This window comes from Pseudomonas sp. PDM27 (genome assembly GCF_019219205.1).
GTDB lineage: Bacteria > Pseudomonadota > Gammaproteobacteria > Pseudomonadales > Pseudomonadaceae > Aquipseudomonas > Aquipseudomonas laurylsulfatiphila.
The window spans coordinates 284,438-399,780 of the sequence record NZ_JAHUWF010000001.1 but is presented as its reverse complement, the minus strand read 5'-3'; the positions used below and the strand labels follow the sequence as shown (position 1 = coordinate 399,780).

Annotated in this window: 94 protein-coding genes, 1 tRNA gene, 5 pseudogenes and 2 riboswitches (2 of these 102 running past the window's edge); of the genes and pseudogenes, 57 read left to right on the top strand and 43 right to left on the bottom strand. The window is 61.0% G+C overall.

Annotated elements, in window-relative coordinates; genetic code table 11:
- Positions 1 to 260 carry the 5' portion of an acyl-CoA dehydrogenase family protein gene (locus KW838_RS01895; RefSeq protein ID WP_218500163.1) on the bottom strand. Its footprint begins 883 nt before the window's first position, so only the first 260 of its 1,143 coding nucleotides appear in the window; the start codon lies at positions 258 to 260; its stop codon lies off the left edge, out of view.
- 125 nt (positions 261 to 385) lie between these two features.
- Positions 386 to 1,399, bottom strand: coding sequence for an AraC family transcriptional regulator (locus KW838_RS01890; RefSeq protein WP_218500162.1), 1,014 nt, complete (start codon positions 1,397 to 1,399; stop codon positions 386 to 388).
- A gap of 114 nt (positions 1,400 to 1,513) precedes the next feature.
- Here KW838_RS01890 and KW838_RS01885 point away from each other — a divergent pair, with 114 nt between their 5' ends.
- The 16 genes from KW838_RS01885 to KW838_RS01810 all read left to right on the top strand — a co-directional run bounded on the left by KW838_RS01885 (position 1,514) and on the right by KW838_RS01810 (position 25,256).
- Entirely contained in the window at positions 1,514 to 2,698 is a 1,185-nt protein-coding gene (locus tag KW838_RS01885; protein WP_218500161.1) for a lipid-transfer protein, read from the top strand.
- A 10-nt stretch (positions 2,699 to 2,708) separates the two neighbouring features.
- Complete coding sequence (locus tag KW838_RS01880; protein WP_007973380.1) at positions 2,709 to 3,149, top strand: MaoC family dehydratase N-terminal domain-containing protein; 441 nt, start codon at positions 2,709 to 2,711, stop codon at positions 3,147 to 3,149.
- Between the two features lie 12 nt (positions 3,150 to 3,161).
- Positions 3,162 to 3,584 carry a MaoC family dehydratase gene (locus KW838_RS01875; RefSeq protein ID WP_095967153.1) on the top strand — a complete coding sequence of 141 codons (423 nt, stop codon included), beginning with the start codon at positions 3,162 to 3,164 and terminating at the stop codon, positions 3,582 to 3,584.
- Positions 3,585 to 3,616: 32 nt separating this feature from the next.
- Complete coding sequence (locus tag KW838_RS01870; protein ID WP_008059174.1) at positions 3,617 to 4,450, top strand: SDR family NAD(P)-dependent oxidoreductase; 834 nt, start codon at positions 3,617 to 3,619, stop codon at positions 4,448 to 4,450.
- Between the two features lie 56 nt (positions 4,451 to 4,506).
- The gene (locus KW838_RS01865) at positions 4,507 to 6,084 is read left to right on the top strand and encodes an arylsulfatase (RefSeq protein WP_218500160.1); all 1,578 of its coding nucleotides are present in this window, start codon (positions 4,507 to 4,509) and stop codon (positions 6,082 to 6,084) included.
- Between the two features lie 230 nt (positions 6,085 to 6,314).
- Positions 6,315 to 7,748 (top strand): coniferyl aldehyde dehydrogenase, encoded by a 1,434-nt coding sequence (locus KW838_RS01860; RefSeq protein WP_218500159.1) that lies wholly within the window; start codon positions 6,315 to 6,317, stop codon positions 7,746 to 7,748.
- A gap of 11 nt (positions 7,749 to 7,759) precedes the next feature.
- Complete coding sequence (locus KW838_RS01855; RefSeq protein WP_218500158.1) at positions 7,760 to 9,376, top strand: GMC family oxidoreductase; 1,617 nt, start codon at positions 7,760 to 7,762, stop codon at positions 9,374 to 9,376.
- Between the two features lie 85 nt (positions 9,377 to 9,461).
- The gene (gene phaC / locus KW838_RS01850; protein ID WP_218500157.1) at positions 9,462 to 11,138 is read left to right on the top strand and encodes a class II poly(R)-hydroxyalkanoic acid synthase; all 1,677 of its coding nucleotides are present in this window, start codon (positions 9,462 to 9,464) and stop codon (positions 11,136 to 11,138) included.
- An 87-nt stretch (positions 11,139 to 11,225) separates the two neighbouring features.
- A complete protein-coding gene (gene phaZ, locus KW838_RS01845; RefSeq protein ID WP_218500156.1) occupies positions 11,226 to 12,062 on the top strand; it encodes a poly(3-hydroxyalkanoate) depolymerase in 837 nt (278 codons plus the stop codon).
- Positions 12,063 to 12,091: 29 nt separating this feature from the next.
- A complete protein-coding gene (locus KW838_RS01840; protein ID WP_218500155.1) occupies positions 12,092 to 14,812 on the top strand; it encodes a LuxR C-terminal-related transcriptional regulator in 2,721 nt (906 codons plus the stop codon).
- Positions 14,813 to 15,079: 267 nt separating this feature from the next.
- On the top strand, positions 15,080 to 16,639 hold the full coding sequence (locus tag KW838_RS01835) for a long-chain fatty acid--CoA ligase (protein WP_218500154.1): 1,560 nt from the start codon (positions 15,080 to 15,082) through the stop codon (positions 16,637 to 16,639).
- A gap of 439 nt (positions 16,640 to 17,078) precedes the next feature.
- Positions 17,079 to 18,893, top strand: coding sequence for a DUF1302 domain-containing protein (locus KW838_RS01830; protein ID WP_371317808.1), 1,815 nt, complete (start codon positions 17,079 to 17,081; stop codon positions 18,891 to 18,893).
- A gap of 13 nt (positions 18,894 to 18,906) precedes the next feature.
- Positions 18,907 to 20,265: a DUF1329 domain-containing protein gene (locus tag KW838_RS01825; RefSeq protein WP_218500152.1), complete on the top strand. Its 1,359-nt coding sequence runs from the start codon at positions 18,907 to 18,909 to the stop codon at positions 20,263 to 20,265.
- A gap of 68 nt (positions 20,266 to 20,333) precedes the next feature.
- A complete protein-coding gene (locus KW838_RS01820) occupies positions 20,334 to 21,290 on the top strand; it encodes a YCF48-related protein (protein ID WP_218500151.1) in 957 nt (318 codons plus the stop codon).
- Between the two features lie 7 nt (positions 21,291 to 21,297).
- Positions 21,298 to 23,724, top strand: coding sequence for an RND family transporter (locus KW838_RS01815; protein WP_218500150.1), 2,427 nt, complete (start codon positions 21,298 to 21,300; stop codon positions 23,722 to 23,724).
- 116 nt (positions 23,725 to 23,840) lie between these two features.
- Positions 23,841 to 25,256, top strand: coding sequence for a DUF2252 domain-containing protein (locus tag KW838_RS01810; RefSeq protein ID WP_256358693.1), 1,416 nt, complete (start codon positions 23,841 to 23,843; stop codon positions 25,254 to 25,256).
- A 204-nt stretch (positions 25,257 to 25,460) separates the two neighbouring features.
- Here the strand turns inward: KW838_RS01810 and KW838_RS01805 are convergent.
- Positions 25,461 to 25,548, bottom strand: a tRNA-Ser gene (locus KW838_RS01805).
- Positions 25,549 to 25,671: 123 nt separating this feature from the next.
- Between KW838_RS01805 and KW838_RS01800 the strand changes: the two genes are divergently transcribed.
- Positions 25,672 to 26,343 carry a Bax inhibitor-1/YccA family protein gene (locus tag KW838_RS01800; protein ID WP_102699713.1) on the top strand — a complete coding sequence of 224 codons (672 nt, stop codon included), beginning with the start codon at positions 25,672 to 25,674 and terminating at the stop codon, positions 26,341 to 26,343.
- 60 nt (positions 26,344 to 26,403) lie between these two features.
- On the opposite strand, the gene KW838_RS01795 is transcribed toward KW838_RS01800, so the two are convergent.
- A complete protein-coding gene (locus KW838_RS01795; RefSeq protein WP_218500149.1) occupies positions 26,404 to 26,733 on the bottom strand; it encodes a YceK/YidQ family lipoprotein in 330 nt (109 codons plus the stop codon).
- A 56-nt stretch (positions 26,734 to 26,789) separates the two neighbouring features.
- Entirely contained in the window at positions 26,790 to 27,227 is a 438-nt protein-coding gene (locus KW838_RS01790) for an Lrp/AsnC family transcriptional regulator (RefSeq protein ID WP_007973356.1), read from the bottom strand.
- 136 nt (positions 27,228 to 27,363) lie between these two features.
- On the opposite strand from KW838_RS01790, the gene KW838_RS01785 reads away from it, so the two are divergent.
- A complete protein-coding gene (locus KW838_RS01785; protein ID WP_218500148.1) occupies positions 27,364 to 28,257 on the top strand; it encodes a DMT family transporter in 894 nt (297 codons plus the stop codon).
- Positions 28,258 to 28,272: 15 nt separating this feature from the next.
- Here KW838_RS01785 and KW838_RS01780 read toward each other — a convergent pair whose 3' ends face one another.
- The gene (locus KW838_RS01780; RefSeq protein ID WP_218500606.1) at positions 28,273 to 29,313 is read right to left on the bottom strand and encodes an FUSC family protein; all 1,041 of its coding nucleotides are present in this window, start codon (positions 29,311 to 29,313) and stop codon (positions 28,273 to 28,275) included.
- A gap of 44 nt (positions 29,314 to 29,357) precedes the next feature.
- Complete coding sequence (locus KW838_RS01775) at positions 29,358 to 30,983, bottom strand: NADP-dependent glyceraldehyde-3-phosphate dehydrogenase (RefSeq protein ID WP_218500147.1); 1,626 nt, start codon at positions 30,981 to 30,983, stop codon at positions 29,358 to 29,360.
- Between the two features lie 253 nt (positions 30,984 to 31,236).
- On the opposite strand from KW838_RS01775, the gene KW838_RS01770 reads away from it, so the two are divergent.
- From KW838_RS01770 to KW838_RS01760, 3 genes are all read left to right on the top strand, one after another.
- On the top strand, positions 31,237 to 31,617 hold the full coding sequence (locus tag KW838_RS01770) for a cytochrome c5 family protein (protein WP_218500146.1): 381 nt from the start codon (positions 31,237 to 31,239) through the stop codon (positions 31,615 to 31,617).
- A gap of 22 nt (positions 31,618 to 31,639) precedes the next feature.
- Positions 31,640 to 33,034 carry a D-arabinono-1,4-lactone oxidase gene (locus tag KW838_RS01765; protein ID WP_371317807.1) on the top strand — a complete coding sequence of 465 codons (1,395 nt, stop codon included), beginning with the start codon at positions 31,640 to 31,642 and terminating at the stop codon, positions 33,032 to 33,034.
- Between the two features lie 74 nt (positions 33,035 to 33,108).
- Positions 33,109 to 34,317, top strand: coding sequence for a DSD1 family PLP-dependent enzyme (locus tag KW838_RS01760; protein ID WP_218500604.1), 1,209 nt, complete (start codon positions 33,109 to 33,111; stop codon positions 34,315 to 34,317).
- Positions 34,318 to 34,417: 100 nt separating this feature from the next.
- Here KW838_RS01760 and KW838_RS01755 read toward each other — a convergent pair whose 3' ends face one another.
- The gene (locus KW838_RS01755; RefSeq protein WP_238540807.1) at positions 34,418 to 35,335 is read right to left on the bottom strand and encodes a transporter; all 918 of its coding nucleotides are present in this window, start codon (positions 35,333 to 35,335) and stop codon (positions 34,418 to 34,420) included.
- A gap of 238 nt (positions 35,336 to 35,573) precedes the next feature.
- On the opposite strand from KW838_RS01755, the gene KW838_RS01750 reads away from it, so the two are divergent.
- From KW838_RS01750 to KW838_RS01700, 11 genes are all read left to right on the top strand, one after another.
- A complete protein-coding gene (locus KW838_RS01750; RefSeq protein ID WP_102699705.1) occupies positions 35,574 to 36,614 on the top strand; it encodes an AraC family transcriptional regulator in 1,041 nt (346 codons plus the stop codon).
- Positions 36,615 to 36,914: 300 nt separating this feature from the next.
- Entirely contained in the window at positions 36,915 to 37,802 is an 888-nt protein-coding gene (locus tag KW838_RS01745; protein ID WP_102699704.1) for a Dyp-type peroxidase, read from the top strand.
- A 16-nt stretch (positions 37,803 to 37,818) separates the two neighbouring features.
- The gene (locus KW838_RS01740; RefSeq protein WP_218500145.1) at positions 37,819 to 38,787 is read left to right on the top strand and encodes a Gfo/Idh/MocA family protein; all 969 of its coding nucleotides are present in this window, start codon (positions 37,819 to 37,821) and stop codon (positions 38,785 to 38,787) included.
- 214 nt (positions 38,788 to 39,001) lie between these two features.
- On the top strand, positions 39,002 to 39,754 hold the full coding sequence (locus KW838_RS01735; protein ID WP_218500144.1) for a GntR family transcriptional regulator: 753 nt from the start codon (positions 39,002 to 39,004) through the stop codon (positions 39,752 to 39,754).
- Complete coding sequence (locus KW838_RS01730) at positions 39,751 to 41,481, top strand: fumarate reductase/succinate dehydrogenase flavoprotein subunit (protein WP_218500143.1); 1,731 nt, start codon at positions 39,751 to 39,753, stop codon at positions 41,479 to 41,481. The genes KW838_RS01735 and KW838_RS01730 overlap by 4 nt, the downstream gene beginning before the upstream one ends.
- Before the next feature lie 26 nt (positions 41,482 to 41,507).
- Positions 41,508 to 41,753: a ferredoxin family protein gene (locus tag KW838_RS01725; protein WP_003180418.1), complete on the top strand. Its 246-nt coding sequence runs from the start codon at positions 41,508 to 41,510 to the stop codon at positions 41,751 to 41,753.
- A gap of 238 nt (positions 41,754 to 41,991) precedes the next feature.
- A complete protein-coding gene (locus KW838_RS01720) occupies positions 41,992 to 43,398 on the top strand; it encodes an ABC transporter substrate-binding protein (protein WP_218500142.1) in 1,407 nt (468 codons plus the stop codon).
- A gap of 138 nt (positions 43,399 to 43,536) precedes the next feature.
- A complete protein-coding gene (locus KW838_RS01715; RefSeq protein WP_218500141.1) occupies positions 43,537 to 44,319 on the top strand; it encodes an ABC transporter permease in 783 nt (260 codons plus the stop codon).
- Complete coding sequence (locus tag KW838_RS01710; protein WP_218500140.1) at positions 44,319 to 45,167, top strand: ABC transporter ATP-binding protein; 849 nt, start codon at positions 44,319 to 44,321, stop codon at positions 45,165 to 45,167. Before KW838_RS01715 ends, KW838_RS01710 begins: the two co-directional genes overlap by 1 nt.
- Entirely contained in the window at positions 45,164 to 46,126 is a 963-nt protein-coding gene (locus KW838_RS01705) for a HEAT repeat domain-containing protein (protein WP_218500139.1), read from the top strand. The genes KW838_RS01710 and KW838_RS01705 overlap by 4 nt, the downstream gene beginning before the upstream one ends.
- Complete coding sequence (locus KW838_RS01700; RefSeq protein WP_218500138.1) at positions 46,123 to 46,401, top strand: DUF971 domain-containing protein; 279 nt, start codon at positions 46,123 to 46,125, stop codon at positions 46,399 to 46,401. Before KW838_RS01705 ends, KW838_RS01700 begins: the two co-directional genes overlap by 4 nt.
- Before the next feature lie 64 nt (positions 46,402 to 46,465).
- Here KW838_RS01700 and KW838_RS01695 read toward each other — a convergent pair whose 3' ends face one another.
- Positions 46,466 to 47,185 (bottom strand): AAA family ATPase, encoded by a 720-nt coding sequence (locus KW838_RS01695; RefSeq protein WP_218500137.1) that lies wholly within the window; start codon positions 47,183 to 47,185, stop codon positions 46,466 to 46,468.
- A gap of 650 nt (positions 47,186 to 47,835) precedes the next feature.
- Between KW838_RS01695 and KW838_RS01690 the strand changes: the two genes are divergently transcribed.
- From KW838_RS01690 to KW838_RS01655, 8 genes and pseudogenes are all read left to right on the top strand, one after another.
- On the top strand, positions 47,836 to 48,000 hold the full coding sequence (locus KW838_RS01690; RefSeq protein ID WP_218500136.1) for a hypothetical protein: 165 nt from the start codon (positions 47,836 to 47,838) through the stop codon (positions 47,998 to 48,000).
- A gap of 373 nt (positions 48,001 to 48,373) precedes the next feature.
- Positions 48,374 to 48,460: pseudogene (locus KW838_RS01685) on the top strand (gamma-butyrobetaine hydroxylase-like domain-containing protein); the annotation flags it as partial.
- A 66-nt stretch (positions 48,461 to 48,526) separates the two neighbouring features.
- A complete protein-coding gene (locus KW838_RS01680; RefSeq protein WP_218500135.1) occupies positions 48,527 to 49,759 on the top strand; it encodes an MFS transporter in 1,233 nt (410 codons plus the stop codon).
- Positions 49,741 to 49,861 (top strand): annotated as a pseudogene (locus tag KW838_RS01675) (gamma-butyrobetaine hydroxylase-like domain-containing protein); the annotation flags it as partial. The gene KW838_RS01680 and the pseudogene KW838_RS01675, both read left to right, overlap by 19 nt.
- A 165-nt stretch (positions 49,862 to 50,026) precedes the next feature.
- Entirely contained in the window at positions 50,027 to 50,644 is a 618-nt protein-coding gene (gene lexA / locus KW838_RS01670) for a transcriptional repressor LexA (RefSeq protein ID WP_102699697.1), read from the top strand.
- Positions 50,644 to 51,261, top strand: coding sequence for a translesion DNA synthesis-associated protein ImuA (gene imuA / locus KW838_RS01665; RefSeq protein WP_007973327.1), 618 nt, complete (start codon positions 50,644 to 50,646; stop codon positions 51,259 to 51,261). The genes lexA and imuA overlap by 1 nt, the downstream gene beginning before the upstream one ends.
- 7 nt (positions 51,262 to 51,268) lie before the next feature.
- The gene (locus KW838_RS01660; RefSeq protein ID WP_218500134.1) at positions 51,269 to 52,684 is read left to right on the top strand and encodes a DNA polymerase Y family protein; all 1,416 of its coding nucleotides are present in this window, start codon (positions 51,269 to 51,271) and stop codon (positions 52,682 to 52,684) included.
- The gene (locus KW838_RS01655) at positions 52,660 to 55,758 is read left to right on the top strand and encodes an error-prone DNA polymerase (protein ID WP_218500133.1); all 3,099 of its coding nucleotides are present in this window, start codon (positions 52,660 to 52,662) and stop codon (positions 55,756 to 55,758) included. Before KW838_RS01660 ends, KW838_RS01655 begins: the two co-directional genes overlap by 25 nt.
- 1 nt (position 55,759) lies before the next feature.
- Here the strand turns inward: KW838_RS01655 and KW838_RS01650 are convergent, their stop codons facing one another.
- From KW838_RS01650 to KW838_RS01615, 8 genes are all read right to left on the bottom strand, one after another.
- Positions 55,760 to 56,716 (bottom strand): alpha/beta fold hydrolase, encoded by a 957-nt coding sequence (locus tag KW838_RS01650; RefSeq protein WP_218500132.1) that lies wholly within the window; start codon positions 56,714 to 56,716, stop codon positions 55,760 to 55,762.
- A gap of 237 nt (positions 56,717 to 56,953) precedes the next feature.
- Positions 56,954 to 57,616 (bottom strand): flavin reductase family protein, encoded by a 663-nt coding sequence (locus KW838_RS01645; protein WP_007973324.1) that lies wholly within the window; start codon positions 57,614 to 57,616, stop codon positions 56,954 to 56,956.
- A gap of 12 nt (positions 57,617 to 57,628) precedes the next feature.
- Positions 57,629 to 59,116, bottom strand: a complete 1,488-nt coding sequence (locus KW838_RS01640) for an amidohydrolase family protein (RefSeq protein ID WP_218500131.1) — start codon at positions 59,114 to 59,116, stop codon at positions 57,629 to 57,631.
- Positions 59,113 to 60,309, bottom strand: a complete 1,197-nt coding sequence (locus tag KW838_RS01635) for an amidohydrolase family protein (protein ID WP_218500130.1) — start codon at positions 60,307 to 60,309, stop codon at positions 59,113 to 59,115. The genes KW838_RS01640 and KW838_RS01635 overlap by 4 nt, the downstream gene beginning before the upstream one ends.
- Positions 60,310 to 60,448: 139 nt before the next feature.
- Positions 60,449 to 61,531: an extracellular solute-binding protein gene (locus tag KW838_RS01630; RefSeq protein ID WP_218500129.1), complete on the bottom strand. Its 1,083-nt coding sequence runs from the start codon at positions 61,529 to 61,531 to the stop codon at positions 60,449 to 60,451.
- Positions 61,532 to 61,547: 16 nt separating this feature from the next.
- Positions 61,548 to 62,336, bottom strand: coding sequence for an ABC transporter permease (locus tag KW838_RS01625; protein ID WP_007973320.1), 789 nt, complete (start codon positions 62,334 to 62,336; stop codon positions 61,548 to 61,550).
- Positions 62,333 to 63,250, bottom strand: a complete 918-nt coding sequence (locus tag KW838_RS01620; protein ID WP_015094870.1) for an ABC transporter permease — start codon at positions 63,248 to 63,250, stop codon at positions 62,333 to 62,335. The genes KW838_RS01625 and KW838_RS01620 overlap by 4 nt, the downstream gene beginning before the upstream one ends.
- A gap of 1 nt (position 63,251) precedes the next feature.
- Positions 63,252 to 64,337: an ABC transporter ATP-binding protein gene (locus KW838_RS01615; protein ID WP_007973315.1), complete on the bottom strand. Its 1,086-nt coding sequence runs from the start codon at positions 64,335 to 64,337 to the stop codon at positions 63,252 to 63,254.
- Positions 64,338 to 64,477: 140 nt separating this feature from the next.
- On the opposite strand from KW838_RS01615, the gene KW838_RS01610 reads away from it, so the two are divergent.
- Together KW838_RS01610 and KW838_RS01605 are read left to right on the top strand one after the other, a co-directional pair.
- Positions 64,478 to 65,167, top strand: coding sequence for a GntR family transcriptional regulator (locus KW838_RS01610; RefSeq protein ID WP_007973313.1), 690 nt, complete (start codon positions 64,478 to 64,480; stop codon positions 65,165 to 65,167).
- Between the two features lie 226 nt (positions 65,168 to 65,393).
- Positions 65,394 to 67,505, top strand: coding sequence for a PAS domain-containing sensor histidine kinase (locus KW838_RS01605; RefSeq protein ID WP_218500128.1), 2,112 nt, complete (start codon positions 65,394 to 65,396; stop codon positions 67,503 to 67,505).
- Between the two features lie 657 nt (positions 67,506 to 68,162).
- On the opposite strand, the gene KW838_RS01600 is transcribed toward KW838_RS01605, so the two are convergent.
- Together KW838_RS01600 and KW838_RS01595 are read right to left on the bottom strand one after the other, a co-directional pair.
- A complete protein-coding gene (locus KW838_RS01600; protein ID WP_218500127.1) occupies positions 68,163 to 68,684 on the bottom strand; it encodes a DUF4142 domain-containing protein in 522 nt (173 codons plus the stop codon).
- A gap of 43 nt (positions 68,685 to 68,727) precedes the next feature.
- A complete protein-coding gene (locus KW838_RS01595) occupies positions 68,728 to 68,904 on the bottom strand; it encodes a hypothetical protein (protein ID WP_218500126.1) in 177 nt (58 codons plus the stop codon).
- Here KW838_RS01595 and KW838_RS01590 point away from each other — a divergent pair.
- Complete coding sequence (locus tag KW838_RS01590) at positions 68,903 to 69,136, top strand: DUF465 domain-containing protein (RefSeq protein WP_095966813.1); 234 nt, start codon at positions 68,903 to 68,905, stop codon at positions 69,134 to 69,136. The two genes, KW838_RS01595 and KW838_RS01590, sit on opposite strands and share 2 nt — an antisense overlap.
- Positions 69,137 to 69,245: 109 nt before the next feature.
- On the top strand, positions 69,246 to 69,407 hold the full coding sequence (locus KW838_RS01585; RefSeq protein ID WP_167399505.1) for a hypothetical protein: 162 nt from the start codon (positions 69,246 to 69,248) through the stop codon (positions 69,405 to 69,407).
- A 126-nt stretch (positions 69,408 to 69,533) separates the two neighbouring features.
- Here KW838_RS01585 and KW838_RS01580 read toward each other — a convergent pair whose 3' ends face one another.
- From KW838_RS01580 to KW838_RS01560, 5 genes are all read right to left on the bottom strand, one after another.
- A complete protein-coding gene (locus KW838_RS01580; RefSeq protein WP_218500125.1) occupies positions 69,534 to 70,613 on the bottom strand; it encodes an SMP-30/gluconolactonase/LRE family protein in 1,080 nt (359 codons plus the stop codon).
- Positions 70,610 to 71,755, bottom strand: a complete 1,146-nt coding sequence (locus tag KW838_RS01575; protein WP_218500124.1) for an SRPBCC family protein — start codon at positions 71,753 to 71,755, stop codon at positions 70,610 to 70,612. Before KW838_RS01575 ends, KW838_RS01580 begins: the two co-directional genes overlap by 4 nt.
- A 106-nt stretch (positions 71,756 to 71,861) precedes the next feature.
- Entirely contained in the window at positions 71,862 to 72,725 is an 864-nt protein-coding gene (locus tag KW838_RS01570) for a LysR family transcriptional regulator (RefSeq protein ID WP_095966810.1), read from the bottom strand.
- 279 nt (positions 72,726 to 73,004) lie between these two features.
- Positions 73,005 to 73,319, bottom strand: coding sequence for an SCP2 sterol-binding domain-containing protein (locus KW838_RS01565; RefSeq protein ID WP_015094878.1), 315 nt, complete (start codon positions 73,317 to 73,319; stop codon positions 73,005 to 73,007).
- A gap of 64 nt (positions 73,320 to 73,383) precedes the next feature.
- On the bottom strand, positions 73,384 to 74,094 hold the full coding sequence (locus KW838_RS01560) for a histidine phosphatase family protein (RefSeq protein WP_218500123.1): 711 nt from the start codon (positions 74,092 to 74,094) through the stop codon (positions 73,384 to 73,386).
- A gap of 200 nt (positions 74,095 to 74,294) precedes the next feature.
- Between KW838_RS01560 and sohB the strand changes: the two genes are divergently transcribed.
- Complete coding sequence (gene sohB / locus KW838_RS01555; protein WP_218500122.1) at positions 74,295 to 75,317, top strand: protease SohB; 1,023 nt, start codon at positions 74,295 to 74,297, stop codon at positions 75,315 to 75,317.
- 534 nt (positions 75,318 to 75,851) lie between these two features.
- A complete protein-coding gene (locus KW838_RS01550; RefSeq protein WP_218500121.1) occupies positions 75,852 to 79,739 on the top strand; it encodes a dermonecrotic toxin domain-containing protein in 3,888 nt (1,295 codons plus the stop codon).
- Positions 79,740 to 79,791: 52 nt separating this feature from the next.
- Here KW838_RS01550 and KW838_RS01545 read toward each other — a convergent pair whose 3' ends face one another.
- Together KW838_RS01545 and KW838_RS01540 are read right to left on the bottom strand one after the other, a co-directional pair.
- Positions 79,792 to 80,286: a DUF934 domain-containing protein gene (locus tag KW838_RS01545; protein WP_007976503.1), complete on the bottom strand. Its 495-nt coding sequence runs from the start codon at positions 80,284 to 80,286 to the stop codon at positions 79,792 to 79,794.
- Entirely contained in the window at positions 80,270 to 81,928 is a 1,659-nt protein-coding gene (locus KW838_RS01540) for a nitrite/sulfite reductase (RefSeq protein ID WP_218500120.1), read from the bottom strand. The genes KW838_RS01545 and KW838_RS01540 overlap by 17 nt, the downstream gene beginning before the upstream one ends.
- A gap of 522 nt (positions 81,929 to 82,450) precedes the next feature.
- Between KW838_RS01540 and KW838_RS01535 the strand changes: the two genes are divergently transcribed.
- On the top strand, positions 82,451 to 83,536 hold the full coding sequence (locus tag KW838_RS01535; protein WP_095966806.1) for an ABC transporter substrate-binding protein: 1,086 nt from the start codon (positions 82,451 to 82,453) through the stop codon (positions 83,534 to 83,536).
- A 6-nt stretch (positions 83,537 to 83,542) separates the two neighbouring features.
- Here the strand turns inward: KW838_RS01535 and KW838_RS01530 are convergent, their stop codons facing one another.
- The 5 genes and pseudogenes from KW838_RS01530 to metH form a co-directional block, all read right to left on the bottom strand.
- Positions 83,543 to 83,761: a DUF2970 domain-containing protein gene (locus KW838_RS01530; RefSeq protein WP_007980782.1), complete on the bottom strand. Its 219-nt coding sequence runs from the start codon at positions 83,759 to 83,761 to the stop codon at positions 83,543 to 83,545.
- Positions 83,762 to 83,895: 134 nt separating this feature from the next.
- Positions 83,896 to 84,009, bottom strand: a pseudogene (locus tag KW838_RS29760) (hypothetical protein); the annotation flags it as partial.
- 159 nt (positions 84,010 to 84,168) lie between these two features.
- Positions 84,169 to 84,282, bottom strand: a pseudogene (locus KW838_RS29755) (hypothetical protein); the annotation flags it as partial.
- Between the two features lie 159 nt (positions 84,283 to 84,441).
- Positions 84,442 to 84,555: pseudogene (locus tag KW838_RS29750) on the bottom strand (hypothetical protein); the annotation flags it as partial.
- Between the two features lie 159 nt (positions 84,556 to 84,714).
- Positions 84,715 to 88,425, bottom strand: coding sequence for a methionine synthase (metH, locus tag KW838_RS01525; protein WP_218500119.1), 3,711 nt, complete (start codon positions 88,423 to 88,425; stop codon positions 84,715 to 84,717).
- A gap of 156 nt (positions 88,426 to 88,581) precedes the next feature.
- On the opposite strand from metH, the gene KW838_RS01520 reads away from it, so the two are divergent.
- Together KW838_RS01520 and nfuA are read left to right on the top strand one after the other, a co-directional pair.
- Entirely contained in the window at positions 88,582 to 90,879 is a 2,298-nt protein-coding gene (locus KW838_RS01520; protein WP_218500118.1) for a fatty acid cis/trans isomerase, read from the top strand.
- Between the two features lie 199 nt (positions 90,880 to 91,078).
- A complete protein-coding gene (nfuA, locus tag KW838_RS01515) occupies positions 91,079 to 91,663 on the top strand; it encodes a Fe-S biogenesis protein NfuA (protein ID WP_007912592.1) in 585 nt (194 codons plus the stop codon).
- 168 nt (positions 91,664 to 91,831) lie between these two features.
- Here nfuA and cobM read toward each other — a convergent pair whose 3' ends face one another.
- The 4 genes from cobM to KW838_RS01495 form a co-directional block, all read right to left on the bottom strand.
- Complete coding sequence (gene cobM / locus KW838_RS01510; RefSeq protein ID WP_218500117.1) at positions 91,832 to 92,578, bottom strand: precorrin-4 C(11)-methyltransferase; 747 nt, start codon at positions 92,576 to 92,578, stop codon at positions 91,832 to 91,834.
- An 84-nt stretch (positions 92,579 to 92,662) separates the two neighbouring features.
- Positions 92,663 to 93,076 carry a cobalamin biosynthesis protein gene (locus KW838_RS01505; RefSeq protein ID WP_015094887.1) on the bottom strand — a complete coding sequence of 138 codons (414 nt, stop codon included), beginning with the start codon at positions 93,074 to 93,076 and terminating at the stop codon, positions 92,663 to 92,665.
- Positions 93,073 to 93,780, bottom strand: coding sequence for a CbtA family protein (locus KW838_RS01500; RefSeq protein WP_218500116.1), 708 nt, complete (start codon positions 93,778 to 93,780; stop codon positions 93,073 to 93,075). Before KW838_RS01500 ends, KW838_RS01505 begins: the two co-directional genes overlap by 4 nt.
- 11 nt (positions 93,781 to 93,791) lie before the next feature.
- Positions 93,792 to 93,983 (bottom strand): CbtB-domain containing protein, encoded by a 192-nt coding sequence (locus KW838_RS01495; protein WP_007974650.1) that lies wholly within the window; start codon positions 93,981 to 93,983, stop codon positions 93,792 to 93,794.
- Between the two features lie 121 nt (positions 93,984 to 94,104).
- Positions 94,105 to 94,331, bottom strand: a riboswitch (cobalamin riboswitch).
- Positions 94,332 to 94,525: 194 nt separating this feature from the next.
- A riboswitch (cobalamin riboswitch) is annotated at positions 94,526 to 94,739 on the top strand.
- Positions 94,740 to 94,840: 101 nt separating this feature from the next.
- Here KW838_RS01495 and cobW point away from each other — a divergent pair.
- The 4 genes from cobW (at position 94,841) to KW838_RS01475 (ending at position 101,585) form a co-directional block, all read left to right on the top strand.
- On the top strand, positions 94,841 to 95,911 hold the full coding sequence (gene cobW / locus KW838_RS01490) for a cobalamin biosynthesis protein CobW (protein ID WP_102702111.1): 1,071 nt from the start codon (positions 94,841 to 94,843) through the stop codon (positions 95,909 to 95,911).
- 3 nt (positions 95,912 to 95,914) lie between these two features.
- Positions 95,915 to 99,763, top strand: a complete 3,849-nt coding sequence (gene cobN, locus KW838_RS01485) for a cobaltochelatase subunit CobN (RefSeq protein ID WP_218500115.1) — start codon at positions 95,915 to 95,917, stop codon at positions 99,761 to 99,763.
- A 149-nt stretch (positions 99,764 to 99,912) separates the two neighbouring features.
- Positions 99,913 to 100,920 carry an ATP-binding protein gene (locus KW838_RS01480; RefSeq protein ID WP_218500114.1) on the top strand — a complete coding sequence of 336 codons (1,008 nt, stop codon included), beginning with the start codon at positions 99,913 to 99,915 and terminating at the stop codon, positions 100,918 to 100,920.
- Positions 100,921 to 101,039: 119 nt separating this feature from the next.
- Positions 101,040 to 101,585: a VWA domain-containing protein gene (locus KW838_RS01475; RefSeq protein WP_218500113.1), complete on the top strand. Its 546-nt coding sequence runs from the start codon at positions 101,040 to 101,042 to the stop codon at positions 101,583 to 101,585.
- A gap of 122 nt (positions 101,586 to 101,707) precedes the next feature.
- Here KW838_RS01475 and KW838_RS01470 read toward each other — a convergent pair whose 3' ends face one another.
- Entirely contained in the window at positions 101,708 to 102,931 is a 1,224-nt protein-coding gene (locus KW838_RS01470; protein WP_218500112.1) for an NADH:flavin oxidoreductase/NADH oxidase family protein, read from the bottom strand.
- Between the two features lie 76 nt (positions 102,932 to 103,007).
- On the opposite strand from KW838_RS01470, the gene KW838_RS01465 reads away from it, so the two are divergent.
- Complete coding sequence (locus tag KW838_RS01465) at positions 103,008 to 103,412, top strand: MerR family transcriptional regulator (protein ID WP_218500111.1); 405 nt, start codon at positions 103,008 to 103,010, stop codon at positions 103,410 to 103,412.
- Between the two features lie 12 nt (positions 103,413 to 103,424).
- Here KW838_RS01465 and KW838_RS01460 read toward each other — a convergent pair whose 3' ends face one another.
- The 7 genes from KW838_RS01460 to KW838_RS29360 form a co-directional block, all read right to left on the bottom strand.
- Positions 103,425 to 104,153 (bottom strand): hypothetical protein, encoded by a 729-nt coding sequence (locus tag KW838_RS01460; protein ID WP_218500110.1) that lies wholly within the window; start codon positions 104,151 to 104,153, stop codon positions 103,425 to 103,427.
- 185 nt (positions 104,154 to 104,338) lie between these two features.
- Positions 104,339 to 105,415, bottom strand: a complete 1,077-nt coding sequence (locus tag KW838_RS01455; protein ID WP_218500109.1) for a GGDEF domain-containing protein — start codon at positions 105,413 to 105,415, stop codon at positions 104,339 to 104,341.
- Complete coding sequence (locus tag KW838_RS01450; protein WP_102702103.1) at positions 105,399 to 106,277, bottom strand: DUF4434 family protein; 879 nt, start codon at positions 106,275 to 106,277, stop codon at positions 105,399 to 105,401. The genes KW838_RS01455 and KW838_RS01450 overlap by 17 nt, the downstream gene beginning before the upstream one ends.
- A complete protein-coding gene (locus KW838_RS01445) occupies positions 106,277 to 109,441 on the bottom strand; it encodes a tetratricopeptide repeat protein (protein ID WP_218500108.1) in 3,165 nt (1,054 codons plus the stop codon). Before KW838_RS01445 ends, KW838_RS01450 begins: the two co-directional genes overlap by 1 nt.
- Entirely contained in the window at positions 109,438 to 111,612 is a 2,175-nt protein-coding gene (nrfB, locus tag KW838_RS01440; RefSeq protein WP_218500107.1) for a cyclic di-3',5'-guanylate-activated glycosyltransferase NrfB, read from the bottom strand. Before nrfB ends, KW838_RS01445 begins: the two co-directional genes overlap by 4 nt.
- Positions 111,609 to 112,763 carry a non-hydrolyzing UDP-N-acetylglucosamine 2-epimerase gene (gene wecB, locus KW838_RS01435; protein ID WP_102702100.1) on the bottom strand — a complete coding sequence of 385 codons (1,155 nt, stop codon included), beginning with the start codon at positions 112,761 to 112,763 and terminating at the stop codon, positions 111,609 to 111,611. Before wecB ends, nrfB begins: the two co-directional genes overlap by 4 nt.
- A 53-nt stretch (positions 112,764 to 112,816) precedes the next feature.
- Complete coding sequence (locus KW838_RS29360) at positions 112,817 to 112,939, bottom strand: hypothetical protein (RefSeq protein WP_256358691.1); 123 nt, start codon at positions 112,937 to 112,939, stop codon at positions 112,817 to 112,819.
- Between the two features lie 327 nt (positions 112,940 to 113,266).
- Here KW838_RS29360 and KW838_RS01430 point away from each other — a divergent pair, with 327 nt between their 5' ends.
- The 3 genes in view from KW838_RS01430 to KW838_RS01420 are tightly spaced (at most 51 nt apart) and all read left to right on the top strand, a layout consistent with a single transcriptional unit that may run on beyond the window.
- Entirely contained in the window at positions 113,267 to 114,115 is an 849-nt protein-coding gene (locus KW838_RS01430) for a transporter substrate-binding domain-containing protein (protein WP_218500106.1), read from the top strand.
- A 51-nt stretch (positions 114,116 to 114,166) separates the two neighbouring features.
- Positions 114,167 to 114,829, top strand: a complete 663-nt coding sequence (locus tag KW838_RS01425) for an amino acid ABC transporter permease (protein ID WP_033047866.1) — start codon at positions 114,167 to 114,169, stop codon at positions 114,827 to 114,829.
- A 9-nt stretch (positions 114,830 to 114,838) separates the two neighbouring features.
- Positions 114,839 to 115,343, top strand: the 5' portion of a protein-coding gene (locus tag KW838_RS01420) for an amino acid ABC transporter permease (protein WP_218500105.1). The gene runs 158 nt beyond the window's last position; the window shows 505 of its 663 coding nt (coding positions 1-505); the start codon lies at positions 114,839 to 114,841; its stop codon lies off the right edge, out of view.

The following is a 115,343-nucleotide window of genomic DNA, read 5'->3' as shown; positions in this document are numbered from 1 at the left end:
ATTCCGGCGCGAGCCAGTTCATCCAGGGCGACCAGTTGATAGGACAGCGGCGCGCCGGCACCGCCGTATTCCTCACTGATCTCCGGCAGCAGGAAGCCCATCTCGCCAAAGCCCTGCCAGATCTCGCGTGGCACGTAGCCCTGCTCGCGCCAGGCATCGTTGTGCGGTGTCATCTCATTGGCGATGTAGCGACGTACCTGGTCGCGATAGGCCTCGATGTCGCTATCCATCCAGGAATGTTGGTGCAGTTGGGGCAGCATAAGCTCGGTCTCCGCAATTTTGGGCTTCGCCACCGATGGCAGCGTGCGAAATGCGAGCCTAGAACGAGGGGCCGTGAGCGCACATAGCCGCTGGCCCCAAAGCTGTTGCACTTGACCTCAATCTGTCAGTTGCCCTTGCGAACCTGGCCCGGGGTCTGGCCGGTCCAGCGCTTGAAGGCGCGCTGGAAACTGGCGCTGTCGGCGAAGCCAAGTTCCTCGGCCAGCACCGGTGTCGGCAGCTTGCTGGTTTTCAGTCGGTAGATCGCCCAGTCGCGGCGCAGGCTATCGCGGATGTTCTGGAAAGAGGCGCCTTCCTGAGCCAGGTGACGTTGCAATGAACTGGCCGAGCAGTGCAGGGCGGCACTGGTCTGTTCAAGGTCTGGCCAGCCGCTATGGCGCGCGCGTTCTTCACGCAGATAAACCCGCACCCGATCGCTGACGCGTGCGGGTATGGCGGGCACCAGAAGGTCGAGCAGGGCCTTGGCCAGGTATTCATGCAGATGAGAACTGTCACGGCGCACGGGGGCCTGCAGTGCCTGGGAGTCGAACCAGATAGTCGAGAAGGCTGTGCCGAAGCGCAGTTCCGTAGGGAAGAGCTTGCGGTAGTCGCCAACCGATTCAGGTTGTGTGAATGCCACGTCGATACCAGCGGGGCGCAGGCTCCCGCCTTCCAGCCAGGCCATGACGCGCCAGATCAGTCGCAGAAACAGCACGTGGGCGAAATCGCGGGACTCGACCTGAGTGGTGAGGAAGTGCAGTTCGACCCTTACGTGCCGACCGTCGTCCAGCAGCACCGGGTCAAGGTCGTCTTGCAGGAGCCGCAGGGTGTGGGTGAATTCCCGCAGGGCGCCGTACAGAGTGTCGCCGGTCAGGGCTGAACGCATCATCAGCATGAAGCTGCCGCGGCGCAATTTTCGCGAAAACAGCGCGATGCCTTCGTCATCGAGACCCTTGATGGTCTTGCGCAGCAGCGCAACGTACTGGTCGACGGTGACGTGGTGGTCCAAGTCCTGAGGCTGCTGTGGATCGATCCCTGCGTCGCGTAGAAAACCCTCGATCTCGTAGCCGCGATCACGGGCTGCGGCGAGCAGGGAGGAGACGAAAACGGAGGCGAAGGTAACGGGGGTTGGATTCGACATTGGTGGATTCTGCAAGTCATTTGCGGCGCCATGACATTGGCGGTTTTGCGCACGGCCATCACATTAAGCCCACAAAGTCACACCGTGCCGCAACTTAAATTCAGGAAAGCCGCTATGAGTCGCAATGTCTATGTGATTGGGGTCGGCATGATCCCTTTCGTCAAGCCGGGCGCCAACGCGCCCTATCCGCAAATGGCCGCTGCCGCCTTGCGTGCCGCGATGGTCGATGCCGGCGTGGGTTACGCGCAGGTAGAGCAGGCCTACGTCGGTTACGTCTATGGTGACTCCACAGCAGGCCAGCGCGCGCTATACGAAGTCGGCATGACCGGAATCCCGGTGGTCAACGTCAACAACAACTGTTCCACCGGTTCCAGCGCGCTGTTCCTGGCCAACCAGGCAGTCAGCGGCGGTTCGGCGGAGTGTGCCCTGGCCCTGGGTTTTGAGCAAATGAGCCCGGGTGCGCTGGGCACGCTCTTTGGCGACCGCCCCAGCCCCTTCGAGCGCTTCGACCTGGCCACCGATGAGTTGGTCGGGCACGCCGGCATCCCGCTCGCACTGCGCTACTTCGGTGGCGCTGGCCTGGCGCACATGCAGGAGTTCGGCACCCGCCTGGAAACCTTTGCCAAGATCCGCGCCAAAGCCAGCCGCCATGCCGCCAACAACCCGATGGCGTTGTTCCGTAACGTCGTCAGCGCCGAAGACGTGATGAACTCGCCCGCCGTCTGGCCCGGCGTGCTGACGCGCCTGATGGCTTGCCCGCCGACCTGCGGCGCCGGGGCGGCGATCCTCTGTTCGGAGGACTTTCTCAAGCGCCACGGCCTGAAGGGCGCGGTGCGCATCCGTGCGCAATCCATGACCACCGACACGTCCAGGACGTTCGATGCGAGAGACATGCGCGAAGTGGTCGGTTTCAGCATGACCCGCACGGCCGCGCAGAAGGTCTACGAGGCGGCCGGAGTCGGTCCGCAAGATATCCAGGTCGTCGAGTTGCACGACTGTTTCGCACAGAACGAGCTGCTCTCCTACGAGTCGCTGGGCCTGTGCCCGATCGGCGGGGCGGAGCGCTTTGTCGAGGATGGCGATAACACTTATGGCGGCAAGTTCGTCACCAATCCTTCCGGCGGGTTGCTCTCCAAGGGCCATCCACTGGGCGCCACCGGCCTGGCCCAGTGCACCGAGCTGGTCCAGCAGTTGCGTGGCGAGGCGGGTCCACGCCAGGTAGACGGCGCGCGTCTGGCTCTGCAACACAATCTCGGGTTGGGCGGCGCCTGCGTCGTCACCCTCTACGAAAAAGTCTGAGGGGCGACGGATGATCGACAAGAAGTGGATCGGCCACGAACTGGCCGCCACCACGATGACGCTTGAGCGCGGGCGTCTTTGCGCATTCGCCCGGACCATTGGCGAGACCGACCCGTTGTACACCGATCTCGCTGCCGCCCAAGGAGCCGGCTTGTGCGACGTGCTGGTCCCGCCGACATTCCTGTTCGGTGCCGAGCTGGATGCCGGCACCGTGGACAGCATGCTGGCGGATCTGGAAATCCCGATCGCGAAGATTCTTCACGGTGAACAGAGTTTCACCTATCACAAGCCGGTGTGTGCTGGGGAAACGGTCACCGTGAAGTCGCGGATCGCCGATATTTTCGACAAGAAAAACGGTGCGCTGGAGTTCCTGGTCAAGACCTCGCAAGTCCACAACGACAAAAACGAGCTGGTCGCCGAGTTGCGCACCGTGCTCGTGGTCCGCAACTGAGGAGTCCCGACCATGAGTCATTCACTGCAACACGTGAAGGTCGGTGACCGGCTGCCACCCCTGACGCTGGCGGCGGTCGACCGCACCACGCTGGCGCGGTTCGGTTGCGCCTCGGGCGACCTCAACCCGATTCATATCGACGTGGATTTCGCCCGCAAGGCCGGCATGCCGGACGTGTTTGCCCACGGCATGTTGAGTATGGCCTGGCTGGGTCGCCTGCTGACCCAATGGGTGCCGCAAAGCCGGCTGCGCAGCTTTGGCGTGCGCTTCCAGGGCATCACTCACCTGGGGCACGTCATCACCTGCAAGGGCCAGGTAACCGAGATCGTCGAGGTCAACGGCGAACGCTGCGCCAGGGTCGAAGTGGCCACGGTCAACCAGTACGGCCAAGTCAAGATCGTCGGCGACGCGTTGATCGCCATCGCCATTGGCTAACCCCTTTTTTCAACCTTTTGCGGAAGAGACAGATGAGCAAGAAACTCGAAGGTAAAGTTGCCCTGATTACCGGTTCCGGTCGTGGAATCGGCCGTGCCATCGCCCTGAAGCTGGCAGCCGATGGTGCCCGCGTGGTGGTCAATGACCTTGACGCCGAGCCGGCTCAGGAAGTGGTCGAGGCCATCAAGGCCATGGGCGGTGAAGCCGTTGCCTGTATCGGCAGCGTTTCGGCGCCTGACTTCGCCGAGCGCTTCGTCGGCACCGCGGTCGAGCATTACAAGGGGCTGGACATCATCGTCAACAACGCTGGCTACACCTGGGACAGCGTGATCCAGAAGATGACTGACGAGCAGTGGTACGCCATGCTCGATGTGCACCTTACCGCGCCATTTCGCATCCTGCGCGCGGCGCAGCCGGTCATCCGCAGCCTGGTCAAGGCTGAACAGGACGCCGGTCTGCGTAACATTCGCAAAGTGGTGAACATTTCCTCCGTTGCCGGGTTGTTCGGTAATGCCGGTCAGGCCAACTACTCCACCGCCAAGGCCGGTATCACCGGCATGACCATGACGCTGGCCAAGGAGTGGGGGCGCCTGAACACCACCGTCAACTGCGTGGCCTACGGCTTTATCAAGACTCGTCTGACCGAAGCCACCGCTGACGGTAACGCCACCGCCGAGATCGAAGGTCGCGAGATCAAGGTCGGCATCAACCCTGACCTGATGACCATGCTCGAGCGCAGCATTCCGTTGGGGCGTGCCGGTACCCCGCAAGAAGCTGCCGGCTCGGTGTACATGTTCTGCATCCCCGAGTCCGACTATGTCAGTGGCCAGACGTTGATCTGTAGCGGCGGTCTGACCGGAATCTAAGCGCCACCGCTGTCCGGACAATCCGAAGCATTCAGTCAAAACAACAAGGACAAATCATGAAAGACAAGCGCGCGTGGTTGTCGCGGATAGCCCTGGTGGGCGTCTCGTTGATAGGCCTTTCGGCGACAGCCGGGGCGGCGGATAAACCCAATATTCTGGTGATCTTCGGCGACGATATCGGCCAGACCAACATCAGTGCCTATAGCCACGGCGTGGTCGGCTACAAAACACCGAACATCGATCGCATTGCCAACGAAGGCATGATGTTCACTGACTACTACGCGGAGAACAGTTGCACCGCAGGACGTTCTTCGTTCATCACCGGCCAGACGCCGTTGCGTACGGGCCTGACCAAAGTCGGAATGCCTGGTGCACCAGTCGGCCTGCAGGCGCGCGACATTACCATTGCGCAGGCACTCAAGGCTCGGGGCTATTCGACCGGTCAGTTCGGCAAGAACCATCTGGGTGACCGCGATGAGTTCCTGCCGAGCAATCACGGTTTTGACGAGTTCTTCGGCAACCTGTACCACCTCAATGCCGAAGAAGAACCCGAGCGTGCCAATTGGCCTAAAGATGATCCGGACTTTGTCAAGGTCGCCACACCGCGTGGGGTCATCCATTCCTATGCCGATGGCAAGATTGAAGACACCGGCGCACTGACCGCCAAGCGCATGGAAACCATCGACGACGAAACCACCGCCGCCGCCCAGGCGTTCATCGAGAAACAGGCCAAGGCAGACAAACCGTTTTTCGTGTGGATGAACACCACCCGCATGCACCTGTTTACCCATGTGCGCGACTCGATGAAAGGCCAGAGTGGCATGCCCGGCAACGAGTACGCGGACGGCATGCTCGAGCACGACGGTGACGTCGGCAAACTGCTGAAAACCCTCGACGACCTGAAAATCGCCGACAACACCATCGTCGTCTACACCACCGACAATGGTCCGAATCAGTTTTCCTGGCCGGACGCGGCAACCACACCGTTCCGCAACGAAAAAAACTCCAACTGGGAAGGCGGGTTCCGTGTGCCGGCGATGGTTCGTTGGCCGGGCAAGATCAAGGCGGGTGAAGTGTCCACTGAAATGTTCTCCGGTCTCGACTGGTTCCCGACCTTGCTGGCGGTAGCGGGTGATACCGACGTCAAGGAACGCCTGCTCAAGGGGGCGAATTTTTCGGGCAAGAACTTCAAGGTGCACCTGGACGGCTACAACCAGCTCGACTATCTGACCGGCAAGGCCAAGAGCGGTGCGCGCAAGGAGTTCTACTACTTCAACGACGACGGCGTGCTGGTCGCGTCGCGTTTCGGTGACTGGAAGGCGGTGTTCTGCGAGCAGCGCAAGCCAGGAGGTTTCGAGGTCTGGAGCGAACCTTTCGTCTGTCTGCGGGCGCCGAAGATCTTCAACTTGCGCATGGACCCCTATGAAAGGGCGGACGTTGTTTCCAATCAGTACTACGACTGGATAATCAAGAACGCCTACCTGCTTGGTGTGGCCACGATGAAAGCCGCGAAGTTCCTGCAAACTTTCGTCGAGTACCCGCCCAGCCAGAAACCCGCCAGCTTCAGTATCGACCAAGTACGCAAGCGGGTGGATGCGCAGATTGAAGAGAACGCGCGGCAGCAGAAACAGTAGTAACCCATCGATGCCACCTCCGGGTGGCATCTTTGTTTGCGCGACGAAGATTTCACCCGAGTGTCGTGCCAGGCAAGGCGGCCGGCAACTGAGGTCAAGTGCAATAGCTTTGATGTCTTCGGCTATTTGAAGTCCACAGTGACGGCCATACCCTCTGCTCACGCAGCGATACCTGCATGGTTGAACGCGACAGTGGGTGTTGGTGGTCTTCAGTTCAGAGGAATCAAGGCATGATCCAGGAAATGGCGGTTCAGCGAGTGGCCCGCGTGTTCAATACCCAGCGTGAGGCTTTCCGTGCTCAACCTCATTCCTCGCTGGCTGAGCGCCAGGCCAATCTGATCGCACTGCGCACCCAGCTACGGCGTTACCAGGACGCCATTGTCGCGGCGATGAGCGCCGATTTTGGCCATCGCTCCGCCGTCGATACCAAGTTCCTTGACCTGATGGGTTGCATCTTGCACATCAATCACACCCTCAAGCATCTGGGGAGCTGGATGAAGCCAAGCCGACGCCCCACAGAGCTGCTGTTCAAAGGCAATCAGTTGTGGGTGGAGTATCAGGCAAAAGGCGTGGTGGGGGTCATATCGGCATGGAATTTCCCGGTTTACATTGCCGTTGCGGGTCTGGTCAGTGCGCTCGCCGCAGGCAACCGGGTGATGCTCAAGATGTCCGAGTTCAACCCGCACACCAACGAAGTCCTCAAGCGTTTGCTGGCAGAGGTGTTCGACGACTCGCAAGTGGCCCTGGTCGGTGGTGAGCTTGAAGACCCGGGTTTTTTCTCTTCGCTGCCATTCGACCACATCATCTTCACCGGGTCCCCTGGGGTCGGGCGTCTGGTCATGCGTGCCGCCGCAGCCAACCTGACGCCGGTGACACTGGAGTTGGGTGGCAAGTCGCCTGCGGTGGTGCTGGCGGACTACAACCTGAGCGATGCCGCGCGACGTATCGTTCACGGCAAGGGCACCAATGGCGGGCAGATCTGCATCGCACCGGACTACGCCCTGGTTCCCCAGGACGATATCGAGCGCTTCGTCGGCGAAGTGCGCCGCCAGTTCCAGGCGCTGTACGGCGAGCGGCCTGCCGCTAACGATGACTACAGTTCGATCATCGATGATCGTCAGTTTCAGCGCCTCCAGGGCCTGCTTGAAGATGCGCGGGCCAAGGGCGCCCGGATCATTGTCTGTGGCGAGGTTGCCCCGGGGCGCAGGATGCCGTTGCACATCCTGACGGGTGTGACCCCGGAAATGCGGGTGATGCAGGAAGAAATTTTCGGTCCGCTGCTGCCGGTATTGGGTTATGACAGCCTCACCGGTGTGGTGGCTCACATCAACAGCGGTCAACGTCCCCTGGCGCTGTACATTTTTTCAACCGACACGACGAGCATCGATCGATTGCTCAAACGGACCCATTCCGGTGGCGTGACCATCAACGATTGGGGCTGGCACGCTTTCAACCACGGTGCTCCTTTCGGTGGCACGGGAAATTCCGGTATGGGCAACTATCACGCAGAAGAAGGGTTTCGCGAGCTCAGTCACGCGCGAACTGTGTTCAAGAGGCGAACCTGGTTCCCCACCCATCTCTTCCATCCACCCTTTGGCGGCCGGCTGCAGAGCCTGGCGCTGGCGTTTTACCTGGGCAAGCCGGATGCGGATGTGAAGTCTTGAGGAAGATTGATATGAGTCAGAGTGTGTTCGATTACGTGGTGGTGGGTGGCGGCTCGGGTGGCTGTCCGGTGGCGGCGCGCCTCAGTGAGGATCCTCAGGTCAGTGTTTGCCTGCTCGAGGCCGGTGGCAGTGACAAGAAAGTGTTGATTCAGGCACCACCGGGCGTAGTGGTGATGATGCGCGAAGGTTTCCATAACTGGTCCTACGAAACCGTGCCCCAGCCGGGGCTCAACGGGCGCAAGGGCTACCAGCCGCGTGGCAAGGCGTTGGGCGGGTCCAGCTCGATCAACGGCATGGTCTACGTCCGCGGCCATCGCTGGGACTATGACCATTGGGAGAACCTCGGCAACCCCGGCTGGAGCTATGAGGAGGTTCTTCCGTATTTCAAGAAGTCGGAACACAACGAACGCTTTGGCGAGACCGAGTTCCATGGCGCTGGCGGCCCGCTGAATGTCGCTGAACTGAAGTCGCCGAGCCCTCTGTGCGAAGTCTTCATGAGCGCCGCCGAGGAGCAGGGCATCGCGCGTACTGACGACTACAACGGTCGCCAGCAGGACGGTTGTTTCCGCTACCAGGTGACCCAGAAGGACGGAGAACGGTGCAGCGCAGCCAAGGGCTACCTGTGGCCGATCCTTGATCGGAAAAATCTTCAGCTTTTCCTCCATGCTCCGTTCCACAGCCTGATCTTCGAGGGCAAGCGCTGCGTGGGTGTGCGTTACCACAACGGCAAGGATGTGCAGGAAGTGCGTGCCCGCCGTGAAGTGATTCTCGCCGCTGGCGCCTTTGGTACTCCACAGGCCTTGATGCTGTCGGGCATCGGGCCGGCCGAGGAATTGACGCGGCTGGGTATCCCGGTGCTGGTGGACCTGCCAGGCGTAGGCCAGAACCTGCAGGATCATATCGACTACACGGTGCCGTACAAGGTCAGTCATCCGGAGGGTTGCCTGGGCCTCACCGTGGGTTCCAGCGTCAAGCTGGCGGCTGCTGCCGTGGAGTGGGCGAGCAAGCGCAGCGGCATGCTGACCACCAATTTCGCCGAGGCCGGCGCCTTCCTGCGCTCCGATCCGGCGCTGGACAAACCGGACCTGCAGATGGTTTTCGTCACCGCCGTGGTCGACGACCATGGTCGTCACCTGCATTGGGGTTATGGCTACAGCTGCCATATCGAGGTACTGCGCCCGAAAAGCACAGGCACCGTGACCCTGCGCAGCCGTAATCCGCTCGACGCGCCGGTCATCGACCCACGCTTTTTCGATCGGCGTGAAGACATCGAGTTGCTGATCCAGGCGGCGAAGACCCAGGCCCGGATCCTCGAGTCCACCCATTTCGCCCGTTTCGGACCGCAACTGATCTATCCCGTCGACTGGAATGACGACCGGCAGATCGAGCAGGACATACGGCGTCGCGCGGATACCCAGTATCACCCGGTAGGCAGCTGCAAGATGGGCCCTGACAGTGACCCGCTGGCCGTAGTCGATGCGCGTCTGCGGGTGCGCGGTGTCGAAGGCCTGCGGATTGCCGACGCCTCGATCATGCCGACCATTCCCGGGGGCAATACCAACGCGCCGACCATCATGATCGGTGAAAAGGCTGCCGCCATGCTCAAGGAAGACGCGCGTCACCTGTGAGCCTGTCTGTGATTCGAGCTACTTCCACGAAGCGATCAAGGCCCCGAGCCACCAAGGGGCCTAGTGTCAAGCATGGGGTGTCACAATGGACAAAAATGATAAAGAGCTCTCCCTGCAAGCCGCCAAGCACACGCTGAGCCTGAATCCAGCGTTCGGCCCTCGCGGGCGCGACATACTCAGCAGCGCTCGCATGGTCCTGCAACAAGTGTTGAAGCAACCCGTGCACAGCGCCCGACACATGGCTGCGTTCGGCATGGAACTGAAAAACATCCTGCTCGACCGTTCGGAACTCAAGCCGGCGGCGGGGGACAAGCGTTTCGATGAGCCAGCCTGGCAGGGTAACCCGCTGTATCGTCGCTATATGCGGGCTTACCTGGCCTGGTGTCGGGAAATGAACGACTGGATCAGTAGCAGCAACCTCAGCGATCAGGATGCCAGCCGTGGCCAGTTCGTCATCAACCTGCTGGCCGAGGCGATGGCGCCGACCAACACCCTGGCCAACCCTGCGGCCCTCAAGCGTTTCTTCGAAACCGGTGGCAAGAGCATTCTGGATGGATTCGCGCACTTGACTCGCGATCTGATTGAAAACGGTGGCATGCCCAGTCAGGTGGACAAGACGGCCTTCGAGGTGGGCGGCAATCTGGGCACGACGCCTGGCGCGGTGGTGTTTCGAAACGAGGTGCTGGAGCTGATTCAGTACAAACCTCGAAGCGAGCAGGTGCTGGAACGCCCGTTGCTGGTGGTGCCGCCCCAGATCAACAAGTTCTATCTGTTTGATTTGGCGCCGCAGAAGAGCCTGATTGGTTTCCTCCTCGACAGTGGCATCCAGACCTTTGCCGTGAGCTGGCGCAATCCGGGCAAGGCGCAGCGCGAGTGGGGCTTGTCCACCTATGTCGAAGCCCTGAAAGAGGCGGTCGACGCAGTGCTGGCGATTACCGGCAGCACTGATCTGAACACCTTCGGAGCGTGCTCCGGAGGCAGCACCATGTCATCGCTTTTGGGCCACTACGCGGCACTGGGCGAGAGCAAGGTGAATGCCTTCACCCTGGTGGTCAGCATGCTCGATATTCGCCCCGACACCCAGGTCTCGCTGTTCGCTGATGAAAAAACCCTGGAGGCGGCCAAGCGCCGTTCCTATCAAGCGGGTGTGCTGGAAGGTCGTGAGCTGGCAAAAGTCTTCGCCTGGATGCGCCCCAATGACCTGATCTGGAGCTACTGGATCAACAACTACCTGCTCGGTAACGAGCCGCCGGCATTCGATGTCCTCTACTGGAACAACGACACCACCAACCTGCCGGCCGCGCTGCACGGCGAATTCATTGAGATGTACCAGACCAACCCGTTGGTCCGTGCCGGCGCCCTGGAGGTCTGCGGCACTCCAATAGATCTCAAGCAGGTCACCAGCGATTTCTATTGCATGGCGGGCCTGACCGACCACATCACCCCATGGGATGCCTGCTACCGCTCGATGCACCTGTTCGGCGGGAAGGGTGAGTTCGTGGTGTCCAACAGCGGGCATATCCAGAGCATCCTCAACCCGCCGGGTAACCCCAAGGCCCGCTTCATGACCGGCAGCAGCCTGCCGGTTGATGCCCAGGATTGGCTGGAAGGTTCCAGTAAAGAGACCGGCTCCTGGTGGACTCACTGGCTGGCCTGGTTGCAAGCACGCTCCGGTCAGAGCAGGAAGGCCCCCGTCAAGCTGGGCAACAAGGCTTACGTCGCGGCTGAAGCGGCTCCTGGCACCTACGTGCACGTGCGCTGACTCGCTGTAGCCGGACGGGCGCTTGCGTCCCGTCCTGTCCACGTTCCAGATCCCTTGGCCCGGCGCCGCAGAAGGAACCTCCGTAACATGTCACAGCCCTTTGTCTATCGCACCATCGAACTGGAGGGTGGGCACCTGCGCGTTGCCATTCGTCCAGGCAAGGCCGATCTGCCGCCATTGCTAGTCTTCAATGGCATTGGCGCCAACCTGGAGCTTTTGTTTCCATTCGTCCGGGCGCTTGATCCGGACATGGAAGTGATCGCCTTCGACGTGCCCGGTGTCGGCGGCTCCTCCCTGCCGAGCTTGCCTTACCGGTTTTCTGACCTGGCGAAACGGGTTTCGCGCATGCTCGATTATCTGGACGTTGGCCAGGTCAACGTGATCGGCGTGTCCTGGGGCGGAGCGCTGGCACAACAGTTCGCCCACGATTTTCCGCAGCGTTGCAAGAAACTGATCCTGGCCGCCACGTGTGCGGGCATGGTGATGCTGCCGGCCAAACCCAAAGTGCTCTGGAGGATGGCCACTCCGCGCCGTTACATCCAGCCGTCCTACGGCGCGCGGATCGCGCCGGACATCTATGGCGGCGCTTTTCGCCATGACCCGGCACTGGCACAAGCGTTCGCCAGCAAGGTGCGCTCCGGCGGCAGGCGCGGTTACTACCTGCAACTGCTGGCAGGCCTGGGCTGGACCAGCATCCACTGGCTGCATCGGATCCATCAACCGACCCTGATTCTGGCCGGCGATGACGACCCGATCATTCCGCTGCCCAACATGCGCCTGCTGGCCAGGCGCATTCCCAATTCGCAATTGCATGTGATCGGCGATGGCCATCTGTTCCTGGTGGCCCGGGCGCAAACCGTTGCACCGATCATCTCGTCCTTCCTCGCGCAGGAACGGCAGCGCGCTAGAATTCATCAAGCGTGACATGAGCAGTTCATTGGTTCGCTAGCCTTATGAAATCCTCCAACACGATACTCATCCGCACCAAATGGTCGCCGCCCCGAATCGATCCCCGGTCGCTGCCGCGCGAGCGTCTGCTGGAACTGATCGAGGCAGGGCGCGAGCGCAAGTTGACCTTGATCCTGGGGCCTGCGGGCAGTGGCAAGAGCACGCTGGCGGCGCAATGGCGCCAGCGCTTGATCGGTGCGGGGCTGGACGTCGCCTGGTGCAACCTGGGTGCCGACGACGAGACGCTCTGGGCGGCGTATCTGGTCGCCAGCCTGGGGGCCGCGGGCCTGGCTGTCGGCGACGATATCATTGGCCTGAGCGAGCGCACTGACCAGCGTTCGCTGGAGGTGTTGCTGTCGCTGCTGGTCAACGCGCTCTACGAGCATCCTCGATCGATTTATCTCTTCCTCGAAGACCTGCATTTCCTCTCTGCGCAGCCGGCATTGGCGATGATCCAGCGCCTGATCGATCTGGCACCGGACAATTTCCATCTGGTGATCACCACACGCCAGCGTCCGGCGCTCAATCTGTTGGCGATCGGCATCAAGGGGCAGTTGACCCAGATTGATTTTGCCGACTTGCGCCTGACGGCCGAGGAGCAGTTCAGTCTGCTTGAGCTCAATGGTCTTGAAAAGCTGTCCGGCGAGCAGCAACAACGTCTGTATGAGCTGACGGACGGTTGGGCCGCGGGCCTGCAGATCGGTGTCCTGTCACTTCGCCACAGCGGTAACTTTGAACAGAGCCTGCGAGCCTGTGGCGGCATGGTCATGGCGATCGATGAATCAGGTCTCGATGCCTACCTGGATGACTGCATCAGTCGTGTGCTTTCTGCCGGGCAAATCGCTGCCATGGTCCAGGTTTCGACCTGCCGACGATTCAATCGCGAGCTGTGCGTCGCATTGACGGGCAGCCCGGAGAACGCGGCGGTGCTTGACATATTGCTCGAGCAGAACCTGTTCCTGTTGCCGATCGACCTTGAGGGTCGCCTGCAGTGGTTCCGTTTCCACCAGATGTTTTCCGGGTATCTGCAACGGCGCCGCAATGAGCTGCCGGTTGTGGAGGTGATTCGGGTCAATCATGCCGCCAGCCAATGGTTTGCTGACCACGGTTTGTACGTCGAGGCGATTCGTCATGCTCAGGCAGCCCGGGATCTTGAGGGCAGCGTGCAGTTGCTGGCACGGGCGGCGAGGTCGTTGATCGGTGACGCGCATTTTGCACAACTGCTGCAGTTGGCCGACGAGTTGCCGCGTGAAGCCTGGTCCAAGCAGATTGACCTGCTCCTGGCGGTTGCCTGGGCAGAACTCACCTGCAATCGCATGGAGAGATTCGAGCTCACACTCGCCTCGATCGAAGCTCACCCGGAAGTCAGCCGGCCGGAAATAGACACTGAATTGCAATTGCTGAGGGCCATGTACCTGCTCAGGAGGGACGATACGACAGCTGTACTGGCGCTGCTCGAGCCCTTGATGGCGCAGCCGCCCAGCCAGCGCCACTTTCACCTGCTGATGCTCTATACCCTTGGTGGCGTGGCATTGCTCAAGGCGGGTCGAACAGTGTTTGTACGGGATCTGGTCTACAGCACGCGGGGTCTGCTCCGGCGCGCGCAAGGCCCTCGGGCCCGGCCGTTTTTCGATGCGCTGTGTGGCCTCAGTTTTTTTGTCCAGGGCGATATGAACCAGGCCCGCCGCGATCTCGAAGGTGTCCTGGTGCAAGTGACGCGCAACGAGTCGCTGGCGCAGGATGTCGCCATCTTCATCAAGTCCACCCTGGCCTTGACCTGCTATCACTTGAACAGCCTGGAAGCCGCCGGGGATTACGTTGAAGGCTGTTTCGGGGTCGCCGAGGTCCTGGGGACCTCTGACTGCATTTTGTATACCTACCTTGCCCAGGCGCATTTGCAGTGTGCTGCGGGCAGGCTGGAGGCGGCCCACGCCACCCTCGATCGATTGGGCGAGATCGCCGAAAGCATTGGCCTTGATCGCCTGCAGGCGTGGCGTTTTGCCGAGCAGATACGTATCGCCTGCCATCAGCACGATCTGGCCCGCGCGCGCGAGGCGTTTCGCAGATTGCGCGCGCTGGCCATGCCTTATCAGGGCAAGCGCGGTTGTGCCTGGGCGGAGATCCCCCTGGCCTGTGCAATGGCACACACGGCCTTGGCCCTGGCCGAAGGCGACTATCGATGCGCGGTCGAAGTAGGAGAAAGCTGGGCACTGGTCTGTCAGGAGTGGGGGCAGTTACAACCAGCCACCGTGCTGCGAATCCGTGTCGCCATTGCCAGGACAGCGCTCCATGAACCACAAGAGGCCCAGCGCCACCTGTCCACGGCACTGCGCAATGCCTGCGAATACGGGATGTTCCGGGTGTTTCTTGATGAAGGCGCGGCGGGGCTGCGCCTGCTGCAATCGCTTAGTGTCGATGCGCTGACAGCGTTGGAGCGTGACTACATTCAACACTGTCTGATGCACGGCGCCGATGCGCAGAGCGTCTCGAGCGGGACAGGTGAGGGTGGTCGAGCGCCTGCGCCTGGCAGCGATATCCTCTCGCCCCGTGAGCTTGAAGTGGTCGAACATCTGGCCCGTGGGCTGTCAACCAAGAGCATCGCCAAGGCCCTCGATCTTTCGCCTGGAACCATCAAGTGGCACCTGAAGAATATCTTCGGCAAGTTGGGTGCCTTTTCTCGCGAGGATGCAGTGAGCAAGGCGCGGCAAGTCGGGTTGCTCAACTAACGCAGCATCGCCTTGGCATCCTCGCAAAAGTCCAGGTATTGAACCGGCAAACCGCGCCACCACCCCTCCCTAGATGGGAGGGTTACCAGTTTTCACCTTGGGGTAGGGTGCCGGGTAACGGTGGTGAAACCGTGCATGCAGGGTTCACGTGAGTGCTGATGGCTCCAGACCTGCAATGCTCCTGCACCCAGCGGTGAGCGCCCGGCATTGCCGTCTCCTGCCGTCAAGGCACGGACAATAACAATAGCTGCAACTTCAGGAGAGACCATGTACTTCACTCAGCCCTTGCACCGTAATCTACAGTGCGCGCCCGAGCGATTAATGACGATCTACGGCGATCGCAGTCGTACTCTGCAGCAGTTTGTCGAGCGTGTTGCGAGACTGGCCGGGGCGTTGCGTGAGCTTGGCGTACAGAGCGGCGATTGCGTCGCCATGCTGGGTTTGAACTCTGATCGTTACCTCGAATATTGCTTCGCCGTACCCTGGGCCGATGCCGTTCTCAATCTTTGCAACACGCGCTGGAGTGCGGAGGAGAACGCTTATGCCCTGACCGATTCGCAAACCTCGGTACTGTTGGTTGACGAGACCTTCAAGGACATCGGTCTGCGCTTATCCAGGCAGGTTCCTTCGTTGCGTCATGTCATCTACGTCGGTGACGGCACCACGCCGGATGGGATGCTGGATTACGAAACGCTGATTGCCCAGGCCTCGCCCATGGAGGATGCCCGACGTGGCGGCGATTCACTCCTTGGTGTGTTCTATACCGGCGGCACCACGGGTTTCCCCAAGGGCGTGATGATCAGTCATACGGCCTTCTGGAGCAGCCAGATTGCGCTGGATGTCGAGGGCCTGGTACCGCCTGATTCAGTCATGCTGCGCGCAGCACCGATGTTCCATCTTGCGGACATGTCCACCGGTTATGTCGGTGTGCTCGAAGGCGCGACTCACGTCATTCTGCCGGCGTTCCAGCCGGCCGAAGCGATGGCGGCGATTCAGCGTCACGGCATTCAGGTGGCCATGCTGGTGCCGACCATGATTCAGTTGTTGATCAATCATCCCGAGGTGGACAATTACGACCTGTCCTCGTTGCAGCACCTGGTGTACGGCGCTTCGCCCATTCAGGAGCAGACGCTGTGGAGCCTGCAGGCCATGCTGCCGCAACTGCAGCTGTTCCAGGCTTATGGCCAGACGGAGATGTCGCCCATTGTTTCGCTGCTCGGCCCGGCTCAGCACACCGCGGCGGCCGCCGCTGCCGGCATGCTGCGCTCCTGTGGTCGTGCCACCCGAGCGGTGGAAGTCAAGATCGTCGACGACGATGGCTGTGAGGTGCCACGTGGCAGCATGGGTGAAATCGTCGTTCGGGGCCCGAATGCAATGAGCGGGTATCTGAACAAGCCCGAGCAAACCCTGGCGGCTCTGCCTGGTGATGGCTGGTTGCGTACGGGGGACGGGGCCAGGATGGACGAAAATGGCTACATCTTCATTGTCGACCGCCTCAAGGACATGATCGTCACCGGTGGCGAAAACGTGTTCTCGGCGGAGGTCGAGAATGCCTTGTGCAGCCACCCGGATATCGCCATGTGTGCGGTGATCGGGATCCCTAGCGAGCAATGGGGCGAGGCGGTGCATGCCGTGGTGGTACTCAAGCCTGGCGCCGAACCGAATGGCGAAGAATTGATTGCCCATTGCAAGCGTCAGATCGCCGGCTACAAGTCGCCGAAAAGCGTGGAGTTCCGTGCTGCGTTACCGCTCTCGGGCGCTGGCAAGGTGCTCAAGAGCGAACTGCGTGAACCCTTCTGGCAGGGCAGTTCACGGCGTGTTGGTTGAGTGATCCATCTCCGGGCGGAACCGACCATCGATGACTTGAGCCGGCCACTGCCAAGTCATCGATGAGCTCTTGTGGACGGGCTTTGCGACCCCGCTGTTTCTCCCTTCCTGCTTGATTCGCCCCGGCTGTTGTGCGCAACAGCCGGCAGCGGCGTGCGCCTGTATTTCCCATTCGCCAGTGCCGTGTGACTCCCTTTCCTGCCTCCCTCCCAACCCCCTCCCATCTCGGGAGGGTTAAGCGCTGCGCAGTCAATGTTTACTTGTCCGGCCAGTCTCTGGCGGCCGGGTGGTTGGGGAGGGAGGTTTTTTCACAGGGAATCCAGGAGCCAAAGAGTGGTGGGTTGAACCGTAGCGTCGGGATTATTTAGGAATGTGAACAATGATAAGAATAAGTTCGCCACAAACAGGCTTTGTCCGGCATCAGCTTGGTCAGGCAGTCGTGCTTGGAATTCTCGGAGTGGGCGCCGGCAATGCCCAGGCATTCAATTTTGATACCGAGAGCGGTTGGTCGGGGAGCCTCGACACCACACTTTCCGTTGGCAGCAGCTGGCGCGCCGAAGGGCGTGATAACGAGTTGTACAGTCGACTCGACGGACAGGTGATCGGCAAGACCGACGGCCTGGGCGGTTCCAATACCGATGGCGGCAACCTCAACTACGATCGCGGCGACCGGTTTTCTACCATCGGCAAGTTCCTCACCGAACTGAACCTGCACAACGGCGACATGGGCGGCATGCTGCGCGTGAAGGGCTGGTACGACCAGGCGCTGGAAGACGAAGACGTGCACTTTGGCAACCAGGCCAATGGTTACCAGAAAAAGCCATTGTCCGATAACGGCTTTGACGACCTGCAAAGGAACAAAGGCGTTTACCTGCTCGACGCCTACGTCTACGACACCTACCACCTGGACGATCACCCGCTGCAGGTGCGCCTGGGTCGCCAGGTGCTGAACTGGGGCGAGAGCATCTTTGTTCAGGGGCTCAACCAGATCAACCCGATCGACGTTCCTTCACTGCGCCGTCCGGGCACCGAGGTCAAGGAAGCGTTGTTGCCGGTGTGGATGATTTCCAGCAGCTTCGGCTTGAGTGACGGGCTGTCGCTGGAAGCGTTTTACCAGTTCAAGTGGGAGCCTACTGCCGTTGAGGGCTGTGGCAACTACTGGTCGACCACCGAAACCATCATTTCGACTCATCCGGGTGGTTGCACCATGGCCACGTCGCTGCCTAACGTCAGCAACCCGGTGGGCTTTCGCAATGGCATGAACGTCCCACTGAGCACTGGCGATGAAGCCCGGGATTCGGGGCAATGGGGTGTGGCGCTGCACTATCTGGTCGAATCGATCGACACGGAGCTCGGTGCCTACGCCATGACCATCCACTCGCGTACGCCGATCATTTCCGCCCAAAGCGGCGATTGGGGCCGGATTCCCGCCGGGGCGCGCGCACCCTTCCTCAACCCGGTGCAGGTCCATGAAAACCTGCCGTTCGGTGCGACCTCGACGACTGCCTTCTGGGAGTATCCCGAAGACATCCACCTGTATGGCCTGAGCGCCGCCACCACGCTGGCCAGTTGGTCGGTCGGTGCGGAACTGAGCTACTCGCCAAATACGCCGGTACAACGTAACGGCAACGACCTGCTTGCCGCCGCTGCCCAAGGGGTGGGACCGCAAGGTGCGGGCGCGCGAGCCGCTGGCCCGAACGCCTATATCACCGGGTATGACCGCTTCGATAAAACCCAGCTGCAGATCAACGGCATCAACCTGTTCCCCAACGTTCTGGGCGCATCGAGCCTGCAGGTGGCCGGTGAAGTTGCCTTCCAGTGGAACGACATCCCTCAGGGTGACAGCGACATTCGTTACGGTCGCGGTTTCATCTTTGGCCCGGGTTCGGCGCCCAGCTATGGCGGGAACCTCTGCGGCACTGCGACCAACCCGCAACCCGACGGCTGCAAGAACGACGGTTACATCACCGACTTCGCCTGGGGCTACAGATTGCGAGGGCAACTGGAGTACCCGGACCTGTTGGGCGTAGGCGTCAGCACTTACCCGAGTTTGTTCCTGGGGCAGGACGTGGAAGGGGTTTCGATGGACGGCCAGTTCAACGAAGGCCGGTTTACCGTCGGTGCCGGCGTTCGTTTCGACTACCTGAAGGCCCACAGCCTGGAGTTCAACTATGTGACGTACAACAACGACGCCAAGTACGACCCGTTGCGTGACCGGGACTACTACTCGATGAATTACAGCTACAAGTTCTGATGAGGAACAAGGCATGAAAACAATAAAGACTTGCCACACCCCGCGTGCCCTGGCTATTGCCATCGCACTGTTGCTTGGCGGGAACGACGCTTTCGCCAAATTGACCGATGCAGAGGCTGCTCGCCTGGGTAACGACCTCACTCCGGTTGGCGCCGAGAAGGCCGGCAATGCCGATGGCAGCATTCCAGCCTGGCAGGGCGGCCTGACGGCTCCTCCGGCAGGCTGGAGTCCGGAGAAGGGCTACGTTGATCCGTTCCCGCAAGACAAGCCGCAGATGGTGATCACCGCGGCCAATGCCGATCAATACAAAGACAAGCTGTCGCCCGGCACCCTGGCTTTGTTGAAGAAGTATGACAACTTCAAGATGCCGATCTACCAGACCCGGCGCACCGCCGCACTGCCGACTGAAGTCACCGCCAAAGCCAAGACTCAGTCCACTCAGGTCGAGTTGCAGGGTTTCGGTCTGAGCAACCTCAATGGCTCGAACATACCGTTCCCGATCCCGAAGAACGGTCAGGAAGCAATCTGGAACCACTTGGTTCGCTACTTGGGTGGTGGCTTCGAGCGGACCTATCACTGGTTCCCGGTACGTAGCAGCGGCGAGTTCTACAAGGTTGGTTTCCGCGAGAACCGCGTGTTCGACCAGAACATGGATCGCAGTATGGACAACCACCTGTTTTCCTTCCTGGGCTACTTCCTCGAACCGGCCACGTTGCAGGGCACGGTCTACCTGGTGCGTGAACCGGTGGATCAGGTCAAGGAAGCGCGCTCGGCCTGGATCTACAACGCCGGTGCCCGTCGTGTGCGCCGCGCACCGGACCTGGCGTATGACAACGTCAGCGATGGCACCGAGAGCATGCGGGTGACCGATCAGTACGACGGCTATAACGGCGCGCCCGACCGCTATGACTGGAAACTGGTCGGCAAGCAGGAAATCTATGTTCCGTACAACGACTACAAGTTGTCCGATAAGTCGCTGAAATACGAAAACATCCTGCAAAAAGGCACCGTCAATGCCGACCTGATGCGCTACGAACTCCACCGTACCTGGGTCGTCGAGGGCACGCTCAAGGCCGGGCAGAAGCATATCTACGGCAAGCGCGTGATGTATCTCGACGAGGACAGCTGGACCGTGTTGCTCGAAGACGCCTACGACACTCGCGGCCAGCTATGGCGCATTGGCGTGCACCCGATGATCCAGTTCTATGACGTCGGTGTGCCGTGGTACCGCGCCAACATCTTCCATGATCTGAGCAACGGCAACTACATGGTCTCGGGCCTGGACAATGAGGTCAAGCAACCCTGGAAGTTCGGCGTCAAGGGACGTCAGGCCGACTTCCAGCCCGATGCCCTGCGTCGCGCTGGTCACTAAGCCCTCAGGCAGTCTCAAGGCGACCCGGTTGCGGGTCGTCGATTACAAATACAAGAGAGGAGCGGCCAATGGCTATTTTGGGCAAGTCCGTTCACAGGGTGTTGTGGGCGGCACTCATCGCGGCATCTGCTGTACATGCCGAGACGCCTGGCTCGATCCAGACCGGGATCAATTCACAGCGAATCATCCTGCTCGATATCCAGCGTGTGGGCAGTCAACTGTTCAGTGCCGGCGAGCGCGGCTGGATCCTTCGTTCCGCGGATGATGGGCAACATTGGCAGGGCATTCATACGCCAGCCGATCGAACGCTGACCGGGCTTGCTTTCGCCAACGACCGACTGGGTATCGCCGTTGGACATGGCGCGACCCTGTTGCGCACCACCGACGGCGGTCAGCAATGGACAGCCGTAGGGGTGGACGGTATCGGTCATGATTCGCTGCTCGGTGTCACCTACCTGGGCGGCCAGCATTTCGTCGCCTATGGCGCATTCGGTCACTATCTGGAATCCGTCGACGCTGGCTTGAGCTGGAGCAAGAAAACGGTGATGGGGGAGGACTTTGATCGGCACATCGCCAAAGTGCTGAAGGTCGGTGGTGACCTGTTCCTTTTCGGCGAATCCGGCACCTTGCTGCGCTCGCGTGACCTGGGGCTGAACTGGGAGGCGTTGCAATCGCCTTACGAGGGTTCTTTTTTTGGCGGACTGCAGACGCCAAGTGGTGCGCTGTTGGCTTTCGGCATGCGCGGCAATCTGTATCGCTCAAACGACCGGGGAGATACCTGGCAGCTGATTCCCCTGGACGCCAAGGTTGCACTGCAAGGGGGGCAGGTTTTGCCTGACGGGCGTATCGCCCTGGTCGGCAATGCCGGGTTGCTGGCACTGAGTAACGACGATGGCAAAAGCTTTGAGCTGAGTCACGCCGCCCGTGGCGGGCTCTCGCAGATAGTTGCGGTGACCGGTGGTGCCCTGGCCGTGGGCGATGCCGGTGTTCAGTCTCTGAGCTTGACGCAAGCGACAGCCAATTGAGGTTTCTATGAGTAAGTACCATGACAATCAGGGGCTCGAGCTTGTGGGCGACGTTCAGGTGCTCGACCGCCACCACTTCTCCCGTAGTCTGGTCGGTCGGGTGTCCTGGTGGATTTTTCACTTGCGTCGCCCGCTTCTGATTTTTTTCATTCTATTGACGCTGCTGTTTACCTTCACCGCCACACGGCTGCGTGTGGAGGCGGGCTTTTCCAAGATGATCCCGCTGCAGCATGAGTACATGCAGTCCTTTCTCAAGTACCAGTCGGTTTTCGGCGGCGCCAACAAAGTGTTGCTGGCGTTGAAGAACGAAAAGGGCGAGATCTTCGACCCCGGATTCATGGAGAGCTTGCATCAGGTCACCGAGGAAGTTTTCTACATCAAGGGCGTCGAGCGTAGCTCGGTCACTTCGTTGTTCACCTCCAATGTGCGCTACAACGAGGTCGTAGAAGACGGCTTCAGGGGCGGCAACATTGTTGCGGCCGACTTCTCCGGTACTCCAGAGCAGCTGAAGGCGGTGCGCGAAAATGTGCTGAAGTCCGATTGGGTCGGCCGTATCGTCTCCAATGACTTGAGCGCCGCCATGGTGGTGGCGAACTTGCAGGAAGTGGACCCGGAGACCGGCTTGCGCCTGGATCTGCAAGCGGTCAGCCAGTCCCTGGAGGCGATTCGCGCCAAACACGAAAAAGATGGCGTCAGCGTGCACATCATTGGCTTCGCCAAGTCGACCGGGGATATCGCAGACGGTGCCGCCGGGGTGCTGCTGTTCTTCGCCGTGGCCTTCGTGATCACCGCACTGTTGCTGTATTGGTATTGCGGCTCGCTGATGCTGACGTCCTGGGCGTTGGTTTGCGCCATGGTCCCGGTGGTATGGCTACTGGGTCTTCTGCCGCTGTTGGGGTTGGCACTCGACCCCATGTCGATTTTGGTGCCGTTCCTGATTTTCTCCATTGGTGTCTCCCATGCGGTGCAGATGACCAACGCCTGGAAACTGGAAGTGTTGCATGGTCACGACAGCATTACCGCTTCGCGCAATTGCTTCCAGAAGCTCTTCATTCCAGGTGCCATGGCGCTGCTGGCCAATGCACTGGGGTTTCTGGTAATCGCCTTCGTGCAGATCGAGATGGTGCGGGAACTGGCCATCACCGCGACCTTGGGGGTCAGCCTGATGATCCTCACCAACAAACTGCTGTTGCCGATCCTGCTGTCTTACATGCGCATTTCGGCCAGGGATGCCGAGCGCCTGCGGGGCAAGGAAACCTCTGGGGACTGGTTGTGGGAACATCTGGGGGGATTGGCAACCCGCAAGGGCAGTGTGCCGGTCATCCTGATTGCAGTGGTTCTGCTCGGTGTCGGCATGTGGCAGGCGGGAAAGTTGAAGGTGGGAGACACGGGGCAGGGTGTCCCGGAGCTGCGTGCCGATTCGCGTTATAACCAGGACGTGGCGATGGTCACCCGTAACTTCGCCATCGGCGTTGATCTGTTGCAGGTGGTGGTTGAGGCAAAGGGCAACGAGTCGCCCTGTGTTGACCGCAACATTCTGGGCAAAGTCGAAGATTTCGAATTCGAGATGAAGCAGACCCCGGGCGTCGGTACGGTGCGAGGGCTGGCGGGTTATGTCGGGCAGATCACCCAGGGCTACGCGGAAACCTTCATCAAATGGCGCACCATTCCCGAGGAGCAGGCGCAAATTGCTCAAGGCGTGGGTTTCGCCACGCGTCTTGGCAATGAACTGATGAACTCCACCTGCAGTGCCATGCCGATCTCGCTGTACACCGAAGATCACCAGGCCTCGACTATCAGCAACATCATCGAACGGATCAAGGCGTTCAAGGTAACCCACGACGGCGATGACCTTCGTTTTCAACTGGCCAGTGGCAATGTCGGGGTAATGGCCGCGACCAATGAGGCGGTCGAGGCGGCGGACAAGTGGGTGAATCTCGCGCTTTTCGGCTCGGTGACCTTACTCTGCCTGCTGAGTTTTCGCTCGCTGCGTATCACCCTGTGCATCATCCTTCCACTGGCGCTGGTCACGGTGCTGTGCAACGGGTTGATGGCATGGCTGGGTATTGGTCTCAAGGTCAACACGCTACCGGTGGTGGCACTGGGCGTCGGGGTCGGCGTGGATTACGGCATTTACTTGTTCGAGCGGATCAAGCACGAAATGCATTCACGTCATTCAGACCTGCGTCAGGCGTTTGTCGAAGCGCTGAAGCAGCGTGGCACTGCCTCGTTGTTCACCGCAATAACAATGACGGTGTCCGTGTCCACATGGGTGTTTTCCACCCTCAAGTTCCAGGCCGACATGGGCGTGCTGTTGGCGTTCATGTTCCTGGTCAATGTCTGGGGCGCCATCCTGTTGCTACCGGCACTGGCGGCATGGCTGCTACCGCCGGTGCACGCCGGCAAGCATCCTGCGCAGCCATCCGCAAACTAACTCCATGCAGTACTTTGGCGGCCTTCGGGCCGTCTTTTTTTGGGTGGAGTCAGGGGTGCTACGCTTGTATCGATACGCTTGGGCATCTGCCAGTTTGCTGCTGCAAAGGAGTGGATATGTCGCCCCGTAAGAAAAAGCCAGCCAACGTAACAGGTAACAAACTCACCGCCACAATGGATGAACCCGTTTTTCGCTCGCGTAAGGAGCGTATGAGCGCGGGTGAGCGATTGAGAGAGAGCCTGCCGCATTCGTTACACGCCGTATGGAAACCGCCGCGTAAACATCGTGACCCCATTGAACTGCTGGAAGAATCAAACCGCTACCGGTTACCCAATCTGGTACCTGTGCGCTATGGGCGCATGCTGCGTAGCCCCTTCACATTTTTACGCGGCTCTGCGGGCTTGATGGCGCATGACTTGGCCACAACCCCAACCACTGGTATTGAGGTGCAAGCCTGCGGGGATTGCCACCTGTTGAACTTCGGGTTGTTCGCGACGCCTGAGCGCAATCTGATTTTTGACATCAACGATTTCGACGAAACGCTTCCCGCTCCCTGGGAGTGGGACGTTAAACGTCTGGCGATCAGTTTCGTCGTGGCGTCACGCGATAACCGGCATAGCGACAAGGCGGCTGAATCGATCGCTGTCGAATGCATTCGTGCTTACCGTGAGCGCCTGCGCAAACTGTCGAAGATGAGCCCGCTGAATGTCTGGTATGACCGTCTGGATGCCCAAACGATTATCGACATGGCGCCCACGGCAGAGATCAAAAAATTTCGGGAGCAAGTGGTTGCCAAGGCAAAGGGGCGTGTCGGCGATTACCTCTACCCCAAAATCAGCAGCGAAGTGGCCGGGCGCAGGCGCTTGGTCGATCAGCCCCCCATACTTTATCACTCGGATGAGAAGGATTTTTTGCAGCGAGCCCGTCAGGCGCTGCAGGATTATCGACTGTCACTCCCCCATGAACGGCGTGTGCTCTTCGATCGTTATCGCCTTGAAGACATTGCCATAAAGGCAGTCGGGATCGGTAGCGTCGGTACCTACTGCTTCGTCGGCCTGTTCTTTTCTGCAGAAAACCATCCGTTGCTCCTGCAGTTCAAGGAAGCCTGCCCCTCGGTACTGGCGCCCTATGCGGGCAAGAGCGACTACGAGAATCAGGGGCAGCGCGTGGTCACCGGGCAGCGACTGATGCAGTCCTCGAGTGACATCTTTCTTGGCTGGACGCGCGGCGATAACGGTCGGGATTACTTTGTTCGCCAGTTGCGCGACATGAAAATGTCAGTGCCGATCGAAGGCATATCGGCGCCGCGCATGAAGTTGTATGCCCAATGGTGCGGTCTTACTCTGGCCCGTGCCCACGCCAAGTCAGGGGACGCTGCTCTCATAAGCGGCTACCTGGGTAAATCGGACACCTTCGACCAGGCACTCGGCCAATTTGCCATGATCTATGCCGATCAAAATGCGAGAGATTATGCCGTGTTGCTGGCTGCGGAAAGATCCGGGCGGATCAAAGCGCTCATGGAAGATGAATGATAAAAACGGTTGCCACTCGATGGCTGCTTCTTGCGGGAGCTGATGTTCATTGATTTTGAGCAGCAAGGAAGCGATCAGGTTTCAGTTGACGGGTGGCGGAAATCGTCGAAAAGATGCGGAAATGCTGGCATCACCGCAGTGTTCAGTCAGCCAAACCCCAGAAACGACAAAGCCCTGAATAATCAGGGCTTTGTCGTATAAAGATGGCGGAGGCGATGGGATTCGAACTCATGGACCTGTTACAGTCGACGGTTTTCAAGACCGTTGCCTTAAACCACTCGGCCACACCTCCGTTTGCGTTGCGGGCGCCATAATACCTGAATGAAACACACTGTCAAACTCTCTGCATAGCTAGTTACAGAGCGTCTGTTATGATCTTTGCGACTGAACGTTTCAAACCAACAGGAGTGTCGCCATGCGCGAACAGGATTACGCAGTTAATAACAGCGTGCAGGCTGAGCAGCTAGAGGTTAGCCGCGTCCTGCGCAACACATACGGCTTGCTCGCCCTGACCCTCGCATTCAGCGGTGTGACGGCCTACGTTGCCCAGCAGATGCGTGTTGGCTACCCGAATATCTTCGTGGTGCTGATTGGCTTCTACGGTCTTTTCTTCCTCACCAACAAACTCCGTGATTCGGCCTGGGGCCTGGTGTCGGCATTTGCCCTGACCGGTTTCATGGGTTTCCTGCTCGGTCCGATCCTCAACCGTTACCTGGGTATGCAGGGTGGCGCTGAAGTCGTCAGCTCGGCCTTCGCGATGACTGCGCTGGTGTTCGGCGGCCTGTCGGCCTATGTGCTGATCACCCGCAAGGACATGAGCTTCCTCGGCGGTTTCATCACGGCAGGCTTCTTTGTGCTGCTGGGTGCGACGCTGGCGAGCTTCTTCTTCCAGATCAGCGGTCTGCAACTGGCGATCAGCGCAGGTTTCGTGCTGTTCTCCTCGGTCTGCATTCTGTTCCAGACCAGCGCCATCATTCACGGCGGCGAGCGCAACTACATCATGGCCACCATCAGCCTGTATGTATCGATCTACAACCTGTTCGTCAGCCTGTTGCAGCTGTTCGGCATCATGAGCCGTGATGACTGATCGTCGGCCTTGAAGTAAAAAACCCGCTCAGGCGGGTTTTTTATTGCCTGGAAACCAGGGTTACTCGGTAATGACAATGCTGCCGTCAGCTTGCTGGCGGTAGATGGTGTAGGGCAGCAGCAAGGTGTCCATCGCCCCGGACACGACCACATCGAGTAGCACGACGGCGGGGGCGGGGCCATGTGCCTGCGCATCCCGACCCTCCTCGAGGGGCGCGTTCAGCATGCAAAAGTCGTAGGTCACGCCGCTGTAGATTCGTGGTACCGCGCCGCAGTAACTCTTTTGTTCCTTGAGACTTTTCGAGGCCACTTCGTCACTGCGCACAACCGTCTGAATCGTGCCGCAACCCGCAAGCATGATTACCACCAGTAGCATTGCCTGAGTTTTCATACCGTCAATCCTTCGCCGGAAACCTTCAATCTACTGCAGCCTGAAACAAATATCACTCACGCCATGGGCGGCAACCGGCGCTTGACCGGGGTTTTCTTGACGATGGCCGTGTTGGTTTCAGCGTGGGTGTTGAGGCGGTCGAGCAGGGTGTCCAGTTGTTCCATCGAGCGCACGTGCAAGCGTGCGATGAAACAGTCGTCGCCGGTCACCTTGTCGCACTCGGTGAATTCGGGAATGGCCATGATTTGCCGCTCCACCTCTTGCAACTGGCCCGGCAACGGGCGAATACGCACGATGGCCTGGAGTTGATAACCGAAGCTTTTCGGGTCGATTTCAACGGTGTAGCCCTTGAGCACGCCGCGCTCTTCCAGGCGGCGCAGGCGTTCGGCAACACTGGGGGAGGACAGGCCGCTGATTTGCGCCAGGGCCTTGAGCGAACGTCGCGAATCTTCCATCAGGGCCGTGATCAGCACTTGGTCGATGTCATCGGTCATGGCGAAACCCTCTGTTAGGCATTTTTTCAAAACTGCCTTCATAATAAAGGCCGATTCAGAGTTTAGCCTGCTTTTTGCTATGGAGTGGCGCTGTGGTGCATTGGCATACTTTGGCCACAAACACAGGAGTCTGCTGATGGACAAATCCCTACGCCGCGGTTCGTTTGAAATGACGGCCGCCATGCTGATCTCCGGCACCATCGGTTGGTTCGTGCTGGTGTCCGGGCAACCGGTGCTGGATGTGGTGTTCTGGCGCTGCCTGTTCGGTGCCGGCACTTTGTTGCTGATTTGCGCCGCCTTCGGCTTTCTGCGCCCCGGTATCCTGACCCGCACCACGTTTTTGCTCGCCGTGCTCAGCGGGGTGGCGATCGTTGGCAACTGGGTGTTGTTGTTCGCCTCCTATTCCCGGGCGTCGATTGCCATCGGCACCGCCGTCTATAACGTTCAGCCGTTCATGCTGGTCGGGCTGGCGGCGCTGTTTCTCAACGAAAAGATCACCGCGCAGAAAATGCTCTGGCTGGGCGTGTCGTTTCTCGGGATGCTGGCCATCGTCAGTGCCCATGGCAGCCAGGGCGAGAGCGGCAGCGACTACCTGACGGGCATTGCCCTGGCGTTGGGCGCGGCGTTTCTCTATGCGATTGCGGCGCTGATCATCAAGCGTTTGACGGGGACGCCACCGCACCTGATTGCGCTGATCCAGGTCAGCACCGGCGTGTTGTTGCTCGCGCCATTGGCGAATCTTTCGACACTGCCGCAGGCGCCGAGCGCATGGGCCAGCCTGGTGACACTGGGCATGGTGCACACCGGTGTGATGTATGTGTTGCTGTACGGCGCCATTCAAAAACTGCCCACTGCGCTGACGGGGGCGCTGTCCTTCATCTATCCGATTGCGGCGATTTTCGTCGACTGGTTTGCCTTCGGCCATCGTCTGGAGCCGCTGCAGTGGATCGGCGTCGCGGCAATCCTGCTGGCCGCTGCCGGTATGCAGCAAGGCTGGTCGCTGAAGTTTCGGCGCACGGTGACGCCGTAACCCGCTTCGCCGGCGTCAGATGTTCCAGCGCGGCGCGTTCCTGGCCAGGCGCTGGCGCATCTCGCCGATGTTGGCGGCCAGTTGTCGGGTCAGCAGGCGATAGCCGTCCAGCCTGTTGTAGACCGGTGCATCGAGGCTGACCAGCGGCACCTCAATGGGCCGATCGAGGCGCTGGACGGCGCCTGATTTCAACGCCCGGGCCATGCCGATCAATTGCACGCGGATCTGGCGATGCTCGGCGTTCAATGCCGTTTGCAGGAGCGTCATGGCCTCGGGGTCATTGGCATCCGGTCGGGTATTGCCAAGGATTTCCAGGGTGCTGACGCACATGCGCAGGTTGCGCTGGATGGCATCGAGCTCGGTCATGGAAATCTTCACTTCCTTGGACACCGACGGCATCAGTGAGCGCAGTTGCACCATCGCCGCATTCAGGCGCGTCATGAGCTTGAGGTGTTCGTCGGCGGTGATGGCCTGGCCGTCAATGATGCGCCCGTAGACTTTCGCGCAATCACGCAGGGCATCGGCCAGGTTGTAGCGCCAGGAATACACCGCGTACAGCGGCAGGGCGAAGGAAAACGCCAGGGCCAGGGCAATGCCGATCAAAATATCCACCCCGCGCCACAAGCCATCGGTTACCGGGTTGTCGCCATGCCCGGCGACGATGAACACGGTAATCGCCGACAGCAGCGCGGTGTAGCCGCCCTTGCCGATGGCGTGATACGAGAAAAACCCGCAGACCACCGACATCGCGAAATAGGTCAGCCAGGGCATTCCGAGCCAGGCCTGTTGGGCCACCAGCGCCAGGCCGACACCGGCGCCGATCAAGGTGCCGATGGCACGCTCGGCGGCTTTCTTGCCGATGTTGCCGTGGTGCTGCAAGCCGCCGATCACCACCAGCATGGTCACCGACGCCCATTCACCGTGGGGCAGTTTGATCCCGGTGGTCAGCAGAATCGTCGCCAGCAAGCCGAGCGACACCCGCACCGCATGGATCACCCGGGCATGGCGGTAGCGCCGGTACGGGTCCAGCAACGGACGCAGCAATCGGCGCAGCAGCGGTGGCAGTCGATCGGCGCTGGATGTACTCAGGCTGGCTCTCCTCAGAAGATGTAGTCGGTGGTCAGGAAGCTCGAACTGCGGCCACTGATGATCTCGCTGATCAGGTCCTTGTTGGTCTCCTGGAACTTGGTGGCCACCAGCGTGCGGATCGAAAACACCCGCAGTGCGTCATGCACCGACAGGGTGCCTTCGGCCGAGTTCTTGCGACCATTGAAGGGGTAGGTGTCCGGGCCACGCTGGCATTGGGCATTGAGGTTGATGCGCCCGACCTGGTTGGCAAAGGTGTCCACCAGCCGGCCGACCGCCACCGGATTGGTGCCGAAGATGCTCAACTGCTGGCCGAAGTCCGACTCCAGTACGTAATCGATCACGGTATCCAGATGACGGTACGGCACGATGGGGATGACCGGGCCGAACTGTTCTTCCTGATAAACGCGCATCTGCGGCGTAACCGGGTACAGCACCGCCGGGTAGAAGAACGACGCCCGGGCCTCGCCACCGTTGGGGTTGACCACCCTGGCGCCTTTGTTCTCGGCATCCGCCACCAGTGCGTGCAGATAGTCGACCTTGCCCGATTCCGGCAGGGGCGTCAGGGCGACGCCACTTTCCCAGGGCATGCCGGGCTTGAGGTTGGCGAGCCTGGCATTGAATTTGTCGATGAAGGACTCGACCACGTCTTCGTGGACAAACAGGATCTTCAGGGCCGTACAGCGCTGGCCATTGAATGACAGCGACCCGGTCACCGCTTCACTGACCGCATTGTCCAGGTCCACTTCCGGCAGGACGATGCCCGGGTTTTTCGCATCCAGGCCCAGCGCCGCGCGCAAGCGGTGGGGTTTGGGATGGAGTTTTTTCAGGTCGCTGGCGGCCTTGTTGGTGCCGATGAAGGCGAAGATGTCGATCTTGCCGCTGGCCATCAGCGCACTGACCGTCTCGCGGCCGCTGCCATAGATGACGTTGATCACCCCGGCCGGGAAGCTATCACGGAAGGCTTCCAGCAGCGGGCGAATCAGCAGCACACCGAGTTTCGCCGGTTTGAACACCACGGTGTTGCCCATGATCAGCGCCGGGATCAGCGTGGTGAAGGTTTCGTTCAACGGATAGTTGTAAGGCCCCATGCACAGGGCGACGCCCAGCGGCACGCGGCGGATCTGGCCGAGGGTGTCCTGTTCCAGTTCAAAACGACTGGAGCGGCGATCGAGCTCTTTGAGCGCGTTGATGGTGTCGACGATGTAGTCGCAGGTGCGGTCGAATTCCTTTTCCGAGTCCTTGAGGTTCTTGCCGATTTCCCACATCAGCAGCTTGACCACGGCGTCGCGCTGCTCGCGCATGCGCCCGAGGAAGGTTTCGACGTGCTGGATGCGCTCGGCCACACGCATGGTCGGCCACAATCCCTGGCCACGGTCGTAGGCGCGCACGGCAGCGTCGAGGGCGGTCAATGCGGTGTCGGCATCGAGCAGCGGCGTGCTGCCGAGTATCACTTGTTCGTCGCCATCGGCACCCGTCAGGTATACCGGGCTGCGGACCTGGGCCAGTGGCCCGTTCCAGGTTTTCAGTACGCCATCGACCAGGTACTCACGCTGTTCGGTCTGGCCGTCGAGGCGGTACTTTTCCGGGATGTCGGCTGGGCTCGGGAACAGGTTCTGGAGAATATCGGCTGTGGTCATGTCGCTACCCCTCTGGATTGGGTGATGCACTGATGAATCGTTTTAGCAGACCTCAGCGACCCTTGTCATGACTCATCTCAGCGTTTTGCCGTTCGCGGATCTATCGCTGCCCTGCGTCATGGCCTCAGAAGCGCCCCTTGTTGGCCCCCAATGCCCTCAACCCGCCCGGGTGGAGTGCCTTAGTGTTGAGCTCTCCTTGATCACAACAAAAAAGCTGCACCCGGCCAACCGGGCAGCCCATGAGAGGACAGCCATGCGGGCAAGCCGATTAACTGAAAAGCCTAGCCTTTGTTTGGCCTTGGCGGGGTGTGCCTTTGCGTTGCTTGCAGGGTGCGAAGAACCGAAAAACCCGCCGAGCCGCAGCGAAGCCGGTGCCGCGAGGCCCGCCGACGCCGAGCTGGCTCAGGTCTACGAGAACAGCTGCAAGCTTTGCCACGCCAACCCGGCGGCCGGTGCACCGCTGACCGGCGACATCAAGGCCTGGGAGCCACGGGTGCTGCAGGGCGCCGACACGCTGCTCGATCACGCGATCAACGGCTACAACGGCATGCCGCCGATGGGCATGTGCATGCAGTGTTCGCAGGAACAGTTCCTGGCGCTGATTGCCTTCATGTCCGGCCAGCAAATCCAATAACAAGAACGGCAGGGTGCGATTCATGACGATGGACCTGACACGGCGTCAGTTGTTGCAACGGGCGAGCGTCATCGGCGCCTTTACCGCGCTCGGCTCAGCCCCGGCGCTGGCCGAGCTGCTGCGCGCGCCACGGTTGATTCCCTGGCGCAACTGGTCGGGCGGCCAGAATTGCCTGCCGGCGGCGCGGCTGGCGCCCAAGAACCTGGATGAGTTGACCCAAGTGGTGCGTCAGGCCCCCGGCAAGATCCGTCCGGTGGGTTCGGCGCATTCCTTCAGCGCGCTGGTGCCCACCGACGGCACCTTGCTGTCGCTGAGCTATTTCTCGGGGTTGCTCGATCACGATCCGAGCACCCTGCAAGCCGAGTTCGCCGCCGGCACGCCGATGTCACGCATGGGCACACCGCTCAAGGATATCGGCCAGGCCCTGCAAAACATGGCCGACATCGATTACCAGACCCTCGCTGGCGCGATCTCGACCTCGACCCACGGCACCGGCAAGCAGTTTCAATCCTATTCGGCGCATGTCTGCGGCTTGCAGTTGGTGACCGCCGGCGGCGAGGTGCTGGATTGCGATACCAATCATCATCCCGAGGTGTTCAGCGCCGCCCGGGTGTCGCTGGGAGCGTTGGGCGTGGCGACCCGGGTGCGCCTGCAAAACCGCCCGGCGTATCGTTTGAGGGAGCGGCAGTGGATCGCCAAAACCGAAGAGTTGCTCGAAGACCTGGACAAGAACACCCGGGAAAACCAGCACTGGGAAATGCTCGTGGTGACCCATTCCGACTACGCCTTGTCGATCGCCCTGAACGAAACCACCGACCCGGCCACACCGCCGCTCCCGGCGGATGAAGAGGGCGGCAACGAGTTTGTCTCCTTGATCGAGAAGATCGACAAGTACGCCAGCGACTTCCCGGACCTGCGTCGCACGATGCTCAATAACCTGCGCCATCTGGCCAGCTTCGATGACCGGGTGGGCGACTCGTTCGACATCTACGCCAACGTGCGCACGGTGCGCTTCAACGAGATGGAATACTCCGTGCCGGCCGAATACGGCCCGGCCTGTTTGCGCGAGATCCTCAAGCTGATCCAGGACAAAGACCTGCGCACCTGGTTTCCGATCGAATACCGTTACGTCAAGGCCGATGACATTCCCTTGAGCATGTTCGAAGGCCGCGACAGCTGTTCGATTTCGGTCCACCAGCATTACCAGATGGATCATCACAACTTCTTCGCCGCCATCGAGCCGATTTTCTGGAAGTACAACGGCCGGCCGCATTGGGGCAAGTTGCACACGCTGAATGCGAAAAACCTGCAGCCGCTGTACCCGCGCTGGCAGGAGTTCATCCAGGTGCGGCAGGCACTCGACCCCAGCGGCAAATTCCTCAATGCGCATTTGTCATCGATCCTGGGGGTGAGCTGATGGCCGTCAATCGCCGTAGTTTTTTACTGGGCACCGCAGGCGTCGGCGCCTTGTTGGCGGGTGTCGGGGCGTGGCTGCGGCCGGGTGACCGAGGTGCGCCCTACAGCGACTATTTCCGCCTGCTCAACCGTGAGCTCAAGGACCACGGGCCGATGCGTCCGGTGATGCTGATCGACCTTGATCGGCTGGATCACAACATCGACGTGGTGATGCAATCGGTCAAGCGTGGCGGCAAACACCTGCGGCTGGTGGAAAAGTCGCTGCCGGCACCGGGGCTTCTGGCCTACATCGCCCAGCGCGCCGGCACGCAACGCCTGATGTCGTTTCACCAACCCTTTCTCAATCATGACGCCGTGCAGTTTCCCGAGGCCGATATTCTGTTGGGCAAGCCGCTGCCGGTGCGTTCGGCGCAGTTGTTCTATCAGTCGCACAAGGGGCCTTTCGACCCTTCGAAGCAATTGCAATGGCTGCTCGATACGCCAGAGCGTTTGCAGCAATACCTCGCCCTGGCTCAGGGGCTGGGCACGCGAGTGCGGGTGAATATCGAACTGGATGTCGGTCTGCATCGCGGCGGTATCAGCGACCTGGGCGTACTGGGGCAGATGCTGACGCTGATCAGCCAGCACCCGCAGCACCTGGCGTTCGTCGGATTCATGGGCTACGACCCGTTCGTGGGCATGGGTGTGCCGGGGATTCTGGGCTCGCCCGAAGAGCTGTTCGCCAAGGTAATGATGATCTACCAGCGCTGCGTCGATTTCACCCGTCAGCAGTACCCCGGTTTATGGCGAGAAGGATTGACCCTCAATACGGCCGGCAGCCCGAGCTATCGCATGCATGAGCAAGAGCAGCTCAGCAGCGAAGTGTCGGTGGGGACGGCGATGCTCAAGCCCACTCACTATGACTTGCCCTCGCTGGTGGAGCATGTGCCGGCCGCTTACATCGCCACGCCGGTGCTGAAAAGCACCGGGGCGGTGAAGATTCCGGCGCTGGATGACCGGTCCAGGCTGTTTTCCTGGTGGGACGCCAATCAGCGCGAGACGTTTTTTATCTACGGCGGCAACTGGATGGCGGAGTTCGAATCGCCACCGGGGTTGCAGAGCAATGGTGTGTATGGCCGCAGTTCGAATCAGGAAATGGTCAATGGTTCGGCGGCGGTGGGGCTTGGGGTTGAGGACCAGGTGTTCTTGCGGCCTGCCCAGACGGAGGCAGTGTTGTTGCAGTTTGGGGATCTGCTGGCGGTTCGGGGTGGGAAGATTGTGGATAGCTGGCCGGTGTATTCCTGAAGGATTTTTTGTGGATGTGCCGCCGCCTTCGCGAGCAAGCCCGCTCCCACAGGGTGCAGCGTTGCCCTTGTGGGAGCGGGCTTGCTCGCGAAGGGGTCAGTCAAAACGCATAGGGAATACTGACCTTGGCCCAAAGCATTTCCCCTTCAGGCCGGTTCTCCACATCAAACTCCTTGGCCCAGCGAATCTCCGCGCTGGCGTACTTGAGAAAGGTCCAGTGCAGCGCCGGACCAATCGCAAACACCTGGCCGCGCACCCCGTCGTTCACGTCCTGGCCGTTGAACTGCACGGTGTGGCCGAACTGTTTGTCATCGGTGGTTTGCTTGAGGTAGTAGCCGTTCAGCCCGAACATCAGGTCGTCGGTGATCTTGAAACTGGCGGAATAGTCGATGTGGAAAATCTGCCCCGACTTGTAATCGGTGTCTTTGTTTTTCTCGTTGAAACTGTAGGTGGTCTTCATCGACACCTCGGTTCTGTCCGTCGGCAGCCAGGTGAAGGAGAACAGCGGTTTGTAAGTGTAGAAGTTGTTGCTGGTGTTGGCCAGGCGATCGACGCTGTATTCGCCGGTCGGCACCGTGACTTCAATGGCGGCGCCGAGGGTCAGGTTCGGGCCCATGTCCCAGAGAATGATCGGCGCGATGGTGGTGTCGCCCATGCCTTCGCGGGTGTCCTGCGGCAGGCCGAACACCGAGACTTCCTGCTTGAGCCAAGGCTGCGCGATGTAGCCGGCCAGCCGGCCGCCAAACACCCGCACCGGGCTGAGGTAATCCAGGCGCGGGATGACGGCCGTGGATTCGATCTCGACGTTCGGCACCTTGCCGCCGAGGGAGCTGATGTTCAGCTTCGTGGCCTTGTAGTGGTTGTAGTAGAGGTTGAACGCAACCATGTTGTCCGGAAGGCTGTCGGGCGACAGCGGCAACATGAAAAAACCGTCGGTGCCGGGGCCGATGTTGTCCACGCCAGCCTCGGTGGCCAGGGCCGGTTGCAGGGCGCAGACGCCGGCCAGGCTGATGACCATCAGGGGAAGTGTCGTGCGAGTCGCGATCATGGGTGTACTCATTATTATTGTTGGCGGGCTGTCCGGCATCCCTACGAGGGCCGCCCCATAGAAATAAGCTGTCCGCGCCCTGCAAGGCAGGGTATTGGCGGCCATTTAGGGGGACTTCTGCGGACAGCCTTCAAACGCTGTGCTAACTTCCTTCGACATAACCGGTTACAAAAATAAGAATGATGCTCGTCCCGGAATGTATGGCCCCATGCAAATGAAAGTGATCGATCCCACCTTTGAACTGGCGCTGGTGTCGCCGTTTCTCCTGCAAACCCTGGCCGAAGTCGCCGAGCAGAAGGGCATCAACCCGCAGAGCCTCTGTCGGGGGTTGGGGTTTGACCTTGAAGACCTTCAGGATCCGGCGCAGCGCATTTCCTATCGCCAGGCCGTGGCCATGATTCAGCGTGCGCTCAAGGCCTTGCCCAATCAGGGGCTGGGCCTGTGGGTCGGTGCGCAGAATGTACTCGGCACGCTGGGGCTGTTGGGGCATGTGTTGTCGCTGTGCAAGACCCTGCGCGATGCCTTTGAACTGGGCATCCGCCATCAACACACCTCGGGCGGCATTGTCGTGTCCAGTGTGGAGGAGGCGGGTGACCGGGTGTTTGTCGACGTCGAATGTCGCTTGCCGTTCGCCGACGTGCAGTTGTTCGCGGTCGAGGAGTTTTTCGCCAGCCTGCTGGTGTACGGCCGGGCGCTGGTCGGGGCGGATTTCAAGCCGGTGGCCGTGGAGTTCATCCATGCGGCGCCGGACTATCTCGGCGAATATTCGCGCCTGCTGGGGCCGGATGTGCGTTTCGGTTGCCTGCAAAACCGCATGGTGATCGATGGGCATTGGCTGGACGTCCAATTGCCCAATCACCACTCCCTGGCCCTGCGTCAGGCCGTGAAACTGCTCGAACTGGAAGCCGCGCAGGTGCACCAGAAAATGGACCTGATCCAGGCGGTGGAACGGGCGATTGCCCGGGACCTGACCGAGGGCAGCCACATCGAGAAAATCGCCAGCGACCTGAACATGAGCAGCCGCACCTTGCGTCGCCGCCTCACCGAACACGCGCTGACGTTCGAAGCGCTGCTGGAACAAGTGCGCCAGGCCCGCACCATGAGCCTGCTGGCCAACCCGGACATGTCCATCGAACGCATCACCGAGGAAGTCGGCTACAGCGACGTACGCAGCTTTCGCCGGGCGTTCAAGCGCTGGACCGGCATGAGCCCGAGTGCGTTCCGCAGTGAAAGCCCCAGCGTTGTTTGATCCTTCTGTGGTGAGCGGTTTCTGTGGTGAGTAGGACTCTGTGGTGAGTGGGCTTCTGTGGTGAGTGGGCTTCTGTGGCGAGGGGGCTTGCCCCCGTTGGAGCGCGAAGCGGTCCCCTACATTTCCAGTCATACCGCGTCGGCAGGTTTTGGGGCTGCTTCGCAACCCAACGGGGGCAAGCCCCCTCGCCACAGAAGCCCGCTCCACAGAAGCCCCCCTTTGCCACAGGTTCCTGACCTCCGACGGCACACAAAACCTCACACACCGGTTAAACTCCATGCTCTTTTTCAAGGAGTTCATATGAGTCATTACCAGCCGGGCATTCTCGCCACCCCCGTTCCACCTCAAGCCCGCCATATGTTCTTCGCGCTCGAATCCGCCGCTGCACTGCCGGCCGCGCTCGATAACCTGCAAGGGCTGGTGGACGGCAAGTCGGTGGTGGTCGGCTTCGGCGAGTCCCTGGTCAAGGCGCTGGGCGGGCAGATCGAAGGTCTGCGGCCGTTCCCGGCGCTGACGGGCGTCGGCGTCGACAATCCGTCGACCCAACACGCGCTCTGGTGCTGGCTGCACGGTGAAGACCGTGGCGAGTTGCTCAACCGCAGCAACGCCATCGCCGCGGCATTGGCCCCGGCGTTGCGCCTGGTGCAGATGAACGAAACCTTCCGCCACATGACCGGCCATGACCTGACCGGCTACGAAGATGGCACCGAAAACCCGCACGACGAAGCCGCAGTAGCTGCTGCACTGGTGGCTGAAGGCGCGGACGGCACGGTGGGTGGCAGCTTCGCCGCGATCCAGCAGTGGCAGCATGACCTGAAAGGTTTCCACGGGCTGTCGGCGGATGAGAAAGACAACATCATGGGCCGCCGCCTGAGCGATAACGAAGAGATCGACGATGCGCCGGTTTCCGCCCACGTCAAACGCACCGCCCAGGAAAGTTTTGCACCTGAGGCCTTCGTGGTGCGCCGCTCGATGCCGTGGATCGAAGGGGACCGCGCCGGCCTGATGTTCCTGGCCTTCGGTTTCTCCCTCGACGCCTTCGAAGCCCAACTGCGCCGCATGAGTGGCCTGGAAGACGGCATCACCGACGGTCTGTACCGCATCAGCCGTCCGATCACCGGCGGCTACTACTGGTGCCCGCCGCTCAAGGACGGTCGACTGGACCTGCGCGCATTGCGTAGCGACTGAACGGCAAGGAGAGCCTATGAACCTGGTGCGCTGGGGCATGATCGGTTGTGGCAGTGTCGCTGAACGCAAAAGCGCGCCGGCCTTCTACAAGGCGCCTGGATCGGCGCTGGTGGCGGTGATGGGGCGGCGCCTGGAAGCCGTCACCGACTACGCCGCGCGCCACGGCATCGCGCGGGTTTATACCGATGCGCATGCGCTGATCAACGATTCCGAGGTCGACGCCGTATACATCGCCACACCGCCCGACAGCCATCACGCCTATGCCTTGCAGGTGGCCGCCGCCGGCAAGCATTGCTGCGTCGAGAAACCGATGGCGCTCAACGCCGGGCAAAGTCGCGAGATGCAGCAGGTGTTTGCCGATGCCGGGTTGCATCTGTTCGTGTCCTATTACCGGCGTTCGCTGCCACGCTTCCGGCAGGTGCGGCAATGGCTGGAGGAGGGGCGGATCGGCGAGGTCCGGCACTTGAGCTGGACCCTCACCAAAGCCCCGTCGGCAGCGGATCTTGCGGGCGCGAACAACTGGCGTACCGATCCGGCGATTGCCGGTGGTGGCTACTTCGCCGATCTGGCCAGCCATGGCCTGGACCTGTTCCAGTACCTGTTCGGCGATATCGTCGAAGTCGCCGGGCTCACTGCACGGCAGGCCGGTTTGTACGCGGCCGAAGATGCCGTCAGCGCCACCTGGCGGTTTGCCGGCGGGGCACTGGGGATGGGCTGCTGGAACTTCGTCGCCGATCGCCGCGAAGACCGGGTCGAAGTGATTGGCAGTCAAGGCCGTATCACTTTTTCAGTGTTCGATGAGCACCCGGTCGAACTGCATGCCGACGAGCACCTCAGCCTGACCATCGAGCATCACGCGCACATTCAGTGGCACCACGTGTTGGGCATGAATGCGCATATTCGTGGTGAGGCGCAGCATCCGGCGGTGGCCGCAGAGGCGCTGAAGACTGATTGGGTGATGGACCAGATCCTCAAGCGGCACTGATCCCTCAGACCAAACATGATCCCCTGTGGGAGCGAGCCTGCTCGCGAAGACATTGTGTCAGGCAATATTTTGTCGGCTGACACACCGCTTTCGCGAGCAGGCTCGCTCCCACAGGGACGGTGGTGAATCTAACCTTATGCGCATTCGGTATTTCTCAAGCGTGTCATAACCTCTCTAAGATCACGTCATAACTCGTTATAACAAGTGATCTGTCATGACCGATAACGTTCTATCCCTGAGCAGCGTCCCGCTGCACACCCAGCTGCGAGACGTGCTGCGCGCCCGCATCCTCGACGGCGAATATCCGCAAGACAGCCAGATGCCTTCCGAAAGCGAGCTTGGCGCCTTGTTCAAGGTCAGCCGCATCACCGTGCGCCAGGCCTTGGGTGACCTGCAAAAGGAAGGGCTGATCTTCAAGATCCACGGCAAGGGCACTTTCGTCGCCAAGCCGAAAACCTTCCAGAACGTCAGCACCCTGCAAGGCCTGGCCGAGTCCATGACCGGTCGCGGCTATGAGGTGATCAACCGCCTGCGCAGCTTCAAGTTCATTGCTGCCGACAAGCTGGTCGCCGAGCGTTTGCAGGTTGCCGAAGGCGAGGTCGTGGCGCAGATCAAACGCGTGCGCCTGATCAATCGCGAGCCGATTTCCCTGGAAATCACCTACCTGCCCAAGGATGTTGGCGAGCGCCTGGAAAAAGCCGACCTGGTCACCCGCGACATTTTCCTGATCCTGGAAAACGACTGCGGCCTGGCGCTCGGTCACGCCGACCTGGCCATCGATGCGGTACTGGCCGACAGCGACCTGACCCAGGCGCTGAACGTCGAGCCCGGCTCGCCGATCATGCGCATCGAGCGTCTGACCCACGACGCCGAAGGCCGGCCAGTGGACTTCGAACACCTTTACTACCGTGGCGATGCCTTCCAGTACCGCCTGCGGATCGACCGGCAAAAAGGGGATCAGGCATGACGCGCAGCACGTTGGAGCAGGAATACGACATCGTCGTGATCGGCGGCGGAACCGCCGGGCCGATGGCGGCGATCAAGGCCAAGGAACGCAACCGCGACCTGCGGGTGTTGTTGATCGACAAAGCCAACGTCAAGCGCAGCGGTGCGATCAGCATGGGCATGGACGGCCTGAACAACGCGATCATTCCCGGCCACTCGACCCCGGAGCAGTACACCAAGGAAATCACCATCGCCAATGACGGCATCGTCAACCAGGCGGCGGTTTACGCCTATGCCACCCACAGCTTCGAAACCATCGAGCAACTGGACCGCTGGGGCGTGAAGTTCGAGAAGGACGAAACCGGCGACTACGCGGTGAAAAAGGTTCACCACATGGGCGCTTACGTGTTGCCGATGCCGGAAGGGCACGACATCAAGAAAGTCCTGTACCGGCAGTTGAAGCGCGCGCGGGTGAGTATCACCAATCGCCTGGTCTGCACGCGTTTGCTGACGGATGAAGAGGGCGCGGTCAACGGCGTGATGGGTTTCGATTGCCGCACGGCGGACTTCCATGTGATCAAGGCCAAGGCGGTCATCCTCGCCTGCGGTGCCGCCGGACGCCTGGGCCTGCCGTCCTCGGGCTACCTGATGGGCACCTACGAAAACCCGACCAATGCCGGCGACGGCTACTCGATGGCCTACCACGCCGGGGCCGAGCTGGCGAACCTGGAATGCTTCCAGATCAACCCGCTGATCAAGGATTACAACGGCCCGGCCTGCGCCTACGTCACCGGTCCCCTGGGTGGCTACACCGCCAACAACAAGGGCGAACGCTTCATCGAGTGCGACTACTGGAGCGGGCAGATGATGTGGGAGTTCCATCAGGAACTGGAAAGCGGCAACGGCCCGGTGTTCCTCAAGCTCGATCACCTGGCCGAGGAAACCATCCAGAACATCGAAGAGATCCTGCACAGCAACGAGCGTCCGAGCCGTGGCCAGTTCCATGCCAATCGCGGCACCGACTACCGCACGCAGATGGTCGAGATGCACATCTCGGAAATTGGCTTTTGCAGTGGGCATTCGGCGTCGGGGGTGTGGGTCAACGAGAAGGCCGAGACCTCGGTCAAGGGCTTGTACTCGGCCGGTGACATGGCGGCAGTGCCGCACAACTACATGCTCGGTGCGTTCACCTATGGCTGGTTTGCCGGCAACAACGCGGCGGACTTTGTCGCCGGTCGCGAGTTTTCCGCGCTGGATGCCGCGCAGATCGAAAGCGAAAAGCAGCGGGTCTATGCACCGCTGGACCGCGAGCATGGCCTGCCACCGGCCCAGGTCGAGTACAAGCTGCGGCGCTTCGTCAACGACTACCTGCAACCGCCGAAAGTGACGAAGAAGATGCAGATCGGCCTGCAACGCTTCAGCGACATCCAGCGCGACCTCGACCAGATCAAGGCCCACAACGCCCACGAGCTGATGCGCGCCATGGAAGTCAGCATGATCCGCGACTGCGCCGAAATGGCCGCCCGCGCTTCATTGTTCCGCGCCGAAAGCCGCTGGGGGCTTTACCACCATCGCGTCGATCACCCGCAACGCAACGATCGCGACTGGTTCTGCCATTGCCACCTGAAGAAGGACGAAAACGGTTTGATGAGCAGTTTCAAGAAAGCCGTCGAGCCTTACATCATCCCGCTGGAGGCCGACGAGATGCAGGCCTACGACCGGCTGCGGGTCGGTGCCGATGCGGCTTGATGCCGACAACCAGAGAGAGACCGAACATGGCTTACCAACCCCAGGAAATCTTCTTCCGCTCCAACGCACCGGTCACGGTCGATGAAGACAAATGCATCGCCCACAAAGGCTGCACCGTGTGCGTCGACGTTTGCCCGATGGACCTGCTGGCGATCAACCCGGCCACACAAAAGGCCTACATGGCGTTCGACGAATGCTGGTACTGCATGCCCTGTGAAAAGGATTGCCCGACCGGGGCTGTGAAAGTCGAAATCCCGTACTTGCTGCGCTGAAACACATATCAAATGTGGGAGCGGGCTTGCTCGCGAAAGCGGTGGGTCAGTCGACATCAATGTTGAATGTCAGTCCGCCTTCGCGAGCAAGCCCGCTCCCACAGTGAATCGAGTTCAAACAACCCAAAAAGCCATCCGGCAACCACCGGACGCCTGATCCAGAACACCCCTCGTTTCCCACCACGCCCTGATCGTGGCGGAGACGAACATCCTATAAATGATTCGAGGGGAAACACTCATGATGTTGCGTGCAGCTTTGGCCGGTCTGGTACTGGCTTCCTTCTCCCTGTCGGCCTCGGCCGAAACCATCCGCATTGCCATCGGCACCCAGGACACCACCATCAACTGCGCCGCCGGTGGCCTGTTGATTCGTGAACTCGGCCTGCTGGACAAATACCTGCCCCACGACGGCTCCTACAAAGACGCCCAATACGAGGTGCAGTGGAAAAACTTCACCAGCGGCGCCCCCCTGACCAACGAGATGGTCGCCGGTAAACTCGACTTCGGCGCCATGGCCGATTTCCCCGGTGCGTTCAACGGCGTGGCCTTCGAAACGGCGGGCAAGCACAGCCTGTTCATCAGCGTGTTGTCGGGCAGCACCAAGGGCAGTGGCAACGGCATTGTGGTGCCGAGCGCGTCGGGCGTGCAGTCGCTGGCCGAACTCAAGGGCAAGACGATTTCCGTGCCGTTCGCTTCCACCGCCCATGGCATGCTGCTGCGCGCCGTCGCGGCCCAGGGCTGGGACCCGCTCAAGGACGTGAACATCATCGCCCAGCCGCCGGAAGTCGCCGGCTCCGCGTTGCAGGCCGGCAAGATCGATGCTCACGCCGACTTCGTACCCTTCGCCGAGCTGTTCCCCAGCCGTGGTTTCGCCCGCAAGATCTATGACGGCTCCCAGGCCGATGCGCCGACCTTCCACGGTGCGCTGGTCGATCAGGCCTATGCGAAAAAGTACCCGGAAATCGTCGTCGCCTACCTGCGGGCGAGCATCGAAGCCAACCAGCTGCTGGCGGCTGAGCCGGAGAAATACAGTGAGCTGATCGCCAAGGTCACCGGGGTCGATGCCGAGGTCAACTACCTGTTCCATGGCCCCCTCGGCGTGCAGACCCGCGACCTGAGCTGGAAGCCGGAATACCGCCAGGCCGTGGGCACCGCCATCGATACCCTCAAGCTGTTGAAGAAGGCTGATCGCGGTCTCGATCTCAACACCTTCATCGACGACCAGTACATCCGCGCCGCCTTCAAGGCCTCGAACCTGGACTACAGCGCGCAGCTTGGGAATTACCAGCAGACGCCGCTCAAGTCCGTCGATGCGGCAAGCGGCAAAGCCATCACCGACTTCAGCCATGTAGCGGAAATCTGGGTGCGTGGCGAGCCGAAAGTCCGTCAGTACGCCTCAGCGGAGTCGGCATTTGCCTCGCTGACAGCGTTGAAGCAGGAAGGCAAGAGCATCCGTGCGGTGTACACCCAGGCCAGCGACAGCGGGATCAAGTTGCTGGCGGATCAGGCGTGGTTTGCCACCGACGGGAAAGGGCGGCTGAGCGCGTTCCTGCTCAAAGGCCAGGCCCAACAGTTCGCCACGGCCCAGGGCGGCAAGGTATTCGACTTCTCCGATGCCACGACCCAGGTCGTAGCCGCTCGCTAATCCCTAGAACGACTCGATCAAATGTGGGAGCGGGCTTGCTCGCGAAAGCGGTGGGTCAGTCGACATCAATGTTGAATGTCCGACCGCTTTCGCGAGCAAGCCCGCTCCCACAAGGGTCCAGGGTTGTGAGGAAGAATTGTGTACCGATCATTTTTACGCTGGATTCCCAGAGCCGCTTCACTGCTGCTCTGCCTGCTGTTCTGGCAACTCGCCGCCAGCCACCACTGGAACCTCGGCCTGGTGACCTTCGCCAACGTCCCGACCCCCTTGGCGGTCATCGAAGCCGCCCTCGGCCTGGGCAACTCGGGCAAACTCGCCCAGCACCTGGGCAGCAGTCTCGGCCGGGTATTCGCCGGCTACGTCGCGGCGCTGATCATAGGCGTCGCCCTGGGCCTGGCCATCGGCCGCTCGAAATGGGCCGAAGATCTGTTGCTGCCACCTTTGGAAGTCCTGCGGCCAATCCCGGCCGTGGCGTGGATTCCCCTGGCGATCCTGATGTTTCCCTCGTCGGAACTGTCGATGGTGTTCATCACCTTCACCGGCGCCCTGTTCCCGATCCTGCTCAACACCGTGCACGGCGTCGAAGGCGTCGACCCACGGCTGATCGCCTCGGCGAAAAGCCTCGGGGCAGGGCGCCGGGCCATCCTGCTGGAGGTCGTTCTGCCGGGCGCGGCGCCGAGCATCATCACCGGCCTGGCCATCGGCATGGGCACCTCGTGGTTCTGCCTGGTGACGGCGGAAATGATCTCCGGCCAATTCGGCATCGGCTATTACACCTGGGAGTCCTACACCATCCAGAACTACGCCGACATCGTCGTCGGCATGTTGCTGATCGGCGTGCTCGGCATGGGCAGCAGCCTGTTGATCAAGCGTCTGGGCGGGCTGTTCACGCCTTGGCATCGACCACGAGGGAAAGCCTGATGAGCGTTTTTCAACACCTGGAAGGGCGTATCGATATCCGCGGGTTGTCGATCAGCCTGGGCGAGGGCCCCGGGGCTTTCGAAGCGGTGCAGGGCCTCGACTGCCAGATCGAACCGGGGCAGTTCGTGTGCATCCTCGGGCCGTCCGGTTGCGGTAAATCCACCTTGCTCGGGGCGCTGGCCGGTCACCTGCAACCGCGCACCGGCAGCTTGAGCGTGGATGGCGCGCCGGTGTCGGGGCCATCGCCACAGCGGGGCATGGTGTTCCAGCAGCACACGCTGTTTCCGTGGCGCACGGTGCGTGACAACGTGGCGTTCGGCCTGAAAATGCGTGGTGTCGGCAAGGTCGAACGACTCAAGGCGGCGGATGAAATCCTTGCCCTGGTGGGCCTCGAAGGGTTTGCCGGGCGCTGGCCCGATCAACTGTCCGGCGGCATGCAGCAGCGGGTGGAAATCGCCCGGGTGCTGGTCAACCGTCCGCGCCTGTTGCTGATGGACGAGCCCTTCGGCGCCCTCGATGCCCTGACCCGGTTGAACATGCAGGAACTGCTGCTGGACATCTGGACGCGCATCCGCACCACCGTGGTGTTTGTCACCCATGACATCGACGAAGCGCTGTTCCTCGCCGACCGCTTGCTGGTCATGAGCTCGCGCCCCGGGCGAATCATCGAAGACCTGCGCCTGGAATTCCCCCGGCCGCGCAGCACGGAACTGATGACCCGCCCTGAATTCTCGCATCTGAAGCGCCATTGCCTCGAACTCCTGCGGCACGAAGACGGCCGGCAACTGCCGCGCCTGAACCCGCTCGGACTTCCCCCTGAAAACAAACTGCCGCGATTTGCCCTATGACCTCACTATTCGATGTAACCGATAACGACGACATTCTTGCCCTGCAACCACGCCTGACCGATGACGACCCCGGCGTACGCCGGATCGCGCTGATCGAGCTGGCCGATCTCGAGGAACCGGACGGCCTCCTGTGGTTGATCGATCGACTGGCCGAAGACCCGATAGCCGAGGTCCGCGCCGAAGCCGCCCGGTTGCTGGAAGCCTGGGAGGACGCGCCCGTGGTCGAAGCCTTGTGCCAGGCCCTGACGGATCCATCCCCGGCGGTGCAGGCGGCCGCTGCGCAAAGCCTCAGCCTGCTCAAGAGCGAAGCGGCGGGCCGGGTCATTCTGCCGTGGACCGGGCACGCCGACAGCGGCGTACGCATTGCCGCGTTCCGGGCGTTGCGCGAGTTGCGTTGCCCCGATGCCGCCGCAGCGGCTGCCGCTGCATTGGCCGATGAAAGCGCCAGCGTGCGCCGCGAGGCGGTGGGCGTACTCGGCTGGCTCAAGCAGCTTGATGCCTTGCCGGCACTGGCGCGACTGGCCAGCGCTGACCCGGACACCGACGTGCGGCGGGCCGCCACCGGGGCGCTGGGCCTGGCGTCTGACGCACAGGTGCTGCCGGCCCTGCGCCAGGCCTTGCGGGACGCTGCCTGGCAAGTCCGCGAAGAAGCCGCCACCACCCTGGGCAAAGTCGGCCACCCCGACGCCGGCCCGGCCCTGGTCGACGCCTTGGGCGACGATTACTGGCAAGTGCGTCTGCGCGCCACCCGCAGCCTCGGTCGCTTGCGTTATGTACCGGCGCTCGAAGCGCTGATCGACACCCTCGGCCATCGCATCAGCAACCTGCGCAAGGAAGCCGCGCTGGCCCTCGGCGAACTCAACGACCCACGGGCCATTGCGCCATTGCAGGCCGCACAACACGACGGCGACCCTGAAGTGCGCAAGGCCGTGCGCATTGCCTTGAGTCAACTGCAATGAATCCGCTGGCGGTTGGCAATTCCCGTATCAAACAGCAGTTGCGACTGAACTGGCCCGATGGTCGTGAACAACTGCTGGACCACGCCGAGTTGCGCCGGCAGTGCCCGTGTTCGCAGTGCCGGGCGTTTCGGCTGCGGGGGATGGCGCCGTTGGTGGATGCCCGGGTGTGCGTGATCGAACTGAACCCGCAGGGCTATGGCCTGCAACTGGTCTTCAGCGATGGGCATGAGCGGGGGATTTATCCGTGGGCGTATCTGGCTGGACTTACCGACTGAATCGAATTCCATTCCTCGGGAGTTGTCGCGATCTGCGGCAGCTCCCCCGTGCGCTTCCAGTGGTTTATGTGGCGAATACAGGTTCAGTAACGGCCCGGATAAACGCATCGTCCACAGTCTTTACTCCATACTTTTGCATGAACTCACTGCCGTTGTTAAAGCGATTGAAGCGTTTCTGGCTGATCATATAAAAATAATCACAGTGGTTAATGACTTCATCAACATTGTGCGAGGAAACCAGAATGGCGGTGCCCTCCCTGGCAGCGCCGTGAAGACATTGCCAAATATAGTGACGAAATTCCGGGTCTACGCCGGCAGTAGGTTCGTCGAGAATTACAAAGTCTGCGGAAATTGAAAGAAGGGAAAGAGTAAAGAACCAGCGCGTCTCTCCGTAGCTGCACAGCGATGATTTTTTGTTCCATATGTCTTGGTATCGGTCAACTATCGCTGGGCTCCAGGTACTTAGTTTTTTCAGGGTTTTATCTTGCGTCATGGGCTCGTTTGATGACAGCGCAGATACCATCTTAAAGATGTCACGCATGCGCAGCGGTGGGGGCGTGGAGATGATTTGGGAAAGGTATAAAAAACGACTGAAGTCGTTTTTTATGAAGCCGGACTTTGCTTTTTTAAGGTCGCAGACGATATCGAAAAAAGTTGTTTTTCCAGAACCGTTGGGCCCCAGAATGCCGACAATGTCGCCTTGAGCAACCTCAAGAGATGCCCGGGTCAAGAGGGGAGTGTCTGTATAGGAGAAGTCAATGTTCTGCGCCGTGAATTTTTTCATCAGTACCGGCTCCATACGGGATTGATTCTTAGGTGCTTGAACGTTTTGTACAGTGCAAATATAAACAAAAGAACTATTGCGGCTGTGATGGGTTTGTTGGGTCCAAGGCCTTGTTCCATTATTTGGCTTGCAAGTGTCAGTGGGTTTGCGAGGTTCAATACGTCGGTGATGGGGTTTGGTCTGCTGGCACTCATTACTCCGAGGATCAACATGCAGAACGAAAAAATGGAAAGCAAAGTGTTCGAGTTCTGAAAATTGATCGGTAGCAATGAGAAGGCAGCTCCGAGAGCGCAAAACATGATAAAGCAGATGTAAAAGCGTAGTGCGAGATTCAGTAGTTCATTTAAGGCGTAGTTTCCAAATGGAAGCTTGGTCGTCAAGTAAAAGGTTGTGCAATATGATATTGATATTAGCGAGTAGGCAATGAAGTGCGATAAAAGAAAAATCAGTTTCGATTCCCTGGAGTAAATAAATGATCGGGTGAATCCGCTTTCCCTTCTTCCGATTATGTAAAAGGCGAATCCGAATAGTGCGACACTTGAAGAGATGTAGGCATAAAACCATGCCGAATCGTAATGTAATTGCTGGAGAAATAGTTGGGGTCTTGCCTGGTTGTTGCGAAAAAATAGAACATTGCACAAGGGGATATCATGATCCAGAAAAAGGCGATGGGTTCTTTTAGTTGTTCTTTGATGAATATGGAGGTTAGGGAGAATACTCTGGGTAAAATGTTTTTAGTCATTGACTGGTATCGCCCTGGGGTTGTTGTTTTTCAGTTCGCTTTCGTTTGTGGTTTGCCGCCTGGCATTGATTAGTTGATTTTGATGTTGGGTGCAAGTGATGTTGTAGGGGTTTTCTTATGGTTTTTTAAGATGTCTCCTACATGTGATTAGGACGCTTAATGGTTCGGTTTGGTTCTAGTGGGTGTGGGTTCAAATGTGGATTCGTGGAATTACTTTTTGATACGGTGTTTTAGTTTTCGGCACACAGAAATGATCTTGCTATGTTGAGTAAGATACCTCTGTCGGAGTCAGTGCGCGTTTTGTACTTTTTTATGGATTTTTATTTTCTTCAAATGCTGATTTTTTTAGAAAGGCGACGAACGGTAGGTCTTGTTTTTTTTGATCGTCCTTTTTGTTCGAGTAAGGAACGCTGGGCCTTACGTCTGCGGGTTATCGAGTTGCGCGCCAGGGCTATGGCCTGCAACTGGTCTTCAGCGATGGGCATGAACGGGGGATTTATCCGTGGGCCTATCTGGCTGGACTCACTGGCTGAACCGGCCTCCTGTAGGAGCTGCCGCAGGCTGCGATCTTTTTGCTCTGCTCTCAAGGAGGATTACTTATGATCTCTATCGCCGATCGCTTATCACCTTATACCGAAGCGCTGAGCGTCTCGTCTTTTCGCAAGTTGCTCATTGGCCAAAGTCTCTCGATGGCCGGCGACGCTATTTGTCTAGCCGCACTGCCGATAGCGCTTATCCGGACCGGCTACGGAGGAGAAGTATTCGGTTTTGTCATGGCGGCAGTCGGGGTAGGGACCGTAATCGGGGCCCTGATCGGAGGTTTGCTGGCGGATCGAAAGTCGCCGAAGCAAGTACTGATTTACACCGACACGGCGAGGGGTGTTGCGCAACTGGCCGCAGTGGCCCTGATCGTCTCCGGTACGCCTTGGTGGTACCTGGTCTTTGCCTACCTGATATTTGGCATCGGCATTGGGGTTTCCCGTCCGTGTGCTCAGGTACTGCTCGTCAAATTGCTGCCCAAGCAAGCACTGGTGGCGGGCAATGGTGCGATGAACTTTGTCGACAACCTGATCGCTGTGCTCTTTCCCGCGACGCTGGGTGTATTCATCATTTTCTGGGATCCGGTCTGGGGTATTTTGATCGATGGTCTCACATTCTTCTGCGCCGCCATTTACACGGCGATGTTGCCCAATGTGGAGCCCCATGAGTTCGAGGAGAAGTTCTCGATCCGAGAAGCGGTCAATGGCATTGCCATCGTTACCGGCAACTCCAAGCTTTTGCTGGGCTTCGCGGCCACTCTCGTGGTGAACGTCTTGTGTTTCCCGATTTTCCTGGTCGTCGCTCCCTATGCCATCAGCGATCGATTCAACGAAGAAATGTGGGGGGTGTGTCTGGCCGCCTCGGGATTCGGTGCGTGCATTGGATCAATCATCACGGTGCTTGTTTCCGGGCATGAACGACTGATCGGACTTGCGGTGACCTGCGGCTTGTTCCTGGCTGGCGCGATGGCACTACTCGGCATGGGAAGCTCGTCCTGGATGGCGATACTGGGGGCGATCCTGGTGGGTATCGTCGAAGCGTCCTGGTTGACTGGTTGGGCCACAGCGATGCAGATACTGTCTCCCGAAAAGGACCTCGGTAAAGTGGTGGCAGTCGATACGCTCTTTACCAGTGGCGTGCACCCCTTCATTTTTCTCGGTAGCGGAATCGTCGGCGGGATGGTCGGTTATTCCCAGACCCTTTCCCTCACGGCAATCCTCAGTGCCGTAGGCACACTGTTAATTGTTTTGGTGTCCTTTACGCTCATGCCAAGGATGCGCGGGTTCGGGTGATCGAATAGCACTCGCAGGGGCTATGGCCTGCAACTGGTCTTCAGCGATGGGCATGAGCGGGGGATTTATCCGTGGGCGTATCTGGCGCAACTCACCTCTTGAGTCACTGAAGTCCAATGTGGGAGCGAGCTTGCTCGCGATGAGGCTCGGTCAGTCGATACACATGTTGAATGAAAGACCATCGCGAGCAAGCTCGCTCCCACAGGTCACTGGTCCTGCCACCAGATGATTGACGGTTCTTGCCAGGTAAAAGCCAAAAGAGTACAAATGTACTCCATGACGACTCTGACTCCCCGCCGTACCGCCATCCTGACCTTCATCCGCGATCGCATCGCCGAGCACGGTCAGCCTCCGAGCCTCGCCGAGATCAGCGAGGCGTTCGGTTTCGCCTCCCGCAGTGTGGCGCGCAAGCATGTGCTGGCGCTGACCGAAGCCGGGTTTATCGAGGTCAACCCGCATCAGGCCCGGGGCATTCGCCTGCTCGGGCAGCCACCGCGTCCCGAGTTGCTGGACATCCCGGTGCTTGGTCGGGTGGCGGCCGGTGCGCCGATCGGGGTCGATGCGCAAATCCATAGCCGCTTGCTGCTCGATCCGTCGCTCTTCTCGCGGGTGCCGGACTACATGTTGCGGGTGCGCGGTGATTCGATGATCGAGGACGGTATTCTCGACGGCGATCTGGTGGGCGTGCACCGCAACCCCGAGGCGCTCAACGGTCAGATCGTCGTGGCGCGGCTCGACGGTGAAGTCACCATCAAGCGCTTCGAGCGGGTCGGCGATGTGGTTCGCCTGCTGCCGCGCAACCCGGCCTACCAGCCGATCATTGTGCACGCCGATCAGGACCTGGCCATCGAAGGCGTGTTCTGTGGCCTGGTGAGGCAAGGCTGATGGGTGCCGTCGTTGCGCTGGATACGCTGTTCAATGGCGGCCAGGTCTGGAGGGGCCGGCCTGCGCCGCCGGCCGCCAGCCCGCAACCTACCGGGCATGCCGCGCTGGACGCGGCATTGCCCAGCGGCGGCTGGCCGGAGGCGGCGCTGACGGAAATCCTGCTGGCCGGGCAGGGCGTGGGCGAGTTGCAACTGGTGTGGCCGACGCTGGCACGGCTGTCGGCGGCGGGCGAACGCATTGTGCTGGTGGCGCCACCTTATGTGCCGTATCCCCAGGCGTGGCAGGGCGCCGGGGTCGATCTGCGTCAGTTGTCGATCATCCGGGCCAGCGAGCGCGATGCGCTGTGGGCCGCGGAACAATGCCTGCGTTCGGGCAGTTGCGGCGCGGTGCTGTGCTGGCCGCACAAGGCCGACGACCGTGCCTTGCGCCGCTTGCAGGTGGCGGCGGAAACCGGCCAGACCCTGGCCTTCGCCTATCGTCCCCTCAGTGAAGCGATCAACCCTTCGCCGGCGGCCCTGCGCATCGCCATCGATGCCCGGCCGGCACAGCTACGCGTGCTCAAGTGCCGCGGCGGCCTGGCCCGTTCGGCGCCGATTGCCTTCGCCGTGGGGCATTGAGGTTGCCATGCGCTGGGTCTGCATTGTTTTCCCGCAACTGGCGCTGGACGCGGCATTGCGTCAGCGCGCCGATCCTGATGAACCCCTGGCGTTGCTGACCGGCCCGGCCCAGCGCCGGGTGCTGCAGGCCGTCAACGCTGCGGCGCGGGCGCTGGGTTTGCGTCCCGGCCAGTCCATGAGCGCGGCACAGGCCTTGAGCAAGGGGTTTGCCACGGCTGAATACGACGTCGGTGAAATCGAGCGCTGGCAGCAGTTTCTCGCCGCCTGGGCCTATCGCTTCAGTTCCCAGGTCAGCGTGCATTACCCCCGGGCCGTGGTGTTCGAGATCGAATCCAGCCTCGGCCTGTTCGGCGCCTGGCCGCAATTCGAAGCGCTTTTGCGCCGTGAGCTCGGCGAACTGGGGTTTCGGCACCGCATCGTGGCCGCGCCCAACCCGGTGGCGGCGCGGGTGCTGGCCAATGCCTATGACGGCCTGGTGGTACCGGATGATCAAGCCTTGCAGCATCACCTGGGGCAGATGCCCGTCGACCGGATCGGCCTCGAAGCACAGGTTGCCACGGCCTTGTCGCGCATGGGCCTGCGCACCTTGAGCCAGGTGCAGGCGTTGCCCCGGCAGAGCCTGGCCCGGCGTTTCGAGGCCCAGGTGCTCAAGCATCTGGATGCCCTGTCGGGTGTGCGGCGGCTGGCGCTGGCGTTTTACCTGCCACCGGACCGCTTCGATGTGCGTATCGAGCTCAATTTCGATGTGCAGTCCCATCAAGCCCTGCTGTTTCCGTTGCGCCGGTTGACGGGCGACCTGTCGGCGTTCCTGTGCGGTCGCGACAGCGGCGTACAGCGTTTCGACCTGCATCTGGAGCACGCCGGGTTGCCCGATACGCTGATCAAGGTCGGCCTGCTCAGCGCCGAGCGTGATCCGGCGATGCTCTTCGAACTGGCCCGGGGGCGGCTGGAGCACGTCCAGGTCGAGGCGCCGGTGCGCGGCTTTCGCTTGTGTGCCGAGGATTTGCCGACCTTCGTGCCCCAGCATCAGGAACTGTTCGACGATCGCCCGCAGCAGTCCTTGCCCTGGGAGCAACTGCGCGAACGCCTGCGGGCACGGCTGGGGGATGACGCGGTGCATGGCCTGCGCTTCCAGGCCGATCACCGCCCCGAGTGCGCGTGGCAGGCCAGTGCCGACAGCCAGCCTTGCGCAGCGCTGGGCGCCGTGAAGCGGCCGGGCTGGCTGCTGACCGAGCCGCTGGCCGTGCACCAGGGCTCGGCGCGCATCCTCATGGGGCCGGAGCGTATCGAGTCCGGCTGGTGGGACGGTGACGACGTACGCCGCGACTATTACCTGATCGAAACCCGTGCCGGCCAACAGGGCTGGGCCTACCGGGCGGTCGGCGAGGACGGCCCGTTGTGGTTGCAGGGCTGGTTCGCATGAGCCGCGACTATGCCGAATTGCACTGCCTGTCGAACTTCAGTTTCCAGCGCGGTGCCTCCAGTGCCCTCGAGCTGTTCCAGCGCGCGAAAAAACAGGGTTACCACGCCCTGGCGATCACCGACGAATGCACCCTGGCGGGCATCGTTCGTGCCTGGCAAGCGGCGAAGTCCGTGGAGTTGCCGCTGATCATCGGCAGTGAAATACGCATCGAGAACGGTCCGAAACTGGTGCTGCTGGTGGAGAGCCTCGAGGGCTATCAGGCGCTGTGCCGATTGATCACCCGCGCCCGGCGCCGCACGCACAAAGGCCAGTATCAGGTGCTGCGCGAAGACTTCGGCGAACCGTTGCCGGGGCTATTGGCGTTGTGGGTGCCGGACGCTGTCGATGCCTTTGCACAGGGCCATTGGCTCAAGCAGGTCTTCGGCGAACGCCTGTGGCTGGCGGTGCAGTTGCATCGCGGTCAGGACGATGGGCAACGCCTGAACGATTTGCTCACACTGGCTCGGGAACTGCGAATTCCAGCCGTGGCCAGTGGCGATGTGCACATGCACGCACGCGGGCGCCGGGCCTTGCAGGACACCATGACCGCGATCCGTCACCACCTGCCGGTGGCCGATGCCGGGTTGCGCCTGCACCCCAACGGTGAGCGCCATCTGCGCAGTCTCGACGTACTGCAGGCGCTTTACCCGCCAGGCTTGCTGGCGCAAACGCTGGTCATTGCCCGGCGCTGCACCTTCGACCTCGGCCAGCTGCGTTATCAATACCCTCGCGAGCTGGTGCCGCAAGGGCACTCGGCCACCTCGTGGCTGCGTCATTTGACCGAGGAAGGCATCGAGTGGCGCTGGCCAAAAGGGCCGAAAAACGAAGTGTTGGTGCAGATCGATAAAGAGCTGCAACTGATCGCGGAACTGGGCTATGAAAGTTATTTCCTGACGGTCCACGACATCGTCCGCTTTGCCCGCCAACAACAGATTCTTTGTCAGGGTCGTGGTTCTGCCGCCAACTCGGCAGTGTGCTTCGCTCTGGGGATCACCGAAATCGATCCGGATCGCACCACGTTGTTGTTCGAGCGCTTTCTGTCCAGGGAACGTAACGAACCGCCGGACATCGACGTCGATTTCGAACATGAACGCCGCGAAGAAGTCTTGCAGTATGTGTTCCAGCGTTATGGCCGGGCCCGTGCCGCGCTGACGGCGGTGGTCAGCACTTACCACGCCGCCGGTGCGGTACGGGATGTGGCCAAGGCATTGGGCTTGCCGCCGGACCAGATCAACGCCCTGGCCGAATGCTGCGGTCACTGGAGCGATGAAACGCCCCCCGTTGAACGCCTGCGTGAAAGTGGCTTTGACCCGCAGAGTCCGGTGCTGCACCGGGTGCTGAGCCTGACGGGGCAGTTGATCGGCTTCCCCCGGCATTTGTCCCAGCACCCCGGCGGTTTCGTGATTTCCGAGCAGCCGCTGGACAGTCTGGTGCCGGTGGAAAACGCCGCCATGGCCGAGCGCACGATCATCCAGTGGGACAAGGATGACCTCGACGCGGTGGGCCTGCTCAAGGTCGATATCCTGGCCCTGGGCATGCTCAGCGCGATTCGTCGATGTTTCGATCTGCTGCGCCGGCACCGGGGCCTGGACCTGAGCCTGGCGACCATCCCGCCCGAGGATGCGGCCACCTACGAAATGATTGGTCGGGCCGACACCATCGGCGTGTTCCAGATCGAGTCCCGGGCGCAGATGTCGATGTTGCCGAGGCTCAGGCCCAAGACGTTTTACGACCTGGTGATCGAGGTCGCCATCGTTCGGCCGGGACCGATCCAGGGCGGCATGGTGCACCCGTACCTGCGGCGACGGAACAAGGAAGAGCCGGAGGCGTATCCGTCGCCGGAACTGGAAGTGGTGCTCAAGCGCACCCTTGGCGTGCCGCTGTTTCAGGAGCAGGTGATGCAGATCGCCATCGTCGCCGCCGACTACAGCCCCGGCGAGGCCGATCAGCTACGCCGCTCCATGGCCGCCTGGAAACGCCACGGCGGGCTCGAACCGCACAAGGAGCGGCTGGCCGCCGGCATGAAGAAAAACGGCTACACCGCCGAGTTCGCCGCGCAGATCTTCGAGCAGATCAAGGGCTTTGGCAGCTACGGTTTTCCCGAGTCCCACGCCGCCAGCTTTGCCTTGCTGACTTACGCCAGTTGCTGGTTGAAATGCCACGAGCCGGCGGCCTTCGCCTGTGCGCTGATCAACAGCTGGCCGATGGGGTTCTACAGCCCGGACCAGATTCTGCAGGACGTTCGGCGTCATCATTTGCAGGTTCGCCCGGTGGACGTGCGCGCCAGTGACTGGGACTGCAGCCTGGAGCCGATCAGCGGTGCGCAACCGGCGATTCGCTTGGGGTTACGCATGATCAAGGGCTTTCGCGAGGACGATGCCCGACGCATCGAAGTGGCCCGTTCGCAAGGCGCGTTCGCCGACATCGCCGACCTCGGCGAGCGGGCGCGACTCGATGCCCGCGCCCAGGAGCAACTGGCCGATGCCGGTGCGTTGCGTGGCCTGGCCGGCGACCGGCACCGGGCGCGCTGGGAAGTGGCCGGGGTACAAAAACAGCTGGGGTTGTTTGCCGGCCTGCCGAGCCAGGAAGAGGACGCGGTGGCGCTGCCAAAACCCACCGTGGGCGAGGACCTGCAGGCCGATTACGTCAGTGTCGGCACCACTCTCGGGCCGCATCCGCTGGCCCTGTTGCGGGGTGAGTTGAAGGCGCGGCGCTGCCGCAGTTCGAAAGAATTGCTGGACGTCGAGCACGGTCGGCCGGTCAGTGTTGCCGGTCTGGTCACCGGCCGGCAACGCCCGGCCACCGCCAGCGGCGTGACTTTCGTCACCCTCGAGGACGAGTTCGGCAACGTCAACGTGGTGGTGTGGCGCGACCTGGCCGAGCGCCAGCGCCAGGTGCTGGTCGGCTCGCAGCTGCTCAAGGTCGATGGGCGCTGGGAGAAGGAGGGCGAGGTCCGGCATCTGATAGCCGGACGCTTGAGTGACCTGAGTGCATTGCTCGATGGCATCACTGTGCGTAGCCGGGACTTTCATTGAGTCACAGGGCTTCAGGGCGTCGAGTGTCGGCAGCAAAGTCGGTGAGTAGCTGCCCTGTTGCCACAGGGCGTTCGATCATGGGCAAGTGGTTGCAACCTTCAAGGGTGACAGCCTGTCCGCCCCGACCATCGGGCAGACCGTTTTGCAGGGTCTCCAGGGCGGAGATATCGATCACCTTATCCTCGCGGCAGCCGATGCCAAGTACCGGCATGGTGAGCTGCGCCAGCCGAGGGTCCAGCGCGAGCCATTGGGACGGTGGACGGATCTGCGCCAGGGAAGACTCGATAAAGCTGCGCTGGCGCCGATTGCCTGCAATCGCATTCTCCACTTCCTGATCAGACATTTCGGGAGGATCGAGATAGACAAGTCGGGCAGTGCGTTCGACGCCGGCACGGTCATCGTAGATAAACGGGTTGTCACCTGCATTCAACGCCCGGATGAAATCGTTTTCGACAAAGCTCAATCCCAGCGGGCTGATCAGCACCAGGCGCGCAATGCGCTCCGGCCTCTGGGCGGCAAACACTCCGGCAATGGCACCCCCCATGGAGTGGCCGACCAGATTGATTTCACGCAGGTCGAGCGCAAGCAGAAAATCATTGAGCCGTGCGGCTTGTGCATCGATGTCGTAATTTTCACCTGCAAGGCGCGTTGACTCGCCCCAGCCGGGAAGGTCGGGAATGATCACATGAAAGCGTGCGCCGAGGTCCTCACCCAGCGTGCGCCAGACATTCTTGTTTGAAGAAAAGCCATGTACAAGCAACAGTACCGGACCGTTTTTTGCGCTCTCGTAGTACGACCAGGTCGTGTCACCTGCCAGGATCGACCTGGTCTTCAAGGGAAAATCTGTCCGGGGAGTTGCCTGGGCGGTGCCCAGGACTGCGAGCGTGGTAGCGGCGACTATTGCGCTGAGCAGGCGGGTGAGTCGCCGACTTCGTGTCTGATGGCGAAGGGCATCCATGTCTTTGAGATCCTGATGACGGGTGAGCTGAGAAGCAAGAGGGAGGATTTGAAGGGGGATGGGGTACGGCGGCAATACTGGCACCTGAAAAATGTACAACCTCGAATTTCAACCGCAACCTTTGTAGGAGCTGCCGAAGGCTGCGATCTTTTGATCTTCAGCGGTCTTGGAGCCGCCAGAAATCAAGATCAAAAGATCGCAGCCTTCGGCAGCTCCTACATGGAATGTATGCAGAAATTATTTGGCCAGTGGCCAAAACCGCTCGCCACCGCCCGGGGCATCCGTCCACGCCTGTAACGAGCGCGTCGGCAAATCGAAGTAATCCCGCGTGCGCGCATAGCCATGCCCGCCCATGCGTCCGATCGCATCAAGCCCCAACTGATCGATGTACAGGGTTTTCGGGTCGATCAGTTCGTCACGCACATGCGCCATCAACACCTCCCCAAAGATGATCTCCCGGGATTGGCCGATGGACAGCGCCATCATCCGCCGGCACTCCAGCGCCACCGGGGCTTCGCCGATGCGCGGGCATTTGACCGTGGTGCCGGGGATGGCGGTGAGGCCGGCGGCGGTCAGTTCGTCGAAGCCGGGGGCGAAGGGCACGGCACAGACGTTCATGGCCTCCACCAGCGCGTCGCTGACGATGTTCACGGTGAATTCCTGATTGAGCTGGATATTGCGGGTGGTGTCCTTGGGGCTTTGGTCGCCGTAGTTTTCCACGCCAAGGGCGAGGATGGGCGGATCGGCCGACAGCGCATTGAAAAAGCTGAACGGCGCCGCGTTGATCCGGCCTTCGCCGTCGACGGTGGTGACCAGGGCAATCGGTCGTGGCACGACGCTGCCGATCAGAATCTTGTATTTGTCCCGTGGACTCAGTGTGCTGAAGTCAAAGCTTTGCATAGGCAGAATTCCCTAAAGGAGAGGCTCGATCGCGCTCAGTGGCGTCTGTGCGCTGTAGTCGTCGGCGAACGGGATGGCCGGCTGGAACAGGCTTTTCCAGTCCGGTTGGCCGAAGGCCCGGTCGCTGTGGCTGCGCATCAGTTTTTCGAATTGGCGTTGGGCCTGGCGTTGCAGGGCGGGGTAGTCGACGCCCTCGACCTGGCCGTCCTGCATCACGCAGCGGCCATCGATGTAGCTGGCGATGCAGTCGTCGCCGCGACCGGCCAGTACAAGATTTTTCAGCGGGTCGAACAAAGGCCCCAGGTGCATTCCGCGCAGGTTGAACACGCTGATGTCGGCCTTGCACCCCGGTGCCAGTCGTCCGAGATCGTCGCGGCCCAGGGCCCTGGCGCCGCCGAGGGTCGCGGCGTTGTACATATCCAGTGTGCTGGTCAGCGAGTTGCCGCCCTCCATCAGTCGGGCGATGTTCAGGCCCTGGCGCATGTTGTCGAGCAAGTCCGCCGGCCAGGTGTCGGTACCGAGGGCGAAGTTGACGCCCTTGGCGCGATAGCGGCCAAACGAACTCAATGCCTCGCCGTCCCGGGCAAACACCACCGGGCAATGCACCAGGCTCGCGCCGCCATCCACCACACGTTGCAGGTCCTCATCGCCGTGGGTGTAAATACCGTGGGGCAGCAGGCTGCGCGGGTTCAGCAGCCCGAGTTGCTGCAACCAGCCCAGCGGCGAGGTGCCGCGCAGTTGCTCGACCATCGCCACTTCACCGAGGCCCTGACAACAGTGCAGGCGCATCGGTGCGTTCAGTTCCCGGCTCAGCGCGGCGGTGCGTTGCAGCAGCGCCGGGGTGCAGGTCTGGATGCGATCGGGCAACAGTGCACCACGAATCAGGCCGTTGTGCGCGCCGTCGAAATCCCGGAAAAACCGTTCAGCGGCCTCGAGGCCGGCCATGCCCCGGGCTTCGTCCCAGTGGTGCGCCAGGCTGCCATCGGCCCGCCAGTAACTCATGCCGCTCATGTAGCAGGGGCCCAGGTAAGTGCGCAGCCCCAACTCGGTCGCCACGCCGGCGACCGCCGCGAACTCGTCGTAGGTCTCGGCCCACTCGCGGTAATACATCGAGGTGATCGGCATGGCCGTGGTGATGCCGTTGCGGATCAGTTGCGTGAAGGCATAGCGGTATTTGAAGACTTCTTCTTCGGGGCTGTAACTTTCCCGCGATCCGCGCGCCAGATACTGCGCCGACCACATCCGACCCATGTTGCGCTCGTCGCCGTTGTCCAGGGTCAGTACCGTGGAATCAAGATCGCCAAGGGCATCCAGATCGATGAAACCGGGGCCGATCAGCGCGTTGCCGTAATCGATCCACTGATCCACCGGGCCCGGAAAACCGCGCCCGACAAACTCGATGCGCGAGCCTTCGAACACCACTTCGCCGTCGCGCCACAGTACATGCTGCGTGCCGTCGAAGCCGACCACGCAACTGGCCCGCAAGCCGATGCGCTTCACAGACGGCTTTCCAGCAAACGACCGCCTGCCGCGATCAAACGACCCGCGCGATAGACTTGACGCGGTGGTCGCGAAACCACCGCCTCACCCAACGTTTGCACGGGCATCAGCAGGAAGTCCGCTGGCTGGCCGATCTCCAGGCGATTGGCTGCGCAACCCAGCGCCTGGGCGCCGTTGACAGTTGCCGCGTCGAACGCCGCCGCCAGTTCTTCGTCCTTGTTCAAATCGAAACGGAACGCCAGCAGCATCGCGCGCTCCAGCATGTCGCCGTTGCCCATGGGTGACCAGGCATCACGAATGCCGTCAGAGCCCAAACATACATTTACGCCGGTTTCGCGCAGGGCCAGGAACGGCGGCACCGCGCAATCGGCCGGGGCCGAACTCATCAGCGAAATTCCCAGTGTCGCCAGGCGCTCGGCCACCGGTTTGACCTGGCTCCACGGCAGCATGCCGAGGCAGTAGGCATGGCTGATCATCACCCGGCCTTGGCGGCCGAAGCGCTCGGTGTAGTCGGCGATGAGCGCGATCTGCCACAGGCCCAGTTCGCCCTTGTCGTGCAGGTGAATGTCGACGCCACGGTCGAATTCGCTGGCCAGCTTGAAGACGAAATCCAGTTGGGCAATCGGGTCGTTGTCGATGCCGCACGGGTCCAGGCCACCGACGTTCTCCACGCCCAGAGCCATGGCTTCGCGCATCAGTTCGGCGGTGCCGGGGCGGCTGATCAGCCCGGTTTGCGGGAACACCACCAGTTGCAGGTCGATCAGGTCGCGGTATTGTTCGCGCAGTTGCTGCATGGCCTCGACATGCCGCAGGCCGAATTCCGGGTCGATGTCGACGTGGCAACGCATGGTCAGCGAGCCGCGGGCGATGCAGTTTTCCAGCAGGGCGCCGGCCCGTTGCGCAATCGGTGTGGTGACTTCACGCAGGATGCACCGTTCGTTGGCGATGTAGTCCTTGAGGGTCGGACCGGCGCTGTTGGGGCGCCAGGGCTGGCCCCAGAGGGTTTTGTCCAGGTGGACGTGGCTTTCCACCAGGGCGGGGGTGAGCAACTGGTTCTGGCCGTCGATGTCGGTGGCGGACAGGGCCTCGTTCGAAGCCGGACGGCGTTGGGTGAACCGGCCGTTTTCGATCAGCAGGTCTTCGGCGGGGGAGCCGTAGGGGTGCACGTTGCGCAGCCAGCGGGGTTGATTCATTGCAAACCTCAATTTTATGGTGTCTGGGCGGGCCTCATCGCGAGCAAGCTCGCTCCCACAGTGGATCTTCGGCGTTCACAAAATCCCTGTGGGAGCGAGCTTGCTCGCGATGGCCGCGACTCGGTTTCAAGTCAAACAATCAGCCCTTGAGCTTCGCCCAGATCCTGTCCTGCAGCTCCCGCGCCTTGTTGCTGCATTCCTTTTCAGGACGCAGGCGCGAGGCGAATTCGTCGGGCATGTTGATGGCATCCATCACCCGCCATTTGGCGTCGATCAGCTTGTCGCTCTGGATGCCGTTGGCGTAGGCGATGGCGTTGGACACGGCGGCGGCGTTTTCCGGTTTCATCATCCAGTCGATGAAAATCTTCGCGTTGCCGGGGTGTGGCGCGCTCTTGGGGACGGCGAAGTTGTCCTGGAACATCGCCAGGCCTTCCTTCGGATACACGTACTTGATGGTGCTCTTCTGCAGGGTGGCGCGGGCAGTGGAGCCGTTCCAGTTCTGCATCATGATCACTTCACCGGAGGCCATGCGGTCGACGGTGTTGTCCGAGCTGTACATCTTCAGGAAGGGTTTCTGTTTTTGCAGCAGTTCGAGGATGCGCTTGGCGTCCTGCGGGTTTTCGCTGCATTCGTCGACATTCAGGTAGTGGCTGGCGGCGTTGATCACGCTGCTGGAGGTGTCGAGGGCCGCGAGCTGGCCTTGCAGTTCCTTGCGTGGCTCGAAGAACTCTTTCCACGAGTCGTCGAGCTTGCCGCCGGGCACCCGGGCGCTGTCATAGGAGAACCCGGTGGTGCCCCACAGGTACGGTGCCGAGAACTTGCGGCCCGGGTCGAAACTCGGGTCGCGGAATGCCGGCTTGACGTACTGGAAGTTGGGCAGGGCCGAGGCGTCGATTTCCAGCAGCAGGTCCTGGTTGATCAACGTGCGCATGATCGATTGCGACGGCACGATCACGTCGTACGCCGCGCCGCCGGCCTGCAATTTGGCCAGCAGGGTTTCGTTGCTGTCGTAGCCGTCCATGGTGACCTTGATGCCGGTCTCCTTTTCGAACTTGGCCAGCAGGTCGACCGGGTAGTAATCGGTCCAGTTGTAGAAGAACAGCTCCTTGGGCTCTGCGACCTGGGCGCTGGACGCAGCGAACGCGGTGAAGCAACTCAAGGCCAGACCGGCAACGGCGAAACTGGCAGCAGCAAAACGGGGGCTTTTCACTTTCTTGCTCATAAAGAAGTCTCCAGGCTCATTGTTGTTTGCCGCGCTGTCCCAGCCAGAAGGCCAGCACCACCAGCACGATGGATATCACCAGCATCAGGGTCGAAATCGCATTGATCTCCGGCGTCACGCCGGCCTTGATCGCCGAGAAGATGTACACCGGCAAGGTGGTCGAACCCGGCCCCGCGACGAAGAAGGTCATGATGAAATCGTCGAGGCTGACCACGAACGCCAGCACCGAACCGGACAGCACCGCCGGCCACAGCAGCGGCAAGGTCACCCGGCGAAACACCTGCCAGGGGTTGGCGTACAGGTCGTTCGCCGCTTCCAGCAGGCTCTTGTCCAGGTCATTGAGCCGCGCCCGGATCGGCAGGTAGGCAAAGGGGATGCAAAAACCGATGTGGGCGATGATCACCGTCAGCAGGCCGAGCTTGATTCCCAGCGCCATGAACAGCAGCAGGGTGGCGACGGCCGTGACGATCTCCGGCAGGATCAGCGGCAGGTTGATCCCGCCTTCGACCATTTTCTGTCCGTAGAACGGCCGGTACGTCGCCAGCGCCGCGAGCAGGGCAATCGCCGTGGCGCAGACCGTGGCGATGCTGGCGACGATGATCGAGTTCAACGCCGCGGTCTGGATCGACGGGTTGGCCAGGATGCGTCCGTACCAGGCGAACGAGAACTCGGTCCACACCGTCGCCGAACGGTTGGCGTTGAAGCTGTAGGCGATCAGCACGAAGATCGGCAGGTACAGATAGGCCAGCATCAACAGGCTGACTTCACGGGTCAGCGGCAGTTTCTTCAGGTGCAGGGCAATCATGCTTGGGCTCCTGGGCGTTGGGTCTTGGCGGCATTGCGGCTATAGAGGGCGTAGAGCACCAGGGACAGCAACATGATCCCCAGCAGCAGGAACGACAGCGAACTGCCCAGCGGCCAGTTGCGTGCGGTGCCGAACTGCTGCTGGATCAGGTTGCCGATCATCAGCGTCTTGCCACCGCCGAGGATCGCCGGGGTAATGAAGGCACCCAGGCTCGGCACGAACACCAGCAAGGCACCGGCAATCACCCCTGGCATCGACAGCGGCAAGATGATCCGCCGCAACGCATGCCAGCGGTTGGCGCCCAGGTCGTAGGCGGCCTCCACCAGACGCCAGTCGAGTTTCTCCAGGGTCGAGTAGATCGGCAGGATCATGAACGGCAGGAAGCTGTAGACCAGGCCGACGCTGACCGCAAAATCGTTGTAGAGCAGGGTGATGCCGCCGGCCTGGGGGAACAGCGCGTTGAGGCTCTGGGCGACCCAGCCGTGTTCGCGCAGGATGATCAGCCACGCATAGTTGCGGATCAGCAGGTTGGTCCAGAACGGGATGGTGATCAGCAACACCATCAGGTTGCGCCGGCGCGGCGTCAGGCTCGACATCCACAACGCCACCGGGAAGCCGAACAGGAAGCACAGGACCGTGGTGCCACCGGCCTGGAACACCGAGCGCAACAACGCCTGGGCGTAGACCCAGTTGAGCTCCAGTTCGCCGTCGAAACCTTCCTGGAAGAACAGCTGCACATAACTTTGCAATTGCCAGTCGGCCTGCCAGTCGACGCCGCCATAGACGTTGCGCGGCAACAGGCTGATGTAGCCCATGATGCCCAGCGGAATGGCGATCAGGGCCAGCAGGGTCAGGACGACCGGGCTGAGCAACAGCGCGCGGTTGAGGGCCGGGGAAGTGCTGCTGACGCTCATCTCAGGCCTCCATCAGCAGGCAGGCGTGGGGCGGCAGGTTGACCGCGACGCGATCGCCCACCACCCGCCCGTGGCTCAGGCCTTCGTTGTTCTCGCGCAGCATGACCTTGATGTCGTTGTTCAAGCGGCACTGATAGAGCGTGGCCGTGCCGACGTACAGCACGGCCTCGATCACGCCGCGCAGGTGATGGGGCTGCGACGGCTCGACCAGTTGCGAACGCTCGGGGCGGAACGCCAGTTGCACCTTGCTGCCGTCAAAGCCCTGGGCCGGGCAGGGGATTTCCACGGGCATGCCGTTGGGCACGAAGAGCTTTTCGTTCTGCTGGCCACGCTTGAGATGCCCGGGGAGGAAGTTGATGTCGCCGATGAATTGCGCGACGAACTGGTGCTGCGGACGCTCGTAGATCTCGTTGGGCGTGCCGATTTGCAGGATCTTGCCGGCGGACATCACGGCGATGCGATCGGACAGGGTCAGCGCTTCTTCCTGATCGTGGGTGACGAAAATGAAGGTGATCCCGGCTTCTTTTTGCACGCGCTTGAGTTCGACCTGCATTTCCTTGCGCAGCTTGAGGTCCAGCGCCGACAGCGGCTCATCGAGCAACAGTACTTTCGGTTTCGGCGCCAGGGCCCGGGCCAGAGCCACCCGTTGCTGTTGGCCGCCGGACAGTTCGGCCGGTTTGCGTCTGGCCAGGTGCTGCATTTGCACCAGCGCGAGCATTTCCTCGACCCGCTGCGGGATCAGTTTGCGATCAAGGCCCTGCATCTCGAGGCCGAAGGCGATATTCTGCGCAACACTCATGTGCGGAAACAGCGCGTAACTCTGGAACACCGTGTTGACCCGACGCTTGAACGGCGGCAAATCGTTGACCGGCTCGCCCGCGAGGCGGATCTCACCGTCGCTGACGTGTTCGAAGCCGGCAATGGTGCGCAGCAGGGTGGTCTTGCCACAGCCGGAGGGGCCGAGCAGGGTGAAGAATTCGTTGTCGGCGATGTCGACAGAAACATTGTCCAGGGCTGGTGCCAGCCCAGGGTCGTCGGAATATCGCTTTGAGACGTTTCGCACTTCAATTGCAACTGGATGACCCATAATGGTGCATTCCTCTAATTATTGTATGCAAAATCTGGATGCAATTTAGAAATACCCGGATTAACCTGCTCGTGCAAGCCCCTTTTTCAAAGGCTGATCATTCGCCAGGGGCGTTTGCACAGGGCGCAAGGAGTTGATGAATGACGGAAAAGAAACTGGAAACCACGGTCGACCGCGTCTACCAAGGGGTTTACGAGGCGATCAGCAAGCGCTCGTTGCGTCCGGGGATGAAGCTGGGCGAAGCCTCGCTGGCCGAGCTGTTCAACGTCAGCCGTACGTCTGTGCGGGCTGCGCTCAAGCAGTTGGAGGCGGATGGGTTGGTCACCACCGAGCCCAATAAAGGTGCATCGGTGTCATTGCCCAGTGACGAGGAGATCCGCTCGCTGTTCGAAACCCGGCGCCTGGTCGAGATCGGTATCGTCAGTGAACTGTGCCGTCGCCGGGATACGGCGGTGACCCAGGATCTGCGTGATCACCTGCTGTTGGAAGATGAAGCGCATCAAAGCGGTGATCACGAACGGCTGATTCACCTGCTCGGCGAGTTCCACATCAAACTGGCCCGCAGCCTGAACAATCCGGTATTGCTCGACTGGTTCCAGAAGCTGATTTCCCGGGCCTCGCTGTATGCCGCCGCGCTCGATGACGACAGCCACGAAGCCTGCCGTGACGATGAACACCTGCGGTTGATCGAGTACATCGAAGCGGGCAACCAGAGCGCGGCCATCGAGCTGACCTGCATGCATTTGAATGGCATCGAGAAGGCCATTCTGGATGTCGCGGCTACCCTGAAAAGCAGCTACAACCCGCTTAAGCATTTGATTGAGGTGTAGTGCACGGTCTCTCGGTTACTGAGGACCAAATTGTGGGAGCGGGCTTGCTCGCGAAAGCGGCGTATCAGCAGACGAATATGTTGAATGACACACCGCTTTCGCGAGCAAGCCCGCTCCCACAGGGGATCTCCGGTAGCCCGCCAGAATCAGCTATACCTCTATGAAACGAATCACGTGCAGCATGCTCGAAACAAACGGGTGCCATTTACCGGGATAGAGCCAGCCGATGCAGTTTCTAGCGGATAGCCACGGGTGTGCCGGGTGGAACGGCGAAATGGCCGGGCGCATTCGTGCGTTCGACTGGAGCCAGACCGAGCTTGGCCCGCTCGACTCATGGTCCAGGAGCCTGAGCAGCGCGGTGCAGTTGATGCTCGCCTCGCCGCTGCCGATGGTGATGCTCTGGGGCCAGTCCGGGTACATGATCTATAACGACGCTTATTCCAAGTTTGCCGGTGGGCGTCATCCGTACCTGCTCGGCTCCGCTGTGGAACTGGGTTGGCCCGAGGTCGCCGAATTCAATCGCCACGTGGTCGACACCTGCCTGGCGGGCGGCACCTTGTCCTTTCGCAACAAGGAACTGGTGCTGCTGCGCGACGGGGTTCCGGAAGATGTCTGGATGGACCTCTACTACAGCCCGGTAGCCGACGATGACGGACGCCCGGCCGGGGTCATGGCCATGGTGGTGGAAACCACGGAGCGGGTGATCTCCGAACATCGGCGACAGGCGGCTGAAGACGCCTACCGCGCCGACAACGAACGGGTGCGCCTGGCGCTGAACGCCGGTGCATTGCTCGGCTCCTTTGTCTGGGACATCAAGGCCAACGTGCTGTCGGGCGATGAGCGTTTCGCCCGCACGTTTTCCTATCCCCTCGGGCAAGACCTGGAAAACCTGTCCCAGGAAATCGCAGAAAGCCGCATCCATCCAGATGACCGCAGCTGGGTCCGGGAACGGGTCAGATTGTCGGTGGAGACGGGCGAGCCCTACAACGTCGAATACCGGATCCTGCGCCCCGACGGCAGTTACCTCTGGGTGCTCGCCAGTGGCTGTTGCGAGTTCAATGAACAGAGCGAGGCGTTTCGTTTCCCCGGCGTGCTGATCGACATCCACGAACGCAAGACCGCCGAAGAGTCCCTGCTCAAGTTCACCCGCAACCTGGAGCAGCGGGTGGCCGATGAGGTCGAGGCACGGCTGGCGGCGGAAGATCAATTGCGCCAGTCACAGAAGCTGGAAGCCATCGGCGGCCTTACTGGCGGTGTGGCCCATGACTTCAATAACCTGCTGCAAGTGATCGCCGGCAACCTGCACTTGCTGGCGCGCCATGAGCGGGGTAACGCCAATGTGCAGCGCCGGGTCTCGGCGTCGATTGCCGCCGTCGAGCGCGGCGCCAAGCTGTCCTCGCAATTGCTGGCGTTCGCCCGCCGTCAACCGTTGTCGCCCGCGGTCTTCACATTGCGGCAGATTTTCGATGGCCTGGCGGAGTTGTTGCTGCGTGCCCTGGGTGAAACCCTTCAGGTTCACATGACGGCCCCCGAGGATTCCTGGAATGTGTTTGTTGATCGCAACCAACTGGAAAACGCCATTCTCAATCTGGCGATCAATGCCCGTGACGCCCTTCAAGGTGAGGGCAGGATTGACCTGTGCGCGGAAAACCTCGTCCTCGATCACAAGTTTTGCGCCGGTAGGGGCATTGCCCCGGGGGATTATGTGCGGGTGTCCGTGACGGATACCGGCGTCGGCATGCCGCCACAGGTGCTGGCTCAGGTGTTCGAGCCATTCTTCACCACCAAGGCCGACGGACAGGGCACCGGATTGGGCTTGAGCATGGTGTTTGGCTTCGTCAAGCAGAGTGGCGGTCATATCGAAATCGCCAGTGACGTGGGACGGGGGACCCGGGTGCAGTTGTACTTTCCGCGCACCTTGCGCGCGGTACCCAGTGAAACGCCGGGCCCCGATATGCCGCAACGGGGCGGGCACGAACGCATCCTGGTGGTCGAGGACAATGAGGCTGTGAGAGTGTCGGCGGTGGAGTTGTTGGGTGAGGAGGGTTATCAAGTCCTCACGGCTACCAACGCAGACGTCGCCATGCAAATGTTGCTGGAAGGGGTGACGGTGGACCTGATATTCACCGACGTGGTCATGCCCGGCCTGATCAAGAGTTCGGACCTGGCGGCCTGGGCGAAAGTGCAGGAGCCGCCGGTGGCGGTGCTGTTCACTTCGGGGCATACCCGCGACATTATCTCGCGCAATCACCAGCTGAGTCCGGATACTCATTTGCTCAGCAAACCCTACAGTCCTGAAGCGTTGACGCAAATGGTGCGGACAGTTCTTGGTGGCTGACACAATTCCCTGTGGGGGCGAGCCTTTTTTGACTGTGTACATATCCGTTGCTGCGGTAACGGCGGCTTATGGTTTCGCCCTTACGGCGAGTCACTTTTAACAAACGCCTTAAAAGTAACCAAAAGCGCTCGCCCCTTACGTACGGCCCCTCGCTGAGGCTCGGGGTTCCTTCGTTCCGGTATTCATCCGGGGGCATTGCCCTCCGGTCGGCTTCGCTTCGACCTACATGCAATGAGTTCGACTGCGTCGAACGGCGCTGCGCGCCCATCCCCGGATGAACACCTCCGCTCAGCCTGCCGAGGGGGCGGGTGGATCAAGATCAAGAGCGGCAGGCGAGCTAACGCTCGGCCTGTTGAGTGGTGGGTTGTACACGGGCGGCCTTATGGCTGACTTATCTCTTTCGACTAAACACATTCCCCCCTGTAGGAGCTGCCGAAGGCTGCGATCTTTTGATCTTGATCTTCCGCCCCCTTCGACATGGTCAAAAATCAAAATCAAAAGATCGCAGCCTTCGGCAGCTCCTACAGGGAGTACCAGGTCGGCCGGTAGGCACCTGTGGGCTTGCCCGCGAAGGTGGAGTGTCAGGCAGCAATGGTGTTGGATGTTTCCTCGCTTTCATGAGCAAATCAGCTTCCACAAGGTGCATGGATGGCACAGTTACTTGCTCGGATGGGCGGCCTGGAGTTTTTTCGCCATTTTCAGGTGTTTTTCCAGCGCCGGCAGCATTTTTTGCGCAAAGCCCTTGAGCTCGGTGGCGCCCTTGACCCGGTCGTCCGTCACCGTATTGGCTTCCTTCTTGAACAGTTCGATGGTTTCTTCATGGGCCTTGACCTGGTTGTCGGCATAGGCCGCGTCGAAGGATTCGTCGCGCATGTCGAGGATTTTTTCCTTGGCTTGTTTGGTCAGCGTTGTGCTGTCCGGCACTTCGATGTCGAATTTTTTCGCCAGGGCGGCCAGTTCATCGTTGGCCTTGGAATGATCGGTAATCATCATCTTGGCGAATTTCTTGACGTCGGCTGATGCACTTTTTTCCAGGGCCAGCCGGCTGGTCTCGACTTCGGCGATGCCGCCGGCGGCCGCTTTGTCGACAAAGTCATTGGAAGTGGCAGCCAGGGCACTGCCCATGCAGCTGCTCATTGCGATAACCAGGGCCAGGTGACGCACGATGAGTGAGTCCATTGGTGATTCTCCGCACAGGTTTTCAAAGGTGATCGAGTGATCGTTAACCGGTGGAGGCGGCGGCGCAGGCAAAGGTTTTATCGCATTTGCGACAGGACGACGAACGGGCACCGCTGGTCTGACAGATGGTCGACAGAACGGGCCAACCGAGGCCATTCTGATAGTTGGTGAACGCAATCAGTCGGCGTTTGCTACCGATTAACAAACGGAGGTGTTCCATGCCGGTGCCCCATGACCTTTTTCAGGATCTGAGTTGCACAAAGGAAGAAATCCAGCAGAAACGCACCAAGGATCCGTTACTGGATTCACTGATCAACAAGTATTCCCTGGCTGATGCCGAAGTGGTGAAAGCGGAGGAGGCCAAATCCAGCGATGATGCGGTGACGAAGCTCAAGGCGAAGCGCTTGGAGGTCAAGGACAAGATCGTCAAACAACTCCAGTTGCGGTCCTGATCCAGCGTGCCTGACACCGACGATCGGTGACTGGAAAGTTGGAACGGCCACCAGAACCGGCACCTCGAATGCTCAGAGACCGATATCACGGCTCTCAACGAGGTGCCTCATGACCCAGCCCAAATATCCCAGTGAACAACAGGGTGGCTACGACCCGATACCCACTCATCCCGAACCGCTGAGCCCCGAACACACCACGGTCAATCCCGAGGAAGAGCCGGGCATTGATGAATGGCCGGAGGATGAAGGTGTCGACATCGATCCAGAGTGAACACCGTCCCCTGTGGGAGCGAGCTTGCTCGCGATAGCGGTGGGTCAGTCGATATAAATGCCGACTGGTCAGGCGCCACCGCGAGCAAGCTCGCTCCCACATTGGTGCTTGGTTGAACTCAACAGATCATTGCAACGCCTTGCTCAAAGGCAACCGCGCCATGTTCTGCGCCTTCAGTGAACCGAAATACAACCAGTCCCCATACTCGCGCACCGTGGTGATCGGGGAGTAGTTGTCGCTGCTGCCGTCCTGCAGATTGGCGATCACCTTGCCTTCAAGGTCCAGGCCCAGGGCAAACCCGCGCTTTTCCACGGGTTTGGGCAGGACTGTCATGGCTCGCACGATCATCTTGCGCACGAACGGATGCGCCGCCGTGCCATCAAGCAGGGCGTTTCGGGGGGCATACAGCGCTACCCAGAACCGGTCGTGACCATTGAACGACAGGTTGTCCGGCAGGCCCGGCAGGTTGTCGATGAACAGGTCCTGGGTGCCGGCCTTGGGGCCGCTGAGCCAATAGCGGCTGATGCGGTAGGCGCCGGTTTCATTGACCAGCACGTAGGCATCGTCCGGTCCCAGGGCCACGCCGTTGGCAAACTCCAGCTTGTCCAGCACAACCGACGTTTTGCCGGTCTGGAAGTCGTAGCGCAGCAATCGACCGTCACCACCGTGTTCGAGCACGGCTTCACCGTCGTGGCCATAACCGAAGCGGCTCGAAGCATCGCTGAAATAAGCGTAGTGGCCGGGTTTGTCGATGACCACATCGTCGGTAAAACCGAAGGGAACGCCACCGGCCTCTGTGGTCAAGGCCACCAGGCGACCCTGGGCGTCGAGGGACAACAAACCCTTGACGGCATCGGCGATCACCAGCAGACCATTGGGATGCCGGGCCAGGCCCAGTGGGCGGCCACCGGTGTCGGCCAGGACTTTGGTGGTCTTGCCATCCAGGCTGGTGCGGATCAGGCGCCCGTCGTGCAGGCCGGTGATCAGCGTGTCGTTTTCCAGCAGCAGGGCTTCCGGCCCGTCGATGTTGGCGGCACCGACGCGCTCCACACCTTTGAGCCGTTGATTGTCGGCGTAGATGCCGCTGGAGAGGGACGGCGCGGGTTGTGGTGTCCAGGCCACCGGTCGCACCTTGGTCGGCATCAGCAGCAGGAAGGCGCCGATGACGACAATGACCAGCAGCAGGCATTTGAGGATTCTGCTCACGCGTTGACTCCGGTTGCCACCAGGTATTTCTGCGCCATCTCGCGCAACGCTTGCATCGACGCCGCCGATTCCCGGTCGATGCGCCGCTTGAGCAATAACCGGTTGGCAATCCGCAGCGCCAGACCGCTGAACCGGTATTCCAGGGTGCGGACGAAACGTGTGTCGTTGCCCAGGGCTTCGCATTCGTAGGTCACCACCAGCGACAGGCCATGATCACCCTGGGCACGTGCGCTCCAGCGCTGACCGGGCAGGTACTGCGCCACTTCCCAGCTCAAGTGTCCTTCACGACCGCCGGCGCGGATGTCCTCCTCGAAACGTGCGCCGGCATGCAATGGACCTTTGGGTCCATCGATATGCAGCGACGACGGGTGCCATTGCGGCCAAAGGGTCACGGTGCTGGCATAGGCCAGTACATCGATCGGGTGTCCGGCAATGACAATCTGATGCTGCATGCGGGTCATGGGCGTTCTCGTCGGGTTGAGCGGCGCAGGTTCCGGCTCCCAATAGAGGGTGCCGAACAGGTAGTCCATCAGCGGGAAAACGATGTTGAAATTGCGCTCCTGCATCCGTTCGCGGCGGTGGTGCAGTTCGTGCAGCCGGCGCATCTGGCGGATCCACGGCAGCCGTGTAAGCGGGTTGCGCGACGGCAGATGTTCGCAGGCATGGAACACCTCATAAGCCAGGTAGCCGAGGACAAGAACGCCGCCGACCAGTCCGGCGACGTTGGTATCGATGTGCTTGAGCAGCCACCAGAGGGGCAGGGCCACGGCGAGCGTGTGCAGTACGATCAGCCAGGCCGGAAACAGGATCACCCGCCAGTCGCGGGCGCTGTCGTAGGTCATGTGGCCAGGGGTGAAAAAACTGTGGTGGTCGCCAGCGTGACGGGCATAAAACAGCCGGGCGAAGCGCTTTTTGTGATGCCCCAGGTGGCGATGCACCATGTACACGCCGAGGTTGAACACTAGCAGCGTGACGGGCACCGCAAGCCATTGCGCCGGCTGTACCTGATGCACGTCGCTCCAGAAAGCGCTGATCGCCAGCGCCCCGAACAACAGGACAAAAGCGCCGTGCAGCCAAGGGTTGTAGAGCGGATGAATGGCGGCGCGGTAACGGCTGCGGAACCCTTCGGTGGTCTGCCTCACTGCAATCACCTGTCGTTATTGTTATCTCCTGCAGATTAGTCGATTCCGCTGTTTTGGCGGGGCGAACCTTGAGGACACAACGGCCATGATCCGGTGCAAACCGGTCTCAGGTCAGCGGATCCCAGCGTTGCGACCAGTCTTCGTCGGAATCGATCACCTCGCGCAGCAGGTCGAAGGCGCGTTGCAGCGTCGGCGAGTCACGATCGCGGGAGTAGACCAGATAGGTCGGGTAGCTGAACTCCGGAGCCTTGGGCACCCGTTCCAGGGCACCGCTATCGAGATAGCTCTGCACGACACGGGTGCGGAAGTAACCACTGCCGCCGTTTTCGAGTAGGTACTGCAAGCCCAGCGGACCAAGATTGAAACTCAGCGCAGCCTTGGCTTTTTCCGGCAGGGCGGCATCGTGCTGGCGCCGGAACTCGGCGCCCCAATCGATGTACACATAAGGATCGGGCCTGTCGGCCAGGCGCACGAGAATCAGTTTTTCTTCGAGCACCTGCTCGACCTGCAAGCGCGGCCAATACTCGGGCTGATACACCAGCGCAGCATCCAGAACGCCCAACTCCAGTTGGCGCAGGAGATTTTCGCCGTCATGGATTTCCATGCGCAGGGCGTGGCTGGGAATGTGCTTGCGGATTTCGCCGGCCCAGCCGAGCATCAGCGGGTTACACAGGCTCACCTCGCCACCGATATGCAGCACATCGCGATACCCCTCGGGCAAGGGCAGATCACGCCGCGCGGCGTCCCAGGTTTGCACCAGTTGGTTGGCGTACACCACGAACGCTTCACCGTTGGGCGTCAGGCGAGCACCGGCACGATTGCGCACGAACAGGGTACTGCCCAGTTGGCTCTCGAGTTTCTGCACCCGCGCGGTGATCGCGGTCTGGGTGACATGGAGCTTTTGCGCGGCGGCAGCCAGGCTGCCATGGCGGACGATTTCGAGGAAAGTGCGGGCGAGGTCGATGTCCATGGGGCGGCCGGTGTTGGGAGTGTGGCCATTGTAAGAGCACCACCGAACCTGTGGCGAGCGAGCTTGCTCGCGTTGGGGCGCGAAGCGGCCCTTTAGACCCTCTCAAACATAGCGGGGCGTCGGATTGACGACTGCTTCGCAGCCGAACGGGGCGATGCGGCGATCCGACAAGCCCCCTCGCCACAGGTCAGTGGCGTGCAGGCAAAAACGACGAATCCCGCCACTAAGGGCGGGATTCGTTTGCAGCAGGCACGCTCCCGAAGGCCGGGAGCCAGGTGCTTACGACGGGAACAGCTCGGACAGTTTCATGGCCAGCATCATGTCGCCTTCAGCGCGCAGTTTGCCGCCCATGAACGCTTGCATGCCGTCGGTCGAACCGTCAACGATGCCTTCCAGGGTTTCGCCGTCCATCACCAGAGTCACCTGGGCGTCCGGGTTCTCGCCTTCCTGCAGCTCGCAAGTCTGGTCTTTGACGATCAGCGAGAAGTTCTTGGTGTCGTCGATGCGGAAACCGAAGACCAGGTCCAGACCGGCAGCAGCGGCTGGGTTGAACTTGGCTTTCATTGCTTGTACGGCGTCTGCTACGGAGGTCATGGTTCGATCCTTTCTTGGGTAATAAGAGCAGGGTGATTACTGCCAGGGTCACAATAGTCCGGACTCAGCGAAACGTGATGAGTTCCGGGGCCTTCAACAGTTGCAGGTGCGCATGACTGTTGAAGGAAGCCAGCGACACCTCGCGACCACGAAACTTAAGCTGGTTGAGCGAGGTGTTGACGATTTGCCAGTTCAATTCAAAGGCCTGCCGGGCAGGCATTTGGGTAATCAGGTGGAGCAGGGCGGTGATGGTGCCGCCGGAGGTGAACACGGCGATTTTCTGGGTGTTGTCGGCCTGGTCGAGGATGCGATGCAAGCCGGCCCGCACCCGCTCGACAAACCCCAGCCAGCTTTCCAGGCCTGGTGTGTCGTAGGTGCCGGCGAGCCAGCGTTCGATGATCAGGGCGAAGATGCGCTGGAACTCGCCACGGTTTTGCGCGGCGTTGCGCAAGATGTTCAGGGCTTCGGGTTCGTCCGGCAACATGGCCGGCAACAGCGCGCGGATCACCGCGTCGGCGTCGAATTCGTTGAAGGCGGAGTCGGTTTCCAGCAGCGGCACCGGCAGGCCCACCACGGCGAATTGTTCCAGCGCGCTGTTGGCCGTGTGCTGCTGGCGGCGCAGATCCCCTGCCAGGCAGCGGTCGAAGCTGATCCCGAGTTCGGCCAGGTGCCGGCCAAGGATTTCCGCCTGACGGATGCCGGTCGGCGACAGGACGTCGTAGTCGTCTGCACCGAAGGAGGCCTGGCCATGTCGAATCAAATAGATACTGCCCACGTCCGCGTCATCCCGGTACGTTGAAGGTTTGGCGAGGTTATGAGGATGGCGGTGAGCTGTCAATGAAAAAACATACGCTTGTTTGAAATGCTTGTTACAGGCCCGTTGCCAGAGGTTCACGGCTGGTCGCAAGGTCGGCGCATGGGTATGCTGGAGGTATCCCGCGCGCGTTCAAGCCGCGCATCGTTTGAGGAGTCCCCGTGGAGTTTTTTTCCGAGTACGCCATTTTTCTGGCCAAGACCGTGACCCTGGTGATCGCCATTCTGGTGGTCCTGGCCAGTTTTGCGGCCCTGCGCAGCAAGGGGCGGCGCAAGTCGTCCGGCCAGTTGCAGGTCAGCAAGCTCAATGATTTCTACAAAGGGCTGCGCGAGCGCCTGGAGCAAACCTTGCTCGACAAGGACCAGCTCAAGGCCCTGCGCAAGACCCAGGCCAAGACCGACAAGAAGCAGAAGAAAAAACCCGAGGTCAAACCCCGGGTGTTCGTGCTCGATTTCAACGGCGATATCAAGGCTTCGGCCACCGAGAGCCTGCGCCACGAAATCACGGCCTTGCTGACCCTCGCCACACCCAAGGACGAAGTGGTCCTGCGCCTGGAAAGCGGCGGCGGCATGGTTCACAGCTACGGCCTGGCCTCCTCGCAACTGGCGCGTATCCGCGAAGCCGGCGTGCCCCTGACCGTGTGCATCGACAAGGTTGCGGCCAGCGGTGGCTACATGATGGCGTGCATCGGCCAGAAAATCATCAGCGCACCGTTCGCGATCCTCGGCTCGATTGGCGTGGTGGCGCAGTTGCCCAACGTCAATCGCTTGCTGAAAAAGCACGACATCGACTTCGAAGTGCTGACCGCCGGTGAATACAAACGTACCCTGACCGTGTTTGGCGAAAACACCGAGAAGGGCCGGGAGAAGTTCCAGCAAGACCTGGACATCACCCATCAACTGTTCAAGAACTTCGTCTCGCGCTACCGTCCGCAACTGGCGATCGATGAAGTGGCCACCGGCGAAATCTGGCTCGGCGTCGCGGCGCTGGACAAGCACCTGGTCGACGAGCTCAAGACCAGCGATGAATACCTCGCCGAGCGCGCCAGCAAGTCCGAGCTCTATCATTTGCATTACGCCGAACGCAAAAGCCTGCCGGAGCGCATCGGCATGGCCGCCAGCGGCTCGGTCGATCGCGTGCTGTTGAGTTGGTGGAGCCGTTTGACCCAGCAACGTTTCTGGTAACGAGCCAGGAAATTTTGCCAAACATCCAGCCGGGGCATTTGCCCCGGTTTTTTTTGGTGTTTTCACTGGTTTGGAGGGCACGTCATTTTCAGCGTGGGCACGGTCCCTGTAGGAGCTGCCGCAGGCTGCGATCTTTTGATGTTGTCTTTCAAGATCAAAAGATCGCAGCCTGCGGCAGCTCCTACAGGGTTCGTGCCGTTTCAGAACAGCTCGCTGAACGGGATAAACCGCGCAGCGTGATGCCCTCAAGCACTTCGGTATTTGTGTCGTCTTCAATTATCGGTAGGAGCTGGCCTGCCAGCGATGGTCGTTAACGATAACGCGGGTGAACCGGATAAACGCGGCGCACTTGAGTCCATCGCCAGCAGGCTGGCTCCTACAGGTTTGCGGGAACCTTTTTTTGCCTGCGAACGCATGCCCGATGTCTTCCACGGTACGGCGAAATCTCTGTAGTCGGCAGGCGACCGTTCCTGCTTTCGGCAACGCGGTGGCTGGGTATGTTGGTGTTCCAAAAATAATTGCCATGGAATGCACATGAATGACCTTCAGACACCGCTAAATCCCCAGCCTGCGCCGCTGCGCGAAACACTGCAGTCTGTGGTGAGCGCGGCTTTACCGCAGTCTCCCGAGCAGTTCGGTGCCCAGTTGATCAAGGAAAAATGGGGGCAAGACATCGACCCGCACACCGCACTGTTGGTCACCCTGGATTACCGCTACCGCGGGCACCCGCCGCAGGACGGCATCGAGCAAGGTCAGGTGGCGAGCACCCAAACCCTGGTCCAGGCGTTGCTGGAGAACTACCAGACCGTCGGCGACGGGCGCTTCGCCGAAAGCGCGTTTGGCTTGTACACACCGCCCGATGTCGGCCCGTCCATTCGCATCGTGGAGCATGTCGATGAATTCGCCGACCACGGCAATGGCAACCACCATACCTACGAAGGCATCTATCGCCAGACCACGCCCCAGGTGTATGGACCGGCAACGCAAATTGCCCTCAGGCCGGCGGCGTTCAAACAGTGGGTGTGGCAGCTGGATTTGCAAACCCGCTATCAGGCTTACCTTGATCGTGCCTGGCCCTCTGACAAGCGAATCGTCCAGGCGCAGCCTTACGACCTGAGAACCTCGGCCAAGGCCGCCTTCATCATGAGCGCCTGCCTGCAACACCAGGAGGGCAGCTTGAGTCAGGAAGGCCTGGCCCTGGCCATGCAGGCCGCCGGCTTGCCAGCGGGGCAGGCGTGGAGTGCGCTGACCCTCGATCAGCTACAGGCGTCGACTCGTGTCGGCGCGCCGATCGAGGCCGGTCGGCTGACGATCTATCGCTACACGTCGGACGATATCTGGTGTTATCGCCACCGTCACAGCGGCAAGGTCCTGCTGAATATCCCGGGCAACTCCTCACCCTTGCATGAATTCACCGACTGGCGACACCTGCGCCAATGGATCGTGGCCCAGGGGCAGGTGCCGGCCACACGCCAGGCGCTGCTCGCGCATTTTGCCGAGAACGATCGGGAAGACGGCACCTTCCATGCGGGCGTGTCGACCGCGTTGGAGGGCATGGCGGTTTACCCGAACGAACACTGGCTGAAAAGGAGCGCCGGGCTCTTCAACGACGACGGTTTCTGGGACCCGCAGGATTACATCGATCTTGAGCGAGCTCACTCCGACACCGATCCGTTCGCGCAACTGGTGCTGACCATGAAGCAGGCCTCGATGGCCAGCGTCAAAACCATCCGTGACGATGCCCAGGTCAATCGCGACAACCTGAGCGCGGTGGTGGAACCCCTGGTGCGCTGGATCAACCGGCTGGGGCCATTGGCATTGTTCATTCCGGGAGGCGAGGGTGTCCTCGTGCTGGCCGGCCTGATCGACGCCGGTTATGGCCTTGATCAGGCCATCAACGGCAAGACACCGGAGCAGCGCTCCGAGGGCGTGTCGCGCACCGTGTTCGGCTTGCTCAATGCGCTCCCGCTGGTCGGGGCCGTGGTGGCACTCAAGGGCGAAGAAAGAATCGCCGGAACCCTGCACGAGTCTGGGGAACCCGCGAGCGAGCCGCATCCCGGAACGCCGGCCAAGCCCGTAGCCGGATCGGTTGCGGCGCCGTTGTCGACTCGCATAGCGCTGTTGCGTGAGGTGTGCGCACCCCATGCTGCCTTCACTGATGAGGTACTGGAGCAGATCGCCCGGATCAGCACGGTCGACGACGATATGCTGCGCCTGATGCAGGCAGGTCGCCCGCCAACGCCGCTGCTGGCCGATACCATCACACGCTTCAAGCTCGATCAGGAACTCGAAGGCGTCACCGATGCGCAAGCACGGGCCGGATTGTTCAACACCCGCTATCAGGCGCTCCAGCACTCGGAGCAGGAATGGGTTCGCCTGTTTCAGCGCGAATACCCAGGATTGCCGAAAGGCGCCGTGGAGCAAATCCTCGACCGGTCGGGAGTCGACATCCATCGGCCCTTCGACGCTGACGAGGCGCTGCAATTGCTCAAGCGGCTGGACAACAAATCGCGGGACTACCAACAGCATGTGCGACTCAACCGGGCCTATGAAGGCTTGTACTTGCGTTCGGTCCGGCACCCCGACACCGATGTCCTGGCACTGCACTCCCTGCAGCGCCTGCCTGACTGGCCGCAAGGCCTGCGCATCGAGGTGCTCGACGGGGCAATCAGCGGCCGTGTCCTCGACCGCTGCGGTCCGCTCGATTCCACGGATTGCCGGCGTTTGATCAAGGTCGGTGAGCGCTATCGATACACCGCGGTGGCGACTACCGATGGCGAGGGTTCGGACCTGTTTACCGCGCTGGTCGACCTCTTGTCCGTGGAGGAACGTACGGCGATGTCGCTTCACTCGCCGGATGCTGCGAGCGCGTTGCGGTTGCGCATTGGCGGTCATGCCTTGGCCCGTTCCGAGTTGATACTCGGCTTGTATCGAATGGATTCGCGGTTGCCTTTCGAAACCGGGGGATTGCGCGGTGGCGGCTTCCCGAACACGCCACAGGCCGCAGCGCTGACCCACGGAGTCATGCGTCTGCAGATCAAGGATCTGTATCCGGATTTCACCGATGCCCAGGCGGATGAGTTGCTGTTTAACGCGGGTGCCGGGGCTCAGGCACTGGTGGATCGCCTGATAGCACAGATGCAGCAGTTGCATGCCGATCTGCGCCAGTGGATCGACCAGTCCGTGCTGGATGCCGATGACATGGACATCGATTTTCTGTCCGTTGGCGATGATGAAGCACAGGGAATGACCCTGGGGCAGGTGGCGGCGCACAATGTCCAACTGCTGCAAACCGTGATCGATTACGAGCGTGAAACTCGAACCGAGCTGGGCGATGAACTGATGAGCATCTGGCAAAAATGCCCGCCCCGGATCAATAGCGTGATGTCGGGTGAGGCGTTCTCCGGGTACAGGCTGGACCTGGCTTTCGAGGACTACCATCGGTTGCCGACGATGAACGTACGCTTCAATGAGGTCGTCGAGTTATCGATGCAGGCCTTGCACCTGGTCGAGCGCGAGAGTCTGAGCGCCTTTCTCGAAAGTTTTCCGAACCTGCGTTCCCTGAACCTGGAGCGTGTCGACCTGCGTCTACTCAACGCCGACGGCGTACTGGAAGGTGTGTTGCCTCCAGCGATTCGGCGAATGACCCGTCTCAATACGCTGAACCTGAGTAACACTTTGCTGAAGTTTCAGGAGAACACGGCGGCACAGTTTAGTGATCTGGTGAGCTTGCAAACGCTGGACCTGAGTGACAACCCTTTGACCGTTCCGCCTGTTGTCCTGGGGCTCAATGAGTTGCGTGTATTGAACCTGAGAAACACCGGGATCAGCCGTTGTCCGATAGGCATCACCGATCAGCCGTACTTCACCTCGCTTGACTTGCGAGACAACCGCATCAGCCGGGTTCCCCAATCGATACTGAATCAGGCGGTCTCCCGGGACCGGGTGAAACTGTGGGGTAATCCGCTGACGGATGAAGACACCTTGCTGCGCCTGGTCGATCATCGCGAGCGTACCGGCATCAATCTGTGGCTGAGTGAACCGGGTGCCGATTACGGCAGTGCGACGCCCTGGCTGGAGGAGGGTGATGAAGGCGTGCGCGAGGCGCGGCAACAGATCTGGCAACGACTGGCCGTCAAGCCATCGGGCAGTACGTTGCTGCGGGTCATGGATGGATTGCGCCTGACGGCGGATTTCCAGGTCGGCTATCTGTCGCTGCAGGCGCGTGTGTGGCGCTTGCTGCACGAAGCGGATACGTCAGAGGAGTTGTGGGACTGGTTGCGCCAGAGTATCGAAACCCGGGTTGGCGATGCGGAAAACCCGTTCAGGATGTTCGTGGTGCTGGAAGATCGAGTCCGGCTGTACCGCGACTGGGTCGCCATGGGGCGGCCGATTCCGTTGGCGGATCATCCGGTGTTCTAGCGCGAAGGGTAAAACCCCTTGAACCCCGGGACCGGGGTTCAAGGGGTGACGGTCAGCGGCGACGGAACAGCGGCAGCGGTTCGTCGGTCGCGGCCTGATAGGTCACCGAGAAGTCCTTGAGACCTTCAAGGGCTTCGTGCGGATCCTTGTCCGGGCGAATGGCGAAGGCGTCGAAACCACAGCGATGCATGTAGAACAACTGGTCACGCAGCACGTCGCCAATGGCCCGCAATTCACCCTTGAAGCCGTAGCGGTCACGCAGCAGGCGGGCGTTGGAGTAGTTGCGGCCATCGGTGAATGCCGGGAAGTTCAGGGCAATGACCTGGAACTGCGCGACGTCTTCACCGATCTCCTCGGCTTCTTCATCGGCGTCAAGCCAGATGCCCAGGCCGCCGTCGCGGGCCAGGAGCATACGGCTGTGTTCGCGCCACAACTGCAAGGGGACGATGTAGTCGTCGCAGTTGGTGATCTCGTCGATGCTGAAGTCCTTGGGCAGCAGGTGCCAGGTCTCGTCGACGACCTCGTTGTTCTTAATGATTCGCTGCATAGACACGCTCCTTGAAGAGGTCGATACCAATACGCTGATAGGTGTCGATGAAGCGTTCGTCTTCGGTACGTTGTTCGATGTACACGTCGATCAGCTTTTCGATCACGTCAGGCATGGCTTCCTGGGCAAAGGACGGGCCGAGGATCTTGCCCAGGCTGGCGTCACGGCTGGCGCTGCCGCCGAGGGAAACCTGATAGAACTCTTCGCCTTTCTTGTCCACCCCGAGGATGCCGATGTGGCCCACGTGGTGGTGGCCGCAAGCGTTCATGCAACCGGAGATGTTCAGGTCCAGCTCGCCGATGTCGAACAGGTAGTCCAGGTCGTCGAAACGGCGCTGGATCGATTCGGCGATCGGGATCGACTTGGCGTTGGCCAGGGAGCAGAAATCGCCACCCGGGCAGCAGATGATGTCGGTCAGCAAGCCGATGTTCGGCGTGGCGAAGCCTTGCTCGCGCAGCTCGCCCCACAGGACGAACAGCTTGTCCTGCTCGACGTCGGCCAGAATGATGTTCTGCTCGTGGGAGGTACGCAGTTGACCGAAGCTGTAACGCTCGGCCAGGTCGGCCACGGCGTCGAGCTGTTTGTCGGTGATGTCGCCCGGTGCAACGCCGGTAGGCTTGAGGGACAAGGTCACGGCCACGTAGCCCGGTTTCTTGTGGGCCAGGGTGTTGCGTGCGCGCCAGCGGGCGAAGCCCGGGTGCTGCAGGTCGAGCTCGGCCAGGTTGGCGGTCTGGTTGTCCAGCGCCTTGTAGTCCGGGTCGACGAAATGTTTGGCGACGCGCTGCACTTCGGCTTCGGTCAGCGTGGTCTGGCCACCGCGCAGGTGCTCCATTTCCGCGTCGACTTTCTGTGCGAAGACTTCAGGCGTCAGCGCTTTCACCAGGATCTTGATCCGCGCCTTGTACTTGTTGTCGCGACGGCCATAGCGGTTGTAGACCCGCAGGATGGCGTCGAGGTAGCTCAACAGGTCTTGCCACGGCAGGAACTCGTTGATGAATGCACCCACCACCGGCGTACGGCCCAGACCACCACCGACCAGCACACGGAAGCCCAGTTCGCCAGCGGCGTTGTGCACCGGCTCAAGGCCGATGTCATGGACTTCGATGGCGGCGCGGTCGGAAGTCGAACCGTTGACGGCGATCTTGAACTTGCGCGGAAGGTAGGCGAATTCCGGGTGGAACGTCGTCCACTGGCGCACGATCTCGCACCATGGGCGCGGGTCGATCAGTTCGTCGGCGGCGACACCGGCAAACTGGTCGGTGGTGACGTTGCGCAGGCAGTTGCCGCTGGTCTGGATCGCGTGCATCTGCACGGTGGCCAGTTCAGCGAGAATGTCCGGAATGTCTTCCACGGCCGGCCAGTTGAACTGCACGTTCTGCCGGGTACTGATGTGGGCGTAGCCCTTGTCGTAGTCCCGGGCGATCTTGGCCATCATTCGCATTTGCCGCGAAGTCAGTTGGCCGTAAGGCACGGCGACTCGCAACATCGGTGCGAAACGCTGGATATAAAGGCCATTTTGCAGGCGCAGGGGGCGGAATTCCTCTTCGCTCAGCTCGCCTGCCAGATAGCGTCGGGTCTGATCACGGAACTGCTTGACGCGGTCCTCGATGATCCGCTGATCGTATTCGTCGTATACGTACATATAAGTCCTGTTCTCAGGCTTGGGCCGGTCGGAAACAGCGGCGTTTTTTGGCTGGCTGGCGTCCGATAAAACCTCGGCAATTCTGCGCGCACGGCCGCGCACTCCCTACGGAGCCGGGGCAAGATACCAGTTTGCAGTTATGCGTAAAAGTGATGTTTGAGCATATGTAAAGAACCAAATCGCCTAATGAGAATCGTTGTTGCAAAGACCCTGTTTGTGATGCGGGCAATCGTCGTCTTTACTCTGCTCGAGTCTTTATGCAATCACCGATAAAACCGACAAGAGGCGATGCAATGAGCAACCCAACCAAAGCACGGAAAAGCGATAGCACCGTAGATGCCTGGGCAATCTTGTTCCTGATCATCCTGGTCGTGGGGACGGCGGTTTTCTGGGTCAGCCACCAATAAACGACCCGTCCGGGCCCGGTTCCGACGATTGTCCGACAAAAACCGGAAAAATCGCCGTTTTACGGACCTTCGCTGGCTATAATGCGCGGCGAATTTCCGGGGGCTCGGACGACCAATGTTGAAGTTTCTGTATGGCGTATTGCTGACGCTGGGCATGGTCGTGGGACCTTGTGCCCAAGCGGCGTCAGTGCTGTTCCTGAATCCGGGAACCCCAACGGAAGCGTTCTGGGCGAGTTACTCGCAGTTCATGCAGGCTGCGGCGACGGACCTGGGGATGGACTTGCGTATCCAGTATTCCGACCGCGTCTCCGAAAACACCATCCGCCAGGCTCGTGAAGCCCTTCAGGGCGACCATCGTCCCGACTACCTGGTCTTCGTCAACGAGCAATACATCGCCCCCGAGGTCCTGCGGCTGGCCAAAGGCAGCGGGGTGAAGCTGTTCATGGTCAACAATGCCCTGACGGCGGATCAGATGAAACTGATTGGCGCGCGGCCTGACAAATATCCCGATTTGCTCGGTAGCCTGGTGCCCAATGACGAGGAGGGCGGCTACCTGATGCTCAAGGAACTGATCCGGCAGCACGGCCCGGTGGCCCCCGGCCAGACGATTGAACTGCTGGCCTTTTCCGGTTTGAAGGTCACCCCGTCCGCGCAATATCGCGAGAAAGGCCTGCGGCGTGCCTTGGCCGAGCACCCCGAAGTGCGTTTGCGCCAACTGGTGTACGGCGGCTGGACCCGGCAACGCGCCTACGAGCAGGCCAGGTTGTTGTTCAAGCGCTACCCGCAGACGTCGCTGGTCTGGGCCGCGAACGACGAGATGGCGTTCGGTGTGATGCAGGCGTATGTCGAGGCCGGCGGGGAGCCAGGCAAAGGCGTGCTGTTCGGCGCGATCAACAATTCACCCGAGGCGTTGCAGGCACTGCTGGACCGTCGCCTGAGTGTATTGTTGGGCGGGCACTTCAGTCTGGGTGGCTGGGCGCTGGTGCAATTGCATGACTACGATGAAGGCGTGGACATCAGCCAGTACGGCGGCCGTGACCGGCAGATTCCGTTGCTGCAACTGATCGACCGGGCACAGGCCAGGCGACTGCTGGCGATGGGGGCAACGCAGGACTTCGGTGTGGATTTTCACAAACTCTCGGCCAAGGGCCGTCCCGCGTCCTGGCGTTACCCGTTCACCCTGCAAACCCTGATGCACTGAGCCGCGTCAAACGCCGGCCAGGAGTAGCACCAGCTTGACGATGCCGAACAGCGTCAAGGCGAACACCACTGTGAACAGGATCCCCAGAATCACGAAATGACTGGGCTTGCCGTGCGTGAAATCGCGGGCCCGGTTCTTCCCGCTCTGCACCCCGAACGCCGCCGCCATGACGCTGTGCAGCATTTGCCAGAAGCTCGGCGGCTTGTTGTCGGCCGGATCGTCCATAAAACCCTCGCCACGAATGTGTGTGAGGCAAGCATAGACAATACACATCAAAAGATCGCAGCCTGCGGCAGCTCCTACAGGGTTATATATTCCCTTGTAGGAGCTGCCGCAGGCTGCGATCTTTTGATCTTGCCTTAGTTGTCGTAACCCAGGTTCGGCGCCAGCCAGCGCTCGGTCACGCTCAACTCCTGGCCTTTGCGCGAGGTGTAGCTCTGCACCTGGTCCTTGTCGACCTTGCCTACGGCAAAGACAACTCACTCAGGGCTGGCTCATTTCCTGTGGGAGCGAGCTTGCTCGCGATGAGGCGGTAACAGTCGATATCCATGCGACTGTCAGTCCGCCATCGCGAGCAAGCTCGCTCCCATAGAGGTATGTGTTGGCCACAATATCGTGGCCAATAGAGCCGCTTAGTTGTCGTAACCCAGGTTCGGCGCCAGCCAGCGTTCGGTCACGCTCAACTCCTGGCCTTTGCGCGAGGTGTAGCTCTGCACCTGGTCCTTGTCGACCTTGCCCACGGCAAAGACAACTCACTCAGGGCTGGCCCATTTCCTGTAGGAGCGAGCTTGCTCGCGATGAGGCCGTAACAGTCGATATCCATGCGACTGTCAGTCCGCCATCGCGAGCAAGCTCGCTCCCACAGAGGTATGTGTTGGCCACAAGATCGTGGCCAATAGAGCCGCTTAGTTGTCGTAACCCAGGTTCGGCGCCAGCCAGCGCTCGGTCACGCTCAACTCCTGGCCTTTGCGCGAGGTGTAGCTCTGCACCTGGTCCTTGTCGACCTTGCCCACGGCAAAGACAACTCACTCAGGGCTGGCGCATTTCCTGTGGGAGCGAGCTTGCTCGCGATGAGGCCGTAACAGTCGATATCCATGCGACTGTCAGTCCGCCATCGCGAGCAAGCTCGCTCCCACAGAGGTATGTGTTGGCCACAATATCATGGCCAATAGAGCCGCTTAGTTGTCGTAACCCAGGTTCGGCGCCAGCCAGCGTTCGGTCACGCTCAACTCCTGGCCTTTGCGCGAGGTGTAGCTCTGCACCTGGTCCTTGTCGACCTTGCCCACGGCGAAGTACTGCGCCTGCGGGTGAGCGAAGTACCAGCCGCTGACCGCTGCTGCCGGGAACATGGCGTAGTGTTCGGTGAGGAACACGCCGCTGCGGCCTGCGCGCATTTCCTGAGCTTCGGGATCGAGCAGGGCGAACAACTGGGCTTTTTCGGTGTGATCCGGGCAGGCCGGATAACCCGGTGCCGGACGGATGCCGGTGTATTGCTCCTTGATCAGCGCTTCGTTATCCAGCACTTCATCCTTGGCGTAGCCCCAATAGTCTTTACGCACCTGCTGGTGCAGCCATTCGGCGCACGCTTCGGCCAGGCGGTCGGCCAGGGCCTTGACCATGATCGAGTTGTAGTCGTCGCCAGCGTCCTGGTAGGCCTTGGCCACTTCTTCGGCGCCGATGCCGGCGGTGGTGATGAAACCACCCACGTAGTCGGTCACTTCACTGTCCTTGGGCGCGACGAAGTCGGCCAGGGAGAAGTTCGGCTTGCCGTCGGTCTTGATGATCTGCTGGCGCAGGTGATGCAGCTTGGCCATTGGCTTGCCGTCATCGCCATAGAGTTCGATGTCGTCGTCATGCACCTGGTTGGCCGGCCAGAAACCGAACACCGCGCGGGCGCTGATCAGCTTTTCATCGATCAGTTTGGTGAGCATTTCTCGAGCGTCTTTATAGAGCGAGGTGGCGGCTTCACCGACCACTTCGTCCTGGAGGATGCGCGGGAATTTGCCGGCCAGGTCCCAGGATATGAAGAACGGCGTCCAGTCGATGTACTCGGCCAGAACGTTGAGGTCGATGTTGTCCAGTACCCGGGTGCCGGTGAAGGTCGGTTTGACCGGCGTGTAGCTCGCCCAGTCGAACTGTGGTTTCTTGGCGATGGCCGCGCCATAGCTCAGGCGTTCGGTGCGGGCGCTGCGGTTGGCGGTGCGCTCGCGAACCTCGATGTAGTCCTGACGGGTTTTCTCGACGAAACCGGCCTTGAGCTCCTTGGACAGCAACTGGGTCGCCACGCCCACGGCACGGGAGGCGTCGGTGACGTAGATCACTGCGTCGTTGCTGTACTTCGGCTCGATCTTCACCGCGGTGTGCGCCTTGGAGGTGGTGGCGCCACCGATCATCAACGGCAGGTGGAAGTCCTGGCGCTGCATTTCGCGGGCGACATGGACCATCTCATCCAGCGACGGGGTGATCAGGCCGGACAGGCCGATGATGTCGCACTTCTGCTCCTTGGCCACCTGGAGGATTTTCTCCGCCGGGACCATCACGCCGAGGTCGACGATGTCATAGCCGTTGCAACCGAGCACAACGCCGACGATGTTCTTGCCGATGTCGTGCACGTCGCCTTTCACAGTCGCCATCAGGATCTTGCCCTTGGCTTCCGGCTTGTCGCCTTTTTCCAGTTCGATGAACGGGATCAGGTGCGCCACGGCCTGCTTCATCACGCGAGCGGACTTCACCACCTGGGGCAGGAACATTTTGCCGGCACCGAACAGGTCGCCGACGATGTTCATGCCGGCCATCAGCGGGCCTTCGATCACTTCGATCGGGCGGTTGAAGGACAGGCGCGATTCTTCGGTATCTTCGACGATGTGGGTGGTAATGCCTTTGACCAGCGCATGTTCCAGACGCTTGTTGACGTCCCAGTTGCGCCACTCTTCGGTCTCGGCTTCCTTGACGCTGCCGTCGCCCTTGTACTTGTCGGCGATGGCGAGGAGGGCGTCGGTGCCTTCCGGGGTGCGGTTGAGGATCACGTCTTCGACGGCGTCGCGCAGTTCCACCGGGATCTGGTCGTAGATCTCCAGTTGCCCGGCGTTGACGATACCCATGGTCAGCCCGGAGCGAATGGCGTACAGCAGGAACACCGAGTGGATCGCCTCACGCACCGGGTTGTTGCCGCGGAACGAGAACGACACGTTGGACACGCCACCGGACGTCAGCGCGTACGGCAGTTCGTCACGGATGTAGGCACAGGCGTTGATGAAATCGACGGCGTAGTTGTTGTGTTCTTCGATACCGGTGGCCACGGCGAAGATGTTCGGGTCGAAGATGATGTCTTCCGGCGGGAAGTCCACTTCGTTGACCAGGATGTCGTAGGAGCGTTTGCAGATTTCCTTCTTGCGCGCTTCGGTGTCGGCCTGGCCGGCCTCGTCGAAGGCCATCACCACCACCGCGGCGCCGTAGCGCTTGCACAGTTTGGCGTGGTGAATGAACTGCTCCACGCCTTCTTTCATGCTGATCGAGTTGACGATGCCCTTGCCCTGGATACATTTGAGGCCGGCTTCGATCACTTCCCACTTCGAGGAGTCGATCATGATCGGTACGCGGGAGATGTCCGGTTCGCCGGCAATCAGATTGAGGAAGGTCACCATGGCCTTCTTCGAATCGAGCATCCCTTCGTCCATGTTGATGTCGATCACCTGGGCGCCGGCTTCGACCTGCTGCAGGGCGACTTCCAGGGCTTCGGTGTAGTTGTCCTCGCGGATCAGCCGGGCGAACTTGGCGGAACCGGTGATGTTGGTGCGCTCGCCGACGTTGACGAACAGCGAACTGCGATCGATGGTGAAGGGTTCCAGGCCCGAGAGGCGGCAAGCCTTGGGGATGTCCGGGATCTGGCGCGGCGCATAACCGGCCACGGCCTTGGCGATGGCTTCGATGTGGCCCGGCGTGGTGCCGCAGCAGCCGCCGACAATGTTGAGGAAGCCGCTTTGGGCGAACTCTTCGATGACCTTGGCGGTTTGCGACGGCAGTTCGTCGTACTCGCCGAATTCGTTCGGCAGGCCGGCGTTCGGGTGCGCCGACACGTGGGTGCCTGCCTTGTTCGACAGCTCTTCGAGGTACGGGCGCAACTCGCTGGCGCCGAGGGCGCAGTTCAGGCCAACGGAAATCGGCTTGGCGTGGGCCACGGAGTTCCAGAAGGCTTCGGTAGTCTGACCCGACAGGGTGCGGCCCGAAGCGTCGGTGATGGTGCCGGAAATCATGATCGGCAGTTCGACGCCCAGCTCTTCGAACACGCCTTGCACGGCAAAGATCGCGGCCTTGGCGTTGAGGGTGTCGAAGATGGTTTCGATCAGGATCAGGTCGGCGCCGCCCTCGATCAGGCCTTTGGTGGATTCGGTGTAGTTTTCCACCAGTTCATCGAAGGTCACGTTGCGGTAGCCGGGGTTGTTCACGTCCGGGGACAACGAGCAGGTGCGGCTTGTAGGACCGAGCACGCCGGCGACGAAGCGCGGCTTCTCCGGGGTTTCCAGGGTCTTGGCGTCGGCGACCTTGCGTGCAAGGCGAGCGCCTTCTACGTTTAATTCATACGCCAGGCCTTGCATGCCGTAGTCGGCCAGGGAGATCTGGGTGGCGTTGAAGGTGTTGGTTTCCAGAATGTCGGCGCCAGCGTCGAGGTAGGCTTTCTCGATGCCGCCAATCACGTCCGGGCGAGTCAGTACCAACAGGTCGTTGTTGCCTTTGACATCGCTCGGCCAGTCAGCGAAGCGTTTGCCACGGTAATCCTGCTCTTCGAGCTTGTAGCTCTGGATCATCGTGCCCATACCGCCATCGAGAATCAGGATGCGCTCTTTGAGGGCGTGCTTGAGAGCTTGAAGGCGAACGCTGCGATCGGACATTTGGACTACTCGGTAAGACCATGACGAAGGGCCGGGATGATAGCAAACCTGTGCGCTTTTAGAGCATTACTCGGATTTGCATGAATATCGTTCATGTTGTCAGGGGTGGCAGACCGGTAGAATCGCGGCGTTTTTTCAGGATCCAGGACCAGGGACATGTCTTATCGCTTCGTCATCAGCAGTGTGTTGATGCTTTTAAGCTGGGGCGCTGCGGCGCAAAGTCCGGCGAACTCCTCTGCCATTTCCTACACTCGAGACATTCAACCGATCTTCACTGAAAAGTGCGTGGCCTGCCACGCCTGCAACGACGCCGCCTGTCAGCTCAACTTGGGCAGCGGCGAGGGCGCGGCACGCGGCGCGACGAAAGTCCCGGTTTACGACGGTGACCGCACCAAGGCGGTGGCGCCAACGCGGCTGTTTCTGGACGCCTCCGGAAAAGCCGCCTGGCAACAAAAGGGCTTCTTTTCGGTGCTCGATGCGCAGGGTAGCCATGCCGCATTGATGGCGCGGATGCTGGAACTGGGCCACAACACCCCCTTGCAACCCAACGCCAGGTTGCCGCAAGACATCGTCCTGGGCCTGAACCGGGAGAACATGTGTGCCAGTCCCGCGCAGTTCGATGGCTACGCCGCTTCGCACCCGAAGGAAGGCATGCCGCTGGCAGTGACCGGCCTGACCGACCAGCAGTACCAGACGCTGCAACGCTGGCTGGCCGCAGGTGCACCTATCGATCAGCAGGCCCTGGCCCCGAGTGCGCAAGAAGCGCAGCAAGTGATCCAGTGGGAAAACCTGCTCAATTCGCCGGGCGCCCGGCAAAGCCTGGTGGGACGCTGGCTGTATGAGCACTGGTTCCTCGCCCATCTCTACTTCAAGGAGGGTGAACCCGGGCATTTCTTCCAGTGGGTGCGTTCGCGCACGCCGACCGGCCAGCCGATTGACCTGATCAATACCCGGCGCCCCAACGATGATCCGGGCACGGAGTTTTACTACCGCCTGTGGCCGGTGCAGGGCGTGATCGTGCATAAGACCCACATCTCCTATCCCCTGAGTGCGGCAAAGCTGGCGCGGGTCAAATCCCTGTTCTACAGCGGCAACTGGGAGGTCAATGCACTGCCGGGCTATGGGCCGCAGAGCCGGGCCAACCCCTTTACCACCTTCGAAGCGATTCCCGCCCAGGCGCGCTATCAATTCATGCTCGATAACGCCGAGTACTTCGTGCGCACCTTTATCCGTGGGCCAGTGTGTCGTGGGCAGATCGCCACGGACGTGATTCGCGATAACTTCTGGGCGCTGTTCCAGGCACCTGAACACGACCTCTACATCACCGACCCGAACTATCGCGGGCAAGCCACGCCCTTGCTGGCGATGCCGGGGCAGAATGATGATGTCGGCAGCGTCCTGACCCTGTGGCACGACTACCGCGACAAACGCAACGAATACGAGGCCCTGCGCCGCGACAGCTACGCCGACTTGCCCGCACCGAGCTGGTCGACCCTGTGGGCCGGCAACGACAACGCACTGCTGAGCATCTTTCGCCACTTCGACAGCGCCTCGGTGACCAAAGGCCTGATCGGCGAAGTGCCGCAGACGATGTGGCTGTTCGACTATCCGCTGCTGGAGCGCACCTACTATCAACTGGCAGTCAATTTCGATGTGTTTGGCAACGTGTCCCATCAGGCCCAGACGCGCCTGTATTTCGACCTGATCCGTAACGGCGCCGAGCAGAATTTCCTGCGCCTGATGCCCGCCGATTCGCGGGAGGGCTACCTCGACGACTGGTATCAGAACAGTGGCAAATTCAAGATGTGGCTGGACTACGAGTCCATCGACGATGACAAGCCGACGGCGCTGAAGCTTGATCCGCAGGATCCCAAGCGCGATTTCGCCCAGCAATTGCTGACCCGTTATGGCGACCTCAATGCCAGGCCCGACCCGATCAACCGCTGCGACGGCGCCTACTGTTCGCGGCCGAACATTGATCCTGGCCTGCAAAATGCCGAGCAAGTGTTGAGCCGCCTGACTTCGCGTCCGGCGGCGGGGTTTAAAGTGATTGATCAACTGCCGGAAGCGACCATGCTGCGCATCGAAACCGGCAGCGGCAAGCGAGAGGTCTACAGCCTGTTGCGCAACCGGGCCCACAGCAACGTGGCGTTCCTGCTCGGCGAATCGCTGCGCTATCAGCCGGGGCTCGATACCCTGACGATTTTCCCGGGTGTGCTCAGCAGCTACCCGAACTTCATGTTCAACATCCCGGCCGGGCAAGTGCCGGCGTTTGTGGATGCGATGGAGAACGCCAAGGATAGCGACAGCTTTGAGAAAATCGTCGAACGTTGGGGAATACGGCGCAGTCATCCGCAATTCTGGTTCTATTTCCATGACCTGAGCCGCTACATCCAGGAGACCGATCCGGTGGAAGAGGGCGTGCTGGACATGAACCGCTACGAGAACCTCTGACCAATCACCGAACCCACGTGTAGGAGCTGCCGCAGGCTGCGATCTTTTGATCTTGTTTTTTAAAATCAAAGTCAAAAGATCGCAGCCTGCGGCAGCTTCTACACAGGGGGATCGTCGGAATCTTTCCCGACAAAAATACTGGGACTTTGTCCGGCGCGCCGATTGGCGTAAACTGCGCCCAAGCCTGCGAGGAGTTTCCATGACCGCTATTACCATTACCGACGCCGCCCACGATTATCTGGCTGATCTGCTCTCCAAGCAGAACACCCCGGGCATCGGCATCCGCGTCTTCATCACCCAGCCTGGCACCCAGTACGCCGAAACCTGCATTGCCTACTGCAAGCCGGGCGAAGAAAAACCCGAAGACACCGCGCTGGGGCTGAAAAGCTTCACCGCCTACATCGACCATTTCAGCGAAGCCTTCCTGGACGATGCCGTTGTCGACTACGCCACCGACCGCATGGGCGGCCAACTGACCATCAAGGCGCCAAACGCCAAAGTACCGATGGTCAACGCCGACAGCCCGGTCAACGAGCGCATCAACTACTACCTGCAAACCGAGATCAACCCGGGGCTGGCCAGCCACGGCGGTCAGGTCAGCCTGATCGACGTAGTCGAAGACGGCATCGCCGTCCTGCAGTTCGGCGGTGGTTGCCAGGGCTGCGGCCAGGCCGACGTGACGCTCAAGGAAGGCATCGAGCGCACCCTGCTCGAGCGTATTCCGGAGCTCAAGGGCGTTCGCGACGTGACCGACCACACGCAGAAAGAAAACGCCTACTACTAAGGTGTTCGCTGCGAAATAAAAAACGGCGCTGTGGCGAGGGAGCTTGCTCCCGCTTGATGGCATAGCCATCACAAAATCAGTCGATGCATTTTCCCGTGATGAATGCATTGGCTGATGTTGGGACCGCTACGCGGTCCAGCGGGAGCAAGCTCCCTCGCCACAAGTGTTTCAGGGCCTGTAGAGATGTGCATGCCCCGCGCGATACAGCGACGACTCGCTGAAGTGATCACTGCCCAGCACCCGTCCCACCAGAATCAATGCCGTGCGCCGAAACCCTTTGGCGGCAACCTTTTCGGCAATGTCCTCAAGCGTGCCTGTCACCCAATCCTGATCCGGCCAGCTTGCGCGGTGAACCACCGCAATCGGGCAATCGGCGCCGTAATGCGGCAGCAGTTCCTCAACGATCTTCGCCAGGTGACTGACCCCCAAATGAATCGCCATGGTCGCGCCGTGCTGCGCCAGGCTGGCGAATTCCTCTCCGGGTGGCATGGCGGTCTTGTCGGCGTAGCGAGTCAGGATCACGCTCTGTGAAACGTCCGGTAGCGTCAGTTCTGCACCCAGAAGCGCTGCACAAGCGGCGGTGGCCGTCACGCCCGGGACGATTTCGAACGCAATGCCCAGTTCACGCAGATAGCGAATCTGTTCGCCAATGGCGCCATACAGGCTCGGATCGCCGGAGTGTACCCGGGCCACGTCCTGGCCTTTGGCGTGGGCGGCCTTGAACAGGTCGATGATCTGTTCCAGGTGCAGTTCGGCGCTGTTGACTACCTGCTCCGCACAATGACCTTCCAGGACGGCAGCGGGCACTAGAGAGCCGGCATAAATGATCACCGGGCAACTGCGAATCAGCCGCTGGCCCTTGACGGTAATCAGTTCTGGGTCGCCGGGACCTGCGCCAATGAAGTAGACGGTCATCGTCGGTTCCTGAGGGGATAAAAGGGGCTGAACAGGGCTTCAGATGAAGAATGTTCATGATCGAGGCGGGGATTATCGGGGATTTTATGCCGCGCCAGCCAATGCCAGGGTTGCCTGGGCATATTTTTGTCGGGGAATCAGCAGTTTTGCCGGGGCCTGGGCCAGTTGTTCGGCCAGGGCCAGTGCGGCGCTTTCCGCCACGCCGTAGCAACCGGTGCGTTCAAACGCTATTTGCGATTGATGGCTGAGTTGCGGCTCATAGGGGGCCAGTTGTTCACTGCTGAAATACATCAATTCCAGGCCAAGCTGCTGCGCCAGTTCAATCAGTGCAGGTTCGTCGCGCTTCGAATCGATGCTGGCCAGGGCCTTGATTTCATGGCGGGCAATCTGGTGCGCCTCCAGTGCCTGGTCGAGCAGCGCCAGCAAGGTACTGACGGGGCAGCCCTTTTGGCAGCCCAGGCCGACCACCAGGGTCGGCGCTGTGCTGACGTCCGTCATGCGTGGTATGGGCCATCGCTTTTGCGACGGAACAACCAGGCGCTGATCAGGCCCAGGGCCAGCCAGAACGCCACGTTGGTCAGTTGCGAAGCGATTTTGAATTGGGTTTCCAGTGCCTCCGGAGCGAGCATCGAATGCACTTGCGGCTGCGGTGCGCCAATCACATGGGGAACGGCAAGGATCGCCACGCCGAGGACTTTCATCAGCCAGTGACGGCTGAACACGATCAGCGCGATACCGACGGCGGTGGAGGCGGCGGTACCGATCCACCACAGTTGTCGTTGTGCCAGATCGGCGGCGGCCGTGCCTGGCAGTTCAGGTGGCAGGCCGAGGGTCGGCGCGAGCACGAAGGTCGCATAGCCGGCCAGGCCCCAGAGCAGGCCCTGGGAAGTTTTGGTCGGCGCACGCAAGGTGTACAGGCCGGCCAGCATCAGGGCGAAACCGACGGCCACCACCAGGTTGCCGCCAGTGGTCGACAGCACGCGCTGCCAGCCGTCTTCCGGTTCCCAGGCTTCGGCGTCGTGGGTGTGGGCAGCCATCGCGCCATCGGCGTGTTCATGCATTTCAACGGCAGCCGGTTCGGCTTTTTCGTAGGTTTCGGCCTGAAGAATCAGGGGCGCGACCCAGAAACTTTGCAGCAGGGTCAGCAACAGGGCGGCCAGCAGCCCGGTGAAACCTGCGGTTTGCGCAATACGCTTGATCATGTCAGCAGGTCTCAATGGCACGGGAACGCGGAGCTGTGACGGGTATCGTGGGCGGCATTGTGCACCGCTTCGATGTGCGAGAAACCGGCGAAATACACCAGGCACGCGCCCAGGATCGACGCGCAGACGGCGGCGGTCAGACGTTGAGTCAGGGTAGAAGTGGTGCTGGCTGTAGTGTGGCCGGTGCTGCTGATGATCGACATGGCGTTTCCCTCTGGTCTGTCAGCGGGGAATCAAGAGCGCATGCAAAAAACTGCACGACCAGGCGCGCAGCGTTTCAAACAGCGCCCGCCCACCGCGGGTTTGTTGTTTCAGTGATCGTTATGGTCACTTTATGTTGCGGGCCGGTCTCCGGGCTCACGAGGGGCAAAGGCTTGGGCCTGAACCTGAAAACACCACCTTCCCATGCCGCAGTGGCACAGTGGATCTGATGCTTCGCTCGCTTACCGTTGCGGGGGCAGCACCGGACTGACATGGCTTTAGAGTAAAGCACATGATTCACCGGTTTCCCGTTTCACCCTGTGAAGGGCACCCGTAACAAGATGCGTAGGAGAGCATGGGCGAGGGTTGGGCGTCAATTGGCAAGGGTTCTCAACTGGAAACCGAGTCGCTTTCTTCGCGAGCAAGCCCGCTCCCACACCGACCCTTTTCCTCTGAAAGAGCCCGATCAAATGTGGGAGCGGGCTTGCTCGCGAAGGGCACACCGCAGAAGTCACGTGAACATTGACCCGCCCCAATACCATGCGTAGCCTTGCGCTTTCGAGGTTCTTCGGCGTTTGTCGAAGCTAAGAAGGGAACGCGGTCGATGCCGCGGCTGCCCCCGCAACTGTGAACGGTGATGTTCGTTGCCACGCCACTGCAGGCTCAATCCATGAGGCCGGCGGGAAGGCGCAGCGAATGCCAGGCCCAAGGCCGGCACACCGTCAGCCAGGAGACCTGCCTCGACACAGATTCTCAAATTCAACCGGGCGGGGTGATCCGGTGGCGAACTCTTCAGGCACGCGCATCTGCGTTGCCGGTCGTCGTCCCGTATGCCCGCCACCTAGCCATAGGGCATCCGATGAAAACACTGGCCAAACTTCCCGTCACCATCGTTACAGGCTTTCTCGGCTCGGGTAAAACCACGCTGCTGCGGCACATGCTCGACAACGCCCAAGGGCGCCGCATCGCAGTGATCGTCAACGAATTTGGCGAGCTGGGCATCGACGGCGAAATCCTCAAGCAGTGCTCCATCGGTTGCACCGAAGAAGAAGCCAACGGCCGTGTCTATGAACTGGCCAACGGCTGCCTGTGCTGCACCGTCCAGGAAGAATTTTTCCCGGTGATGCGCGAACTGGTGGCTCGTCGCGGCGATCTCGACCACATCCTCATCGAAACGTCGGGCCTGGCCCTGCCAAAGCCTCTGGTCCAGGCATTCCAGTGGCCGGAAATCCGCAGTGCCTGCACCGTTGACGCGGTGATCACCGTGGTCGACAGCCCGGCCGTGGCCGCCGGCACCTTTGCCGCCTTCCCGGATCAGGTCGATGCCCAGCGCAAACTCGACCCGAACCTGGACCACGAATCGCCATTGCACGAGCTGTTTGCCGACCAACTGGCCAGCGCCGACCTGGTGATTCTCAACAAATCCGACCTGATCAACCCGGCCGACCTGGCCCGCGTGCGCCTGGAAGTCGCCGAAGAGTTGCCGCCAGCGGTGAAAATCATCGAAGCCAGCAGCGGTCGCCTGCCACTGGACGTGTTGATCGGCCTGGGTGCCGGCTCCGAAGAACACATCGACAGTCGCCACAGCCACCACGACCATCATCACGATGGCGACGATGATCATGACGACCACGATCACGACGCCTTCGATTCGATCTCCATCGAACTGCCGCAAGCCGACGAAAGCCTGCTGATGGACGCGCTGACCCAGTTGGTGGTCCAGCACGGTATCCTGCGGGTCAAAGGTTTCGCCGCCGTCCCGAACAAACCGATGCGCCTGCTAATCCAGGGCGTGGGCACGCGTTTCGACAAGCACTTCGACCGCCAGTGGGGTGCCGAAGAGGCGCGCATCACCCGTCTGGTGCTGATCGGCCAGGAACTGGACGCCGCCGTGCTCGAAGCGCAATTGCGCGCTGCGCTCAGCGTGTAACCCATGCACCTGCTCAGGACCCAGCCCGGCGGTTTCGTGTCGGATGACAACATCGCCGACCTTGGACAAACCCCCGCCGAGCTGGTGGTCCTGTGCAGCGGCGACTCCAGCCTGGCGCTGCTCGCCGAGGCGGCGCAGCAGTTGCCCGAGGATTACCCGAGTGTGCGCCTGGCCAACCCGATGCAGGTGCAGAACCATGCCTCGGTCGATTTGTACGTCGATGAGGTGTTGCGTCACGCCAAGGTGATCCTGATTTCGCTGCACGGCGGCATCGCCTATTGGCGTTACGGTATCGAGCGCCTGGTCGAGCTGTCCCAGCGCGGCGTGCAGGTGATTCTGGTGCCGGGCGATGACCGCCCGGACCCGGAGCTCAGCGACCTGAGTACCGTCGGCGCCGAGGATCGCGACCGGCTCTGGCAATTTCTGCGTCAGGGCGGCATGGGTAACGCCCTGGATTTCTTCCGCTGCCTGGCCAACCGCTGGCTGGCGCGCGATTACACCTGGGGCGAGCCGCAAACCCTGCCGCGCACCGCCATCTACCATCCGCACAAACACTCTGCCGCACTGAGCGATTGGCAGGCCGACTGGCACGCCGATCACCCGGTGGCGGCGGTGTTGTTTTACCGCTCGCATTTGCAGGCGGCGAACACTGCTTTCATTGATGTTTTTTGCCAGCGCTTACAGGCCGCGGGGTTGAATCCGTTGCCGATTGCGCTGGCCAGTCTGAAAGAGCCCGGCTGCCTGGGCGCCGTTGAGGACTGGCTGGATGAGGCCAGCGTCTCGGTGATCCTGAACACCACGGGTTTCGCCCAGTCCAGTCCCGAGGCGCCGCACCTGCGGCCGTTCCGTCGCAATATTGCGGTGATCCAGGCGATTTGCGCCCAGGACAACGAGCCGGGTTGGCGCGCCAGTGAACAGGGGCTTGGCCCGCGCGATCTGGCGATGCACATTGCCTTGCCGGAGCTGGACGGGCGCATCATCAGTCGCCCGATCAGCTTCAAGGACCTGGCGTGGCGCAGTGAGCGCAGCCAGTCGGATGTGGTCTGCTACCGGCCGCAACCGGAGCGCATGGACTTCGTTGCCGAACTGGCGCGGCGCTGGGTCGAACTGGCGTGGGTGCCTAACGCTGAAAAACGCATTGCCTTGATTCTCGCCAATTACCCGACCCGCGACGGGCGCATCGGTAATGGCGTCGGTCTCGACACCCCGGCCGCGGCGCTGAATATCCTGCGGGCACTGCATGCCGAAGGTTATCCGTTGCCGGCCGAATTGCCGGGCAGCGGCACTGCGCTGATCCAGCAATTGCTGGGCGGCGTCAGCAACGATCTCGATACCCTCGACCTGCGTCCGTGCCGGCAAAGCCTCGGGATGGACGACTATCTGGGGATGTTCAATGCCCTGCCCGAAGCCAATCGTGCGGCGGTGCTCGAGCGTTGGGGCGCGCCGGAAAACGACCCGATGTGTCGCAGCGGACGGATGATGATCGCTGGCCTGCGCTTTGGCCTGACCTTCGTCGGCATTCAACCGGCGCGGGGGTATCAGGTCGACCCGAGTGCGGTGTATCACGACCCGGACCTGGTCCCGCCCCACGGCTACCTGGCGTTTTACTTCTGGCTGCGCCACACCTATGGCGCCCACGGCGTGATCCACGTCGGCAAGCACGGCAACCTCGAATGGCTGCCGGGCAAGGGCGTGGGGCTGTCGGAAAACTGCTGGCCGGATGCGCTGCTCGGGCCGCTGCCGAACATCTATCCGTTCATCGTCAATGACCCGGGCGAGGGCGCCCAGGCCAAGCGGCGCACCCAGGCGGTGATCATCGATCACCTGATGCCACCGCTGACCCGCGCCGAAACCTACGGTCCGCTGCGCAACCTCGAACTCTTGGCGGACGAATATTACGAAGCGCAGTTGCTCGATCCGCGCCGCGCTCGGGAGTTGCAACGCGACATCCTGCAACTGGTACGCGACTCGCACATCGACCGTGAACTGCAACTGGACGAGCCACTCGACAGCGATGCCGACGCAGCGATCTGGTTGCCGCGACTCGACACTTACCTGTGCGACTTGAAAGAGTCGCAGATCCGCGACGGCCTGCATGTGTTCGGCGAATCGCCCACCGGGCGCTTGCGTATCGACACCTTGCTGGCGTTGTTGCGCATTCCACGGGGCGATGGCCGAGGCGCGCAATCGAGTCTGCTGCGGGCGCTGGCCAAGGCGTTTGCGTTGGGGTTTGATCCACTGGATTGTGCGCTGGCCGAGCCATGGATCGGGTCGCGTCCCGAGGCTCTTGTGGACATCAGCGAAGATACCTGGCGCACGGCGGGCGATACCCGCGAGCGCCTGGAACTGTTTGCCGCGCAATTGATTTCGGACGCGTTGAATAACCCCTGTGGGAGCGGGCTTGCTCGCGAATCGGTTGAACACTCAACATTGATGTCGATTGACCCACCGCTTTCGCGAGCAAGCCCGCTCCCACAAGGGGCAGGCTGGAATGAAGTGCAGGCCATCATCGATGGTTTGCGCGAAGTAGTCGCCCCGCGCCTGGACGCCTGCGGCCCAGCGGAAATGCGCGGTCTGCTCGACGCCCTCAGCGGTCGCTTCGTCCCGGCCGGCCCCAGCGGTGCGCCGAGTCGCGGTCGCCTGGACGTGCTGCCCACCGGGCGCAACTTTTACTCGGTGGACGTGCGCAATTTGCCGACCACCACGGCGTGGCGCATCGGTTTCCAGTCGGCCAACCTGATTCTGGAGCGGCACCTGCAGGACCACGGCGATCATCTGCGCCAGCTCGGTCTCTCGGTGTGGGGCACCGCGACCATGCGCACCGGTGGCGATGACATCGCCCAAGCCATGGCGTTGATGGGCGTGCGCCCGGTCTGGGCCACCGGCAGCCAGCGGGTCGATGATTTCGAGATTCTGCCGTTGAGTTTGCTCGACCGTCCTCGGGTCGACGTGACCTTGCGCGTGTCCGGTTTCTTCCGCGATGCCTTTGCCAATCTGATCCGCCTGTTTGACGCGGCGGTGCAAGCGGTGGCCGACCTGGATGAGCCGGACGACCTCAATCCGTTGGCGGCCAAGGTGCGTGCCGAACGTGCAACCTTGCTGCAGGCCGGGCTGGATGAAGACGCTGCACGACGTCAGGCCGGCTGGCGGATTTTCGGGGCCAAGCCCGGTGCCTACGGTGCAGGCGTGCAGGGCGCCATCGATGGTCGCCTGTGGCAAACCCGCGAGGACCTGGCCGAGGTTTACCTCAACTGGGGCGGCTACGCTTACGGCAGTTCCGACGAAGGCACCGCCGCCCGTGAACAGTTCAGCCAGCGCCTGAGCCAGGTACAGGCCGTACTGCAAAACCAGGATAACCGCGAGCACGATTTGCTCGACTCCAACGATTACTACCAGTTCCAGGGCGGTATGCTCGCGGCGGTGGAAAGCCTGAAAGGCGAGGCGGCGGCCAGTTATCATGGCGATCACAGTCAGCCGGACCTGCCGAAGATTCGCACCTTGAAGGAAGAGCTGAACCGGGTGATCCGTTCCCGGGCGGCCAATCCGAAGTGGCTCGATGGGGTAAAGCGCCACGGCTACAAAGGTGCGTTTGAAATGGCCGCGACCGTCGATAATCTGTTCGCCTTCGATGCCACCACGCAGTTGATCGACGATCACCAGTACGCGTTGCTGGCCGACGCCTATTTGCTCGACCCTGACACCCGGGATTTTGTCCGTGAACACAATCCCCATGCCTTGCGCGATATGACGGAACGCATGCTCGAGGCGCAACAACGCGGAATGTGGAAGGAGCCGGGCGCCTACCGTGAGGCATTGGAGAATCTGTTGCTGGATATAGAAGAAGACAGCTGACACGCTTGAACCTGTGGGAGCGAGCTTGCTCGCGATAGCGGTCTGTCAGGCAACATCTTCTTCGACTGGACAAACGCCATCGCGAGCAAGCTCGCTCCCACAGGGATACAGGTGTCTATGACATCACCGACCATGACCGAGATAGAACAATGACCGACACCCCGCATTTCCCGCTCTCCGCCGTGGTCGGCGCCGACGATTTGAAATTGGCCCTGTACCTCACCGCCATAGATCCGAAAATCGGCGGTGTCCTGATCGAAGGCCCGCGCGGCATGGCCAAGTCGACCCTGGCCCGTGGTCTGGCGGACCTGCTGGCCAGCGGTCAGTTCGTCACATTGCCGCTGGGCGCCACCGAAGAGCGCCTGGTCGGCACCCTCGATCTCGACGCGGCGCTCGGCGAGGGGCGGGCTCAGTTCTCGCCCGGCGTGCTGGCCAAGGCTGACGGTGGCGTGCTCTACGTCGACGAGGTCAATCTGTTGCCTGATCACCTCGTTGACCTGCTGCTCGATGTGGCCGCCAGCGGCACCAATCTGGTCGAGCGTGACGGCATTTCCCATCGGCACTCGGCGAAGTTCGTGCTGATTGGCACCATGAATCCTGAAGAGGGTGAACTGCGTCCGCAACTGCTCGACCGTTTCGGCCTGAATGTCGCCCTTGGTGGCCACACAGCACCGGCCGAACGAGGCCAGATCATCCGCCGTCGCCTGGATTTCGACAGCGATCCGCAAGGTTTCTGCGCCGAATGGGAAGCGGCGCAGGCGTCTCTGCGTGAACGTTGCCAGCACGCACGCAACGCCCTGGCGAGCATCCCCCTCGATGACCAGGCTCTGGCCAGGATTACCGAGCGCTGCTTTGCCGCTGGCGTCGATGGTTTGCGCGCCGACCTGGTCTGGCTGCGTGCCGCCCGGGCTCACGCCGCCTGGCGCGGGGCGAACGCGATCGCCGAGGAAGATATCGACGCCGTCGCCGAATTCGCCTTGCGCCATCGTCGGCGCGAGCATTCAGCTCCAGCGCCTCAGCCATCCCACGCGCCGCAGCCCTCCGCGCCGCAGCAGGCCAACCCGAGCGAAGGGCAGGGCCAGTGGGGCGAATTGCCTGCCCAGGCGCTGGCGACCGGCGCCCGACGTGAAGTGCCGAGCTGGCCAAAAAAGCCCTAGGCATTCGCCCTCGCTGCGACGCGGGGGCGAATGCCAGACCCCGAGCCGGGCGGCTGGACCACGGCAAGCAGGGCAAGCGTCACGCCGCACGCAATGGCTCGGTCAACTGGCCCGGTACATTGCTCAATGGCCGGCCGCGTCAGCGCGACGACCTGATGTTTCAACTGCGCACGCGTTCGTCCCATGAACTGTGGCTGGTGATAGTCGATGCCTCCGCATCGACCCGCCGTCATCAGGCATTGAGCGACGCCAAGGGCTTGCTGGCGCAGTTGTTCGACGATGCCTATCGCCAGCGTGCGCGACTGGCGTTGCTCACGGCCAGCGGTGCTGCCCCCAAGTGGCAGGTGCAGGGATTGAAGGCCTCGACGGGGCTGCGCCTTTGGCTTGATGGCCTTGGCGCGGGTGGTGGCACGCCGTTGCTGGCGGCATTGGGCGAAGCAGGGCAGTGGCTTGCCGCGCGGCAGAAACGTTTTCCGGCAGAGCAGCAGCGGTTGCTGCTGGTGACCGATGGCCGGCTGAAGGACTGGTCGCTGCTGCCTGTGCTTGAGTGTCCGGGGCTGTTGATCGACATCGAGCGCGGACCGATCAGGCTCGGGCGCAGCAGGGTGTTGGCGGCGCAGTTGCAGGCCGAGTATCGGCACATCGACGAGCTGATTCCGGGCTGAGCTCTCCTTTGCCCGGGCTGGCCTCTTCGCGAGCAAGCCCGCTCCCACAGGGGGGAACGCATTCCGAATGTGGGAGCGGGCTTGCTCGCGAAGGCGGTGGATCAGTCAACATCAATTCTGGATTACTTACCCATCGCCTGCCGATACTGCCGGGTACGCTTGCCTATATACAACCGGTCGACAATCAACGCCCATAGCGCCGAGACCTCAGGTCGGGTTTTGCGCCCACGGCTCAAGCGATGCAGCTGGAACTTCACCACCGCCATGCTCGCCAGCGCCGCCAGGGGTTTGCGCTTCCAGCGGATTGGCGGCAGTTGTGGGTGGCTGTTCTTGCCTTCGCGCCAATGCTTGACCAGGTGCGGCTCCACGGCCAGCGCGGTGCCGATGCCGGCCATGGCGATGCCGCTGTCGAGGACCTGTTCGACGATTGCCAGGCGCCGGATCCCGCCTGTCACCATCACTGGCATGCGCGCCACGCTGGCCAGATCACCGGCCATTTCCAGAAAGTACGCCTCCCGGGCCAGGGTCCGACCATCACGGGCCTCGCCTTGCATGGCCGGTGCTTCGTAGCTGCCACCGGAGAGTTCCAGCAGGTCGATCGGTTGTTCGTTGAGCCACTGGATCACTTGCCGTGCATCATCGGCATCGAAACCACCGCGCTGGAAATCCGCTGAATTGAGCTTTACCGACACACAAAATTGCGGCGACACCGCCTGGCGAACCGCCTCGACGACGGACAACAGCAGGCGTGCGCGATTCTCCAGCGAACCACCCCAGCGATCAGTGCGTCGATTGGTCAGCGGCGACAGGAACTGGCTGAGCAGGTAGCCATGGGCGGCGTGGATCTGCACGCCGGTAAAACCGGCTTTCTCCGCCAGTGCGGCGCTGCTGGCGAAACGGCGGATCACCTCCTGGATGTCGTCCTCGCCCATGGGCTTGGGTTCGGCGAACATCTTCGAGAACTGGCCGAGATCCAGCGCAACCGCCGACGGCGCCAGTGCTTGCTGGCCGAGGTTGGCCATGGTCTGGCGGCCAGGGTGGTTGAGTTGCATCCAGAAGTGCGCACCGCCGGCCCGGCCGATGCGGGCCCATTGGCGAAAGCGTTCAAGGTCGCGCTCGTCTTCCAGCACCACGCCACCGGGACCGGTCATGGCGCGGCGATCGATCATTACGTTGCCGGTCAACAACAGCCCGGCTTCGCCCTCGGCCCAGGCCTGATACAAGCGAAACAACGGGGCGGAAGGCGCCTGTCCGGTGTCGGCAAGGTTCTCTTCCATCGCGGCTTTGGCAATGCGATTGGCGATGGTCTGGCCGTTGGGCAAATTCAAGGTTTGGAAGGGTGACATGCTTGACTCCTCATACTGATGAGTAGAGGCTAAGCTTAAAGTTAACTTTAATGTCAAGCAGGTAAATGAGGCCGCAATGAAAATTGGTGAATTGGCGCAGTTGAGCGGCCTGACCGCATCACGCATCCGTTTTTACGAGTCTCAGGGCTTGATCCGGCAGGTCGAGCGTTCTGCCAACGGGTATCGGCGTTACTCGCAACAGGCGCTGCAAACCCTGCAACTGATCCAATGCGCACAACAGGCCGGTTTCAGCCTGGAAGAACTCAAGCAGTTGCTCCCGGATAATGTGACCGGTGCGTTCAAGCATGATGAACTGATGGCGGGCCTGCTTCGCAAGGTCGAGCAGATCGAAGAGATGCAACGGCACCTGGCCCATAGCAAGGCGCAGTTGCTGGGGTGGATCGACACCATCCAGGCGAAGCCTGAGGGCATGAGTTGCGATGAAAATGCCGAACGGGTGATGACGTCATTCAAGCACTAGGTCAGCTCACTGTTACGGTTGACTTGGCAGAACAGTCTGGTTGACCGGGTAGGCAAATGATTCGTCGTCGTTAATGGTCGCATAAACGGTTTGCACTTCCCCTGGCTTTATCGGAGCTGGAACGTTTGAAAAATAGCCGATATATCGGTCTGCCTTCCAACGAATCGGGTTCAGACCCATCAGGTAGGGTATCAGCGTCGCCCCGCCGTATTGCTCCCCCGCCGGGACTGAAAAAATAGTGGTGATGGATGTTTTAATCGGAAAAAAGATTGCGCCCGGGTGAGTACCGCATAGCGGATAGTTTGGAGTGTTACGTAAGCATGTTGAGGGTGGCTCCTGGCCAATGACCAGGTTGGTAGGCGGTGAACTGATATCGTTTACAAACACCGAAAATGAAATGCCCTTGCCTGGCAGGTTTTGCAGATTCAATTGAGACATCGTGAAGTTGAGGTTCGACAGAGTAGGTACCTGTTTCAAGATGTCCCCATCGCTGGTTACCGCCGTTACGATGAACGGGCCTGTGGCCTTGGTGCCAACGACAGTCCCGGAGATGGATGTGGCACTTTTTGAAAGGGGAGTTGTGACGCAAACTTCCGGGCCATTCTGGCCAATGCGCCCTCTGTCGACCAAGTCGCGGCACTCTTCGTTGACCGTAGAAACAGTCGCGTCCTGATGGACGCTGCAGCCCGTTAAACCCATTCCCAGCGTTGTGCAAAAAAGTAGAGTTCTGGCCGTATTCATGTCCGATTCCCTTTGGTGTCGACAGAAGGTTACGGCCAGTATTTCCTCCTATGCTTCGAAGCGTCTACTGTCATAGTTGACAGTAGTGATCAGTTTTTTCGCGTTTAAACAGATCTTTTTTCAATGGACGCCTAACGTTCGGTACCGATGAGAAACGCTCAGTGCAGAGTGTGAGATAGATCAGTTCATTGATGAAAGGTATACCGATCCTTCCCCGTATGCTTTGCCTCATACAAGGCTTCATCTGCCTTGACCAGCGCCTGGTTCAGCGTGTCGCCGTCGAGCACCCGGGCCAGGCCGATGCTGATGGTCACCGGGTGTCGAGTGGGTTGTTCGCGCACCACCCGACACAATTCAGCGGCCAGCGCCTCGACGTCTTCGCGGCGAGCCCCGGCCAGGTAAACCGCGAACTCCTCGCCACCGAGGCGCGCATATTCGTGACGGGTCATCACCGACTTGATGTCCTGGGCGATGCGCTTGAGTACCTCGTCGCCAATGTCATGGCCATGGACGTCGTTGACCTTCTTGAAATTGTCGATATCGACCATCGCCAGGTAGTGGTCGTTCTCCCGCGGCACTTTGTTCAAATGCTGGTTGGCGCGGGTCATGAACGAGCGGCGATTGGGGATTTCAGTGAGGGTGTCGATGTAGGCCTGGTCCAGCAGCAGCTTGGACATGATGAAGTTGTACAGCTTGGCCTTGCGCAGTGTCAGGAAGCTGTAGATGGTCAGGCCGCAGATAAATGCCGAGTAACTGATGGCCATCACCCCCCTCAGCTCCATGTGTCCGAGATCCGTGTTGTAGAACGGGTTGAGAAACGACCAGGTGACGATTTGCGCGGCAAAGAACGACCAGCGGTTCAGCGGCAATACCGAGGCCGTGAACAGGGTGGTCGAAGCCGCCAGCAACAGCCATCCGGGTTGGTGATCGTCGGGCAGGCCTTCGGTGAGCAGTCGCGTGCCGAATGCCATGGCAAACACAAACAGCAGGTTCAGCGTCTGGAAATGCCGGGCATCGCGGATCAGCCGAAGGATGATGACGAAAGTCGCGAAGGCGCCGATAAACACCAGCGAAAGCCAGGTGAATGGTTGTCCGCCGATGAAACTGAGGATCAGGTCGTAAGCAATCCAGATTGCAATGCTGGCGATATAGATCAATACGCAAAAGGAGCGTAGCCGATCAAATTCATGCTGGAGGAACTCGGCTTTGAGCTTGGCCGGCGCCGACTTTCTCAGCACTTCGTCTTCAATGGTTTTGTACATCGCCGACCTTGCTGTTGTGCTGGTTGTCGAGAATCACCTTACCCCACGGCCGGTAGCGCAGGGAGAAAACCGACGTCGGGTGGCAGCCCGGCGATGTGGATTGGGGGGGCATGGGTTCGGCACGAAAGGGTTGCCCGGCAACACTGACCTGGCGAAAGGCTTCCCTGACGATGCCGATGGAGCAGGGCAGGGCTTGGGCATAGCCGTTGCGAACCATGGCTGGCAAGCGTCCGGTGCCGGCTCCGTCCTGCCACCACACTTGAATCCCTGCGCTGGCCAATTCCCCAAGCCACCGGCCATTCACCTGTGGCGACAGTTTGCCGACGTTGAAGACGCTGATGTGCAGCGGCGCGTCGAGCTTGCCGGCGAAATCCTTGAGCTGGCGTTGCAACTTTTGCCGGCGATCCAGCGGCAGAAAGTGCAGGTCATCCAGTTCCATGGGCAGATACCAGCCACTGACCGGGAGTTTCCAGTCCTTGCGCAGCTTCTGCTGCCGGGCCAGCGACTGCCCCAGTTGCGTTTGCCAGTACGTTGCCAGACCGGCACTGTCCAGTTCATTGATGCGCTGGTAATAGGCCGGGTCCATGTGCAGGCCCAGCACCAGTTTCAGGCCCTGGGCCTGGGCCTGTTTCAGGCTGCCGGCGAGCCAGCCGTCGGCGCCGCCGAAGTCCGAATCGCCATAGGCCGTCCATTGCACGATCACCGTATGCACGCCCTGGTGGGCGGTGTCCTGCCAGATTCGCTGCCATTGCGCCTGGCTCAGGCTGGCATCGGCGTTGAGCGGCTGATAGAAAATCCGTTCGTCGGCATGGGGCGCCGTGGCGCCCAACAACAGGCACAAAGCCAAAAGAAGTCGCTTCATCAGAAGTTCAACTCCACGCCGACCAGCACACCGTTGCCGCCGTCATACAGATTGCCGCCCAACGCTTGTTGATACTCGGTGCGCACCGTCAGGTGCGCGCGATAGGCGTTGTAAATGTCATCGTTGAACCACCATTGCCAACGCAAGCCCAGACCGGTGCGCAGATCCTGGCGCCAGTCGTTGCTCGGGTCCTGGCTGGCAAATTCAAGGAAACCGTATGGCATGACCGTTTGCGCGCCGTTGAACGGCAGCTTCCAGGTGTGACCTTGCTGGAAGCGCGACAGCCATTGATGGTCGCCGGCCTTGGTCCACCACGCCGCGTCGAGGTAGAGGAAGCGCTCCTCCCAATCGCTTTCATCGACCCGCCAATCGTTGCGGAATCGACCCTGATCAAGGAACGACGCCGTTGACCGCAGCAGATAGTCGGTGGTGGTGTGGCCATCATCGCGGTGATCCTCGGCCTGATCGGATACCTTGTCGGGGACCAGCATTTGGCCGAGGCTCAGGCCATGGTTGTCTTGGTCATCGAACTGGCTTTGTTTGTAGATCTCGCCATAGAAGTTGATGTTGGCTGTGCCCCAGGGCTTGTAGCGCAGGCCGACGCCGGTACCCAGGGATTCGGCATAGCTCGACCGGCCCACACCGCCAAGCAGCAAACGGCCATAGACCGACAGCGTGCTGCCGGCGCGACTGGGTTCATCGCCCAGTGCGTGGTCCCACATGGCCAGTTGCACGTTCTGCGAGCTGGAGCGTCGCTGCGTGCCGGTGCTCTGGTCAGGGCGCACGAAATCGTTGGTCGATATCCCGGCCGGCGACCAGGTACTGGCGATGGTGAATGAGTCGCGACGGGACAGGCTTTCGTGAGCGCGACGCTGGCGATAGCGCCGTGCCTCCATGCTACCTTCCTCGTCATCGGCGGCCACCGGGTTCTGCTCCAGGTCAATCACGCGTTCCAGTTCCTTGCGCGCCGAGGCGCTGTCCTCGACCTCGTCGTAACGCCAGGCCAGTGTTTCGCCGAGGCGATAGTCTTCCGGGAAGTCCTGGGTGGCGCGTTGCAGATACGGGATGGAGCTGGCGCGTTCTGCCTTGGTCTCGGCCCCGGCCAGGCGCACGCCGTAGTCGGCACGATATCGGGGATTGTCCGGCTCACGGCGTACCGCTTCGGCAAGCCATTCGTTACTCTGCTGCAGGTCGCCGGCCTTTTGCGCCGTGACCGACGCAGCATAGTAATGCTCGGCATCCGGTACCAGTTGCAGGGCGGAACGCTGGCGCTGCAGTGCGAGAGCGTGATCGCCCCGGGCATCGGCAATCGCCGCGCCCAACGTCCACTCATTGGCGCCACGGGTGCGGCTAAGTTGCCAGTAACGTTCGGCCGTTTGCGTGTCACCGATACTCAGGGCACTACGGCTGGCGGTGAGGCGGGCATTGTCGCTGAGTTCAGCGTCCGCAATGCTGCGCCAGATCGCCAGGGCACCCGCCGAGTCTCCAGAGGCTTCCAGGGCGTAGGCGAGTGGCAGGCGGGTGTTCTGGTCACCCATTTTTTCGGCGGTCTGGTAGTACACCACCGCTTCGCCGGGACGCTCGGGCATTGCACAGCGACCGAGGGCGCGGTAGTCGCCCGCGGCTTGCGGGTTATCGCCAATCGCCTGTTGAACCGCGCCGCACTGGCCGTTTTCCGCCAGTTGCGCCAGCAGTTGCCCGCGAGTGGCGGGGTCGACGCGGTTGAGCAACGTAACGATGCGTTGCTGTTGTGCCGTGGTCGGTGTCGATGCGGCATACAACCCCGCCAACCGTTGCAGCAGGGGCGTCGGCAGCTTGCCGCCGTGGCGGTCGAAGGCGCTCTCGAGCAACTGTTGCGCATGTTCCCGCTGGCCGGCTTTGAGCGCCAGGTAGGTCGCCTGATTGAGCGAGTTGAGGTTGCCTGTCTGCTGGTAATGCCGCTCCCAGAATGCCGCCGCTTCGGTATCGTGATTCGATGCCTGGAGCAGTTCAGCGCGACGTTTGACCACGTCGGCGGTCTGCGGCTGGCTGGCGAGGTAGGCCATGACTTTGTCGCTGCGGCCTTCATCCTGCCAGGCGGCGAGCAGCTGTTCGCGGCGTTGCGTGTCCCAGGGCTCCGGCAGACGGGTCGTTTGCAGGAGGTCAGTGGCTTGCAGGCGCTGGGCGAGGACCAGCCAGGCTTGCGGATTTTCTTCGGGCCGGCAAGCTTTCAACTGGGTCAGCGCCGCTTGCCGATCACGACGCGACAGCCAGTCGGCGGTCTCCAGGCACGGCCGCTGCAACTCACCACTCAAGCGTTGAACCGTTGCGCTGTCACCGGTTTGCCGCGCCAGTTCCCACAGGCGCTGGCGTTGCGCCGGATCGGCCAGGTCGGCGGGCGGCAGCGTTTGCATCCAGCGTTGCGCCTGCTGGAGGTGACCCATGGCAATCGCCCGGTCGACCATGGCCAGTCGGGTCTTGCGCGCAGCTTCCGGGCTTGGCGCCGTTTGCAGCAATTGCTGCAAGGGTTGCTCGTCGAGGCGTTGCACGTAGGCGTTGGCCAGGCGTTGCCAGCTTTGGGCATCGAGTTGCTGGTTCGCGGCCAGGGGCGCGAGCTCCTTGATGGTGCCATCCCAATCGCGCAATTGCTCGGACCAGTTGGCCCGGGCCTGTTGCAGCGCTCGCTCATCCCCCTTGGGTGTCAGTTGGGCCAGCCAGTCATGGGCCGAGGCAGCGCCACCACGCTTGGCCAGGCTCGCGCTGTAGGCCTGCCACAGGCGCACGCGATGCTCCGGATTGCTGGAGGCTATCCATTGCTCCACCTGTTTTGTGTCCGGCGGATCCTGTTCGATCCAGGCCAGTCGCAGGTTGAGCAGGGTGTCGCTGTTGGCAGGGGTATCCTGCAGCGCTTGCACGGCGTCTTCGTAGCGTTGCTGCTTGACCAGCGACTGCACCAGCAGCGCCCGTGCCTCATCGTTTCCCGGCACTTTGCTCAGCAGATGGCGCATCAGCCGTTCGACTTCCTTCCAGTTGCCGGCTTTCGCTTCGCGGTAACTGCGGTCCATATAGGGGTAACTGCGGAACTGATCGAAATCGGTCATGGGTTCGGCTTGCCCCCATGCTGTCGTGTTCAGGCAGAGCAACAGGCTACCGGCCATCAAGGTCTGACGATGGACAGGCTTCATGCAGCCTCCCGGGCAATGCAGTAGGCAGCGTGCTGCTCACTCGCCTGATCGACCAAGGCCTGTTCGAGAATTTCCTGTGTGATCATGCCGCGTTCAATCAAGTGTTCACCTAAAGACATTTTTTCCGCATCGAAATCGATCAGCGCCTGATTGAACAGGGTGGGCGGCACCATGCCGCGTACTTGCAACAGGTTGCCCAGCAACACCTGGTGATGGCTGACGCGCTCGATCAGGTCTTCGTCGTCCTGATTTCTCTCAAGCACCTCAAGCATCTGATGCACCTCCTCGCTTTGACGAGGGCTGGCGTACCAGTAGCGGATCCCCAGCGTCACCCGGCCTTGTGGTGCGAGACGGCAACGCACGGGGCGTTTCAGTTGACGGCTGATGGCCCCCAGGGACACCTGGCTGACCGGCCCTTCGGACGCCAGCACCAGGGTGTCGCCTTCCTCGGCGACCGGCAGCACACCATAGTGCGTGGCGATCTTGCGAGGCACCGCAGCGATCAGGCGCTTGTCGAGTTTGAACGGGTTGAGCGGGGCCCATTCCAGGTCCAGTTGTTCGGCGAGGGCCTGCACCAGTTGCGTGGTGTCGATGTGCCCGCGCAGCAGCAATTCCTGACCCAGGCGTCGACGCACCGGGTTGGTGATCGCGGCTTCGAGTTGATCTTCAGAGAGCAGGCCTTTTTCCACCAGGCGATGGCCCAGCGGGGTGCGCTGGGCTTCGGCCAGGGCCGGAAACTCATGAGTGGTCTTGTCCCAGGCGACGCGACGGGAATCGCCCATTTCCATCACCTGGCGCAACGCCCGAAGGTTGGCGAAGAAGTTGACGAAATTGCTCCACACCATCCGGGGGGCCGACAGCAGCCCTTCGCCCAGCCCGTAGAAACGGGTGACAAACCAGCCACGCTGGAAAAGCCGATTGAGCAGCATGAGGCCATTGAGCCACAGCAGGCTCGCCAGCAAGGCGCTGTCGTCGAGGATCGACGGGAACCGCCAGGCATCCGGCGCGATCACGGTGACCAGCCACATCGCCAGCAACACCACCAGCAGTATGTTCACCAGGAAGCTCAACAGGTACGCAATCAGGCCACGGCGGTCGCGCCACAGAAAATAATTGAGCAGGCCTTTGCGGCTCCAGCCCAGATTCTTGGTGCCTTGGAACACAATGCCGACGATCCAGCGCGACTTCTGCCGGATCGCGTACTGCAAGTCCCGGGGAAAGTGCTCGCGCACGCAGATCACCTGGGAAAACGCGCGGTCCATGCCGAACACCCAGGGTTGTTCCAGTGCCAGTTTCGGGTCGGTCACCGAATAGCGGGCAAAGATGCACTTCATGCCTTTTTGCTTGAGGCGAAAACCGATGTCGTAGTCTTCGGTCAGGCTCTGCACATCGAAGGCGATACCGTCACCGTCCTCGAGCAGGGCGCTGATGGCCTTACGGCTGAAACAGGTGCCGACCCCGGCGCTGGGCACTTGCCCGGTCAGTGCTTCACGCACGATGACGTCCTTGCCATGGTTCTCGGCGAACTCGTCGACGTAGTGCCCGGCAGTGAAGCCATTCCACTCCGGCGCGTAGGGATAGACTGGAATCTGGATCAGGTCCTTGGCCGGCAGCAGGTAGTTGAACAGGCGCAACTCCATGGGTGAAATCACGTCCTCGGCATCGTGCAGGATGAAACCGGCGAACTGGATCTTTGCATCGTTTTCAAAACGCAGGATGGCGTCGATCACGTTGTTCAGGCAGTCGGCCTTGCTGGTAGGGCCGGGACGGGCGCACACCACTTTGTGCACGTTGGGATAATGCCGGCACACCGCGTCGACGTCGGCCTGGGTCTCGGCGTCGTTGGGGTAGGTGCCGACGAAAATCTGATAGTTCTCGTAGTCGATGGTCGAGGCGGCCAGGCGCGCCATTTCACCGACCACACCGACTTCGTTCCACGCCGGTACCATGATCGCCAGGGGCTTTTCGCCGATGGAGTACAGCCGCTCTTCATCGGCGCGCCTGAATTTTTCATAGATCCGCCAGCGTCGGATCAGTTTGCGGGTCCAGTACACCAGGTCGATGAACAGGTCATCGAGCCCGAGAATGAACATCAGCAAGGCCAGGGTAATGGCGAGGTATTTGAGTCCGAACAACGCATAGGCAAAGAAGTCGACAAACGCCAGGCTCATACGGCTTTACCCGCCACCGCACGGTGTTTCAGCCAGATGCCGAGGCGATTGGCGATGCGCTCGCTGGCGTGTCCGTCGCCATAAGGGCTATGGACTCGACTCATGCGCTGGAACGTGGCGTCATCATCGAACAACAGGCTTGATTCCCTGACGATACGGTCGGTATCGGTGCCCACCAGCACCACTGTTCCGCCTTCAAGCGCCAATGGCCGTTCCGTGACATCGCGCAGTACCAGCAGCGGTTTGCCAATGGCGGGGGCTTCTTCCTGGATGCCACCGGAATCGGTGAGGATGAAATACGCGCGGTCCATCAGCCAGACGAAATGCTGGTAATCCTGCGGCGCCACCAGATAGATATTGGGTTTGTCCGAGAGAACGCTGTAGACCGCTTTCTGCACCTGTGGATTGAGGTGCACCGGATAGACGAATTGCACATCGGGATAACGTTCGGCGAGGGTGGCCAGGGCCAGACAGATGTTGCGAAAGCCGCCGCCGAAGTTTTCCCGGCGGTGCCCGGTGATCAGCACCATGCGCCTGGTGTCGTCGAGCACGGCCAGTGGCGAGTCGGCGGCCGGGTGCCAGTGGACTTGCTGTTGGTGATTGCGCATCCATACCAGCGCGTCAATCACCGTATTACCGGTGACCTCGATGTTGGCCTTGGGCACACCTTCGCGCAGCAGGTTGTCTTCGTTGTTGATGGTCGGCGCGAAATGCAGGTCGGCGATGACACCGGTCAGGTGCCGGTTCGCTTCCTCCGGCCAGGGAGCGCGCAAATTGCCGGTACGCAAGCCTGCCTCGACGTGACCGATGGGTATCTGGCGATTGAAGGCGGCGAGGGCGGCAATGAAGCTGGTGGTAGTGTCGCCGTGTACCAGCACGATGTCCGGATGCACCCGCGCATAGGCTTTGTCGAGATGCCCCAGCAGTTGTTCGGAGAGTCCGTTGAGGGTCTGGCCCTGGGTCATTACCTGCAAGTCTTCGTCGACCGCCAATTCGAACGAGTCGAGCACTTGCTTGAGCATTTCCCGGTGTTGGCCGGTGGAGCAGATGTTCAGTTCGATTCCGGGCCAGTTACGCAAGACCCGCGCCAGTGGAGCCATCTTGATGGCCTCCGGACGCGTACCGAATACCATCATGACCTTAAAAGACATTAACCCTCCTGGAGCATCGTGAAAGGCTGGCGCACAGGGTCGCCAGCAGCAGTTCATTCCATCTTGAACTTGAATAAAAGCAGTCGAATCCGGCGTTGTCCAATCCGGTTCCCGGCTGCCTGGATGCCGATCACCAGCGTGGTGGTGATCGTCGGTAAAGGCAATAGGATGGCCATTTGCCAAAAAAATTCCCTGTCAAATAGCACAGGGGGGGACTGGAAGTGAATCCTTTAATCAAAAGCAGTCAGGAAATGGGGTAACTGCCGCGACTGTGCACAGGATTGGGGTCCGGGTACCCGTTCCTTGTAGCCAACGGTAGCGCTCGCTATCGAGGCGATGGGTAACGTCTCGAACTCGACGAATTTCCATCTTGTTGATTGCGCTCATTTTTCGAATGCACTGGGAAACGCTCCACTTCCTGTGGCACACTTTCTGCTGTCTATTCCGCTGTTACATACCAAGTTCCGGTATAGCGGAATACACATCACCCTGGAGTGCTTGCCATGCATCGCCGACCATCCTTGTTCAAAGCGTGTGTTTTTCTTTTCGCAGCTTCAGCCGCTGCCATGGGCGTGGCCCAGGCGGCGGACAGCAAGCTCGATAGCGTTCTGGCCCGCGGCAAACTGATTGTGGGCACCGGCAGCACGAATGCGCCGTGGCATTTCCAGGGCGCGGATGGCAAGTTGCAGGGATTCGATATTGATATCGGGCGCATGGTGGCGAAGGGGTTGTTCAACGATCCGAGCAAAGTCGAGTTCGTGGTGCAATCGTCCGACGCGCGTATCCCCAACCTGCTGACCGACAAAGTCGACATGAGCTGCCAGTTCATCACTGTGACCGCCAGCCGCGCCCAGCAAGTGGCGTTTACGCTGCCGTATTACCGCGAAGGTGTCGGCCTGCTGTTGCCGGCGAACAGCAAGTACAAGGAGATCGACGACATGCAGGCCGCTGGTGATGGCATCACTGTGGCAGTGCTGCAAAACGTCTACGCCGAGGAGCTGGTGCACCAGGCGCTGCCCAAGGCCAAGGTCGATCAGTACGACAGTGTGGACCTGATGTACCAGGCCGTGAACTCCGGCCGGGCCGACGCGGCGGCCACCGACCAGTCTTCGGTGAAGTACCTGATGGTGCAGAACCCTGGCCGTTATCGCAGCCCGGCCTACGCCTGGAGCCCGCAGACCTATGCGTGCGCGGTCAAGCGCGGCGATCAGGACTGGCTGAATTTCGTCAACACCACCCTGCATGAAGCCATGACCGGTGTTGAATTCCCGACTTACGCGGCGTCGTTCAAGCAGTGGTTCGGTGTCGACCTGCCTTCGCCAAAGATTGGTTTCCCCGTCGAATTTCAATGATCCCGTGAGAGCGGGGCGGTGATGAATCGCCCCGTTCAGGTACTGCTGACCATGAACTATCAGTTGAACTTTGCCGCCGTCTGGCGCGACTTCGACACCTTGCTGGCGGGGCTCGGCCTGGGCCTTGAACTGGCGCTGGTGTCGATCGCCATCGGCTGCGTGATCGGCCTGATGATGGCGTTTGCCTTGCTGTCCAGGCACCGCGCATTGCGGGTGATGGCGTCGGTGTATGTCACGGTGATTCGTAACACGCCGATCCTGGTGTTGATTCTGTTGATCTACTTTGCGCTGCCAAGCCTGGGCATCCGCCTGGACAAGATTCCCTCGTTCATCATCACCCTGTCGCTGTATGCCGGGGCCTACCTGACCGAAGTGTTCCGCGGCGGTTTGCTGAGCATTCCCAAGGGCCAGCGCGAAGCCGGGTTGGCCATCGGGCTGGGCGAGTGGCAGGTCAAGGCCTATGTCACCGTGCCGGTGATGCTGCGCAATGTGTTGCCGGCCTTGTCGAACAACTTCATTTCGCTGTTCAAGGACACCTCGCTGGCGGCGGCGATTGCCGTGCCGGAGCTGACCTATTACGCGCGCAAGATCAATGTCGAGAGCTACCGGGTGATTGAAACCTGGCTGGTGACCACGGCGCTCTATGTGGCGGCCTGTTACCTCATTGCCATGATGCTGCGTTACCTCGAACAGCGTCTGGCGATTCGCCGATAGGAGCTACCCATGTACGAATCCCCCAGTTGGTTGCATGAGTTGTGGGTGGCGCGGGAAGTGCTGTGGCAAGGCTTTCTGACCAGTGTCCAGGTGTCGGTGCTGGCGATTCTGCTCGGCACGCTGTTGGGTGTCGTCACCGGGCTGGTGCTGACCTACGGCAAGTTCTGGATGCGCGCACCGTTTCGTTTTTATGTCGATGTGATTCGCGGCACACCCGTCTTCGTGCTGGTGCTGGCGTGCTTTTACATGGCCCCGGCGCTGGGCTGGCAGATCGGCGCGTTCCAGGCCGGTGCGCTGGGTTTGACCCTGTTTTGCGGCTCCCACGTCGCCGAGATCGTGCGCGGCGCCTTGCAGGCATTGCCGCGCGGGCAGATGGAGGCGAGCAAGGCCATCGGCCTGACGTTCTACCAGGCGCTGGGTTATGTGCTGTTGCCCCAGGCGTTGCGGCAGATCCTGCCGACCTGGGTCAACTCGTCGACCGAGATCGTCAAGGCTTCGACCCTGTTGTCGGTGA

What these genes read in the sequence shown, in the direction of transcription:
- KW838_RS01820 (WP_218500151.1), top strand. Translation starts at nt 20,334, where the DNA reads ATGGCTATTTTGGGCAAGTCCGTTCACAGGGTGTTGTGGGCGGCACTC.
- KW838_RS01765 (WP_371317807.1), top strand. Translation starts at nt 31,640, where the DNA reads ATGACGATGGACCTGACACGGCGTCAGTTGTTGCAACGGGCGAGCGTC.
- KW838_RS29360 (WP_256358691.1), bottom strand. Translation starts at nt 112,939, where the DNA reads ATGGCCATCCTATTGCCTTTACCGACGATCACCACCACGCTGGTGATC.
- KW838_RS01520 (WP_218500118.1), top strand. Translation starts at nt 88,582, where the DNA reads ATGTCTTATCGCTTCGTCATCAGCAGTGTGTTGATGCTTTTAAGCTGG.
- KW838_RS01620 (WP_015094870.1), bottom strand. Translation starts at nt 63,250, where the DNA reads ATGAGCGTCAGCAGCACTTCCCCGGCCCTCAACCGCGCGCTGTTGCTC.
- KW838_RS01460 (WP_218500110.1), bottom strand. Translation starts at nt 104,153, where the DNA reads ATGAATACGGCCAGAACTCTACTTTTTTGCACAACGCTGGGAATGGGT.
- KW838_RS01880 (WP_007973380.1), top strand. Translation starts at nt 2,709, where the DNA reads ATGATCGACAAGAAGTGGATCGGCCACGAACTGGCCGCCACCACGATG.
- KW838_RS01430 (WP_218500106.1), top strand. Translation starts at nt 113,267, where the DNA reads ATGCATCGCCGACCATCCTTGTTCAAAGCGTGTGTTTTTCTTTTCGCA.
- nrfB (WP_218500107.1), bottom strand. Translation starts at nt 111,612, where the DNA reads ATGAGCCTGGCGTTTGTCGACTTCTTTGCCTATGCGTTGTTCGGACTC.
- cobN (WP_218500115.1), top strand. Translation starts at nt 95,915, where the DNA reads ATGCACCTGCTCAGGACCCAGCCCGGCGGTTTCGTGTCGGATGACAAC.
- KW838_RS01750 (WP_102699705.1), top strand. Translation starts at nt 35,574, where the DNA reads ATGCAAATGAAAGTGATCGATCCCACCTTTGAACTGGCGCTGGTGTCG.
- KW838_RS01700 (WP_218500138.1), top strand. Translation starts at nt 46,123, where the DNA reads ATGAATCCGCTGGCGGTTGGCAATTCCCGTATCAAACAGCAGTTGCGA.
- KW838_RS01445 (WP_218500108.1), bottom strand. Translation starts at nt 109,441, where the DNA reads ATGAAGCCTGTCCATCGTCAGACCTTGATGGCCGGTAGCCTGTTGCTC.
- metH (WP_218500119.1), bottom strand. Translation starts at nt 88,425, where the DNA reads ATGTCCGATCGCAGCGTTCGCCTTCAAGCTCTCAAGCACGCCCTCAAA.
- KW838_RS01610 (WP_007973313.1), top strand. Translation starts at nt 64,478, where the DNA reads ATGACGGAAAAGAAACTGGAAACCACGGTCGACCGCGTCTACCAAGGG.
- KW838_RS01535 (WP_095966806.1), top strand. Translation starts at nt 82,451, where the DNA reads ATGTTGAAGTTTCTGTATGGCGTATTGCTGACGCTGGGCATGGTCGTG.
- nfuA (WP_007912592.1), top strand. Translation starts at nt 91,079, where the DNA reads ATGACCGCTATTACCATTACCGACGCCGCCCACGATTATCTGGCTGAT.
- KW838_RS01865 (WP_218500160.1), top strand. Translation starts at nt 4,507, where the DNA reads ATGAAAGACAAGCGCGCGTGGTTGTCGCGGATAGCCCTGGTGGGCGTC.
- KW838_RS01455 (WP_218500109.1), bottom strand. Translation starts at nt 105,415, where the DNA reads ATGTACAAAACCATTGAAGACGAAGTGCTGAGAAAGTCGGCGCCGGCC.
- KW838_RS01770 (WP_218500146.1), top strand. Translation starts at nt 31,237, where the DNA reads ATGCGGGCAAGCCGATTAACTGAAAAGCCTAGCCTTTGTTTGGCCTTG.
- KW838_RS01860 (WP_218500159.1), top strand. Translation starts at nt 6,315, where the DNA reads ATGATCCAGGAAATGGCGGTTCAGCGAGTGGCCCGCGTGTTCAATACC.
- KW838_RS01590 (WP_095966813.1), top strand. Translation starts at nt 68,903, where the DNA reads ATGCCGGTGCCCCATGACCTTTTTCAGGATCTGAGTTGCACAAAGGAA.
- KW838_RS01705 (WP_218500139.1), top strand. Translation starts at nt 45,164, where the DNA reads ATGACCTCACTATTCGATGTAACCGATAACGACGACATTCTTGCCCTG.
- KW838_RS01545 (WP_007976503.1), bottom strand. Translation starts at nt 80,286, where the DNA reads ATGCAGCGAATCATTAAGAACAACGAGGTCGTCGACGAGACCTGGCAC.
- KW838_RS01730 (WP_218500143.1), top strand. Translation starts at nt 39,751, where the DNA reads ATGACGCGCAGCACGTTGGAGCAGGAATACGACATCGTCGTGATCGGC.
- KW838_RS01810 (WP_256358693.1), top strand. Translation starts at nt 23,841, where the DNA reads ATGTCGCCCCGTAAGAAAAAGCCAGCCAACGTAACAGGTAACAAACTC.
- KW838_RS01815 (WP_218500150.1), top strand. Translation starts at nt 21,298, where the DNA reads ATGAGTAAGTACCATGACAATCAGGGGCTCGAGCTTGTGGGCGACGTT.
- KW838_RS01735 (WP_218500144.1), top strand. Translation starts at nt 39,002, where the DNA reads ATGACCGATAACGTTCTATCCCTGAGCAGCGTCCCGCTGCACACCCAG.
- KW838_RS01505 (WP_015094887.1), bottom strand. Translation starts at nt 93,076, where the DNA reads ATGACGGACGTCAGCACAGCGCCGACCCTGGTGGTCGGCCTGGGCTGC.
- KW838_RS01585 (WP_167399505.1), top strand. Translation starts at nt 69,246, where the DNA reads ATGACCCAGCCCAAATATCCCAGTGAACAACAGGGTGGCTACGACCCG.
- phaC (WP_218500157.1), top strand. Translation starts at nt 9,462, where the DNA reads ATGGACAAAAATGATAAAGAGCTCTCCCTGCAAGCCGCCAAGCACACG.
- KW838_RS01650 (WP_218500132.1), bottom strand. Translation starts at nt 56,716, where the DNA reads ATGGATGCCCTTCGCCATCAGACACGAAGTCGGCGACTCACCCGCCTG.
- KW838_RS01890 (WP_218500162.1), bottom strand. Translation starts at nt 1,399, where the DNA reads ATGTCGAATCCAACCCCCGTTACCTTCGCCTCCGTTTTCGTCTCCTCC.
- KW838_RS01740 (WP_218500145.1), top strand. Translation starts at nt 37,819, where the DNA reads ATGAACCTGGTGCGCTGGGGCATGATCGGTTGTGGCAGTGTCGCTGAA.
- KW838_RS01500 (WP_218500116.1), bottom strand. Translation starts at nt 93,780, where the DNA reads ATGATCAAGCGTATTGCGCAAACCGCAGGTTTCACCGGGCTGCTGGCC.
- KW838_RS01595 (WP_218500126.1), bottom strand. Translation starts at nt 68,904, where the DNA reads ATGGAACACCTCCGTTTGTTAATCGGTAGCAAACGCCGACTGATTGCG.
- KW838_RS01885 (WP_218500161.1), top strand. Translation starts at nt 1,514, where the DNA reads ATGAGTCGCAATGTCTATGTGATTGGGGTCGGCATGATCCCTTTCGTC.
- imuA (WP_007973327.1), top strand. Translation starts at nt 50,644, where the DNA reads ATGGGTGCCGTCGTTGCGCTGGATACGCTGTTCAATGGCGGCCAGGTC.
- KW838_RS01540 (WP_218500120.1), bottom strand. Translation starts at nt 81,928, where the DNA reads ATGTACGTATACGACGAATACGATCAGCGGATCATCGAGGACCGCGTC.
- KW838_RS01800 (WP_102699713.1), top strand. Translation starts at nt 25,672, where the DNA reads ATGCGCGAACAGGATTACGCAGTTAATAACAGCGTGCAGGCTGAGCAG.
- wecB (WP_102702100.1), bottom strand. Translation starts at nt 112,763, where the DNA reads ATGTCTTTTAAGGTCATGATGGTATTCGGTACGCGTCCGGAGGCCATC.
- KW838_RS01795 (WP_218500149.1), bottom strand. Translation starts at nt 26,733, where the DNA reads ATGAAAACTCAGGCAATGCTACTGGTGGTAATCATGCTTGCGGGTTGC.
- KW838_RS01720 (WP_218500142.1), top strand. Translation starts at nt 41,992, where the DNA reads ATGATGTTGCGTGCAGCTTTGGCCGGTCTGGTACTGGCTTCCTTCTCC.
- KW838_RS01855 (WP_218500158.1), top strand. Translation starts at nt 7,760, where the DNA reads ATGAGTCAGAGTGTGTTCGATTACGTGGTGGTGGGTGGCGGCTCGGGT.
- KW838_RS01530 (WP_007980782.1), bottom strand. Translation starts at nt 83,761, where the DNA reads ATGGACGATCCGGCCGACAACAAGCCGCCGAGCTTCTGGCAAATGCTG.
- KW838_RS01660 (WP_218500134.1), top strand. Translation starts at nt 51,269, where the DNA reads ATGCGCTGGGTCTGCATTGTTTTCCCGCAACTGGCGCTGGACGCGGCA.
- KW838_RS01745 (WP_102699704.1), top strand. Translation starts at nt 36,915, where the DNA reads ATGAGTCATTACCAGCCGGGCATTCTCGCCACCCCCGTTCCACCTCAA.
- KW838_RS01495 (WP_007974650.1), bottom strand. Translation starts at nt 93,983, where the DNA reads ATGTCGATCATCAGCAGCACCGGCCACACTACAGCCAGCACCACTTCT.
- KW838_RS01480 (WP_218500114.1), top strand. Translation starts at nt 99,913, where the DNA reads ATGACCGACACCCCGCATTTCCCGCTCTCCGCCGTGGTCGGCGCCGAC.
- KW838_RS01470 (WP_218500112.1), bottom strand. Translation starts at nt 102,931, where the DNA reads ATGTCACCCTTCCAAACCTTGAATTTGCCCAACGGCCAGACCATCGCC.
- KW838_RS01695 (WP_218500137.1), bottom strand. Translation starts at nt 47,185, where the DNA reads ATGAAAAAATTCACGGCGCAGAACATTGACTTCTCCTATACAGACACT.
- KW838_RS01630 (WP_218500129.1), bottom strand. Translation starts at nt 61,531, where the DNA reads ATGAGCAAGAAAGTGAAAAGCCCCCGTTTTGCTGCTGCCAGTTTCGCC.
- KW838_RS01450 (WP_102702103.1), bottom strand. Translation starts at nt 106,277, where the DNA reads ATGAAGCGACTTCTTTTGGCTTTGTGCCTGTTGTTGGGCGCCACGGCG.
- KW838_RS01635 (WP_218500130.1), bottom strand. Translation starts at nt 60,309, where the DNA reads ATGAATCAACCCCGCTGGCTGCGCAACGTGCACCCCTACGGCTCCCCC.
- KW838_RS01775 (WP_218500147.1), bottom strand. Translation starts at nt 30,983, where the DNA reads ATGACCACAGCCGATATTCTCCAGAACCTGTTCCCGAGCCCAGCCGAC.
- KW838_RS01870 (WP_008059174.1), top strand. Translation starts at nt 3,617, where the DNA reads ATGAGCAAGAAACTCGAAGGTAAAGTTGCCCTGATTACCGGTTCCGGT.
- KW838_RS01600 (WP_218500127.1), bottom strand. Translation starts at nt 68,684, where the DNA reads ATGGACTCACTCATCGTGCGTCACCTGGCCCTGGTTATCGCAATGAGC.
- KW838_RS01425 (WP_033047866.1), top strand. Translation starts at nt 114,167, where the DNA reads ATGAACTATCAGTTGAACTTTGCCGCCGTCTGGCGCGACTTCGACACC.
- KW838_RS01710 (WP_218500140.1), top strand. Translation starts at nt 44,319, where the DNA reads ATGAGCGTTTTTCAACACCTGGAAGGGCGTATCGATATCCGCGGGTTG.
- KW838_RS01615 (WP_007973315.1), bottom strand. Translation starts at nt 64,337, where the DNA reads ATGGGTCATCCAGTTGCAATTGAAGTGCGAAACGTCTCAAAGCGATAT.
- KW838_RS01645 (WP_007973324.1), bottom strand. Translation starts at nt 57,616, where the DNA reads ATGCAAAGCTTTGACTTCAGCACACTGAGTCCACGGGACAAATACAAG.
- cobM (WP_218500117.1), bottom strand. Translation starts at nt 92,578, where the DNA reads ATGACCGTCTACTTCATTGGCGCAGGTCCCGGCGACCCAGAACTGATT.
- KW838_RS01875 (WP_095967153.1), top strand. Translation starts at nt 3,162, where the DNA reads ATGAGTCATTCACTGCAACACGTGAAGGTCGGTGACCGGCTGCCACCC.
- KW838_RS01825 (WP_218500152.1), top strand. Translation starts at nt 18,907, where the DNA reads ATGAAAACAATAAAGACTTGCCACACCCCGCGTGCCCTGGCTATTGCC.
- KW838_RS01725 (WP_003180418.1), top strand. Translation starts at nt 41,508, where the DNA reads ATGGCTTACCAACCCCAGGAAATCTTCTTCCGCTCCAACGCACCGGTC.
- KW838_RS01840 (WP_218500155.1), top strand. Translation starts at nt 12,092, where the DNA reads ATGAAATCCTCCAACACGATACTCATCCGCACCAAATGGTCGCCGCCC.
- KW838_RS01755 (WP_238540807.1), bottom strand. Translation starts at nt 35,335, where the DNA reads ATGGTCATCAGCCTGGCCGGCGTCTGCGCCCTGCAACCGGCCCTGGCC.
- KW838_RS01790 (WP_007973356.1), bottom strand. Translation starts at nt 27,227, where the DNA reads ATGACCGATGACATCGACCAAGTGCTGATCACGGCCCTGATGGAAGAT.
- cobW (WP_102702111.1), top strand. Translation starts at nt 94,841, where the DNA reads ATGAAAACACTGGCCAAACTTCCCGTCACCATCGTTACAGGCTTTCTC.
- lexA (WP_102699697.1), top strand. Translation starts at nt 50,027, where the DNA reads ATGTACTCCATGACGACTCTGACTCCCCGCCGTACCGCCATCCTGACC.
- KW838_RS01785 (WP_218500148.1), top strand. Translation starts at nt 27,364, where the DNA reads ATGGACAAATCCCTACGCCGCGGTTCGTTTGAAATGACGGCCGCCATG.
- KW838_RS01605 (WP_218500128.1), top strand. Translation starts at nt 65,394, where the DNA reads ATGCAGTTTCTAGCGGATAGCCACGGGTGTGCCGGGTGGAACGGCGAA.
- KW838_RS01835 (WP_218500154.1), top strand. Translation starts at nt 15,080, where the DNA reads ATGTACTTCACTCAGCCCTTGCACCGTAATCTACAGTGCGCGCCCGAG.
- KW838_RS01565 (WP_015094878.1), bottom strand. Translation starts at nt 73,319, where the DNA reads ATGACCTCCGTAGCAGACGCCGTACAAGCAATGAAAGCCAAGTTCAAC.
- KW838_RS01625 (WP_007973320.1), bottom strand. Translation starts at nt 62,336, where the DNA reads ATGATTGCCCTGCACCTGAAGAAACTGCCGCTGACCCGTGAAGTCAGC.
- KW838_RS01465 (WP_218500111.1), top strand. Translation starts at nt 103,008, where the DNA reads ATGAAAATTGGTGAATTGGCGCAGTTGAGCGGCCTGACCGCATCACGC.
- KW838_RS01570 (WP_095966810.1), bottom strand. Translation starts at nt 72,725, where the DNA reads ATGGACATCGACCTCGCCCGCACTTTCCTCGAAATCGTCCGCCATGGC.
- KW838_RS01550 (WP_218500121.1), top strand. Translation starts at nt 75,852, where the DNA reads ATGAATGACCTTCAGACACCGCTAAATCCCCAGCCTGCGCCGCTGCGC.
- KW838_RS01690 (WP_218500136.1), top strand. Translation starts at nt 47,836, where the DNA reads ATGATCCAGAAAAAGGCGATGGGTTCTTTTAGTTGTTCTTTGATGAAT.
- KW838_RS01680 (WP_218500135.1), top strand. Translation starts at nt 48,527, where the DNA reads ATGATCTCTATCGCCGATCGCTTATCACCTTATACCGAAGCGCTGAGC.
- phaZ (WP_218500156.1), top strand. Translation starts at nt 11,226, where the DNA reads ATGTCACAGCCCTTTGTCTATCGCACCATCGAACTGGAGGGTGGGCAC.